The organism is Streptomyces sp. NPDC049915 (assembly GCF_040656475.1).
Taxonomy (GTDB): Bacteria; Actinomycetota; Actinomycetes; order Streptomycetales; family Streptomycetaceae; genus Streptomyces.
In genome coordinates this window covers 1-115343 of the sequence record NZ_JBFAMH010000014.1, presented here as the reverse complement: position 1 = coordinate 115343, position 115343 = coordinate 1, and the positions used below count along the sequence as shown (strand labels likewise).

The following is a 115343-nucleotide window of genomic DNA, read 5'->3' as shown; positions in this document are numbered from 1 at the left end:
CCGAGCACCTGGTCCTCGGCCTGCTCACCGAAGCGGAAGGGCTCGCCGCGAAGGCGATCACCGCCCAGGGCGTCACCCTCGACGCGGTCCGCGAGGCCGCGCGGGCGGCGCTTCCGCCGGCCGTGGAGGACGCGCCCGACCTGGTGCCGTACAGCTCCTCGGCGAAGAAGGTTCTGGAGCTGACGTTCCGTGAGGCGCTGCGCCTCGGCCACAACTACGTCGGCACCGAACACATCCTGCTGGCCCTGCTGGAGCACGAGAACGGCGAGGGCGTCCTCAGCGGACTGGGCCTCGGCAAGCCCGCCACCGAACGGCACATCGCGGAGTTCCTCTCCTCCGTGCAGGCGGACCGGCAGGACTGACCGCAGGCCCGCCGCGAAGTCCCTGCGTCAGGCGTCCGCCCAGCTCAGAGCCCTTTGTCAGACCCCTCTGCCAGACTCGCGACATGGCCGACCGCTGGGCACTCGCTCCGGCCGAGGACGGTGGCGTGGACGTCGCCCCCCTCGGCCCGGACGGGCTGCCCGCCGGTCCCGTCCAGCGGGAGGAGGACCCGGCGCGAGCCGTGCGCAGCAGGCCGCACGTCACGCGCTGGGTGTGGCGGTCCACCGCCGAGGTCTATCCGCGTCTGCTCGCCACGGGGGTGCGAGTCGAGCGGTGCTACGACGTCGAGGACGCCGAGACCCTCCTGCTGGGCCACGAGGGGCGCTCCGGCGAACGTTCGGCGGCCGCCGCGCTGGCCCGTCTGCGCGGCGGCCCCGTACCGCCGGATCCGCCCCAGCGGTCCGCCGAGCCGGGCGCCCAGTCCCCGCTCTTCGAACCGCAGGGCACCCGCCTGCCGCTGACCGACCTCCTCGAGGTCTACGCCGAGCAGCAGCGCCGGCACGCGCGCGCCGAACACCCCGACCGGATGCGGCTGCTGACGGCCGCCGAGTCGGCGGGGATGCTGGTGGCCGCCGAGATGAACCACGCAGGTCTCCCCTGGCGGGCGGACGTGCACCGCGCGATGCTGCACGACCTGCTCGGCGAGCGGTACGCGGGCGGGGGCGAGCCGCGCCGCCTGGCCGAGCTCGCGGACGAGGTCTCCGCGGCCTTCGGGCGCCGGGTCCGCCCCGACCTGCCCGCCGATGTGGTCAAGGCGTTCGCGCAGGCCGGGATCAAGGTCAAATCGACCCGGCGCTGGGAGATCGAGTCCGTGGACCACCCGGCGGTGAAGCCCCTGCTGGAGTACAAGAAGCTGTACCGCATCTGGGTCGCCCACGGCTGGTCCTGGCTGCAGGACTGGGTGCGCGAAGGCCGGTTCCGGCCGGAGTTCCTCGCGGGCGGCACGGTCACCGGACGCTGGGTCACCAACGGCGGGGGCGCGCTGCAGATCCCCCGCGTGATCCGGCGGGCGGTGGTCGCCGACCCCGGCTGGCGGCTCGTCGTCGCGGACGCCGACCAGATGGAGCCGCGGGTGCTGGCGGCGATCTCCCGCGACCCCGGGCTGATGGAGGTGGCCGGCCGGGAGAGCGACCTGTACCAGGAGGTGTCCGACCGCGCCTTCGCCGGTGACCGCGCCCAGGCCAAGCTCGCCGTGCTCGGCGCGGTGTACGGCCAGACCTCCGGCGACGGCCTGAAGAACCTGGCCGCCCTGCGCCGCCGCTTCCCGAAGGCGGTGGCATACGTGGACGAGGCCGCCCGGGCCGGTGAGGAGGGCCGCCTGGTGCGCACTTGGCTGGGCCGGACCTGCCCGCCGGCGGCCGGCGCGGCCGACGACGCGGGCGAGGGCATCCCGGCCGCGGAGGACGACTCCGGGGAGCGGACCTGGGTGCCGGGTTACGCATCCACCGACGCCCGCGCCCGCGGCCGCTTCGCCCGCAACTTCGTGGTGCAGGGCAGCGCCGCCGACTGGGCCCTGCTGCTGCTCGCCGGCCTGCGGCAGCGGAGCGCGGGCATGGCGGCCGAGCTGGTCTTCTTCCAGCACGACGAGGTGATCGTGCACTGCCCCGAGCAGGAGGCCGCGACGGTCGTCACGGCGATCCGGGAGGCGGCCGACCTGGCGGGCCGGCTGACGTTCGGTGAGACGCCGGTGCGGTTCCCGTTCACGACGGCGGTGGTGGAGTGCTACGCCGACGCGAAGTGACCGCCGCCGTCCGGCCGGGAGCGGGCGCCGCTCACCCGGCCGAAAAGCACCGGCTGTCGATCGGCCGGTTTTTATGTGATCATGACATTCGATTCCGGCCCGACGGTGCGCGCGGTGCACATCGTGCACGCGCTGCTCGGGGGAGTGCCGCCGCCGCGGCCGGATTCGGGGACACACGGGGACCCTGGCCGTCAGAGGTGAACGACCTGGGTCCTCGTCCCCACGCTCCGCCCCTCCTCGCCGCCGATCGCCGGGGCTCTTCGGCCGGCGGCTCAGATCACGGGGGGCCGCCCCAGCCGGGTCAGCCGCCACACCGTGCGCCAGCGCATCGGGCGCCGCTCACCGGCCGGTTCACGCAGGCCCTCGGCGAATCCTCCGAACCAGGCCCGCAGTCCGGCCGCCGACCGGGTACGCAGCAGGGTGACGGCGATCCACACCCCGAGGTGGACGGGGATGAGCGGCAGCGGCAGCCGGCGCCGTACGAGCCATACGCGGTTGCGGGCGGTGACGCGGTGGTAGATGGCGTGCCGGGCGGGCGAGGTCTTCGGGTGCCTCAGCAGCAGCTCGGGCGCGTAGAGGATCTTCCAGCCGGCGTCGGCGGCCCGCCAGGCCAGGTCGGTCTCCTCGTGGGCGAAGAAGAACTCCGCGGGCCAGTCGCCGATCCGGTCCAGCATGGCCATCCGGAAGGCGTGCCCGCCGCCCAGGAACCCGGTGACGTACCCGCCCCGCAGCGGATCGGCGTTGCCCGCCCGCGGCACGTGCCGACGCTGGGTCTCCCCGTTCTCGTCGGCGATGCGGAACCCGACGATGCCGAGCCGCGCGTCATCGGCGAACAGCTCCGCCACGCGGCGCAGCACGTCCGCGTCGACGAGCAGCCCGTCGTCGTCGAGTTCGACGACGACGTCGACGTCACCGAACTCGCGCAGCCGGGCCAGGGCGACGTTGCGGCCGCCGGGGCAGCCGAGGTTCTCCTCCGTCTCGACGACGGTGACCTCGCCGGGCAGCGACAGCCGGCGGGCGAACTCCGGCAGCCGGCAGCCGTTGCCGACGATCACGACGCGAGCGGGCGCGAGATCCTGCTTGGCCACGGACTCCAGCAGGGCGTCGACCTCGGCGGGCCGGTTCCCCATGGTCACCACGGAGACCGCGATCCTCGGCTCCACCAACGCCCCTCACCCCATCCGGCCGTCGACCGCGCCCACGTCCTCGCCGCGCGGGCCGTCGTTCACCAAGATGTTGCCTCAGAGCCGGGGGTTGTCCGGCAACCGATGCACTTTGCGCCCTCTTTACGCCGTTTTCCTCACAGCGGCCGAACGCCCGCCGGGCAGGGGCCGGGGGGACAGGGCCGGAGGACACCGCCGCCGGACGGCGGTCAGGCGGCCCCGAGTTCCCTCAGGTCGACGTGTCCCGCCCGGAAGTCCGGCGAGTTCATCTCGACGTCCATACGGCCCGCGTCGACGGTCTCCACCTTCCAGAGCCTGCCCGCGATCTCGACGGTGCCGCCCTCGCGCACATCGTCGTAGAAGGCGAGCTGCCCCTTGCCGACCGCGGTCACGCTGATCGACGCCCGGGCAGGACCGGCCTCGATGTCGGTGACCACCGCGCCCATGCCCGGTCCGTTGTCGGGCACGTGCCAGCGCAGCCGCCAGTGCCCGTCGTGCGTCGTCGGCCACTTGTCCGCCTGCCCCCTGGTTCGCGCCCTTGTGGTCCGCCGTGGTGAGGACCACGCGGTAGGTACAGATCTGGGCGACCGCGAAGGACCGACGCCCCCACCCACCGCACGCGGGACGCTCACCGCACTCTGACCGACCCCGGCGATCACCACGCCACCCCGGGCGTCCCGGCGGTGACGCGCTCAGCGGGACACCGCGCACAAACAACGAAACCCCAGGTCAGCGAAGATCTGACCTGGGGTTTCAGTGGAGCCGCTTTCGGGATTCGAACCCGAGACCTACGCATTACGAGTGCGTTGCTCTGGCCATCTGAGCTAAAGCGGCGCGCTGCCCGCACCATGGTGCGATCGGCAACGACGGTAAGTCTACACAGTTTCCGAGGGTGCTTCGTACCGGCCCCGGAGCAGGGGTCCCGGGGCCGGTGACACGGGCTACGAGCAGCGTTTTCCGGCGGCCGGGGGGGTGTCGCGCAGCAGGTAGGCGTCGATCGCGGAGTCGATGCAGGAGCTGCCGCGGCCGTAGGCGGTGTGGCCGTCGCCGACGTAGGTGAGCAGGCGGGCCGAGGACAGCTGGCCGGCCAGGGACTGGGCCCAGCGGTAGGGGGTCGCCGGGTCGCGGGTGGTGCCGACGACCACGATCGGGGCGGCGCCCCTGGCCTCGATGCGCTGCGGTTCGCCCGTTGCCTTCACGGGCCAGTACGCGCAGTTCAGGGACGACCAGGCGAGGCCCGCGCCGAAGACCGGGGACGCCTTCTCGAAGGCGGGCAGGGCCTTGGCCACCTCCTGCGGGCCGTCGAAGGCGGGCGGCAGGTCCAGGCAGTTCACGGCGGCGTTGGCGAAAATCAGGTTCGCGTAGCGGCCGCCGGAGTCGCGCTCGTAGTAGCTGTCGGCGAGGGACAGCAGTCCTGCGCCGTCGTTCTGCTTCATCGCCGAGGTGAGCGCCTCACGCAGCTGCTCCCAGGCCGCCTCGTCGTACATCGCCGCGATCACGCCGGTCGTGGCGAGCGCCTCGCCGAGCTTGCGGCCGTCGGCGTCACCGGCCGGAATGGGGTGCGCGTCGAGCTTGCGGAAGAAGGCCTTCAGGTTGTCGCCGACGCGCTGCGGCGTGGTGTGCGGACCGCCGAGCGGGCAGTCGGCGTGCTTCACGCAGTCCTTCGCGAAGGACTGGAACGCCGTCTCGAAGCCCGCCGTCTGGTCCAGGTTCATCCGGCGCGCGGGCAGAGAGGGGTCCATCGCGCCGTCCAGCACCAATCGCCCCACCCGGTCCGGGAACAGCCCGGCGTACGTCGCCCCCAGGAACGTCCCGTACGACGCCCCCACGTAGTTCAGCTTCCGGTCGCCCAGCGCCGCCCGCACGATGTCCATGTCCCGCGCCGCCTCCACCGTGGAGACGTGCCGCAGCAGCTTCGCCGAGCGCGCGCCGCAGCCCTCGGCGAACTTCTTGTAGGCATCGACCAGGTCGTCGGTCTCCTCCTGGTCGTCGGGGGTGACGTCGGTCTGTGTGTACGCGTCCATCTGGCGCCCGTCGAGGCAGGTGACGGGCTCGCTGCGGGCCACGCCGCGCGGGTCGACGGCGACCATGTCGTAGCGGGCGCGGACCTCGGCCGGGTAGCCGACGCCGGCGTACTCCTGGAGGTAGCCGACCGCCGAGCCGCCGGGGCCGCCGGGGTTGACCAGCAGCGACCCGAGCGGCTGGCCCGGCCCGGTGGCCTTCTTGCGGGCCACCGCGAGCCGTACGTCCCCGGCGCCCGGCCGGGCGTAGTCGAGCGGGGCCTTCAGCGTGGCGCACTGGAAGCCGGGGACACCGCAGGAGCGCCAGCTGGGTTTCTGGCCGTAGTACGAGGCCAGAGCCGACGGCGTGGCATGCGGCAGCGGGGCCAGAGCCACCTGGGCCGCCTGGGCCGCCGTCGCACTGCGGGTGGCCGTCGAACCACCGTCGGAGCAGCCGGAGACGAGCACCGCCGCAGCGGCCAGAAGGCCGGCGGCGGCGCGGGACCTGCGGAGAGTGCGCCTTGTGTGCATTCGGCGAGCGTAACGCTGCGCGACCGGCCGAGCGCGCTGCGTGCTCCACGTGACCCGTACGAGTTACGACCCGCGCCGGAGCCCGGCGCGGGTCGCCGCGCTGTGCCCCTCGCCGTCGGCTCAGCCCGCTCTGAGAGCCATCGTCATCGCCTCCACCGCCAGCAGCGGCGCCACATTGCGGTCGAGTGCCTCGCGGCACGCGGCGATGGCCTCCAGGCGACGCAGGGTGGACTCGGGCGTGCCCGCGCGGGCGAGGCGCTCAAGGGCGTCCTCGGCGTCGGCGTTGGCGATGGCCACGCGCGAGCCGAGCTGGAGGGCGAGGACGTCACGGTAGAAGCCGGTGAGGTCGGTCAGGGCGAGGTCCAGGCTGTCGCGCTGGGTCCGGGTGCGGCGCCGTTTCTGCTTGTCCTCCAGGTCCTTCATCACGCCCGCCGTGCCGCGCGGCATCCGACCGCCCTGCGACGCGCCGAGCGCCGCCTTCAGCTCCTCGGTCTCCTTGGCGTCGAGCTCCTCGGCGAGCGCCTTGGCGTCCTCGGCGGCGGCGTCGACGAGCTCCTGGGCCGCCCTGAGGGCACTGCCGACGTCCTCGACACGCAGCGGCAGCTTCAGCACGGCGGCCCGGCGCTCCCGCGCGGCCGGGTCGGTGGCCAGACGGCGGGCCCGGTCGACGTGCCCCTGCGTGGCGGAGGCGGCGGCGGCCGCGACGTCCGGCTCGACGCCCTCCCGCCGGACCAGCATGTCGGCGACGGCGGCGACCGACGGCGTGCTCAGGTTCAGGTGACGGCAGCGGGAGCGGATCGTGGGCAGGACGTCCTCGATCGAGGGGGCGCACAGCAGCCACACGGTGCGCGGGGCGGGCTCCTCCACTGCCTTGAGGACGGCGTTGGCCGACTTCTCGTTCAGCCGCTCGGCGTCCTCGACGAGGATGACCTGCCAGCGGCCGTTCGCCGGTGAGGTGAACGACTTGCGGACCGTGTCCCGCATGTCCTCGGCGAGGATCTGCGTGCCGACGGCGGCGACGGTCGTGACGTCGGCGTGCGTGCCGATGAGCGCGGTGTGGCAGCCGTCGCAGAAGCCGCAGCCGGGGACGCCGCCCAGCGCGCGGTCGGGGCTGACGCACTGCAGTGCGGCGGCGAAGGACCGCGCCGCCTGGATGTGCCCGGCGCCGGGCGGTCCCGTGAACAGCCAGGCGTGCGTCATCTTCGACGCCTGGGGCGCCGGCCGGCCGGTCGCGATCGCGGTCACCAGGGCATCGGCGTCCCGGGCGGCGGCGGCGAGCTGCTCGCTCACCCGCTCCTGCCCGACCAGGTCGTCCCACACGGCCATGGGTCACCCCGCCCTTTCGTCCTGCGTCACTTGCGGGATCCATTGTGCGGGGGCCCACTGACAACCCACGCCGCCGGTCCCGCCGGGGGCGCAGCGCCCTCGGCTGCCCGGCCCGGCAGGGCCCCGTGGCGCCGGTTCACCGACACCGTCCGGGGCTCGCGCCGCCCACGGCCGGTTTCAGCGCCCCCGGCCCCGGCCACGCCGGCGGCGGTCCTCGCCGTGGTCCTCGTCGTCGTAGCGCGGGCCCAGCAGTTCGTCGGCCAGGGTCGGCAGGTCGTCCAGCGGGGTCTCCTCGGCCCAGTCGGAGCGGGGACGAGACGTGGGCGTACCGTCCGCGTCGAGCTGCGGGAGCTCACGCGTGCGGTCGTCGAGGCCGTCCGGGCGCGGAGCAGCCGGCTCGTCGCGGAAGTACCCCGGCGGCACCCGGTCCGCAGGGCCCTCATCCCGCACAGGCGGCAGGACGGCCGTCTCGTCGGCCGCACCCGGCGGGACCTGCGGCAGCACCGCCGTCTCGTCCGCCGCACCCGACGGCAGCGGCGGCTGCGGCAGCTCCGCCGTCACCTCGGCGTCGGAGGCCTGAGCGGGCTTCCCGGCGCGGTCACCGCCGGCTGCGCGGGCCGCGGAGTCGTCGGGCCGCTCCTCACGCACCGGACGCAGGACCGCCGTCTCCTCCAGGGGCCCGCCCGTCGCGTTGGTGGGCGTGACCACCGGCGTCGGCACGGTCGCCGCGTCCGGTGTCACCGCCGGCGGCGTCGGCCTGGGGCCGGCCTGGGCGGTCGCCGCGGCCTGTTCCGCCGCCCGGCGGGCCTCCTCGGCGCGCAGCAGGGCCTCCTCGGCCTTGCGCTGCTTCTCCACGCGCTGCCGTTCGGCGTCGGCGCGCAGCCGGGCCTCCTCCTCGGCCTGCTTGCGCCGCTGCTCCTCCTCGGCCTTGCGGCGGGCCTCCTCCTCGGCGCGGGCCTTCTCCTCGGCCAGCAGCCGGGCCTGCTCCTCCTCGGCACGGCGACGCGCTTCCTCGGCCCGCTGCCGGGCCTCCTCGGCCTGCCGCTCGGCCTCGCGCCGCTGGGCCTCCTCCAGCTCGCGCCGCTTGCGCTCCTCCTCCTCGGCGCGCAGCCGGGCGAGCTCCTCCTGGCGCTCGCGCTCCAGGCGCTCCTCCTCGGCCTTGCGGGCGGCCTCCTCCTCGGCCTTGCGCCGCGCCTCTTCCTCGGCCTTGCGCCGGGCCTCCTCCTGCGCCTTGATCTCGGCGTCGGACAGCGGCAGCACTTGGTCGAGCCGGTGCCTGATGACGGTCGTGACCGCCTCGGGCTCCTGACCGGCGTCGACCACCAGGTAGCGCCCGGGGTCGGCCGCGGCCAGCGTCAGGAAGCCGGAGCGCACGCGCGCGTGGAACTCCGCCGGCTCCGACTCCAGCCGGTCCGGCGCCTCCGTGAACCGCTCGCGCGCGGTCTCCGGCGCCACGTCCAGCAGCACGGTCAGATGCGGTACGAGGCCGTTGGTCGCCCAGCGGTTGATCCGGGCGATCTCCGTCGGGGAAAGGTCGCGGCCCGCGCCCTGGTAGGCCACGGAGGAGTCGATGTACCGGTCGGAGATGACGACCGCCCCGCGCTCCAGGGCGGGCCGCACGACCGTGTCGACGTGCTCGGCGCGGTCGGCGGCGTACAGCAGCGCCTCCGCGCGGTGCGACAGACCGGCCGACGACACGTCCAGCAGGATGGAGCGCAGCCGCTTGCCGACCGGCGTGGCGCCCGGCTCGCGCGTGACGACGACCTCGTGGCCCTTGCCGCGGATCCACTCGGCGAGCGCCTCGGCCTGTGTGGACTTGCCGGCCCCGTCGCCGCCCTCCAGGGCGATGAAGAAGCCGCCGGCGGCGGGCGACTGCACCGGGTCGTCACCGAGCAGCGCGTCCCGCAGGTCGTGCCGCAGGGGGACGCCCGCGCGGTCGTCGACCTTGGCGAGGACCAGCACGGCCACCGGCAGCAGCAGCGCGCCGACGAGCATCAGCGTGAACGCGGCGCCGCCGTGCGCGAAGACGAACTTGCCGTTCTCCAGGCGGTGCGGCCCGATCCCGGCGGCGACCAGGGGCGCCACCACGGCGGCGAGGGCGACCAGGACCCGGACCACGGCGTGCAGGTGCTCGGTGATGCGGGACCGGCGGTGGTCCTCGGCCTCCTGGTCGAGCAGGGTGTGCCCGGTGCTGGCGGCCACGCCCGCGCCGACACCGGCCAGGGCGACGAGCAGCAGGACGCTGGTGACGTCGGGGACGAGGCCTGCGGCGAGCAGGGCGATGCCGGTGAAGGCGATGGACAGCGACAGCAGCCGGCGCCGCGACAGCGACACCAGCACCTTCGGCGCCGTACGGATGCCGACCACGACGCCGCCGGTCAGCGCGGCGACGAGCAGGCCGTACAGGACCGGGCCACCGCCCAGGTCCTTGGCGTGCAGCACGCACACGGCGACGGCGGCGGAGATCGCCCCGGCGACGGCCGCGCAGGCGAACACCAGCAGCGGGATCGCGCCGGTGCGGCCCTTGTCGGCGCCGGTGCCGGTCTTCGGGCGGCGCAGGCCCTCCAGGGGCGACCGGGGGCGCGGGGTGCGCGTGGCAGGCAGCTCGAGGAGGGTCAGCACGGACAGGGAGGCGGCGAACAGGCCGGCCGCCAGGTAGGAGGCCAGAGCCGCCGTGTGCTGGTCGAACCAGTCGATGCCGGTGCCCAGCAGGTTGTTCAGCAGCGCGGCCAGGACCAGGGCTGCCGCACCGAGCGGGATCGAGACGAAACCGGTCCGCAGGGACAGACGGCGCAGGGCGTCCAGGTGGTCGGGGAGTGGCCGTACCGTGGCGCCCTCGGGCGGCGGGGCGGGCAGCAGCGCGGGGGCCGCGCTCTCCCGGCACACCGCCCACAGGCGCTCGGAGACCGAGGTGAGGAAAGCGGTGACGAGCAGGAGGGCGAGCGCGTTCCTCGGCGTCCAGTCGATCCACAGGGGCGCCACGATGAGCAGCGCCGCGCGCACGCCGTCCGCGCCGACCATGGTCCAGCGGCGGTCGAGCGGACCGTCCGGCGAGGTCAGGCTGGTCAGCGGGCCGAGCAGGATCGCGCCGCAGAGCAGGGTGGCCAGTATGCGCACCGCGAAGACGGTCGCCACCGCGAACGCCACGCCTCGGTAGCCGCCGCCGAAGGAGCCCTGGCCGATCGCCGCCTGCAGGGCGAGGAGGACCAGGACGAGCAGGGCAAGGACGTCTCCGACACCCCCCACCAACTGCGCGCTCCACAACCGCCTGAGCTGCGGATGGCGCAGCAGCGCACGGACGGCGCGCTCGCGGGAGTCCGCTACCAGGGCGTCGTCCGGATCCGGGTGGGGGGCCGTTGGCTGGTCGGCTCGCGTCATGCATTCAGACTATCGGGCGCCACCGACAGTCACCGGCGACCGTCCGAACAGACGCGCGCCCCGACACCGATATGGGTGCCGGGGCGTGCCTTTCGCGAACTGCGCGGTGAAAAGTCGACGGGCCGTCAGTCCTCGGCCGCCGCCTTGGACGCCGCGGTCTTCTTCGCGGTCGTCTTCTTGGCCGCGGTCTTCGCCGTGGTCGTCTTCTTCGCCGCGGTCTTCTTGGCGGTCGTGGTCTTCTTGGCCGGGGTGGCCTTCTTCGCCGCCGTCTTCTTGGCGGGCGCCTTCTTCGCCGTCTTCTTCGCGGGGCTCTTCGCGCGCTTCTCGGCGAGCAGCTCGAAGCCGCGCTCGGGGGTGATCGTCTCGACGCTGTCGCCGGAGCGCAGGGTCGCGTTGGTCTCCCCGTCCGTGACGTACGGCCCGAAGCGGCCGTCCTTGACCACGACCGGCTTGCCGCTGACCGGGTCGTCGCCCAGCTCCTTCAGCGGCGGCTTGGCTGCCGCACGACCGCGCTGCTTGGGCTGCGCGTAGATCTCCAGGGCCTCTTGGAGCGTGATCGTGAAGAGCTGCTCCTCGGACTGCAGCGACCGCGAGTCCGTGCCCTTCTTCAGGTACGGGCCGTAGCGGCCGTTCTGCGCGGTGATCTCCTGGCCCTCGGCATCCGTGCCGACGACGCGCGGCAGCGACATCAGCCGCAGCGCGTCCTCGAGGGTCACCGTGTCCAGCGACATCGACTTGAACAGCGACGCCGTGCGCGGCTTGACCGCGTTCTTCCCCGTCTTCGGCGTGCCCTCGGGGAGGATCTCGGTGACGTACGGGCCGTAACGGCCGTCCTTGGCGACGATCGTGTGACCGGTCGCCGGGTCGGCGCCCAGCTCGTAGTCGCCGCTCGGCTTGGCGAGCAGTTCCTCGGCGAGCTCGACGGTCAGCTCGTCCGGGGCCAGGTCGTCCGGGATGTCGGCCCGCTGGTGCTGCTCGGTGTCCTTCTCGCCGCGCTCGATGTACGGCCCGTAGCGGCCGACGCGCAGCACGATGTCGTTGCCGACGGGGAACGAGGACACCTCACGGGCGTCGATCGCGCCCAGGTCGGTCACCAGTTCCTTGAGGCCGCCGAGGTGGTCGCCGTCGCCGTTGCCGGCGTCGGCCGCGGCGCCCTCGGCGTTGCCCTCGCCGAAGTAGAAGCGCTTCAGCCACGGCACGGCCTGCGCCTCGCCGCGGGCGATGCGGTCGAGGTCGTCCTCCATCTTGGCGGTGAAGTCGTAGTCGACGAGCCGCCCGAAGTGCTTCTCCAGCAGGTTGACCACGGCGAAGGACAGGAAGGACGGCACGAGGGCCGTGCCCTTCTTGAACACATAGCCGCGGTCGAGGATTGTGCCGATGATCGACGCATACGTGGACGGGCGGCCGATCTCGCGCTCTTCCAGCTCCTTGACCAGCGAGGCCTCGGTGTAGCGGGCCGGAGGCTTGGTGGCGTGCCCGTCGACCGTGATCTCCTCGGCGGACAGCGCGTCGCCCTCGCCGACCTGCGGCAGCCGGCGCTCGCGGTCGTCGAGCTCGGCGTTCGGGTCGTCGGCGCCCTCGACGTAGGCCTTGAGGAACCCGTGGAAGGTGATCGTCTTGCCGGACGCGCTGAACTCGACGTCCCGCCCGTCGGTGGCCGTGCCGCCGATCTTCACGGTGACGGAGTTACCGGTCGCGTCCTTCATCTGGGAGGCGACGGTCCGCTTCCAGATGAGCTCGTACAGCCTGAACTGGTCACCGGTCAGGCCGGTCTCCGCCGGCGTGCGGAAACGGTCGCCCGAGGGGCGGATCGCCTCGTGCGCCTCCTGCGCGTTCTTCACCTTGGCGGCGTAGGTTCGCGGCTGCGGCGGCAGGTAGTCGGCCCCGTACAGCTGCGTGACCTGGGCGCGGGCGGCCGCGATCGCGGTGTCGCTCAGCGTCGTGGAGTCCGTACGCATGTACGTGATGTAGCCGTTCTCGTACAGCTTCTGCGCGATCTGCATCGTCGCCTTCGCGCCGAAGCCGAGCTTGCGGCTGGCCTCCTGCTGCAGCGTCGTCGTACGGAACGGGGCGTACGGCGAGCGGCGGTACGGCTTGGACTCGACGGACCGCACGGAGAACTGCGTGTTCTCCAGGGCGGCGGCCAGGGCGCGGGCGTTCGCCTCGTCGAGGTGGAGGGTGTTCGCGCTCTTGATCTGTCCCAGGGAGTCGAAGTCGCGGCCCTGCGCGACCCGCCGGCCGTCGACGGTCTGCAGGCGCGCGACCAGCGACGACGGGTCCGAGGAGTCCCCCGCGCGGCCGGTCGCGAAGGTGCCCGTCAGGTCCCAGTACTCAGCAGAACGAAACGCGATGCGCTCGCGTTCCCGCTCCACCACGAGACGGGTCGCGACGGACTGGACACGCCCGGCGGACAGCCGCGGCATGACCTTCTTCCACAGCACCGGGGAGACCTCGTAGCCGTAGAGACGGTCGAGGATACGGCGGGTCTCCTGGGCGTCGACCAGCTTCTGGTTGAGCTCGCGCGGGTTGGCCACGGCGGCCTGGATCGCGGACTTGGTGATCTCGTGGAAGACCATCCGCTTGACCGGGACCTTGGGCTTGAGCACCTCCTGGAGGTGCCAGGCGATCGCCTCGCCCTCCCGGTCCTCATCGGTGGCGAGGTAGAGCTCGTCGGAGTCCTTCAGCAGGTCCTTGAGCTTCTTGACCTGGGCCCTCTTGTCGGCGTTGACGACATAGATCGGCTGGAAGTCGTGCTCGACGTCCACGCCGAGGCGGCGGACCTCGCCGGTGTACTTCTCGGGCACCTCCGCGGCGCCGTTGGGAAGGTCGCGGATGTGCCCGACGCTCGCTTCGACGACGTAGCCGGGGCCGAGATAGCCCTTGATCGTCTTCGCCTTGGCAGGCGACTCGACGATGACGAGTCGGCGGCCGCCCTGTGCGGTCTCGCTGGTCGGGGACAACTTCGCTCTTCTCTCCGGTCGAGGCTGGGCCTCCCCAGGCCTTGTTCCCGGGGTCGGGTCTTCACTTCGGGGCGCGCTCGCCGTGGGCTCTACCGCCGGTCCCGTCGGCGCGCTCGCTGGTGACGCTGCGGAGTGTGACGGTACATCCCGCCCCCGTGTCAAACGGGAAAAGCCCGCAACGGCCACTCGAACGGTAACCCGAGAAACGCCGATCCTGCCGCCCGGAGTGCCCAGCCGCCGTTTCGGCCCTGTCCGGAGCGTGACATTCCCATTACCCGCGGTCGAGCCCGCCGGACGGCCTCAGACCTGGGTGAAGCACCACAGGCCGGCACCCAGGGCGGCCATCGCCGCGAGCGCCGCGAGGGCCGTCGATGCGACCGGCCTCACACCGTGGGCGACCGGCTCGCCGTTCCGGACCCGGACCCCGGTCCACACCGTCAGTGCGCCTCCGAACAGGGCGAACACCGTTCCTGCGAAGATCGCCGGTCCGCTCTCCATGGCTGGCGTGCCCCTGTTCTCCCGTCCGCGAGTGCCCGGTGCCGGGAGAGTGACACGCGCGGACGGCGGGCAGGCGAACCCCGGGTGAACGGCACGCCGCCGATCACCCCGAAGCGATCTCGGCGGACTCGCCGGGACAACGTTTCCGCCTATTTTTCACGCCGTGACTTTTTTCCCCGCCCGGCCCGCTGGTTTGGAGGGCGTCCGCCCTCATACGGCGAGCGGCGGCATGCAGCGTCGGCCGCATGCGGTGGGTTTCCGCATGCGGCGGGCGCGGGCTGGAGGGCTGCCCTCAACGGTGGGCCGGGTGGACGCCTCATCGGGGCGGGCCCTCACTCCGCGGGCGCTCAAACGGTGGGTGCGGGGTGCGCGCCCCATCGGGCGAGCCCCCTCCCTCTGCGGGCCCTCACTCCGCGGGCTCGAGGAACCCCTGCTCCACCAGCAGCCGGATCTGTGCGGGCGTGCGGTCGCGCAGCAGCACCGGGTCCTCGCCCATCAGCTGGGCGATCGCGTCCAGGATGCGGCCCGCGCTCAGCGTGCCGTCGCAGACGCCGGCGAAGCCCGCGCCGACCGTGTCGACCTTGGTGGCCCGGCGCATGCCGCGGTTCTGCCGCAGCACGACGTGCTCCGGGTCCTCGGCGCCGGGCAGCCCGACCTGCTCCTGGACCACCTCGGCGGTCAGCCGGTAGCTGGCCGCGAGCAGCGCCGCGTCGTCGTGCGCGCGCAAGTGGTCCAGCCGCAGGAAGTGCGCCCGGATGGTGTCGCCGAGCGGCTGCTCGACCGGGTGCGGCCACTCCTCGACGGTGATCGACGGCTCGTCGGAGTCCGTACGGCGCAGGGTGATCCAGCCGAAGCCCACGGCCTTCACCTTGCGCGCCTCGAACTCCTCCAGCCAGGCGTCGTACCGCGCCTGGTACTCGGCCGGGTCCGCACGGTGGTCACCGGCATCCCTCAGCCACAGCTCGGCGTACTGCGTGACGTCCTGCACCTCGCGCTGCACGATCCACGCGTCGCAGCCGCGGGGCACCCATGACCTGAGCCTGTCCTGCCAGTCCTCCCCCTCGACGTGCTGCCAGTTGGCGAGGAACTGCGCGAACCCGCCCGCGTTCAGCCGTTCCCCTGCCCCCTGAACGAGCGAGCGGCACAGATCGTCCCCGCCCATCCCGCCGTCCCGGTAGGTCAGCCGGGCACCGGGCGAGATCACGAACGGCGGGTTGGACACGATCAGATCGAAGGTCTCGTCGCCCCGCAGCGGCTCGAACAGCGACCCCTGCCGCAGATCCGCCTCGGGTGCCCCGGACAGCGCCAGCGTGAGCGCGGCCATGTGCAGCGCCCGCGGATTGAGGTCGGTCGCGGTCACCCGCGTGGCGTGCTGAGCGGCGTGCAGCGCCTGGATGCCCGACCCGGTGCCGAGGTCCAGCGCGGCAGCGACCGGCGTACGGACGGTGATCCCCGCCAAGGTCGTGGAGGCCCCGCCGACCCCGAGCACGACCTCCTCGTTCCGGCTGCCGATGCCGCCGGCGCCCCCGACCGCGCACCCCAGGTCGGAGACGATGAACCAGTCCTTCCCATCGGCCCCGCCGTACGGCCGCACGTCCACGGCGGCGGCGACCTCGTCGCCCCCGACCGCGACGAGCCACCCGCTCTGCAGGCACGCGTCCACCGGCAGCACACCCGCGACCCGCGCGAGCGGCACCGGCTGCTGCAGCAGGAACAGCCGTACGAGCGTCTCCAGCGGCGTGTCACCACGGGTCGCCCGCAGCGCGGGCACGGTCTCACTGCGCGCCAGCGCCGCGTAGGCGGGCGCACCGAGCAGTTCGAGCAGCCCGTCAGCGGTGAAGGAGGCACCGAGCAGCGCATCGCGCAGCCGGCCGGCGACGTCACGGTCGACGGAGGGCAAGGGAGAGAGGGTTGCGTTACTCACGCCCCCCATTGTGTCCCGCAACCCCGCGCCCGTCGCAGCCGCGACCGCACCCGCGGAGGCGGCCGCACCTTGAACACACCCGCACCCGGAGACACAGCCGCACCCGAAGCCGCAGCCGAACGACACCGCAGCGGCCGATCGAGAGACGAAGGCGTCAGCTCTGCGCAGCCGAAGGCGCCGCCGGCGCAGACGCGCTCTTGCAGCTCTCCTGCTTGCTCATCGCCTTGCCGACGTCCCCCTCCTCGAGGTTCTTGAGCGCATCGCTCCCGCTCTTGCTGAGCTTGTCCAGGTCGGTGGCGATCCCCTTCAGCCCGTCGGCGAACTTGCCCTGGTCCGAGGTGTTCAACGCGTCGACCTGCTTCTTCAGCGCCGCGTACTTCGCGGACAGCGTGTTCAGCTCCGTCACCGCGTCGCGCTGCTTCTTCTCGCCGCCGTCCACGTTCGGCGCCCCGGCGCGCTGCACCGCGGCCCCGATCGCCTTGTACGCGTCGGACATGTCCTGGAAGGCCCGCGCGTCGGTCGCCTGGACGTCCTTGGGGGCGCTGTTGTCCGAGGTCTCCTTCTGGATCGCGGCGTTCGCGGCCTCGATCTTCTTCGCCTGCGGCTGAACGGCGTCACAGACCTGCTTGGCCCAGGCATCCAGCTTCTCGTTGCCGTTGTCGCTGCTGCTGCATCCGGACACGGCCAGTACCAGTACCGCACCGCCGGACAGTGCGGCCGCGAGCTTCTTGTTCACCGGATTGGTCCCTTCCATGGCTCTCGGCCCCGGAACATACACGCCACCCACGCGCCACCCGCACTCCGGATGCCCGCTTGGACCCCTTTTGAAGCCATTCGCACCAAGCGAGAGAAGGCTCACGAACCCCGATCCACGCACCCCGCCGCACACAGCAGAGCGGGCGGCCACCGCGTCAACACGCGCAGCCCGCCCGCTCTTTGGGGAAACCCCCTTCGATCACTCGCCGATCAGGACCGCTCCCGTGCTACGAAACCACCGCCGGATCAGCGGACTTGGACGAGGGCTCGGCGTCATCGTCCTCGTCGCCCACGGTGATACCGCGCCGCTTGGAGACGTACACCGCCACGAGGATCACCAGGAACGCGAGCACCGCGACCAGCACCCGCACCCCGATGCTCTTGTCCGCGCCGTAGGAGAACTTGATCACCGCGGGCGCGATGAGCAGCGACACCAGGTTCATGACCTTCAGCAGCGGGTTGATGGCGGGACCCGCGGTGTCCTTGAACGGGTCGCCGACGGTGTCGCCGATGACCGTCGCCGCGTGCGCCTCGCTGCCCTTGCCGCCGTGGTGGCCGTCCTCGACGAGCTTCTTGGCGTTGTCCCAGGCGCCGCCGGAGTTGGCGAGGAACACCGCCATCAGCGTGCCCGCGCCGATCGCGCCCGCCAGATACGCGCCGAGCGCACCGACACCGAGCGTGAACCCGATGAAGATCGGTGCCATGACGGCGAGCAGCCCGGGCGTGGCGAGCTCGCGCAGCGCGTCCTTGGTGCAGATGTCGACGACCTTGCCGTACTCCGGTTTCTCCGTGTAGTCCATGATCCCGGGCTTCTCACGGAACTGCCGGCGCACCTCGAACACCACCGAACCCGCCGACCGCGACACCGCGTTGATCGCCAGCCCCGAGAAGAGGAAGACGACCGCCGCGCCCGCGATGAGGCCGACGAGGTTGTTGGGCTGGGAGATGTCCATGGACAGGGTCAGCGGAGCGCCCGCACCGGTGAGCTTCTCGCCCACGTCGCGGACGTTCGTGGTGATCGCGTCGCGATACGACCCGAACAGCGCCGACGCCGCGAGCACGGCCGTGGCGATGGCGATGCCCTTGGTGATGGCCTTGGTGGTGTTGCCGACCGCGTCGAGGTTGGTGAGCACCTGCGCGCCCGCGCCCTCGACGTCACCGGACATCTCGGCGATGCCCTGGGCGTTGTCGGAGACCGGCCCGAAGGTGTCCATCGCCACGATCACGCCGACCGTGGTGAGCAGGCCGGTACCGGCCAGCGCGACCGCGAACAGCGCGAGCATGATCGACGTACCGCCGAGCAGGAAGGCGCCGTACACGCCCAGGCCGATCAACAAGGCGGTGTACACGGCCGATTCGAGCCCTACGGAGATTCCGGCGAGGACGACCGTGGCGGGGCCGGTGAGGGACGTCTTGCCGATGTCCCTGACCGGGCGGCGGGTGGTCTCGGTGAAGTAGCCGGTCAGCTGCTGGATGACGGCGGCCAGCAGGATGCCGATCGCCACCGCGACCAGGGCGAGCACGCGCGGGTCGCCGTCCTTGCCGCGGATCGCCAGATCGGTGACTCCGTCGAGGTCGGAGTACTTCCCCGGGAGGTAGACGAAGACGGCGACCGCGACCAGCGCCAGCGAGATCACCGCGGAGATGAAGAAGCCGCGGTTGATCGCGCTCATGCCGCTGCGGTCGGCGCGGCGCGGCGCGACGGCGAAGATGCCGATCATCGCCGTGAGCACCCCGATGGCGGGAACGAGCAGCGGGAAGGCGAGACCGGCGTCGCCGAAGGCCGCCTTGCCGAGGATCAGCGCGGCCACCAGGGTGACCGCGTAGGACTCGAACAGGTCGGCGGCCATGCCGGCGCAGTCGCCGACGTTGTCGCCCACGTTGTCGGCAATGGTCGCGGCATTGCGCGGATCGTCCTCCGGAATGCCCTTCTCGACCTTGCCGACCAGGTCGGCGCCGACGTCGGCGGCCTTGGTGAAGATGCCGCCGCCCACCCTCATGAACATCGCGATCAGTGCCGCGCCCAGGCCGAAGCCCTCCAGCACCTTCGGCGCGTTCGCCGCGTACACCAGCACCACGCAGGACGCGCCCAGCAGGCCGAGCCCCACCGTGAACATGCCGACGACGCCACCCGTACGGAAAGCGATCTTCATCGCTTTGTGTGAAACAGCGGTGAGATCCTTTTCCGGCTCACCGGGTGCCGGAGTCGCCTCCCGGGCCGCCGCGGCGACCCGCACATTGCTGCGCACGGCGAGCCACATGCCGATATAGCCGGTGGCTGCCGAGAAGGCCGCGCCGATCAGGAAGAAGATCGACCGTCCGGCCCGCTGATTCCAGTCGTCCGCGGGCAACAACATGAGCAGGAAGAACACGACGACGGCGAATACGCCGAGCGTGCGAAGCTGCCGGGCCAGATAGGCGTTAGCGCCTTCCTGGACGGCGGCCGCGATCTCCTTCATGCTGTCGGTGCCCTCGCCCGCCGCGAGCACCTGGCGCAGCAGCACGCCCGCGACCACCAGTGCGGCCAGGGCGACGGCGCCGATGACCACGATCAGGATCCGGTTGTCGTCGGTCAGTACCGCGGCTGCGAGAGTCGAGGGGTGGCCCAATCGATGTGAGATGGAAAGCTCCGCCATTCGTCCTCCTTGACGCTTGGGCTGAGCTCACGATGTGGACGGATTGTAGGTACCCGCTCCCGATGTAAACAGGGCACGGGAAGCGGAATTCGCCGTCGCACCGTAATGCCCTGAAAGCATTCCCGGGGCGGTTTTAACCGACACCTCTCCGGTGACACCTAGATCGTGAATTGCTTCACGAAATGCATCGCCCCTTACGCGTCACGTCGGAGGCGATGCGCTGCGTGAACCACTGTAGGTGCGCCCACTGACATCCGCACAAGACGAAGGGCCCCACGAGGGGGCCCTTCGTCTGGTCGCGGGTGATCGCGCGGCGGTCAGGTGAGCGCCGTGGCCGGCGGTGTGGCCGGCCACGTCATCCGGATCTGCCCGCCGTGCTCCCCGGCGGTGACCTCCACGTCGTCGACGAGGCCGGAGATGACCGCCAGGCCCATCTCGTCCTCCTCGACCTCCGCATCGGCGTCGCCGCCCTCGGCACCGGCCGCTCCCCCGCCGGGGGTGGCGTGCCGCGCCTCGTCGCCGACCTCGATGGAGAACTGTTTCTCCTCCTCGATCAGCAGCACTTTCACGGGGGCACTGATGCCGCTGCTCCGGTGCAGTCCGACAGCACGCGTGCAGGCCTCGCCGACCGCGAGCCTGACCTCGTCGAGGACGGCCTCGTCCACCCCGGCCCTGCGCGCCACCGCTGCCGCCACCAGCCGGGCGGTCCTGACGTGCTCGGGCAGCGCACTGAAGCGGAGTTCAACGGTGGCCATGCATCCCCCTCGCAACTACGGGCGTGCTGTCGAGGGGCCGGGCCGCACGGGCCCGGTCCCCCTGGTGTTCAACTCGGCCGTCCCGGCGTGCCGGGGCGGCGGGCTCAGTCGGTGGCCGCCACCGCTTCGTCGACCGAGGTGTGGATCGGGAACACCTTGGTCAGACCGGTGATACGGAAGATCTTCAGAATGCGCTCCTGGTTGCAGACCAAGCGCAGCGAGCCCTCGTGGGCGCGCACCCGCTTGAGTCCGCCCACCAGCACGCCGAGCCCGGTGGAGTCGAGGAAGTCCACGCCCTCCATGTCGACGACGAGGTGGAAATTCCCGTCGTTCACCAGCTCGACCAGCTGCTCGCGCAGCTTGGGCGCGGTATATACGTCGATTTCGCCACCGACCTCGACGACCGTACGATCGCCGACGGTACGGGTCGACAGGGACAGGTCCACGGATCCTCCAGCACCTTGCTATCGAGCGGTCGTCCCTCGGGACACATCGGCTCACAGCCCCAAGGACGGTTCGCCAGCCGCGATGGCATTCAATCACTTACCGGCAGGCGTGCACGACGCCTTGACTCCATTGTCCGTCACGCCAGTGACACACTCGGTGCCGATGGCCAAGAATCACCGATCCGATCGACCCGCCCCGGAACCCGTGTCCCGCCCGGAGCCGGGTGCTGTCCTGGGCAGGCTCGCCTCGGGCCCGAACCGGGCGTCGCGCATCACTCATACGGAGCACTTGCCCCCGCGCGCGGGCCGCCATGCCGTCTGGCCGGACCGGATCCGCCCGGAAGTGATCGCTGCCGTGCAGGCCTGCGGGATCGAGCATCCGTGGGCCCACCAGGCCGAGGCCGCCGAGCACGCCCTGGACGGCGACTCGGTGGTGGTCGCCACGGGCACCGCCTCCGGCAAGTCCCTGGCCTATCTGGTCCCGGTCCTCTCGGCCCTGCTGGACGGCTCCGAGTCCCCGAACGGCCGCGGCGCCACCGCCCTGTACCTCGCCCCGACCAAGGCGCTTGCGGCGGACCAGTGCCGGTCGGTGAAGGAACTTTCACAGCCGCTCGGGCACGCCGTGAGGCCCGCCGTGTACGACGGCGACACGCCGTTCGAGGAACGCGAGTGGATCCGCCAGTACGGCACCTACGTGCTGACCAACCCCGACATGCTGCACCGCGGGATCCTGCCCTCCCACCCGCGCTGGGCCTCGTTCCTGAAGTCCCTGCGGTACGTCGTCATCGACGAGTGCCACACCTACCGCGGCGTCTTCGGCTCGCACGTCGCCCAGGTCCTGCGCCGACTGCGCCGGCTGTGCGCCCGCTACGGGTCCTCCCCGGTGTTCCTGATGGCCTCCGCGACCGCCGCCGAGCCCGCCGTGGCCGCCCAGCGTCTGACGGGGCTGCCGGTCGTCGAGGTGGCCGACGACGCCTCCCCGCGCGGTGAACTGGTGTTCGCCCTCTGGGAGCCCCCGCTCACCGAGATGCAAGGGGAGAAAGGTGCACCCGTTCGGCGTACTGCCACCGCCGAGACGGCCGATCTGCTCACCGACCTCGCCGTGCAGGGCGTACGCACCGTCGCCTTCGTCCGCTCCCGGCGTGGCGCCGAGCTGATCTCGGTGATCACCCAGGAGCGGCTCGCCGAAGTGGATCGCTCGCTCGCCCGGCGTGTCGCGGCCTACCGCGGCGGTTACCTCCCCGAGGAACGCCGCGCCCTGGAGCGCGCCCTGCACTCCGGCGAACTGCTCGGTCTCGCCGCGACGACCGCCCTGGAGCTCGGCGTGGACGTCTCCGGCCTGGACGCCGTCCTCATCGCCGGCTACCCGGGCACGCGCGCGTCCCTGTGGCAGCAGGCCGGCCGGGCGGGCCGCTCCGGCCAGGGCGCCCTCGCGGTGCTGATCGCCCGCGACGACCCGCTGGACACCTTCCTCGTCCACCACCCCGAAGCCCTGTTCGACCGACCGGTGGAGTCCACGGTCCTCGACCCCGACAACCCCTACGTGCTCGCCCCGCACCTGTGCGCCGCCGCAGCCGAACTGCCGCTGGTCGAGGACGACCTGAAACTGTTCGGTCCGTCCTGCGCGGACGTGCTCCCCCAGCTGGAGGCCGCCAAGCTGCTGCGCCGCCGGACGAAGGCCTGGCACTGGACCCGCCGCGAGCGGGCCGCCGACCTCACCGACATCCGCGGGGCGGGCGGCCGCCCGGTCCAGGTCGTCGAGACCGGTACGGGCCGCCTCCTCGGCACGGTCGACGCCGCGGCCGCGCACGGCACCGTCCACGAGGGGGCTGTCCACCTCCACCAGGGCCGTACCTATCTCGTGCGCTCCCTCGACCTGGAGGACTCCGTCGCCCTGGTGGAGCAGGCGAGCCCGCCCTATTCGACCGTCGCCCGCGACACCACCGCGATCTCCGTCCTGGAGACGGACGTCGAGATCCCGTGGGGCGAGGGCCGACTGTGCTACGGCTCGGTGGAAGTCACCAACCAAGTGGTCTCCTTTCTGCGCCGGCGACTGATGACCGGCGAAGTTCTCGGCGAGACGAAACTGGACCTGCCTCCGCGGACGCTGCGCACCCGCGCGGTGTGGTGGACCGTCACCGAGGACCAGCTGGACGCCGCCCGGATCACCCCAGAGATCCTCGGAGGCTCCCTGCACGCCGCCGAGCACGCGTCCATCGGCATGCTGCCGCTCTTCGCAACCTGCGACCGCTGGGACATCGGCGGTGTCTCGGTGCCGCTGCACCCCGACACGCTCCTGCCGACGGTCTTCGTCTACGACGGACACCCCGGCGGCGCCGGCTTCGCGGAACGCGCCTTCCACACCGCGCGCGCCTGGCTCGCCGCCACCCGCGAGGCCATCGCCTCCTGCGAGTGCGAGTCCGGCTGCCCTTCCTGCATCCAGTCCCCCAAGTGCGGCAACGGCAACGACCCGCTGCACAAACGGGGCGCCGTACGCCTGCTCACGGTGCTGCTGCGGGGCGCGCCGGAGGAAAAGCCTGGCGCGATGCCGGAGCAGACGCCGGGCGAGACGGTGGAAGAGAAGCCGGGTGGGACGCCGGAGGAGAGCCCGATGGAGGATTCGATGGAGGACCCGGTGGAGAACCCGGGCGAGGGGGTTCCGCCGGGCTCGGCAGAGGGTCCGTCGGTGTCCTTCCCGCAGGGCCCGCTCTCGCCCTGACCTCCGCGGCGAACGGCGCCCGGCCCGACCCAGCCGTCACGTCGGAGGTCTCGCCGACGATCGCGCACCGCACCAGCTGTACGCCCTGGGCCCGCGCGACGCCGGCCGCCCGGGCGCAGGCCGCGGTGGTGCCCTCGGCCCAGTGGTCCGCTGCCGCGAGCGCCGCGAGGTCCGCGCCGCCGGCCGCGCGGTGCCGGACCACGACAGCGTGCCCGAGCGCCAGCACGGCCGCGAACACCACGCACAGCACGGCGATCACACCGACGCTCCACACGGTCGCCGAGCCGCGGTCCGGGCCGGATGTGTACCGGCCGGATGCATACCTGCCGAACACGTACCGGCCGCGTACGTACCGGCCACATACCTGTCTCGTTCCCCGCCCCGGCACTCCCCGCCCGACCGCTCCCCGCCGGCTCACCGCTCCGCCCCCACCGTCTCCTCCGCCAACGCCACGGCCTCCTCGCGCAGTTCGAAGGACAGCCCGTGCAGCAGGGCGGGCCTCGCCTCGACGACCACCCGGACCTGGTCGCCCTCCCGGCCGACGGTGACCCGGGCGCCGCGCGGAGCCGTGTCCCGCGCGACCCGGATCACCTCCTCGACCGGGTCCTGACGGGCAGCCGCGCGCGCTCCGGTCCGCGCCGCGTCCACGCACTGGACCTGCGCCGCGACCAGGAGCAGCCCCCACACCAGCGCGGTGGCGAAGAGGACCAGCACCGGCAGTGCCACAGCCGTCTCCGCCGTCACGAACCCGCTGTCGCCGCGCCGGGCCCCGCACCGCTCCCCGCGCCGTTCACACCGCTGCACCGAGCGCCCGATTCATCAGGGCCTGCAGCTGCGCGGAGACCGCCTCGCTCGTCGCCAGTTTGTAGAGCACCGTCGCGAAAGCCACCGCCGCGACCACGCCGACCGCATACTCGGAAGTGACCATTCCGGCGTCCCTCCGCGTCCCCGCGCGTGCCTTGTGCAGCAGTACCCGCAGCCGTGCCTTCACTGCCTTGTACATCTCAACCCCCGTGAGGTCTTGTTCCGTTCGTCAGTCAGTCCTGCGTCGTCCGTTCACACCAGTCCGCTCCGCCCTCACCCACCTCCTTCCAGCACGCCGCCCGCGAGTCCGATCACCACGGGCAGGACGCCGATCACGATGAACGCGGGCAGGAAGCACAGCCCCACCGGCGCGGTCACCATCACCGCCGCCCGTCTGGCCCGTTCCGTCGCCGTGCGCGTCCAGTCGGCGCGGGCGTCCGCGGCGATCCGCGCGACCGGCTCCGCCGCCGGCAATCCGCTCACGTCGGCCCGTTCCAGCAGCCGTGCCAGCGCCCCGGCCCCGGGCAGCGCCGCCAACCTGCGCCAGGCTTCGGCAGGTTCGCCGCCGAGCCGTACTTCGGCCGCTCCGCGCGCCAGCGCCTGTCCGAGCGGGCCTCCCAGCGCCTCTCCGACGGCATGGGCCGCGTCCACCGGCCCGGCGCCCGCGGCGATGCAGGCGGCCAGCAGATCGGCGGCGAGGGGGAGTTGGCGCTCCGCTTCCCGTAGTTCCACCGCTGTGAGTCCTGCGCCGGGAAGGTCCGCCGACTGCCGACGGCGCCCGTACGCCAGCCCGGCAGCGGCGGCCACGCCGACGACGGCTCCGGTGATCCCGCCGACGACGGCCCATCCCGCGCCCACCACGGCCATCAAGGGCAGCAGGCGCCCCCCTGCGCGGCCCAGCCGTATCCTGCGGCCCGTTGATCCGGCCTCTCGGCCCAGCAACCCGGTCAGCCGTTTGCGTACCCGACGCTCACGCCGCGCCCGCCCCAGCCACCGCGCCGCCCACGCCAGGCCCAGCACCAGAGCCATCACCGTCCCCAGCCTGTGGACAACCTCCGCGCTCACCACGCCTCACTCCTCTCGGTCTCCGGTCGTCTCCCGCGCCTCACACGGACTCCTCACACCGGCTCCTCACACCGACTCCGCCGCCCGGACGATCCGCAGCGCCCACCACACGCCCGCCGCCTCGAGCAGCCCGCCGACGAGCAGGCAGCCAAGGCCGGCGCCGGTGTGCAGCAGCACCCGCAGCGGATCGGCGCCGAGCGCGCTGCCCAGGGCCAGGCCGAGGCCCGGCAGACCGGCGAGCAGCACCGCGGTGGAGCGGGCGCCCGCCAACTGCGCGCGCAGATCGGCACGCTGGTCGCGCTCGGCCCGCAGGGCCGCCTGGAGCCGGTCGAGGCCGGCCGCGAGGCCCGCACCCTGGTCCATCGCCACCCGCCAGCAGGCGGCGAGCCCCAGCAGCCCGTCTGCGCCCGGCTGCCGGGCCGCGGTCGCCAGCGCGGCCGGGACGTCCCCGCCGAAGCGGGCCGCCGCCAGGACGGCGGCCCGGCCGCCCCCGAGGCCACCGGACTCGCGCGCCGCGCTCAGCAGCGCGTGGCCCGGCTGCCGGCCCGCGCGCACCTCTGAGGCGAGCACCGCGCACAGCGCGATGACGGCGTCCCCCTGCCGGTCCCGCGCGCGCCGCGCGGCTCCGGCCAGTCGCGTCCGGCGCAGCAGCGGTACCCCGGCCGCCCCCGCGACGACCGGGAGCAGCGAGCCGCCCAGCAGGCCCAGCAGTGCTCCGGCGACCGCCGCCCACCACTCGGGGCGCCACCGCGCGCGCAACCGCCGTAGCTCCTGGGCGAGATCAGGCCAGGCAGGCGGCGCGGCAGCCGCCATTCCCCCCGCGGTCACCACTCCCCCAGCCGTCACCAGTCCCCCGGCAGCCACCGCTCCCCCGCCCGCAAGCACCAGCCGGGCCCGCCGCGCCCCGAAGTGGTCGCCGCCGACCAGCCAGGCCGCCATCCCCAGACAGGCCGCGGCGGCAGCCCACGACGCCTGCACCACACCCCACGGCGTCTCACCCATCCCCGCCACCTCCCCGGGTACCGGTCACGCCCGCGCCATCGTCACACCCGTCCCCATGGCTCCCGAGCAGCTCCCGCAGCCGCTCCCAGCCCTCCTCGCGCACGAACGCCTCCCGGCCCCAGCGCAGGGCCGGCACGGTCCGCACCAGGCCGGACGGGTCCCGCTCCAGCACATGCACCTCGGCGATCCGGCGCCGGCCCGCACGGTCGCGTACCAGGTGCAGGACGACCGACAGGGCGGCCGCCACCTGGCTGTGCAGCGCGGCCCGGTCGAGCCCGGCCGCCGTACCGAGCGCCTCCAGGCGGGCCGGGACGTCCGCGGCCGCGTTGGCGTGGACGGTGCCCGAGCCTCCTTCGTGCCCGGCGTTGAGCGCCGCCAGCAGGTGCACGACCTCCGCCCCGCGCACCTCGCCGACGACGAGCCGGTCGGGCCGCATCCGCAGGGCCTGCCGCACCAGGTCCTCGAGGGTCACCAGGCCGGCGCCCTCCTGGTTGGCGGGTCTGGCCTCCAGGCGTACGACGTGCGGGTGGTCGGGGCGCAGTTCGGCGGAATCCTCGGCGAGGACGATGCGCTCGTCCGGCCCGACGAGGCCGAGCAGCGCGCTCAGCAGGGTCGTCTTGCCGCTGCCGGTGCCGCCGCTGATCAGGAAGGACAGCCGGGCCGCCAGCAGGGCGCGCAGCACCCGGTCCCCGCCCGGCGGCACGGTGCCTGCCGCGACGAGCTCGCCGAGGGTGAAGGCGCGCGGCCGTACGACCCGCAGTGACAGGCAGGTGCAGCCGACGGCGACCGGGGGCAGTACCGCGTGCAGCCGGGTGCCGTCGGGCAGCCGGGCGTCCGCCCAGGGACGCGCGTCGTCCAGGCGCCGCCCGGCCACGGCGGCGAGGCGCTGCGCGAGGCGTCGTACGGCGGCCGGGTCGGGGAAGGTGACTCCGGTCAGCTCCAGGCCGGCACCGCGGTCCACCCAGACCCGGTCCGGCGCCGAGACCAGCACGTCGCTCACGGTCGGGTCGGCCAGCAGCGGCTCCAGCGGCCCGGCACCGACCAGTTCCGAGCGCAGCCGCTCGGCCGCGCCGAGGACTTCCGCGTCGCCGAGAACCCGGCCCTGTTCGCGCAGCGCCTGCGCCACGCGCGCGGGGGTGGGCTCGGCGCCGCTGGCGGCCAGTCGGCGGCGTACGCCGTCCAGCAGTTCCACTCCGGTCGTAGCGTCGAGGGCGTTCATGCGGCACCCGCCTCGATCAGGGCGCGCTCCCAGAACTGGGTGCAGAACCGGGCCAGCGGTCCGCGTGCCGCCGCGCCCGGCGGCGCCTTGCCCTCGCCGGGGCGCAGCAGGGCAGATTCCAGGGGCACTTCACCGGCGAGGGGCAGTTGGAGCAGCCGCGCCACCTCGCGGTCGTCGAGGCCGGGCGCGTAGGGGCCGCGCACGGCGACCCGCAGGTCCTTCAGGACCATGCCGACGGCGGACGCCACCCGCCCGGCGGCGGCGACGGCCCGCAACTCGGCGGGGACGACGAGCAGGCCGATGTCGAGCTGGGCGAGCACCTCGGCGACGCCGTCGTCGAGGCGGCGCGGCAGGTCGACGACGACGGTGCCGCCCCGGCGGCGGGCGGCGGCGAGCACGGCGCGTACGGCCTGTGGGGGCACGGCGACGCAGTCGCCGCGGTCCCAGCTGAGCACGCGCAACGCGTGCAGTTGAGGCAGAGACTCCTCCAGGGCCCCGCCGCCGACCCGGCCGCGCGAGGCGGCGAACGCCGGCCAGCGCAGTCCTTCGGCGCTCTCGCCGCCGAGGAGGACGTCGAGGCCGCCGCCCAGTGGGTCGGCGTCGACGAGCAGGGTACGCAGGCCTTCACGCGCGGAGGTGACGGCGAGCGCGCAGGCGAGCGTGGAGGCTCCCGCGCCGCCGCGCCCGCCGATGACGCCGACGGTGAGGGCGGGTCGGCCCACGCCCTCGGCGACATCCGCGATGCGGTCGACCAGCCACTGCTCGCCGTCGGGCAGCATCAGGACGTGGTCGGCGCCGATTTCTACGGCTCGTTTCCACACCCCCGAGTCGTCCTGGTCCCGCCCGACGAGGACCACGCCGCGGCGGCGGGTGGTGCCGCGCACCCGTCCGGCGGCGTCGTCGCCGACCAGGACGAGCGGGGCCGCCTCCCAGCTGCCGCGCGGTTCGGGCACCGAGTGGTGCACCTCCGGTGTGGCGCCCGCAGCCGCGCACAGGCGCAGCAGGTCGTCGAGGAGCTCGGCGTCCTCGGTGACGATGAGCGGTCGGCCCTGGCGTCCCGAGGTGGCGGGCGGCGGGTCGTGTGTGACGGTTCCGGCCACGGTTTCCATCCCCCTTCGCTGCATGGCGCGTGGCCTCCGGGCCGCGCGATTCCCGAACGTGTGAAGAGCCGGCAAGCGGCCTCCATATGAACGGCCGACGGAAACCGGCCATACGCGCCCGCCAATGGGAACCGGCCACGAACTCGCCGTGAGCGGGACGCGTTGGAATCACGGTGCAGCGAAGTCGGAAATCGTGTGGATCTTGGTGGATAACTGTGGACGACTCAGGGCTTGTGAATATCGCCGTCACCCATACCGGTGACCCTTGTCCGGTGCGTGTGCGACTTTCCACAGCGCAGCACTGGTGCTACCCACAGTAATTAGTCATGGGCATGACCATTCGGGGGCGCATCCGTCCCTGCCAGCGCAGGACAGTCGTACAGAAAAGGGAGAAACCCACCCGGACATGCGACGACCCCCGCCGGGGGGGAGAGCGGGGGTCGTCTCCACGGCCGACTCGGGGGGGGAGGAGTCGGACCGGGTTAGCACGGTCGCGAACGATCCGTGACTTCCATGGTGTACCCGAGAGGCCTCTCAGGCAAACCCACACGCCCCACCTTACGCCGAATGGGCTGCCCCTATGCTCTGGGGCGTGGAAAACCACTCCTTGCCCCGCACAGCGGCCTTCTTTGACCTGGACAAGACGGTCATTGCGAAGTCGAGCACGCTCACCTTCAGCAAGTCGTTCTACCAGGGCGGACTGATCAACCGCCGCGCCGTCTTGCGGACCGCATATGCCCAGTTCGTGTTCCTGGCCGGCGGCGCCGACCACGACCAGATGGAGCGCATGCGCGCGTACCTCTCCGCGCTGTGCCGCGGCTGGAACGTGCGGCAGGTCAAGGAGCTCGTGGCCGAGACCCTGCACGAGCTGATCGACCCGATCATCTACGACGAGGCCGCCTCCCTCATCGAGCAGCACCACACCGCGGGCCGCGACGTCGTGATCGTCTCCACCTCCGGCGCCGAAGTCGTCGAGCCGATCGGGGAGCTGCTCGGCGCGGACCGCGTGGTCGCCACCCGCATGGTCGTGGGCGACGACGGCTGTTTCACCGGCGAGGTGGAGTACTACGCCTACGGCCCGACGAAGGCGGAGGCCGTCAGGGAGCTCGCCGTGTCCGAGGGGTACGACCTGACCCGCTGCTACGCCTACAGCGACTCGGCGACCGACCTGCCGATGCTGGAGGCCGTCGGGCATCCCCACGCCGTCAACCCGGACCGCACCCTGCGCCGCGAGGCACTCGCGCGCGGGTGGCCGGTCCTCGACTTCCACCGGCCGGTGCGCCTCAAGCAGCGCATTCCGGGGCTCTCGGTCCCGCCGCGGCCGGCATTGGTGGTGGCCGCGGCCATAGGCGCCGCGGCGGCCACGGCAGGCCTCGTCTGGTACGCGAGCCGCCGTCGCCCGGGCGTGGTCTGACCTGCACCGTCCCGCATTCGCGCCCAAGGCGTCCGTTTACATACCGTTTGAGACCAAAAGTAAAGAAGTGCAGGCAGGGCTTTCGCTTGCTCCCGGTCTGGAGTAAAAAGGACTCAACGGCCCGCGAGACCAAAGGACATCCGCGAGGATCACCTTTACGACGCATTTTGGCCCCACGGACCGAGCATGAACACCGGGCACCCACGCGACGTCGACCCGTCGATTACGGGCCAGCCGCACCAGGTGACGGGCGAAGTTCCCGACCTGATGGGCATATTTCGAGGACGCATGGTAACTGGGTGAACATGCCAGCGGCGGTACGAGTTCCTCGTACCGCCGCAACCCTTTCCGGCACCCCTGTCGGGTGCGTTCCCTCTCTGCGGTTACGCCGCCCCGCGCTGCAGTGCCTCGCAGACGGCCGTCGACTCGCGGGCGCCCAGCTCCACCGCCCGGCCGCAGTGCGCGATCCACGCCGCCATGCCGTCGGGCGTGCCGGAGACATACCCGTCGAGGGCCGCCAGATAGGCCGCCCGGCCCAGCTCGGCATGGCCCACCTCGGCCGGGCAGATCGCCTTGGGATCCAGACCGCTGCCGATCAGGACGATCCGCTCGGCCGTACGCGCGACCAGGCCGTTGTGGGAGGTGAACGGCCGCAGCGCGAGCAGCTCCCCGTGAACGACGGCCGCCGTCACCAGAGCGGGCGCCGAGCTGCCCTCGATGATCAGGTCGGCGAGCCCCTCCAGGCGGCCGGAGACCTCGGCCGCACTCGGCAGCGCCAGCTCGACCAGCGGTTCGTCGACGTCCTCGCCGGCCTGCCGCGGCCGCCCCACCCGGTCGTCGTCACTCGCGGCCGCCACCAGGTGCAGCCGCGCCAGCACCCGCAGCGGCGACTGCCGCCAGATGGACAGCAGCTGCCCCGCCTCGGCGGTCAGCCGCAGCGCCGCGCCCACCACGCGCGCCTCGTCGTCACCGCCGAAGTCGGTGCGCCGGCGCACCTCCTCCAGCGCCCAGTCGGCGCCGGACAGCGCGGCGGAGCCGCGGGCGCCGCGCAGTGCCGCCTCGGAGGTGATCGCGGGACTGCGGCGGCGCATGATCCGGTGCCCGTACACCCGGTCCACGGCCTTGCGTACGGACTCCACGGACTCGGCCACACCGGGCAGGTCGCCGAGGGCGGCGAGAGGATCGGCGGTCGCGCCTGTCGTACTCATGGGTACGACAGTACGCACCCCGGCCCTCCCGCCCACGAAGGAGTGGTCTTCTTCACGCAGACCGGCCACGCACCGCGATCTCTCGACTACGCTTGGTGAACATGAAAATTGCTTTCGTCGGGAAGGGCGGCAGCGGCAAGACCACCCTCTCCTCCCTGTTCATCCGGCATCTCGCGGCCACGGGCGCGCCGGTCGTCGCCGTCGACGCCGACATCAACCAGCATCTGGGAGCCGCCCTCGGCCTCGACGAGACGGAGGCCGCCGCCCTGCCGGCGATGGGCGAGCACCTGCCGCTCATCAAGGACTACCTGCGCGGCAGCAATCCGCGGATCGCCTCCGCCGATACGATGATCAAGACGACGCCGCCCGGCGAGGGCTCCCGGCTGCTGCGGGTCCGAGAGGACAACCCGGTCTACGACGCCTGCGCCCGGCCAGTGGAACTCGACGGCGGCGCCGTCCGTTTGATGGTCACCGGCCCCTTCACGGACGCAGACCTGGGGGTCGCCTGCTACCACTCCAAGACGGGAGCGGTGGAGCTGTGCCTGAACCACCTGGTGGACGGACCCGGCGAGTACGTCGTGGTGGACATGACGGCGGGCTCGGACTCCTTCGCCTCCGGCATGTTCACCCGCTTCGACATGACGTTCCTCGTCGCCGAGCCCACCAGGAAGGGGGTCTCCGTCTACCGCCAGTACAAGGAGTACGCCCGCGACTTCGGCGTCGCGCTGAAGGTCGTCGGCAACAAGGTGCAGGGCCAGGACGACGTCGACTTCCTCCGCGCCGAGGCCGTCGACGACCTGCTGGTGACGGTGGGGCACTCCGACTGGGTGCGCGCCATGGAGAAGGGCCGCCCGCCCCGGTTCGACCTCCTGGAGGACACCAACCGTCTCGCGCTGCGGGAGTTGCAGGCGGCCGCCGACGCGACGTACGCACGGCGCGACTGGGCGCGCTACACCCGGCAGATGGTGCACTTCCATCTGAAGAACGCCCAGTCCTGGGGCAACGCGCGCACCGGGGCCGACCTGGCGGCACAGGTCGACCCCGACTTCGTGCTCGGCGAGGAGATCGCCGCTGCCGTGTGAGCAAGTGGCATACGGCTACGGCTTGGCGGCCGGCGCCCCGGGGACACCCTTGGGCGCCGGTGCCGGACGGCCGCTGAGGAAGGACGCCCAGCCCTGCTTCGGGGCCTCGCCGACCTCCAGGCTGCGCAACTTGGCCAGGGTCTGCGGGTCCTGGGCGTCCAGCCAGTCGGCGAGCTGCCGGAAGGACACGCAGCGCACGTCGGGCTTGTTGCAGACCTCCTTGACGACGTCCCCGACGGCGCGCATGTAGGTGCCGCCGTTCCAGGACTCGAAGTGGTTGCCGATGACCAGGGGCGCGCGGTTGCCGTCGTAGGCGCGCTGGAAGCCCTTGAGCAGGCCGTCGCGCATCTGGTCGCCCCACTGGTCGTACATGCTGGGATCGCCCTGGGTCTTGGTGCCGGACTGGTTGACCATGAAGTTGTAGTCCATGGTCAGCTGCTCGTAGGAGTGGCCGGGGAAGGGCACCAGCTGCATGGACAGGTCCCACAGGCCCTCCTTCTTGCCGGGCCAGACCTGGTTGTTCACGCCGCTGGTGTCGTAGCGGAAGCCCAGTTCGCGGGCGGCCTTCATGAAGTTCTTCTGGCCCTCCAGGCACGGGGTGCGGGCGCCGATCAGCTCCTTGTCGTAGTCGAAGGGCAGCGGTGCCGCCTTCGCCATCCCCGTGTTGGTCTTCCAGGACTTCACGAACTGCTTGGCCTGGGTGATCTCGTCCTTCCACTCGTCGACCGACCACTCGCCCACTCCGCCGTCCTTGCCGCAGAAGTGGCCGTTGAAGTGGGTGCCGATCTCGTTGCCCTCCAGCCAGGCCAGGCGCAGTTGCTTGACGGTGTCGGCGATGCCCTGGTTGTCGTTGAAGCCGATGTCGGAGCGGCCCGGCGAGTGCTGAGGCGGCCGGTACAGATCGCGCTTGTCCTCCGGCAGCATGTACACGCCGCTGAGGAAGAAGGTCATCGTGGCGTGGTTGGCCTTGGCGACCTCGCGGAAGTGGGAGAAGAGCTTCTGGCTGTCCTCGCCTGCGCCGTCCCAGGAGAACACCACGAACTGCGGGGGCTTCTGACCCGGCTTCAGCCGCTCGGGCCTGGGCAGATGCGGCTGCGCCCCGGTGTAGGCGGTGGAGCCGTCGCCGATGAGCCGGACCGCACTCTTGGGGGCGGCGGCGGGCTTGTGCTTCTGCGGGCCGGAGGCCCCTGCTCGCTCTCCGCTGGATCCACCGGTTCCCATCGTGCAACCGGCCAGCGATGCGGCAACGGCCACGGCGGCCACGGCGCCTGCGGCGATCCTCTGGGTGGCGGCCATCTTCCGCCCACCTTCTTCCTTCTCTCAGGCCAACGCCGATGAGGGCGTCTTGACGGTGCGCGGCCGGGGCCCGGGCCGGGCTCAGCCGACATCGCCGTCAAGGTCGCACGGGGCCGAGAAGGAATTAGTACGACAAGCCGACGAAATGCCTACTTCCCCCTAGTGAGTGATTTGTTACCCCATTTGCGCGGAATACCCTTGCTTGCTCTTTACTCTGCATTACGATTCATTTACTCGTTATTGGTACATCCCGCCGCTGCACTCGTGACCCACGGCCGCGACCGGCCCCGCGCTCGACCGGGAGCCGGAACCCCGACCGCGCTGCCCCGAAGGAGACGGGAACATGTCAGCCTGCACCCCAGCCCGCGCGGACCACGCGACGCGCACCGAGCGCGTCCACCCGCCGCACAGCCCGCCGCCCGCACCGCACCGCCGCTTCCCGCTCGCGGGGGCGGATGTGTCCGCTTCGATCGCGGTGTTCCTCATCGCGCTGCCTCTGTCCCTCGGCATCGCCCTCGCCACCGGCGCGCCCCTGCAGGCCGGTCTCGTCGCCGCCGCGGTGGGTGGCCTGGTCGCCGGCCGCCTGGGCGGCTCCCCGCTCCAGGTAAGCGGCCCCGCCGCCGGCCTCACCGTTGTCACCGCCGACCTCATCCACCGCTACGGCTGGCGGGCAACCTGCGCCATCACCGTCCTCGCCGGAGCGGCTCAACTCGCCCTCGGCTTCCTGCGCGTGGCCCGCTCCGCGCTCGCCGTGAGCCCCGCCATCGTGCACGGCATGCTCGCCGGCATCGGCGTCACCATCGCCGTCGCCCAGCTGCACATCGTCCTCGGCGGCAACCCGCAGAGCTCCGTTCTCGCCAACCTCCGGGCACTCCCCGCGCAGTTGGCCGGTCTCCAGCCGGCCGCCGTGGCCGTCAGCACGCTGACCCTGGCGGTACTGCTGCTGTGGCCGCGCCTGCCCGGCCGGGCCGGACGTCTGCTGCGCACGGTCCCCGCGCCCCTGGTCGCGGTCGCCGCGGGCACCGCGACCGCCGCTCTCGCCGGGCTCACGCTGCCCAGCGTCGATCTGCCCTCCTGGCGCAGTCACGCCCTGCCGGCACTGCCCGAGGGCCCGGTGCCCGGCCTGATCGCCGCCGTGCTCACCATCACCCTGGTGTGCAGTGTGCAGTCGCTGCTCGGCGCGGTCGCCGTGGACAAGCTGGTTTCCTCGCGCCCCGGGCCCGGCCCCCGCGTCCACCGCTCGGACCTGGACCGCGAACTGCTCGGGCAGGGAGCCGCGAACATCGTCTCCGGGGCGCTCGGCGGGCTGCCCGTCGCGGGCGTGGCCGTGCGCAGCACCGCGAATGTGCGCGCGGGTGCCGTGAGCCGGAACTCCACGATGCTGCACGGCGTTCTCGTAGTGGTGGCCGCGCTGCTGCTGGTCCCGCTCCTGGAGCTCATCCCGCTCGCCTCGCTCGCCGCCCTGGTGATGGCCGTCGGCATCCAGATGGTGTCCCTGCACCACATCCGCACGGTGACCCGGCACCGGGAAGCGGTGGCGTACACCGTCACCGCCCTCGGCGTGGTGGCCCTCGGCGTCCTGCAGGGCGTGGCGCTGGGGATCGCCGTGGCCGTCGCCGTCGCCCTGAACCGCCTCGCGCACACCCGCATCACGCACCACCAGGAGAAGGGAATTCATCACGTACGGGTCCGGGGACAGTTGACCTTCCTCGCGGTGCCACGGCTCAGCCGGGCCCTGCATCTCGTGCCTCAAGGCGCCGACGTCGTCGTCGAGTTGGACGGCTCCTTCATGGACCACGCGGCGTACGAGGCCCTGCAGGACTGGCAGAAGACGCACACCGCCCAAGGCGGCACCGCCGAGCTGACCGGCCGCCGCCCCGGCACCCACCCCACCGGCCCTGCCGATACCCCCACCACCACGGCGTCCGGCACGAGACCGGCGCACGGCGATCCGGCATCCACCGCCACGGGCTGCCGCTGCCGGCCCTGGACACCATGGCGCAACCACCGGTGCGCGGTACCTCTCACCGCACCGCCGAGCGAGCCGCCTTCGGCGAAGCAGGCGGGCGACGCACCGGTCACCGCGCCCGCGGATGAGACCTGCGCCTCCCGGCCGGCCGACGCCTACCAGCTCACCCACGGGATCAGTGCCTTCCAGCGCAACACCGCCCCGCTGGTCCGGGAGGAGCTGGCGCGGCTGGCGCGGGAGGGGCAGCGGCCCTCGCAGCTCTTCCTCACCTGCGCCGACTCGCGGCTGGTCACGTCGATGATCACCTCCAGTGGTCCGGGCGACCTGTTCGTCGTACGCAACGTCGGCAACCTCGTGCCGCCGCCGGGCGCGGAGGGCGGGGACGACTCGGTGGCGGCGGCGATCGAGTACGCGGTGGACGTGCTGAAGGTCCGGTCCGTGACCGTGTGCGGGCACTCCGGCTGCGGCGCCATGCAGGCGCTGCTCGGCACCGAGCCCGGGGGCGCACGGACGCCGCTGAAGCGGTGGCTGCGGCACGGGCTGCCGAGTCTGGAGCGCATGGCCGACACCGGCCGGCCCCGGCCGCGGCTGGCCGGGCGGCTGCCCGCCGACCAGATGGAACAGCTGTGCCTGGCCAACGTCGTGCAGCAGCTGGAGCATCTGCGCTCCCACGCGTCGGTGGCCCGGGCGCTGCGGGACGGGGAACTGGAGCTGCACGGGATGTACTTCGACGTGGGCGAGGCGCAGGCGTACCTGCTCACCGGGACGGACGGCGGAGAGGAGGTGGCAGGCCAGCGATTCGACCGGGTGCTGGCGGCCGGAGTGCCGGGATGAGGCGGTCCCGGGCGAGTCATTCGCAGTGACCCCGGCCGAGGTGGCCGGCGCAGGCCGGCGCCGCTGAGGCAGGTCCGAAAGCCTGGCGTAGGAGCGCATCGGCTCGTGGATCGCATGCGTCAACGGCCTGGCCGCGCTCGGTTGCGAGCCGAATGCACTGGGTAGGCGCGGCCCTCGAGGGGGAGAACCTCCGTGGGCCGTGGGGGCCGTGACCCGGGCGTGAACGGGTGACAGGATGCGGGAAGGGGTTGACCAGCCCCGTCGACCCCTCGGAGAATCAAGGGCGTTGATTGGTCTAAACCACTTTGGACGGTGTTCGGATGGCAACCAACGAAGGTCCTTCCCTCTCGAACCTCCTCAAGGAGGAGCGTCGCTTCTCGCCGCCTGCCGAGCTCGCTGCGCACGCCAACGTCACGGCCGAGGCGTATGAGCAGGCCGAGGCCGACCGGCTCGGCTTCTGGGCCGAGCAGGCCCGCCGGCTGAGCTGGGCCAAGGAGCCGACCGAGACGCTGGACTGGTCGAACCCGCCGTTCGCGAAGTGGTTCAAGGACGGGCAGCTCAACGTCGCGTACAACTGCGTGGACCGCCACGTCGAGGCCGGCCACGGCGACCGGGTCGCCATCCACTTCGAGGGCGAGCCCGGCGACAGCCGCGCGATCACCTACGCCCAGCTCAAGGACGAGGTGTCCCAGGCCGCCAACGCCCTGCTGGAGCTGGGTGTGCGCAAGGGCGACCGGGTCGCGATCTACATGCCGATGATCCCGGAGACGGCGATCGCCATGCTCGCCTGCGCCCGCATCGGCGCCGCGCACTCGGTGGTCTTCGGCGGCTTCTCCGCCGACGCCCTGGCCACCCGCATCCAGGACGCCGACGCGCGCGTGGTCATCACCTCCGACGGCGGCTACCGGCGCGGCAAGCCGTCCGCGCTCAAGCCGGCCGTGGACGAGGCGGTCGGCCGCGTGGACAACGTCGACCACGTACTCGTCGTACGCCGCACGGGCCAGGACGTCGCCTGGACCGAGGGCCGGGACGTGTGGTGGCACGAGCTGGTGGAGCGGCAGAGCACCGAGCACACCCCGGAGGCGTTCGACGCCGAGCACCCGCTGTTCATCCTGTACACGTCCGGTACGACCGGGAAGCCGAAGGGCATCCTGCACACCTCCGGCGGCTACCTCACCCAGACCGCGTACACGCACTGGGCGGTCTTCGACCTGAAGCCGGAGACGGACGTCTACTGGTGCACCGCCGACGTCGGCTGGGTCACCGGCCACTCCTACATCGTCTACGGCCCGCTGGCCAACGGCGCGACCCAAGTGATGTACGAGGGCACGCCGGACACCCCGCACCAGGGCCGGTTCTGGGAGATCGTCCAGAAGTACAAGGTCACGATCCTCTACACGGCCCCCACGGCGATCCGGACGTTCATGAAGTGGGGCGACGACATCCCCGCCAAGTTCGACCTGTCCAGCCTGCGCGTGCTGGGCTCGGTGGGTGAGCCGATCAACCCCGAGGCGTGGATCTGGTACCGCAAGAACATCGGCGCCGACACGACGCCGGTCGTGGACACCTGGTGGCAGACCGAGACCGGCGCGATGATGATCTCGCCGCTGCCCGGGGTCACCGCCGCCAAGCCCGGTTCCGCGCAGACCCCGCTGCCCGGCATCAGCGCGACCGTCGTCGACGACGAGGCGAACGAGGTGCCCAACGGCGGCGGCGGTTACCTGGTGCTCACCGAGCCGTGGCCGTCGATGCTGCGCACCATCTGGGGCGACGACCAGCGGTTCATCGACACCTACTGGTCGCGTTTCGAGGGCAAGTACTTCGCCGGTGACGGCGCGAAGAAGGACGACGACGGCGACATCTGGCTCCTGGGCCGCGTCGACGACGTCATGCTGGTATCCGGGCACAACATCTCCACCACCGAGGTCGAGTCCGCGCTGGTCTCGCACCCGTCGGTGGCCGAGGCGGCAGTCGTCGGCGCCGCCGACGAGACGACCGGGCAGGCGATCGTCGCCTTCGTGATCCTGCGCGGCACGGCGTCCGAGACCGAGAAGCTGATCGACGAGCTGCGGGCTCACGTCGGCTCCACGCTGGGCCCGATCGCCAAGCCCCAGCGCATCCTGCCGGTGGCGGAGCTGCCCAAGACCCGCTCCGGCAAGATCATGCGCCGGCTGCTGCGCGATGTGGCCGAGAACCGGCAGCTCGGTGACGTCACCACGCTCACCGACTCCACCGTCATGGACCTCATCCAGGACAAGCTGCCGAAGGCGCCGAGCGAGGACTGACCACAGGGCAAAGGACCGCAGGGTCACAGGGCCACAGGATCAAGGACCGCAGGACCGCAGGACCCGAGGACTGACCGGTCGAGGTCACGGGCACCCGGAGCGCAGCGCGCCGGGTGCCCGTGCCGTATCCCGGCCCGGTCTCCGGGTGCCTCCGGCTCGCCGCTTAGGTAAACTAAGCAAAGCGTCGACGACGCGAGGATCCTCGTCAGGATCACAGGTGCGCCGGGAAGTCTGGTCGGCAAGCGTTCAGCCCTGCCCACCGACCGGAGGTCCCACCGTGACCGCGCCCCGCCCCACCACCGCCCGCAAGGTCCTCGACCGGCTGTCGCTGCCGGAGCGGACCTTCGTCGCGGACGCGCTGCGCACCGAGACCGTCGGCGGTGTGCTGCTGCTTCTCGCCGCGATCGCGGCCCTGGTGTGGGCGAACATCCCGGCGCTGCGGGACAGCTACCACAGCGTCAGCGACTTCCACTTCGGCCCGTCGGCGCTCGGACTCGACCTCTCCGTGGTGCACTGGGCCGCCGACGGGCTGCTGGCGGTCTTCTTCTTCGTCGCCGGGATCGAGCTCAAGCGCGAGCTGGTCGCCGGCGACCTGCGCGATCCGAGAGCCGCCGCGCTGCCCGTCGTGGCGGCACTGTGCGGCATGGCCGTGCCCGCGCTCGTCTACGCGATCACCAACCTCACCGGTGGCGGCTCGCTCGGCGGCTGGGCGGTGCCGACCGCCACCGACATCGCGTTCGCGCTGGCCGTGCTGGCCGTCATCGGCACCTCGCTGCCGAGCGCGCTGCGCGCCTTCCTGCTCACCCTCGCCGTCGTCGACGACCTCTTCGCGATCCTGATCATCGCGGTCTTCTTCACCGACCGGATCAACTTCGCCGCGCTCGGCGGCGCGGTCGTCGGCCTCGTCGTCTTCTGGCTGCTGCTGCGGCGGGGGGTGCGCGGCTGGTACGTGTACGTGCCGCTCGCGGTGGTGATCTGGGGGCTGATGTACAACAGCGGCATCCACGCCACCATCGCCGGCGTCGCGATGGGGCTGATGCTGCGCTGCACCACCCGTGAAGGCGAGCAGCACTCCCCCGGCGAGCACATCGAGCATCGGGTACGGCCGCTGTCGGCGGGGCTCGCCGTGCCGCTGTTCGCGCTGTTCAGCGCCGGTGTGTCGCTCACGCCGCACGCGCTAGGCGACGTCTTCACCAAGCCGGAGACCCTCGGCGTCGTCCTCGGCCTGGTCGTCGGCAAGACGATCGGCATCTTCGGCGGGACCTGGCTGACCGCCCGGTTCACGCGGGCCACCCTCAACGAGGACCTGGCCTGGGCGGACGTCTTCGCGGTGTCGTCGCTGGCCGGGATCGGCTTCACGGTCTCGCTGCTGATCGGGGAGCTGGCCTTCGCACGCGACGCGCTTCTCACGGACGAGGTGAAGGCCGCCGTACTGACCGGGTCGGTGATCGCGGCGGCCGCGGCGACGGTGCTGCTGAAGATCCGCAACGCCAGGTACCGACGCCTGGTCGAGGTGGAGGAGCGCGACGAGGACCTCGACGGCATCCCGGACATCTACGAGGAGGACGACCCGGAGTACCACCTGCGCATGGCCGCCCTCTACGAGCGCAAGGCCGCGGAGCACCGCCGGACCGCCGAGGAGAAGGCCGCGCAACGCGATGCCGCCGCTGCCGAGGGCGGGGCCGCCGGGCAACGCCGTACCGGCGAGGGGGACGCCGCCGAGGACCGCCGTACGGCATGAGGCGCGGCACGCGGTAGCCGAAGTGGCGGGCGGGGAAGGCGAGGATGAGGACCGTCCGGCATGATCTGACGGGACGGTACAAAAGACGGGACCCGACGCCGTCCGCGGACATGTCAGGCGGATACGGACCCGAACGCGAGAGAGGGAGACCGCGATGAGCGCACCCGACGGCAGCCCGGTCGGCGCCGAACGCAGCATCGGCCAGCTGTTCGCCTCCGCGACGACCGAGATGTCGGCGCTGGTGCACGACGAGATCGCGCTGGCGAAGGCGCAGCTGAAGCAGGACGTCAAGAAGGGCGCGATGAGCGGTGGCGCGTTCAGCGTGGCCGGCGCGGTCCTGGTGTTCTCACTGCCGATGCTGAACTTCGCCCTCGCCTACGGCATCCACGCCTGGACCGGCGGCCACAACGGCCAGGACGGCTGGAACCTCGGCTGGTGCTTCCTGCTGTCCTTCGCCGCGAACGTCCTGATCGCGGGCCTGCTCGCGCTGATCGGCGTCGTCTTCGCCAAGAAGACCAAGAAGAGCAAGGGCCCGCAGAAGGTCGCCGCCTCCATGAAGGAGACGGCGGGCGTGCTGCAGAACGCCAAGCCGCACCCGCGTCCCGAGGTGCCGGCGCTTGAGGACCGCAAGCCCGAGGCCATCGAGGCTGTGGCACGCTCATCCTCATGACGGACCCCGCCACCCCCTCGGCCCAGCCGCAGCCGGCCGCCTCGGACGTACGCATCGACATCCCCGGCGGCAGACGAGTGAAGCACCGGGACGTCGCCGCCAACGGCGCCCGCTTCCACATCGCGGAACTCGGTGACGGCCCGCTGGTCATGCTGGTGCACGGCTTCCCGCAGTTCTGGTGGACCTGGCGGCACCAGCTGACCGCGCTGGCCGACGCCGGGTACCGGGCCGTCGCGATGGACCTGCGAGGCGTCGGCGGCAGCGACCGCACGCCCCGCGGTTACGACCCGGCCAACCTCGCCCTCGACATCACCGGCGTGATCCGCTCCCTGGGCGAGCCCGACGCCGCGCTGGTCGGCCACGACCTGGGCGGCTACCTCGCCTGGACGGCGGCCGTGATGCGCCCCAAGCTGGTCCGCCGGCTCGTGGTGGCCTCCATGCCGCATCCGCGACGCTGGCGCTCGGCCATGCTCGCCGACGTCCGGCAGTCCCGGGCCGGCTCGCACATCTGGGGCTTCCAGCGGCCATGGATCCCCGAACGGCAGCTCACCGCCGACGGCGGCGCGCTGGTCGGGCGGCTGATCCGGGACTGGTCCGGACCGCGCCTGCCGGAGGACGACGCGGTGCGGACGTATCAGCGCGCGATGTGCATCCCCTCCACGGCGCACTGCTCGGTGGAGCCCTACCGCTGGCTGGTGCGCTCGCTGGGCCGGCCGGACGGCGTCCAGTTCTACCGGCGGATGAAGCGGCCCGTACGCGTGCCGACGCTGCATCTGCACGGCTCGCTCGACCCGGTGATGCGCACCCGCAGCGCGGCCGGCTCCGGCGAGTACGTCGAAGCGCCGTACCGCTGGCGTCTGTTCGACGGCCTCGGGCACTTCCCGCACGAGGAGGACCCGGTCGCATTCTCCACCGAACTGGTCAATTGGCTGAAGGATCCCGAACCCGATCGGTGACGGAATGACCGCGCCCGGTATCGGGTTCCGAACTCCTGTGCCTCGAACGGCCAATTGCCGCCCGCATAGGCCAATTGGGGGTCCGCGGGGCGGTTATCGACCTTGGGAGAGGGCACACGTCCGGGTATGGGCTGGACGCACGACTACAGTGACGTGGCACGCAACCGCCGCTCGGGCAGCACCCTGAGCTCCCACCAGCGAGGCGGCACTCCGCAACTCACGGGGAACGACCCCCGGGTGGGCATTTCGCTCATCCTGCGCCGCCGCGCCCGCTGGGTCTCCGTGCGCCTGCGTCACACGCGCGACTGAGCGGCCCGGGGGGCCGCCGGGACCACAACCCCGCGCACCTGTCCCTCAGAGCGCGCAACTGTCGCTGTCGACCTGCTGGTTCGCCTGACGCCCCTTGGCGATGTCGTCCTTGATCTCGTCCATGCTGAGCGCGTAACCGGTCTCGGCGTCGTCCAGGGACTTCGCGAACACCACGCCGTAGACCTTGCCCTCGGGCGTCAGCAGCGGGCCGCCGGAGTTGCCCTGGCGGACGGTCGCGTACAGCGAGTACACGTCACGGCTGACGGTGCCACGGTGGTAGATGTCCGGGCCGTTGGCCGTGATCCGCCCGCGGACCCGGGCGGCGCGCACGTCGTAGGAGCCGTTCTCCGGGAAGCCGGCGACGATCGCGCCGTCCCCGCTGGCGGCGTCCTGCGAGGAGAACCGCAGCGCGGGCGCGTCCAGGTCCGGCACGTCGAGTACGGCGATGTCGCGCCGCCAGTCGTAGAGGACGACCGTCGCGTCGTACTTGCGGCCCTGGCCGCCTATCTGCACGGTGGGCTCGTCGACGCCGCCGACGACGTGTGCGTTGGTCATCACGCGGCGCTCGCCGAAGACGAAGCCGGTGCCCTCCAGGACCTTGCCGCAGCCCTGCGCGGTGCCCATCACCTTCACGATGGACTTCTGGGCGCGCACCGCGACCGGGCTGTTCACGAGCGCGGGGTCGGGCGGCTTGACCTCCTTGATCGGCTCGTTGGCGAACGGGCTGAAGACCTGCGGGAAGCCGTTCTGCGCGAGGACCGAGGTGAAGTCCTTGAACCAGGTGTCGGCCTGCGCGGGCATCGCCTCCGACACGCCCAGCAGCACCTTGGAGCCCCGCACTTCCCGGCTCAGCGTGGGCAGCGTGGTCTGCGCGAGCGCGGAGCCGATCAGCCACGCCACCAGCAGCATCGCCACGACGTTGACCAGGGCGCCGCCGGTGGCGTCCAGGGCGCGGGCCGGGGACCAGGTGATGTACCGGCGCAGCTTGTTGCCGAGGTGGGTGGTCAGGGCCTGCCCGACCGAGGCGGAGACGATCACCACGACGATCGCGACGACCGCCGCCGTGGTGCTGACCTCGGCGTGGTCGGTCAGCGCGGCCCAGATGACCGGCAGGGTGTACACGGCGACGAGACCGCCGCCGAGGAAGCCGATCACCGACAGGATGCCGACGACGAAGCCCTGGCGGTAGCCGACGACCGCGAACCAGACGGCCGCGACCAGCAACAGGATGTCCAGCACGTTCACGTCAGACACCCTGTCATGCGCGCCAGTCGAGCGGGACCTGGCGGTCGCGGTCCCAGGGGACCTCCCAGCCGGAGTAGTGCAGCAGACGGTCGATCACACCGGCTGTGAACCCCCACACCAGAGCCGATTCCACCAGGAACGCCGGGCCTCGGTGGCCGCTGGGGTGGACGGTCGTGGCGCGGTTGGCGGGGTTCGTGAGATCCGCCACGGGCACCGTGAACACCCGCGCGGTCTCGGCCGGGTCGACCACGCCGACCGGGCTCGGCTCGCGCCACCAGCCGAGCACCGGCGTGACCACGAAAGCGCTGACCGGGATGTACAGCTTCGGCAGCACGCCGAAGAGCTGCACCCCGCGCGGGTCGAGACCCGTCTCCTCCTCGGCCTCGCGCAGCGCCGCCCGCAGCGGGCCGTCCCCGGCGGGGTCGCCGTCCTCGGGGTCGAGGGCGCCGCCCGGGAAGGACGGCTGACCGGCATGCGACCTCAGGGAGCCGGCGCGCTCCATCAGCAGCAGCTCGGGGCCGCGCTCGCCCTCGCCGAACAGGATCAGCACGGCCGACTGGCGTCCCGCGCCGTCCTCGGGCGGCAGGAAGCGGCTGAGCTGCAGCGGCTTGACCGTCTCGGCGGCTCGCACCACCGGGTCCAGCCAGTCCGGCAGCCCGTCCTTGCTCAGCGTCACCGGGCCGCCCTGTGTGTTGCTCGCACGCGTCATCGCCACCCCCGTCGTCCTGCCCAGTCCAACGTCCGGCGACACCGAGATCGTTCCGCCCCGCACCGGGACCGTTCCGTCATCGGGATCTCAGCCCCCGGCCCCCAGCGGCGGGGCCGGCTTGCCGCCCGCGTCGAGATAGGCCTGCGGCGGGTTGAGCCGCTGGCCGGGAAAGCCGCCTTTTTCGTACTTCAGCAGCTTCTTCGCCTTCTCCGGATCGGTCTCGCCCTCGCCGTACGCCGGGCACAGCGGGGCGATGGGGCAGGCGCCGCAGGCGGGCTTGCGGGCGTGGCAGATGCGGCGGCCGTGCCAGATCACGTGGTGCGACAGATCCGTCCACTCGCTCTTCGGGAACAGCGCGCCGACCGCGGCCTCGATCTTGTCCGGGTCGGTCTCCTCGGTCCACTTCCAGCGCCGCACGAGCCGCTGGAAGTGCGTGTCCACGGTGATACCGGGCCGGCCGAACGCGTTCCCCAGCACGACGAACGCGGTCTTGCGGCCCACGCCGGGCAGCTTGACGAGGTCCTCCAGCCTGCCGGGCACCTCGCCGCCGAAGTCCTCCACCAGCGCCTTCGACAGCCCTGTCACCGACTTGGTCTTGGCCCGGAAGAAGCCGCAGGGGCGCAGGATCTCCTCGACCTCTTCGGGGTTGGCCGCGGCGAGGTCCTCGGGGGTGGGGTACTTGGCGAAGAGCGCCGGGGTCGTCTGATTGACCCTCAGGTCGGTGGTCTGGGCGGACAGGACGGTCGCGACCAGCAGTTGGAAGGGGTTGGTGAAGTCCAGTTCGGGGTGGGCGTAGGGATAGACCTCGGCGAGCTCGCGGTTGATCCGGCGCGCGCGGCGAACGAGGGCGGTACGGGACTCGCCCGACGGCGTCGTCTCCGTGATCGTCTGCGCCGGAGGGACGCCCTTGACGGCGGCGGTGGCCTTCTTGGGGGCGACGATCGCCTTCTTCAGGGCAGGAGCCTTCTTGACGGCGGCCTTCTTCGCGGCGGGAGCCTTTTTCGCCGCCGATGTCTTCTTCGGGGGCGCTGCCTTCTTGGCGGCAACCGTCTTCTTCGCGGCAACCGTCTTCTTCGCGGCAGCCGTCTTCTTCGCGGGCGCCTTCTTGGCCGCCGTCGGCTCCTTCGCCGTCGCCGACTCCTTCGCCGCCTTCTTTGCCGCTGCCGTCTTCCTCACGCCCTTCCTGTCCGCCGCCTTCTCCCCCACCGCCCCGAGTGTGGCGTTTGTCGCATTTCCAGCACCGCCCGAGCCCTGTTCGCCCACAGCGGAATCCCGACGTACAACCACCCGCCCAGCCCCCTTGGCCTGCGCTCTCACCGGCGATTTGGACACTCGGCCAGCCTAGAGCCCGGCACCGACATCCGTCCCGGACCGCGAAGATCGGCGTCCAATTGGCCCCCTGCCGCGTACCCCGGGACAGGTGTACGGCATCCTTGTGACAGATCACACTGTTTGGACCGTCCGGCAAAATGGGCACCACGGACCCCTGGTACACCGGGGGAACAAGATCCCCTGAGCAGGTCGAATAGGAGAGAACTCGTGGACGACGTTCTGCGGCGCAACCCGCTCTTCGCGGCGCTCGACGACGAGCAGGCCGCGGAGCTCCGCGCCTCCATGACGGAGGTGACCCTCGCACGCGGCGACTCCCTGTTCCACGAGGGTGACCCCGGCGACCGGTTGTACGTCGTCACCGAGGGCAAGGTGAAGCTGCACCGCACGTCCCCCGACGGGCGCGAGAACATGCTCGCGGTGGTCGGCCCCGGCGAGCTGATCGGTGAGCTGTCCCTGTTCGACCCGGGCCCCCGTACGGCCACGGCGACCGCGTTGACCGAGGTCAAGCTGCTGGGCCTGGGCCACGGCGACCTCCAGCCCTGGCTGAACGCCCGCCCCGAGGTGGCCTCCGCGCTGCTGCGCGCCGTCGCCCGGCGCCTGCGCAAGACCAACGACGCCATGTCCGACCTGGTCTTCTCCGACGTGCCCGGCCGTGTCGCGCGTGCCCTGCTGGACCTGTCCCGCCGCTTCGGCGTGCAGTCGGAGGAGGGCATCCACGTCGTCCACGACCTCACGCAGGAGGAGCTGGCGCAGCTCGTGGGCGCGTCCCGCGAGACGGTGAACAAGGCGCTCGCCGACTTCGCCGGGCGCGGCTGGCTGCGCCTGGAGGCGCGCGCCGTGATCCTGCTGGACGTGGAGCGCCTCGCGAAGCGCTCGCGCTGACCCCGGGTGCGGCGACATACAGCCGCTTGCGCACCTGTCCGCAGGCAGAGTGCGTACGCGGCCGACATCGCCGTGCGTCCAGCCACAGCCCCCGTTCTGCCCGGTCGTGGCAGCGGCGCGGGAGCGGCTGCCCGCCCTGTGCGGGCCACGGCTGCACAGCGCGTACGTCCATGGGTCGCTCACGCGCGGTGTGCGCCAGGTACTACCCCGAGCGCGTCGGCCAGCTGCGCGAGGCCGCCCGGTACGGCCACGACCCCGTGGCGGGCACGGCCGTTCCGCGGCGTCACGTCGACGACCTCGGGCCCTGGCGCGCGCAGGAGTACACGCGCGTGCACGGCACGAAGGGCACGCGCGCCTCGGCCTAGATCAGCCCGTGCTCGCTGAGGTAGTCCAGCTGGGCCCGTACCGACAGCTCCGCCGCAGGCCACAGGGAGCGATCGACGTCGGCGTACACGTGCGCGACGACCTCCGCCGGGCTGCGGTAGCCGTCCTCGACCGCCGTCTCGACCTGGGCGAGGCGGTGGGCGCGGTGGGCGAGGTAGTACTCGACGGCGCCCTGGGCGTCCTCCAGGACGGGCCCGTGGCCGGGCAGGACCGTGTGCACGCCGTCGTCGACGGTCAGCGAGCGCAGCCGGCGCAGGGAGTCCAGGTAGTCGCCGAGGCGACCGTCGGGGTGCGCGACGACGGTCGTACCGCGGCCGAGGATCGTGTCGCCGGTGAGGACCGCCCGGTCGGCCGGCAGGTGGAAGCACAGGGAGTCCGCGGTGTGCCCGGGCGTGGGGACGACGCGCAGCTCCAGCCCGCCGACCGTGATCACGTTCCCGGCGGCCAGGCCCTCGTCGCCGAGCCGCAGCGCCGGGTCGAGGGCCCGCACGCGCGTGCCGGTGATCTCGGCGAAGCGGGCGGCGCCCTCGGCGTGGTCCGGGTGGCCGTGCGTGAGCAGGGTGAGGGCGACGCGTTTGCCGGCCTGCTCGGCGGTGTCGACGACCGCCCGCAGGTGGCCCTCGTGCAGCGGGCCGGGGTCGATCACGACGGCCAGATCGGAGTCCGGCTCGGAGACGATCCAGGTGTTGGTGCCGTCCAGGGTCATCGCGGACGCGTTGGGCGCGAGGACGTTGACCGCGCGCGCTGTCGCCGGGCCGGTGCGGACCGCGCCGCGCGGCTGGCCGGGAAGGGTGCTGGCGTCGGTCATGCTCAGGCTCCACCGCTCGGATGCGTCGGTACGTGCTTGGTGAACTCGTCGTGCCCCGGCCAGGTCAGCACCACCTCGCCGTCCTCCAGCCGGGCCTGGGCCAGCACGGGGGTCATGTCACGGCCGGGCGCGGCGGCCAGCGCCTCGGCGGCGCTCGCGTACGGCGCGAGCTGACGCAGGGTCGCGATGGTGGGCGGCATCATCAGCAGCTCGCCCTTGTCGTACGACGCCGCCGCGTCGGCCGGGCGGATCCACACCGTGCGGTCGGCCTCGGTGGAGGCGTTGCGGGTGCGCTGGCCGGCCGGCAGGGCGGCGACGAAGAACCAGGTGTCGTAACGGCGGGGTTCGAAGGCGGGGGTGATCCAGCGGGTCCAGGCGCCCAGCAGATCCGAGCGCAGCACCAGGCCGCGGCGGTCCAGGAACTCGGCGAAGGACAGGTCACGGGCGACCAGGGCGGCGCGGTCGGCCTCCCAGTCGTCGCCCGTGGTGTCGCCGACGACCGACTCGGGCGTGGGGCCCGCGAGCAGGACGCCCGCCTCCTCGTACGTCTCGCGCACGGCGGCGCAGACGACCGCCTGGGCCGCAGGCTCGTCGTCCACACCGAGCCGCTTCGCCCACCACGCGCGCGTGGGGCCCGCCCAGCGGACCAGGGCGTCGTCGTCGCGCGGGTCGACGCCGCCGCCGGGATAGGCGTACGCGCCTCCGGCGAAGGCCATGGAGGCGCGTCTGCGCAGCATGTGGACGGCCGGGCCGCCGTCGGCGTCCCTCAGCAGCATGACGGTCGCCGCGCGCTTGGGCGCGACCGGAGTGAGGGTGCCGTCCGCGAGTGCGCGGATGCGGTCCGGCCAGTCCGGGGGAAACCACTGCCCATTCGCCATGGCCGGAGGCTATCCCGTGGTGAGCGAATGTTCGAGAGGTGATGGGGTGCGGTGGCTCAGGGGGCCAGCTCGACCTGGATCTCGACCTCGACCGGCGCGTCCAGCGGCAGCACCGCCACGCCGACCGCGCTGCGCGCGTGCACGCCCTTGTCGCCCAGGACCTCGCCGAGCAGCTCGCTCGCGCCGTTGACCACACCCGGCTGGCCGGTGAAGTCGGACGCCGAGGCGACGAAGCCGACGACCTTCACCACGCGCGCGATGCGGTCCAGGTCACCCGCGACCGACTTCACGGCGGCCAGGGCGTTGAGGGCGCACGTGCGGGCCAGCTCCTTGGCCTCCTCGGCGGTGACCTCGGCGCCCACCTTGCCGGTGACGGGCAGCTTGCCCTCGACCATGGGCAGCTGACCCGCGGTGTACACGTACGGGCCGGACTGCACGGCCGGCTGGTAGGCGGCGAGCGGCGGCACGACCTCCGGGAGCGTCAGTCCCAGCTCGGCGAGCTTCTCCTCGACGGCGCTCATGCCTGCTTCTCCCGCTTCAGGTAGGCCACCAGCTGCTCGGGGTTGTTCGGGCCGGGCACGACCTGGACGAGCTCCCAGCCGTCCTCGCCCCAGGTGTCCAGAATCTGCTTCGTGGCATGGACGAGCAGCGGCACGGTTGCGTATTCCCACTTGGTCATGGGGGGACTGTAGCCGCTGCGCCGCACCGCCCCTTCGACCTGCCCCCGGGACGTCTCGTGACCCCGGTTTTCCACAACCTGGCGCACTCGTCGCCACCCCGTTGTCCACAGCCTGCGGGTTGACGCGGACGCGGACTGGTTACGCTCGAAGACGTGAGCAGGCTCCAGGTCGTCAGCGGTAAGGGCGGGACCGGAAAGACGACGGTCGCCGCGGCCCTCGCGCTGGCCCTCGCGACGGAGGGGAAGCGGACGCTTCTCGTCGAGGTCGAGGGCCGGCAAGGCATCGCACAACTCTTCGAGACGGAGGCGTTGCCCTATGAGGAACGCAAGATCGCCGTAGCCCGCGGGGGCGGGGAGGTGTTCGCCCTGGCCATCGACCCCGAACTGGCGCTGCTGGACTACCTCCAGATGTTCTACAAGCTCGGCAGTGCCGGCCGCGCCCTGAAGAAGCTCGGCGCGATCGACTTCGCCACCACCATCGCGCCCGGCCTCAGGGACGTGCTCCTGACCGGCAAGGCGTGCGAGGCGGTGCGCCGCAAGGAGAAGTCGGGGCGGTTCGTCTACGACTACGTCGTGATGGACGCGCCGCCCACCGGCCGCATCACCCGGTTCCTGAACGTCAACGACGAGGTCGCCGGCCTCGCCAAGATCGGCCCGATACACAATCAGGCGCAGGCCGTGATGCGGGTGCTGAAGTCGGCGGAGACCGCCGTGCATCTGGTCACGCTGTTGGAGGAGATGCCGGTCCAGGAGACCGCGGACGGCATCGCCGAGCTGCGGTCGGCGCGGCTGCCGGTGGGCCGGATCATCGTGAACATGGTGCGGCCCGGGCTGCTGGACGGGACCGAGCTGGACCTCGTACGGACCACGCCGCGCGCGGCCCTGGCGCAGTCGCTGTCCGCGGCCGGCCTCGGCGGGGCGCGCCGTGGCGGGCACGCCGATCGGCTGGTGGGCCCGCTGCTGGAGCAGGCCGAGGAGTACGCCGAGCGGCACGCGCTGGAGCAGGAGCAGCGGGCCGTGCTGGGCGAGCTGGGCCTGCCGTTGCACGAGCTGCCGCTGCTCGCCGAGGGCATGGACCTGGCGGGCCTGTACCAACTCGCCACCGAACTGCGGAAGCAGGGGATCGCATGAGCCCGGACCCGGCCCACGCCTCGGAGGGGGCCCGCACGTCGGAGCGTGCCCGCGCGGCGGAGGGCGCCCGCGGGCTCTCGCCCGCGCGTGTGCTCGACGTGGACCCGATCCTCGACGACCCGAAGACGCGCATCGTGGTGTGCTGCGGCTCCGGCGGCGTCGGGAAGACGACGACCGCGGCGGCGCTCGGCCTGCGCGCCGCCGAGCGCGGTCGCAAGGTGGTCGTGCTCACCATCGACCCCGCCAAGCGGCTCGCGCAGTCCATGGGCATCGACTCGCTCGACAACGTCCCGCGCCGGGTCAAGGGCATCGAGGAGTCCGCCGGCGGCGAGCTGCACGCGATGATGCTCGACATGAAGCGCACCTTCGACGAGATCGTCGAGGCGCACGCGGACGGCGACCGGGCGGCCGTGATCTTGAACAACCCCTTCTACCAGTCGCTCTCGGCGGGCTTCGCGGGCACGCAGGAGTACATGGCGATGGAGAAGCTGGGCCAGCTGCGGGCCCGGGACGAGTGGGACCTGATCGTGGTCGACACCCCGCCGTCCCGCTCCGCGCTGGACTTCCTGGACGCGCCCAAGCGGCTGGGCTCGTTTCTGGACGGCCGGCTGATCCGGCTGCTGACGGCGCCGGCGAAGCTGGGCGGCCGGGCCGGGATGAAGTTCCTGAATGTCGGCATGTCGATGATGACCGGCACGCTCGGCAAGCTGCTCGGCGGTCAGCTGCTCAAGGACGTCCAGACGTTCGTGGCGGCCATGGACACGACGTTCGGCGGGTTCCGCACGCGCGCGGACGCGACGTACAAGCTGCTCCAGGCGCCGGGGACGGCGTTCCTGGTGGTCGCGGCCCCGGAGCGGGACGCGTTGCGCGAGGCCGCGTACTTCGTGCAGCGGCTGGCGGCGGAGAAGATGCCGCTCGCCGGCCTGGTGCTCAACCGCGTCCACGGCAGCGGCGCCCCCCAGCTCTCGGCCGAGCGGGCGCTTGCCGCCGCGGAAAATCTTGAGGAAGCCGGCATTGTGGATCAGGGGGACGGGAAAGCTGGACTTCGTAACTCTCCCGACACGTACGGAAGTTCCGTATCGACAAGCGCCGAAGGCACCGAGAACTCCGACGGCACCACGCACGCCGAGGTCACCGAGAACCCTGACGGCACCGAGGACGAGGCTCCCCCGCCCGCCGAGGACGGCACCCGGAACGTCGATCAGCTCACCGCGGGTCTGTTGCGACTGCACGCCGAGCGGATGCAGCTGCTCTCCCGCGAGCAGCGCACACGCGACCGCTTCACCGCGCTCCATCCCGAGGTCGCGGTGACCGAAGTGGCCGCGCTGCCCGGCGATGTGCACGACCTCGCGGGGCTGCGGGACATCGGAACACGACTCGCGGCCAACCGGCCGGAACTGCCGTAGCGCGACAACAGGCCGCACGTCGGGGTCCCAGCACGTCGGCGTACCAGCGCGTCGGCGTACCAGCCGTCAGCGCGGACGGCGAGAGCATGCTCACCGTCGGCCGAAGACGCCGTGCCCTGCGCCGACGCGCGGTCCTGTCAGCTCACCGCCGCGTACACCTGCTCGTCGTCGAGTGGCAGGATGCCCGCGCCGCGTTCGTACTCCGTGCGCGCGGTTTCCAGCAGCCGGCGCCAGGAGGTGACGGTCGGTCGCCGACGCAGCAGCGCGCGGCGCTCCCGTTCCGTCATGCCTCCCCACACGCCGAACTCGACGCGGTTGTCGAGCGCGTCGGCAAGACATTCGGTGCGCACCGGGCATCCGGTGCACACCGCCTTGGCTCTGTTCTGTGCTGCTCCCTGAACGAACAGTTCATCCGGATCGGTAGTGCGGCAGGCCGCCTGCGCACTCCAGTCGGTTACCCAGCCCATACCGGCGCCGTCCTCTCCCGAATCGAGGCTCCCCCACGGCGGCAGCGGCATATTCACCGCCGCCAGTTGAGGACGTTACGGAAGGTGGGCACAGCGCAACACCCCCAGCGGGCCCAATCTTGAATGGCCCGAACGGACTATGGGGAAGCGGCAGATCACCCGGGCGAGTGAGCCGACGACATACGCGACCCTCCCGGCAAAGCGGGACAGATCCGGCTCGCCACATGGGACGCCGCGTGACACACAAGGCGGATTCGGACACGCCGCCACCGCAGAAAACATCTGCGAACAGGAAGCCTCCGGAACGATGCGGGACCGCCGGACGTATGGATACATGGCCGCACTGCTGTGACGTTGAGAGCAGCTTAGGCCAAGGCATATACGCGTGTCCGGCGAATGAGAACGTAGGCTGCCCTCATGCCAAAGAAGCGCTCGGGCGGTGGCCTGTCGCCCACGCAGCAGGCCGCCAAGTTCCTCGGGGTCAGTGTGCTCGCCGGAGCGGTGCTGGCCGGTATCGCGCTGCCCGCGGTCGGCGCGCTCGGCCTGGCCGCCAAAGGTTCGGTGGAGAGCTTCGACGAGCTCCCGGTCAGCCTGAAGACCCCGCCGCTGAGCCAGCGCACCGCCATCCTCGACGCCGACGGCGGCCAGATCGCCACGGTCTACTCCCGTGACCGCACGGTGGTGGCCCTGAAGGACATCTCGCCGTACATGCAGAAGGCGATCGTCGCGATCGAGGACTCGCGCTTCTACCAGCACGGAGCGATCGACCTGAAGGGTGTGCTGCGCGCGCTGAACAAGAACGCACAGAGCGGCGGCGTCGCCCAGGGCGCGTCCACGCTCACCCAGCAGTACGTGAAGAACGTCTTCGTGGAGGAGGCCGGCGACGACCCGACGAAGGTCGCGGAGGCCACCCAGCAGACCCTCGGCCGCAAGATCAAGGAACTGAAGTTCGCGATCCAGGTCGAGGAGGAGCTGGGCAAGAAGAAGATCCTCGAGAACTACCTGAACATCACGTTCTTCGGTGAGCAGGCCTACGGCGTCGAGGCGGCCTCCCAGCGGTACTTCTCCAAGTCCGCCAAGGACCTCAACCTCCAGGAGTCGGCCCTGCTGGCCGGCATCGTCCAGTCGCCGAGCCGCTACGACCCGGTGAACGACGAGGCGGAGGCCACCAAGCGGCGCAACATCGTGCTGCAGCGCATGGCCGAGGTCGGCGACGTGTCGCAGGCCGAGGCGGACCGCGCCAAGACGGCCCCGCTCGGCCTGAAGGTCAGCCAGCCCAAGAACGGCTGCATCACGGCGGCCAAGGGCGCCGGCTTCTTCTGCGACTACGTCCGCGAGGTCTTCCTGACCGACCGGGCCTTCGGCAGGACGCGCGCGGAGCGGGCGAAGCTCTGGAACCAGGGCGGCCTGACCATCCACACCACCCTCGACCCGCAGGCTCAGGAGTCGCTGCAGGACTCGGTGCGCCGGCATGTGAACAAGAGCGACGACGTGGCGACGGCCGCCTCGGTCGTCCAGCCCGGCACCGGCAAGATCCTCGCGATGGGCCAGTCACGGCCGTACGGCTTCGGGAAGAACGAGACGCAGATCAACCTCTCGGTCAACCAGCGGATGGGCGGCGGCGCGGGCTACCAGTCCGGCTCGACGTTCAAGCCGATCGTGGCGGCGGCGGCGCTGGAGGGCGGCATGCCCGCCACGAAGACGTACCCCTCGCCGTACTCGATGGACTACCCGCACCCGGTCGCGGCCTGCGACGGCAGGAAGTGGGACGAGAGCAACGTCCGGCTCACCAACGAGAACAAGTCGGAGTCCGGCCCGTACGCGATGAAGGAGGCGACGGCGAAGTCCGTCAACACCTACTTCGTGCAGATGATCAGCGAGATCGGCATCTGCCCGGTCACCGAGATGGCGCAGCGGATGGGCGTCCAGCGGGCCGACGGCAAGAAGCTGGAGGAGCGCCCCTCCATCGCGCTGGGCACCCAGGAGGTGTCGCCGCTGACCATGGCGAACGCCTACGCGGCCTTCGCCTCGCGCGGGATGTACTGCACGCCGGTCGCCATCGAGTCGATCGCGCAGCGGGTCGGCGACCAGACGAAGTCGCTCCCGGTGCCGAAGTCGACCTGCTCCCGGGCGATGTCCGAGAAGACCGCCGACACGGTCAACACGCTGCTGCGCGGCGTCGTCGAGGACGGCACCGGCAAGCAGGCGGGCCTCGGCAGCCGCCCGAGCGCGGGCAAGACCGGTACGACGGACGAGCGGTTCGCGGCCTGGTTCGTGGGCTACACGCCGAACATGGCGGGCGCGGTGTGGGTCGGCGACCCGGCGCACAAGCGCAAGATGCAGCAGATCTCCATCGGCGGCGTCTGGCACGACAAGGTCTACGGCGGCGAGGTGCCGGGCCCGATCTGGAAGGACATGATGTCCGGGGCGCTGCAGGGCAGGCCCGCCCCCGACTTCACGCTCGTCGACATCCCGGGCGGCGACAAGCCCACCGACAAGGGTGACGGCAACGGCCGTGACGACGGCAACAACGGCGGCGGCCAGACCAACGGCGGCAACGACGGCCTCCCCTTCCCGCTGCCGTCCTTCACCCTCCCGGACGGCTTGTTCCAGGGCCAGGGCAACGGGGGCAACAACGGCCGCGGCCACGGCGGCAACGGACCGTGACCGGTCCCCCCTCGCCGCCGGCGGTGAAACGGCGAGGGGTACCGGCGGGGGATACGGAGACGGGACCGTCGGTTGGTATACGACGGGAGCGTCGGTTGATACGACGACGGGGGCGCCCCTTGCGCGAGGGGCGCCCCCGTCGTCGTGACGCGGAAGAGCGGGCAGGTGGCAGGAGCCGGGGTCAGCCCGCGAGGTGCTTCTTCACCGCGGCGGCGACGCGGCCGCCCTCGGCCTGGCCGGCCACCTTCGGGTTCACGATCTTCATGACGGCGCCCATGGCCCGCGGGCCCTCGGCACCGGCGGCCTTGGCCTCCGTCACGGCCTGGGAGACGATCGCGTCCAGCTCGTCGTCGGACAGCTGCTTGGGCAGGTAGGCGGCGAGGACCTCGCCCTCCGCCTTCTCCCGCTCCGCCTGCTCGGCGCGACCGCCCTGGGCGAAGGCCTCGGCGGCCTCCCGGCGCTTCTTCGCCTCCCGGGTGATCACTTTCTGCACCTCGTCGTCGGAGAGCTCGCGCTTCTCCTTGCCCGCGACCTCCTCCTTGGTGATCGCGGCGAGCGTCAGCCGGAGCGTCGAGGAGCGCAGCTCGTCGCGCTCCTTGATCGCGGCGTTGAGGTCTTCGTGCAGCTTCGACTTGAGCGTGGTCATGGGAGTGATTGTCGCAGGTGCGGCAGGCGCGACGCCCGTTGATTAAAACGGCGCTCCCAGCCCGGCTCCCGCGGGGTGTTCGGGTTGCCCGGGCGGAAGGTTGTCCACAGGCCGGCGCGGCAGGGTGAGCGCATCTGACACGATGTCCGTATGCGCGCGCGATACAAGGTCCCCCTGTCGATCGCGGCGGCTGGCGCCGCCGGTCTGGTGTACGCGGCGGGCTTCGAGGCCCGCTCCTTCCGTCTGCGACGGGTGACGATCCCGGTCCTGCCGTCCGGGATGCGCCCCCTGCGTGTGCTGCAGGTCTCCGACATCCACATGGTCTCCGGCCAGCGCAAGAAGCAGCGCTGGCTGCGCTCCCTGGCCGGCCTGCGCCCCGACTTCGTGATCAACACGGGCGACAACCTCTCCGATCCCGAGGGCGTGCCCGAGGCCCTGGACGCGCTGGGCCCGCTGATGGAGTTCCCGGGGGCGTACGTCTTCGGCTCCAACGACTACTACGGCCCGCGGCTGCGCAACCCCGCCCGCTACCTGGTCGAGAAGGTCCACGGCAAGCACGGTCTGAACGGCAACCCGCCCGCCGTCGGCGTGGTCCACAACCCCTGGGAGGACCTTCGTGACGCCTTCGACGCGGCCGGCTGGCTGAACCTGACCAACACGCGCGGGACGCTGAAGATCGACGGGGTCTCGGTGGAGATGACGGGCCTGGACGACCCGCACATCAAACGGGACCGCTACGCCCGGGTCTCCGGCGGCCCCTCCGGCTCGGCCGACTTCTCGATGGGCGTGGTCCATGCGCCCTACCTGCGGGTGCTGGACTCCTTCGCGGCGGACGACTACCCGCTGATCCTGGCCGGCCACACGCACGGCGGCCAGCTGTGCATCCCGTTCTACGGGGCGCTGGTCACCAACTGCGACCTGGACACGGACCGCGTGAAGGGCCTGTCCACGCACACGGCGGAGGGCCGCACCGCCTACCTCCACGTCTCCGCGGGCTGCGGCACGAACCGCTACACCCCGGTCCGCTTCGCCTGCCCGCCGGAGGCGACGCTGCTGACGTTGGTGGGGAAGGACTGACGGCGACTGCCGGGTGAGGTGACACGGAGGGTCCCGGAGTGGACGGGCCGCCCGGGCAATACCCCGGACGGCCTATCCGGAAAGGCCCCCTTTGCCCCTTTCCGCCTAACTTGGGGAGCATGACCGCCCCCATACCCAGGGACATCCCGGACCTGCCCGCGATACCGGGAACCCACCCCGCCCTACTGCCCTCACCGGTCCCCGCCGCGGCAGTGGTCCCCCCGATACGCCGCCCGCTCACGGCGGCGTATCGCGTACTGATCGCACTCCTCGCCACGGCGGGAGTGACGCTCTACATCCTCCTGGGCAGCCCCGCCCGGGTCCTGTCCTACTTCACGATCCAGAGCGGCATCCTGCTGGCCGTCGTCTGCCTCTTCTCGGCCCGCCGCGCCTGGACGGCCCGCCGCCCCCTCCCCTCGGCGCTGACCGGCGCCACGCTGCTCTACGTCGTGATCACGGCCCTCGTCTACCACCTGCTCCTGGCGAACACGGCGAGCCCGTTCGCCATGGCCGGCGCCGGCGCCCCGACCGGCTGGCAGGCGGTGGCCAACCAGCTCCTGCACACGGTGGCCCCGGCAGCCGCGGTCCTGGACTGGCTGCTGCTCACCACCCCCGGCCACCTGCACCTGCGCCAGGCGGCGACGTGGCTCGTGTACCCCCTGGCCTACCTGGCCTTCTCCCTGGTCCGCGCGGAGTTCCTGCTGCCCGGCACACCGGCCCGCTATCTCTACCCCTTCCTCGACGTGGAGCAGCACGGCTACAAGAGCGTGCTGGCGAACGCACTGCTCCTGGGCCTGTCCTTCTACGCCCTGGCGATCGTCCTCGTGATCCTCGACCACGCCCGCCCCAACCCACTGCGCCGCCACCCGCGCCCGCGCTCCAGAACCGGATTTCGTCTCCAGCCGCCGGTGGGCTAAAGTAAACGACGTCGCCGCGACAAGCAGCGACATCGGGGTGTAGCGCAGCTTGGCAGCGCGCTTCGTTCGGGACGAAGAGGTCGTGGGTTCAAATCCCGCCACCCCGACAGAGAAACACCAGGTCAGGGGCCTGATCCGCAGCGCGGGTCGGGCCCCTGAGTGGTTCGTGGCTTTCTGTTGCCTCGCCTGGGCCGGCGCTACACCGTCGCTCCCGTCACCACGCCCAGCACGGTGAGTGCGCAGAATGCGGTTCCCCAGATCAGGGCGTGGCGGATGCACCGGTATTTGGTCCAGGCGATCTGGGACAGGGTCACCAGCTGGCTCAGGTCGCGGACCGTGGGGTCGGTCTGGCGGATCGTCTGTTCCAGGTGCGTGATCGACGCCGTCCTCACGTCGCCGAAGTAGTGGGTTCGGGAGCGGTGGGGACGGCCGAGCCGTGGGGTCACGGCCAGGCCCAGCAGGACGAGCGCCGGAGCACAACAGGCGCAGCCCGCCCAGAGGAGCAACTGCGCGGCGACCGGGTAGTGCCGCGGCTCGACGGCGCCGCTGCCGATCGCGCCGAGCAGTGCGGTCAGGGCCGCGCCCAGCAGCCCCAGCATCATGCCGGCCCTGCTGTCGGCCTTGGCGAGCTCCTCTCGGACTTCGGACAGCATGGTCCTCGTGAGCTGCGCTCCCCCGTCGGAAGGGGTGCCGGCGCTCGGACCCGCGTCCTCGCCGGGCATGGTCATGGCTGTTCCTCCTTCGCGTTGTCGGCAAGCGGCCGCCCCGTGTGCGAGGCGGCCGCGGGTCGTTGTACGGAGCAGGCAGTGGTGTCAGACGGTCGACGAGCGGCGGATCTCGTCCTCCAGCGCGTTGATCGCCTGCCGGACCCGAATGTTCATGGCCGCGGTGTGCTCCCGGAACGCCGCCTCCTGCTCGGCGCGGTGGCGGCGCACCTCCTGCTCGATGCTGTCCTGGGCCATCTCCAGATTCGCCAGGGCCCTGCGCTCCGTGAGCCGGACCTCCTCGGCGTGGATCTTCACTGCGCTGTTGCTCTCGTCGGCCAGCATGCGGTCGTACGTGGTCTCACCGCTCTGGAACTTCACCAGCACGGGGAGCACGTCGAGGAACACGAACAACAGCCGTACCAACCAGATGCGTGCGGCCAGCGAAGGGTTTCCGCTCGCCAGTTCGTCGAGCGCCCGGATCCGCTCCAGGGCACCGATCTCCTTCTGCTTGCCCCGCTCCTCGGCCAGCCGCCGGTCGATCGCGTCGGCCCGCGCCTTGCGGAAGTCGCCCCGGGACGAGGTCAGCTCCCCCTCCATCACCGAGATGCGGCTGTTCATGGCGGCGAGTCGCTGCTCGTTCTCCTTGGTGCGGTGGGTGTTGCGGTAGTCCTGTGCCTTGTCACGCAGGCGCAGGCACTCCGACGTCCGCTCAAGACGTCCCGTGGCCACCACGTAGATCAGCCGACGGCATTCGTCCCGCACCTCGGAATCGATGGCGTCCAGTGTGCTGGTCTCCCCGTCCACCCGCTTCTGCAACGCGGCTGCGTCCGAGCGCAGGGTGGTGAGCTCCTCCGCCCGCTCGCCGGGCGCCGCGCCGAAGGAGAGGATGTACGCCGTGTCGCAGCCCGCCGGGGTGGCGGTCTGCGTCGTGGACGGTACGGGGTTGCAGCGGATCAGGTTGGTGCGCAACTGGTCGATGGCGCCGGAGCGTTCATCGGCGACATGCTTCTCGATCGCCGTCTGGAAGATGCGCAGCACGAGCGGTTCGGCGATCACCACGCCGACGAACAGGGCGATCAGCAGCCTCATCACCAGGGGCCCGACCCGTCGCCGCGCGTTCGGCTGTGGCGTGACCAGCCAGCGGTCGAGGTTGAGCACGAACAGCATCCAGATGGCCGCGGGTACCAGCGCGACGGGGGAGGGCCGGCCGAGTGCCTCGCTCGCGAAGTTCCACATGGAGAACGCCGCGATGATGGAGGTGCCGAACACCACCCCGCCGAGTGCCGTGTACTTGCTCCGCTCGTACCGGACCCTCGCCAGCAGCTCCTCGTCGACGCCGGTCAGGGTGCGCAGACGCCCCGCCACGTCGAGGACGATCGGGCGGCGGCCGGCAGCCGGCGCCGGCATCGCGTCACCGGACGGGCCCGGGCGGGGGCCGTCCCCCGTCGTGCGGGCGGTGGCCCGGCCGTTCACCGCACGGGACGCGGCGCCCTGACCGGTGCCGCGCGCCGCCCGGGTGGCCGTGCCGCCCTCAGCGGCCTGGCGCTTCGCCTTGCGGGAAGCGTTGCGGGAAGCCGTCACGTGGTTCGTCGGGAAGTCAGTCAACGAGATCGTCCTCGTCCTTGACGAAGCCACCTTGCGGGTCGCGTGAGCCGTCGCGGCCGTCAGCCGCGCGACCGCGGCCGGCCGGACCCGACTCGACCATGCGGACGGAGTCGGCGGCGACCCCGGCCACGGGCGAGCCCAGGCCGCCGGTCTCGCGCAGGACCTGGTCCAGGACCTGGTGGTAGTCGACGTACTCGCTGCCACCCATCTGGCGCAGCAGCGTCAGCAGCAGCTCGCGACGCAGCTGCACCTCCGCCGTTTCCTGCGCGTGCGCGTGGGTCCGGTCCGCCACCTCGGCCTTGTGCCGGCGCACCGACTCCTCCTCGGTGATCCGGTGGATGCGCGCCGCGACCTCGGTGACGTCGATCTCCTTGCGGGCGACACCGAAGGCGTCCACGTGATCCGAGCCCTGGGCGAACAGTTCCGCGATCCGCTGGGCGTCCTCGGTCTCGAAGTCACGCTGGCCGCGCTGCAGTTCCCAGGCGCGCCGCTCGTCACGCAGTTTCTGCTCCCAATTGCGCAGGTCGTCCGAGGCGGCGTGCACTTCGGCGCTGACGAACTCCACGCTCATCCCGGCGACCCGCGGCGGCACGATCGCGCTGTAGGCGGTCATACGGTGGCCCACCTCGGCGCGCACCGCGTTGATCTCCTCCACACGGTGTCCGGCACTCACTCTCGGCAGCTCGCCGTCGCCCATCAGATAGGCGCGCAGGGGCACGGTGACGTCGATGATGCCCTGCCGGGCGACGACGGCCGGATCGATCACCTGGCAGGTGAAGGACGTCCGCATCGTGAAGGTGTCCGCCTCGCTCACCGAGGGCAGCGGGCGGTCCACGTCGACCAGACGCGCCCGGGTGTCGACCAGGCTGACGGAGGAGGCGTCCAGCACATCGGGATGGGCCGGGTCGAACACCATGCCCTCGGGGAACAAGCGGTAGTTGCCGCCGGTGCGGAAGACGTAGGCGGCGCCGGGCGGCAGCGGCGGCACGTCTTCCCGGCGGCGGCGCCGGGACCACCAGGTGCCCTGCACCGTGGCCAGGATGTGCTCGGTTATGACGGGGTAGTTCACTTGACTCGGCCTCCTTCAGCGGAAGGGGAGGATGGGGTGGACAGGGAGTGTGTGGCGGGGCCCTTGCGGCCTCCCGGCCGGCCGCGCAGTGTGCCGAGGAGTACCTGCGCCAGCTCCCGGGTGCCGGGGATCGCGTAGTCGGGGTGCCTCAGGGCGATGGGCAGGTGCCGGCAGAGCGCCGCCCATTGGCGTGGGCTCATGACATCCCGCATGACGTCGCCGAGTTCGCGCACGGCTTCCGTCACGGACGGGTCGTCGCGCAGCTGCACCAGCGTCCGGCACAGCGCGCCGACGGCCCTGCTGCGGTTGCTGCTGTGCAGGACATCCGCCCACAGCGCCCCGAGATGGCGGGCACTGTCCGGGACCGCGCGCAGCAGTGCCGCGGCGACGGGCTCGGGAGCGTCCAGCCGGGCGGCTTCCAGAAGCTGCGCGGCGTTGCGCAGCGCGATCACCCGCTCCCGGGAACCAGGCGCCGCGTTGTGAAGGACGGTCCGTGCGTACCGAAGCGTGAGCAGGGCCCGCTCGGGGTCCTGTTCGGCGCTCTGCAGCAGCAGGACCAGGGAACGGCGGGCCGAAAAGGCGATGCGCTCGCCGCGGTGCGTCAGGAACCACAGCCAGTTGAGCGCCTCCATGCGGTACAGCGAGCCCAGGCGGCCCGTCAGCGCCATGGCCGCCGTCACCGCCCGGCCGGGGCCGTTGTTGTCCGTCCAGCTCAGTACGGTGTTCAGGGCCTGCGGAGCGAGGTGCTCGGACTCACACATGAACTGCAGGGTCAGGGCGGCGGTCACCCGCTGGCTGGTGAAGCCGTCGGACCACACCTTCAGCAGGTTCTCGTCGACCTCGACCAGCGCGTACCGGGCCAGCAGTGCGACACCCCGGGCCACTTCGGTGCGGGTCTCCAGGTCCGCGAGCAGAGCCAGTTCGCTCAGCCACTGGCGCATCGGGTACCAGAGCGCGTAGCCGTACAGCTCGTGCAGTTCGGCGATGACCAGTTCACGGATGCGGGGCGAGGTGAACACCAGGCGCCGCTCGCTACGGCCGGCGTCTCGTCCCGGGCCGGGCCGGTGTTCGGTCGTCACGAGCCCGACCGCGTGCTCCCGCCACCGGACGCGGGACTGGTCGTCCACGGCGCCGCTCAGCGGTGTCGCTGTCGAGCCGCCCAGCTCCGCGAGCGTCTGCTCACCGCTCAGTTCGAACGTGCGCACATGAGCGGCGAGCGCGGCGCAGTCCCTCTCGAACTTCCGCTCGGGGATGCCCTCCACGAAGGCCAGGGCCGCGAGGGGGAGCAGGTCGCCCGCGGACGGCCTTCGGCCGAACCACTCGCGGACCCGCTCCCGGTACCGGTCCCTCAGGGTGTCCAGCGCCGACTCCGCGCCTTCCCGGGACAGGGTCACGGCCGCGGCGACGACGTCCGCGGGCCGTCGCTGTTCGCCGATCCGCCGCAGCAGTTCCCGCTCGGCGTCCGGTTCGAGGGGGGCGCACGGCAACCGGCTCCTGCAGTGCTCGAACAGCACCACGGGATCCGGGGCCTGCCAGGCAACGCAGTGGTCCCGCAGCGCCAGCCGCCGATGGGCCGTGTCCCCCGCCGTGATCACCAGATACGACCCCTGGCGGCGCAGCTTCTCGCTCAACCGCTCGATCCCGTACGCCTGCACGGCCTCGACGTGCAGTTCGCCGACGTAGTCGACGATGACGTACCCCTGTCCTGCCTTGAGGTCCCGTGAGCCGGCCAGGTCGGCGAGGGCATTGGCGGGTGACAGGGAGCGGAGCCTGGCCTGTTCACCCAGGACCGCCCTGAGGAGAGCGAGGGAGCCGGCACTGCGCCCGCAGTTGTCCTGGCCGGTCAGCACGACGAGCCCGTGGTCGCGCAGCTTGGTACGTGCTTCGTCGAAGCAGGGCTGCGGAGGGACGTAGAAGCGCAGGGCACGGTCGGTCTTCTCGGGGTCGATGGTGCCGGGGGCGAGTCCTGGGGACGAGGCGGTACCGAAACCGAACGCGGCCGAGGAGGCGTCGACGACACCGTAGAAGTTGTTGTTGACGAGCTGGTGGACGCGGCTCAGATCGTCGTAGCCGCGCTCGTCCTCCTCGCGCTCGTCCGGCTCCTTGCGCCGTTCGGGGGCCGCGTTGCGGCCGGGGCCCGCCTCCCCGGCCGGCGCGTGGCCCGTGTCGTCCGGTGCCGCAGGTGCCTCCTGTGACGTGTCGGGCGCTTCGTACTCCCCGGCGGAAGGGAGGTCCGTGGCGACCGGCCCGCCGTCCGGGTCGGAGGCGTCAGGCACCGGTGCTCCCGAAGCCGAAGACCGCGCCCCGGGCGTCCACGGGCCCGGTCATGTTGGTCACATTGATGCTGTCGGCACGGTAGTCGTTGCTGATCCCCGGCTCGCCGCCCGCGGCGGCCGGCGCGGGCCGCTCCGCCGTGGGCTCCCCTGACACCGGGGCCGCGGAACCGTGCTCGTGTGAGGCGGGGGCGGCGTCGAGTGCGGGCACGCGCAGCCAGGCCGGAGCCTCATACTCCTTCACGTGCACGGTGACGCGGGTGAAGTCCCCGGTGCGCAGCGTCGTGTGGCCACCGGCCACATGGGACCGGAACACGTCGTCGGACAGCAGCACCGCCAGGTCCGCCTCGGGGTGCGCGGCGAGGGCGTCGTAGAGCGCGGGTGCGTTCAGCAGACGCGCCGTGGCCACCACGGCCGTACCGGCGAAGCCGTTGTCCGCCAGTTCCACCAGTCCCTGGTGCACCACGGTCCGCAGCCGCAGCCGGGCCCGGGGGACGCGATCGGAGTTGTACTCGCGCAGTTCCGCGGCGAGATGGCGGACGTAGTCGTCGACCAAGCGCGGCTCGGTGCCGTCCACGGGACGCACCGCGAGCTGCTCGTCGCCCTTGCGCTGGATCTGCCACTGAGCGCGGTCGTAACCGGCGCCCCTGGCGGCGCGGTCGAGGAGACGCGGCAGGTCATGCTGGGTTTCGGACTGCCTGCGGTCGTTCCTCTCCCCGTAGGCCTGTGCGTCCACGGCTATGCATGTGCAGGGGTAGAACCCGGGCCACTCAACCACCCGATCATTCCTCTCTGGGCAGGCCATAGGCGGAACACCGCCTATGCAGCGCGTGCACGAGAGGCTAGGAGAAGGGTCGGGAACTGATCCCGTATCAGTACGGGTTGTGAGCCACGACTTTGGCGAATTCCAGCAGTTTCGGAACGTCACAGATGGTTATGGTTCGGTAACTGCGTTCCACCAGTCCCTTGGCGGTCAGAGCAGCTAGGCTCTTCTCGGCCGTGTTGAGCGCCAGACCGGCCAATGAGGCGAGCTCCCCCTGGGTGAGCGTCACGCCGAGGTCGCACCGCTTGCCGTCGCCGTCCGGCAGGGGCTGGCCGTATGCCTGGCTCAACTCGGCCAGCACGCGGGCCAGCCGGGTCAGCGAGTCGTAGGCCCGGAAGTCGATCCGGCGCCGGTTGGCCCAGCGCAGCCGGGCGCACAGCATGTGGAGGATGGCCCGCATGGCGTCCGGATGACGGGTGAGAAAGGTCTCCAGCGCTCCCACCTGGATGACCCGTGCGGTGACGTCACCGCACGCGATCACCGTGCCGGACCTGGGCCGTTCCTCGAACGCCGCCATCTCGCCCACCAGGTCACCCCCTATGCGCACCGAGAGCAGCATGTCGTAGCCGCTCTCCGTACTGGCGACGACCTTGACCACCCCGCTCGTCAGCAGCAGGACGTGCCTGCTGTCGTCGCCCTGCTGAAGCAGCGCGCGATGCGGCGGATAGGTGATCGGCGTTCCCTGCCGCAGGAGTTCGACGCGCGTCGCGTCGCGCAACCGGCCGAGAAAGGTGGACGGTGGCCATGCCTGGTCCACGAACACCCCCGACGATCTCTGTGCGGCTCGGCGCGCTGTTCACGCCCGACCGACCATGCTGCCGTCCCGCCGTGCTCCGGCAAGCGGGCTGCACCGCATGTGGCTTGATCGGTCTCTTCGCTGCCGGAATTGATCGAATGGATATTCGTGAAAGGAACTCATATTCGATTCACATTCGGCCTCCCGATCGCCGGCACGCCGACGGCGTTACGCAAGCGGTGAGGGACTCACGCGTCCGAGTCCGGTCGGGTCCCGGCTGCCGTGTACGCCTCGGCCGGTGTCATCGGTACGCCGTTCAGCTCGACCGTCTTGTACGGGCTGACCTTGGCGCACGTCTTGGCCTGGTCGGCCGTCTGGGCGTGGGCGTCGATCGTGGCCGCCTTGGTGTCGGCCGGGGCGGACGCGGTGCCCGGGTAGCTCGCGCCGGACGGCCAGTCGCTGCCGATCACCAGGGTCAGGCCCGTGCCGGTGCCTTCCTTGAGATGAGGGGCCGGCAGGTTCAGTGCCTTCGCCAGCGTCTCCGCCTGTGCCTTCTGCCCCGCGCCGTAGGTGAGGGTCGTCGACGCGGTGCGGCTCGGGGCGTTCGCGGTGCTGGTGCTCCGGCTGAAGCCCTGCTCCGCCAGCGCCGTCGCGACCGCGGAGGCCCGGCCGGTGATCGCCGTGCCGTTCTCCACCGTCACCGCGATCTGCGACGCGGGGACGGGCGGCGTGGACTGCGCGGGGGTGGCCTCCCCGGTGGGCGAGGCCGTCGTCGAGGGCTTCGCGCCCTGCGCCGCCGACAGCGACTGGTCGTTCGCCATGGTCGCGAAGAGCGTCTTCGCGCCGGGGCCCACCACCACGCGGTCACGGTTGCGCGGGTCGGGGGCGGTCTGCATCGTCGTGAACGTCATGGCGTTGGTCGGGACCTTGTCGATGTCCGTCGCCAGCCCGACCAGCTTGCGCACGCTGTCCAGGCCGTCGTCCACGGTCAGCGCCTTGGTCGCGGCGTCGGCGAGGTCGTAGACCGCGGTGGGGTCGGTGAGTGTGCCCGCGCTCTTGAACTTGCGGATCATCGCGCTGAGGAAGATGTGCTGGGAGACGGTACGGCCCAGGTCGCTGCCGTCGCCGAAGCCGTGCCGGGAGCGGACGAACTGAAGGGCCGCCACGCCCTTGAGCGTGTGGGGGCCCCGCGAAAGCTTCAGGTGCGAGTACGTGTCGTAGACGTCGTCGCTGACGCAGACCGAGACGCCGCCGACCGCGTCGGACATCTTCACCACGCCGGAGAAGTCCAGCTGCACGAAGTGGTCGATGGGGATGCCGGTGAGCTGGTGGACGGTGGCCACCTGGCAGGCCGGGCCGTACTCCAGCGCGCTGTTGATCTGGCCGTAGTAGCCGCGGGTCGAGCGGCCGGTCGACGCGTTCTCGCACGCCGGGACCTGCGTCATCGTGTCGCGCGGGATGCTCATCACGGTCGCGTTGGAGCGGTCGGCGGATATGTGCACCACCATCTGCACGTCCGCGTTGCTGCCGCTCTGCACCCCGGTCTTCGCGCAGCCGCCGCCGAGTTTGCAGTCCTCCTCGCTGGTGCGGCCGTCCGAGCCCATGACCAGGATGTTGATCGGGGTACGGCCGAAGGCGTCCGCCGTCTCCGTGCCGCCCTTGCCGTCCAGCGAGACGCTGTTGATGTTGCCGTTCAGGTGCTCGTAGAACCACCAGCCGGCGCCGGCCGTGACGAGGACGAGGAGCGAGAGGCAGATTCCGGCGGCCCTCAGCAGACGCCTGCCCCGCCCGAGCTGCCGGGGCCGTCGGCGTGCGCTGCCGTTCGGGCGGGAGCCTCCCTGCGGGCCGGCGCCCTGTGGGCCGGCGCCCTGTGGGCCGGCGCCTTCGCTTCGGCGGTCCCGCTGACGGGGCGGCCCCTCCGCCGCACGGCGCCCGCCGTCCGGACCGGCCGCGCGACCGCCGTCCGCCCGGGGCCCACGGTCACCGTCCGGACCGGGCCCGGGCCCGTCGTCCGCCCCGGGTCCGCGCCCGCCGGGCACGCGGGTGCCGCGGTTGCGCGTGGTCCGGCCGCCCGGGCCGTTCCACGGCTCGCTCATCTGCCACTCCCCTGAACGCTCGCTCGGGCACTTTGCTTGCGTAATTGCGCAATCTAACAAACATCGAGCTGTGGCAGTACGGCACCTGTCCGGCACCACCATCCCTTTACAGGGGAGGCACGTGAGCCACGTGCGGTTCCGCGACGTCCGTCACAGCACGATGCCGTGACCGCCTCGGGGTCGTAGCGCTCTCAGCGTCCGATCCGGCGCAACCGGTGGGCCGGAACGGCGGTCTGGTCGACGCGGGCGGTCATCTGGCCGACCATGACCCGGACCAGCGTGACGACATCGGGGTCGTCGATGTAGTAGATCTGCCGCCGGCCCTCGCGCCGGGAGCGCACGAGCCCGGCGAGCTTCAGCTTGGCCAGGTGCTGGCTGACCGCGGGCAGCGCGCCGCCCACCCGGTTCGCGAGGTGCGTCACGTCGCTCTCGCCCTGCGACAGGGCCCACATCAGGTGGAGCCGGGCCGTCGACGCGAGCAGTCCGAACGCGGCGGCCGCCTCCGCCAGCACCTCGGCGGGCGGGTCCTCGAAGCCCCCGGCGCTCTCCGTCACGGCCCTCTCCCGTCCCACCCTGTTCCCAGCAGGCGCCTGTGCGCCCACCCATCGTAGAAGGGGTGCCCCACCGCCTTCGTTCGTACGGCTGCGAGCGACCGCGCCTTTGTACGATGTGATGCTCACCCCACGGGGAACCGGGCGAGCGGAGGCGGAAGGGAGGCGGCGTGCGGGAACCGGAGCCGCAGTCGCACCGTCGGCGCAGGGCCAACGGCACGCTGGAGACGCGGGTGCTCGCCGCGCTGCACGAGGCCGACGGGCCGGTGACCGCGGGCTGGGTGCAGGAGCGTCTGGCCGCCGGCCTCGCGTACACCACCGTGGTGACGGTGCTCGCCCGCCTGCTGGCCAAGAACGCCGTCACGCGCCGGCGTGAGGGGCGGTCGTTCGTGTGGATACCGGCCGCGGACCCGGCCGGGCTCGCCGCGCTGCGGATGCGCAAGGTCCTGGACGGCGAGCAGGACCGGCGGGCGGTGCTCGCCAGCTTCGTCACCGGGCTGCCGGAGGGCGACGAGCAACTCCTGCGCGAACTGCTGGACCGGGCCGGTGGCCAGGAGCAGTAGGAGAGGCGAGGAGCGGTAGCGGAGGAGGATCTTCGTTTTTCTTCCTGCTGTGCCCGCTCCGGGCGGCGACGCCCCTGTGACCCGCCGCGGATCAGGACACGCTCTTCGGTGCCTGCTCCCCCGTCAGCGCTTCCTCCACCCGGTCGAGCAGGAAGGGCACGACCCCGCGCTCCAGCAGGGCGAGTTCCCACAGCTCCCTGGCCCGTTCGGCGTCTACGACCGTGTCGGCCGCCGTATCCGCCTCCCGAGGCTCCGTCGCCCACAGCCAGACCACGTCGGCGACCGCCGCTCCCACGGCCAGGGCACCGATCAGCAGGCCCGCCGTGAGCAAGCCGTCGCCCACGTAGGGGCGGCCGTCGAAGAAGCGCAGGCCGTACCCGGTCAGCAGGAAGGCGGCCGCCACCACCGCGGACACGCCGGGCAGGAGCACCGCCGGCGGAGGCAGGACCCGGCGTGCGCCGGCCGGTCCCGCGGCGGCGTCGGCGGCGGGTCCGCACGCCGTGGGCAGCAGGCGGGCGTAGTCCCGGTACTCGGCCTCCGCCGCGGCGGCGATGGCCGTACGCTCCCGCACCGCGCGATTGCGCAGCTCTTCCCGGTCGACCGCGCCGGCCGCGCGGTCGAGGGCGTCCCGGACCGGTCCGCACTCCAGGGCCCGGTCGAGCACCCGCTCGAAAACGACGGCGAGCTCGGGCGCCGGCGGTCCACCACACGTCATAGGTCCCCCGGAGGAAGGTGAGGACTGGCGAGTGTAATGGTCCGCGGATTGCGCAAGCTTGAAAGACTCAACAGCGGGGTAGCGGGGCCCGTGCGGGAGACCGGAACCGGCATGTGACGCAGCCCACTCCCGCCGGCCGATGAGTCGCCGCCCGGTCACCGGTCATAAGGCGTGACACGAAGAGAGCGACAGCACGACGAGGGAGCCGCAGAGATGACCGACGCCGTCAAGGGACCCGCCTCCTACTTCCCCTCCATCGAGAAGAAGTACGGCCGCCCGATCGCCGAGTGGCAGGACGTCATCAGGGCGGCGCTGCCCGCGAAGCACATGGACCTCGTGCGCCTGCTCAAGACGGAACACGGACTGGGCCACGGGCACGCCAACGCCCTCGTCGCCCACACCCTCGCCCAGGCCGGCAAGCCGTAACCCGGCGTTCCTCTCACCCGAGGCGAGACCGCGCCCGTCGCACCGTCCGGCACCGGTCCCTCCCCTCGTGCGGACCGGTACCGGGCGGTGCGGACGGTATCGACCCGGGCCATGTCGGCAGTCGGCGCGGATCGAGAGCGGCGGATCTGGGATCCTGCCAGAGCGGGCCCGTCCGGAGGAGGCCGAGCCGTTCGTCCGGCGGCGTCCGCGCAGGTCAGCCGTATAGGGTGAGTTTTCCGGTCCGGACGGAAGACGCGGGGGAAGTAAGGGGTGGGACACCTTGAGTTCCGACTCAGGGGCACGCACGGCCTTCGCGGAACGGCTCGCGCTGCTGTACGGCGAGGCCGGTAACCCACCGCTCAAGCGCGTGGCCGAGGCCGTGGTCCGGCTGCAGCGCGTCGACGAGCGGGGGCGACCCGTCCGTGTGTCCGCGCAGCGGATCAGCGACTGGCGGCGGGCGCGGAACGTGCCCGCGCAGTTCCCCGCCCTCGCCGCGGTGCTCCAGGTGCTCATCCCTCAGGCCCGCCGCTTACAGCCCACCCCGGTGAGTCCCGGCCTGTACGACCTCGGCGAGTGGCAGCGGCTGTGGGAGAGCGCGGTGGCCGACCCGGTCGCGGAGCGCCCCGCGCACTCCGGGCAGGACCCGCCGCAGTCCGAGGAGAACGCGTCCGTGCCCGGCGGGGTGTGCCCCTACCGGGGGCTGGCCTCCTACCGGCAGCAGGACGCGCGCTGGTTCTTCGGCCGGCGACGCAGCACGGACAGCCTGGTGGAACTGCTGCGCTCGGCCGAGCGCACCGGTGGCCTCGCGATGCTGGTGGGCGCCTCGGGCGCGGGGAAGTCGTCCCTGCTGAACGCCGGTCTGGTGCCCGCACTGCGCGAGGGCGTCCTCGACGGCGGCCCGGAGCGGACCGTGGTGCAGATGGTGCCGGGCCCCCATCCCCTCGCCGAACTGCGCCGCCGTGTCCCCGGGCTGCCGGCGGCCTCCCCCGGGCCGCACGAGGCCCCGGAGGAACCGTCCACGGGCCCCGATCCCGACGCCGTGCGGGGCGCCGTCGCCGCCTGGGCCGGGGACGGGACCCGGCCGGTGGTCATCGTGGACCAGTTCGAAGAGACGTTCACTCTCTGCGCCGACGAGGACGAGCGGCGCGCCTTCGTCCGGCTGCTGCACGCCGTCTGCGCGGGCGAGGATCCCCCCGTACTCGTCGTCCTCGGCATTCGTGCCGACTTCTACGAGCACTGTCTCGCGCATCCCGAGCTCGCCGACGCCCTCCAGCACCGGCACATGGTGCTCGGTCCGCTGACCAGCGCCGAACTGCGCGACGCGGTGACCGGTCCGGCCAAGGCGGTCGGCCTGGAGCTGGAGGCGGGGCTGGCCGAGCTGATCGTGCGGGAGGTCGGCGCGGACGGCCCGCGCGGCGCGCACGACGCGGGGGTGCTGCCGCTGCTCTCACACGCCCTGCTGGCGACCTGGCAGCGGCGCAAGAGCGGCCGGCTGACGCTGGCCGGCTACCGGGCGGCGGGCGGGATCCAGGGCGCGGTCGCGGCGACGGCCGAGCGGGCCTGGGCGGACCTGGACCCGGCGGCGCGTACGGCCGCGCGGCTGCTGCTGCTGCGGCTGGTGCGCCTCGGCGAGGACACGCAGGCCACCCGGCGGCGCGGTACCCGGCGGGAACTGGCCGCGGAGGCCGCCGATCCGGACAAGACGCAGGAGTCGCTGGAGGCGCTGGTCCGGGCGCGGCTGGTGACGCTGGACGCGGACACGGTGGAGATCACCCACGAGGCGCTGCTGCACGCCTGGCCGCGGCTGCGGGACTGGATCGACGAGGACCGCTCCGGGAACCTGCTGCGCCAGCGGCTGGACGAGGACGGCCGGGCCTGGGAGGCCTCGCACCGCGACTCCTCGCTGCTGTACCGGGGCTCCCGGCTGGACCAGGCCCGCAACTGGGCGCACGGCGCCGGGGACACCCTGCTCACGCGCGGCGCGGTGGAGTTCCTGGCCGCCTCGGTACGGCTGCGCCGGCGCACGGTGTGGATCAGCCGGGCGGCGGTGTCGGCGCTGGTGGCGCTCGCGGTGGTGGCGGCGGGTGCGGCCGTGGTCGCCTGGCAGCAGCGCGACGACGCCGTGTTCGAGCAGGTCGTCGCCGAGGCGGACCGGGTGCAGGACACCGACCCGTCGCTGTCGGCGCAGATCGACCTGGTGGCGCACCGGCTGCGGCCGGGTGACGAGGGCACCCGCAACCGGCTGGTGTCGATCGTGAACGCGCCGCTGGCGACCCCGCTCACCGGACACACCGGTGCCGTGTACCTGACGTCGTTCAGCCCGGACGGCCGCCTGCTGGCGAGCGCCGGCTACGACCGCACCGTACGGCTGTGGGACGTGGCCGACCCGCGGCGCCCGAAACCCCTCGGCCGGCCGCTGACCGGGCACGCCAGCTGGGTGAGCAGCGCCGTGTTCAGCCCCGACGGCCACACCCTGGCCAGCGCCTCGGACGACGGCACGATCCGGCTGTGGGACGTCACCGACCCGGCCCGGCCGCGCCCGCTCGGCGCTCCGGTGAAGGGGCACGCGGGCACGATCTACCTGCTGGCGTTCAGCCCGGACGGCCGCACCCTGGCCTCCGCCGACGAGGATCACACGGTACGGCTGTGGGACCTGGCCGAGCGGGCCCGCCCGAAGCCGCTCGGGGAACCGCTGGCCGGGCACGGGGCCGCCGTGCGCTGTGTGGCGTTCAGCCCGGACGGGCGCACTCTCGCGGCCGGCGGGGACGACGCGGCGATCCGGCTGTGGGACCTGTCCGACGGGCACCGCCCGCGTCAGCTGCCGGCGGAGCTGACCGGGCACCGGGCGACCGTGCACTCCGTGGCGTTCAGCCCCGACGGGCGGACCCTGGCCAGCGGCAGCGCCGACGACACGGCACAGCTGTGGGACGTGGCCGACCCGCGCCGGCCGCGGCGGCTCGGCGCACCGCTGACCGGGCACGCGGGCCCGATCTGGTCGGTGGCGTTCAATCCGCAGGGCACCCTGCTCGCGGCTGGAAGCGCGGACTCCACGGCCAGCCTGTGGAACGTGACGAATCCGGCGTATCCCTCGCAGGTCGGAGAGCCGCTGGCGGGCGGCAGCGGGGAGATGTACACCGTCGGCTTCAGCCGGGACGGGCGGACGCTGGCGACGGGCAGCGGGGACGGGAGGGTGCGGCTGTGGTCGGTGCCGACGTCGGACATGGCGGGGCACGTCGGTGCCTTCCGTCCGGACGGGCGCGTCCTGGCGACGGCCGCCGAAGACGGCCTGGTCCGGCTGTGGAACGTCACGGCGCCGGGGCGGCCGGTGCGCCTGGGACAACCGTTTCCCCCCGGGCAGGGCCACATCCGGCGGATGGTGTTCTCCCCGAACGGGCACGCCCTGGCCGTCCTCATGGCCAGCAGTGAGATACGGCTGTGGAACGTCACCGACCCCGCGCACCCCGTGGCCTACGCCCCGCCGCTCGCGCTGCACATCCGCTACGCCGGGGGCGACGCGCTGACGTTCAGCCCGGACGGCCGGGTCCTGGCGTCCGCCTACGACGACCGCACCATCCAACTGTGGAACGTCACCGACCCGACCCGCCCCCGCCCGCTCGGCACACCCCTCACCGGACACCAGGGGTACGTCTACACGCTCGCGTTCAGCCCGGACGGCCGCACCCTGGCCAGCGGCAGCGCGGACGCCACGGTCCGGCTGTGGAACGTCACCGACCCCGCGCACACCGTGCCGCGCGGCCGCCCCCTCACCGGGCATCGCGGGCCGGTCAACGTGCTCGCGTACAGCCCCGACGGCCACACGCTGGCCAGCGGCAGCGACGACGACACGGTCCGGCTGTGGAACGTCACCGACCCCGGCCGCGCCACCGGCTTCGGCCACCGGCTCACCGGCCACACCGAGGCGGTCGTCTCCCTGACCTTCAGCCCGGACGGCCGCACCCTGGCCAGCGGCGGCAACGACACGACCGTACGGCTGTGGGACGTGGCCGACCCCTCCTCGGCGGAGCCGATCGGCGCGGCGATGAGCGCCCGGGCCCGCACGGGCAGCTTCCTGTCGTTCGCCCCGACGGGCCGCATGCTCGGCGTCTCCAGCGGCGCGGACACGGTCCGCCTGTGGAGCCTGGACGTCGACACGGCGATCCACCACATCTGCGCGACCACCCGGGGCGTCCTGACCGCGGAGAAATGGCACGAATACCTGCCCCGCCTGTCCTACGACCCACCGTGCCCGGAGCCGTAGGCCTCGGCAAGACCATCGCCGTCCCGGCGCATGTACCACTCCGTCCCCATCAGCCGCTCCTGCTCCGCTGGTTGCAGCGCGGCGACGCGGCCCGGCAGTGCGCCGCGCTCGACCTCGCTGCGGTGGGCGAGGACGGCACGGAGTTTGCGCGGGAGCCAGGGGCGCACGTCCAGGGTCGTGGTGACCTCCGCGTCGGGGACGCTGTGCGTCGGGCGGCCGGGGCGCATCAGGCGCGGGCCCAGCGCGCGGGCGGCGGAGTCGGGGTGGGTGGCCAGGTACAGGGCACGCGGACGCCACGGGGCGCCGGTGCCGGGATGCAGCTCGGGGCGGCCGGCCTCGGCCACCGCGAGTGCGGTGACGCGGTGGGTGTGGGCGTGGTCGGGGTGGCCGGTCAGCCCGCCGAGGGCGTCGTGGGTGACGACGGCGTCGGGGCGGATCTCGCGGATGTGCGCCACCAGCCGCCGTACCGCCTCTTGGAGCGGTGCGTCCAGAAGGCGGGCCGCGCCCGGCGCGGAGTCCGGGACGCCGGCGTCGGCGTAACCGAGCAGCCGTGGCTCACCTGCGCCCAGGACCCGCAGCGCCTGCGCCAGCTCGACGGCGCGTCCCGTGCCCGCGGCCCACGTCGCCGTCACGACGGCGGTGCGCGCCCCGGCTTCGGCCTGCCGGGCCAGCAGACCACCCGCGGACAGCGACTCGTCGTCCGGGTGGGCGAACACGGCGAGCAGGCTCGCGGAGGGAGTCATGCGGCGCATCTTTCACCTGGCCGGACAGTTCGGACGGAGGTCACCTTTCCACAGCGTGCAAAAGAGGGTGACCGGTGTCTCCACGGTGTACGGAGGGCTTGTTACGCTGGAATCGGCCCGGTCGCTGGTGTCTCCCCCGTCATCAGCGACCGGGTTCCTTGCTGAGCGCTTCGTCCCTGTTACGGAAAGGCAGGTGGGGGTCGCCCGTGTGCCGGCGCGTCGTCATCGTCACCGCGGTCCACGCTCCCTCGGCGCCCTTTCTGCCCGACGCCCATGCCTCGCTGTGTGCGCAGGTGCTGCCCGACGGCTGGACGTGGCACTGGGTGATCCAGGAGGACGGTGAGAGCGACGCCGTACGCCCGTACGTCCCCGACGACCCCCGGATCACCTTCCGGCAGGGCCGCCGCGGCGGTCCCGGTGTCGCCCGCACCCTCGCGCTCGCGCACGCCGACGGTGAGTACGTGAAGGTCCTCGACGCCGACGACCGGCTCGCCCCGGGCACGCTCGCCCGTGACCTGGCCGCGCTGGAGGCCGACCCCGGACTCGGGTGGGCCACCTCCCGCGCTCTGGACCTGCTGCCCGACGGCACGACCGTCGGCTTCCCCGGCGACCCGGACGAGGGGCCCCTCGAGCGGGGCGCGGTGCTCGGCTTCTGGGCGGCGCACGACTACCGCGCCCAGGTCCACCCGGCCACCCTCTTCGTCCGCCGCGACCTGCTGCTCGCCCTCGGCGGCTGGATGGCGCTGCCGGCCTCCGAGGACACGGGCCTGCTGCTCGCCCTGGACGCGGTCAGCCCGGGCTGGTTCACGCGGGAGGTCGGCCTGTACTACCGCAAGTGGGACGGCCAGGTCACCGGCCAGGCCTCCCACGTGGACCCGGTCGAGCGCCGGGCCCGCATGGCGGTGGTGGAGGCGCGGGCGCGGGCGCTCGCCGGATTGGGCTGGGACTCCCGGCGTCCCGGCCCGCTGGCCGCGGCGCGGGTCCCGCATCAGGTCCGCTGAACTCCCGCCCGGCCGCGCCGGCCCAGCAGTTCCGCAATGCCTCGCCGGGTCGCCGCCAGGATCACCCGGTCCCGCGGGCGCAGCACATACGTCTCGGGCAGATCCCACACCAGACCCGACGTCCTGGGCTCCGCCGCGTCCGGCTCGGCCGGCTGCTCGGCCGACGCCGCCGCGTCGAGGGCCAGCACACGCCACGACCCGGCGCGGAAGGCCTCGCCCACCGTGCGGCCCTCCAGCTGCGGATGCCCGGCGACGTCCACCGCCGCGAAGAGCAGCACCCGCCGCTCCACCGGGATCGCGCCGAGGATCTGCCGGCCGAGCATCGCCGCCGCGAAGGCGGGCGCCGACAGGTGGGACACACTGCGGCTGCGGGTCCGGGCGTGCGGGTGCGCGGCGCGCAGGGTGCGGTACACCGCGGTCGCGAAGTCGTCGTCGTACAGGCGCAGCACGGTCCGCAGGTCGGGGCGGATGCCGCGGGCGTACAGCACCGCCTCCAGGTTCGTGGTGTCGGAACTGGTGACCGCCAGCAGCGCCGCCGCCCGATGGATCTTGGCGGACTCCAGGACGCCCTCCTGCGTCACGTCCCCCAGCACCACCGGCACCCGCAGCCGCCGCGCCGTCGCCAGCCCCCGCGCCTCCGCACCGGCCTCCACGCACACCACCGGCACGTCCAGCTCCCGCAGCCGCGTCAGCACCCGGGTGCCGATCTTGCCCAGGCCGAGCAGCACCACATGCCCGCTCAGTCCGCGCGGCGGCTTGCGCAGGGCGGACGCGCTGCGGAAGGTGCCGAGCCCCTCCAGCACCGCGGCCAGCAGCACCGGCAGCAGCAGCAACCCGACCAGCCCGGACAGGAGTTGGAGGACCTGCCGCCCGGTGGAGGCGCCGACCGCCGGATCGTTGATGGCGAACAGGTCCAGCAGCGTCAGATACAGCGCCCCGAGCAGATGCACCCCGGTCACCAGCCACAGGGCGACCGCGAGGGCGAGCACACAGCCCGCGAGCCCGGCCAGCGACCAGCGCAGCCGCCGCGAGAACAGCGACCCGAGCGGCGGTACGACGCCCCCGATGCCGCGCCGCGCCCCGGCCACCGGCGCCGACGTGCCGTCACCGGCGTACGCCACCTGCTCCAGCACCACCCGGCCGCACTGCCCGGCGGCCTGGCGTACCGCCGCCGTGTCGGGCAGCAGCTCGGGGCCCCGCTCGTCACCGCCCTCCGCACCCGGCGTGCCGCCCCCGGGCGGTGACAGCAGCGCCAGCGTCGCCAGGCCCGGGGCGGTCTGCTGTCCGCGCACCGGCGGCTGTTCGACCGCGCGCAGCAACAGCCCCTCGGTCTGTACGACCTTGGTGGTGCCGGCGACGGCGGCCGCGGCCAGCGCGGGCGCGGCCGTGTCGGCGTCGGACAGTACGGTCGTCGACGCGTCGCCGGTGTCCTCGCCGGTCGCCAACGCGGCCGCCTGGTCGAGGAGTTCCTCGATGTGCTGGCCCAACCGCCGGTTGTACAGCCGCAGGACGAGCGGGAGGCGCGGGTTGAGCCGGCGGGCGGTGAGGGCGGCACGGATGTTGGTCTCGTCGTCGTCGTAGACGAGCGCCAGCGCGGCCGCCCGCTCCACGCCCGCGTCGGCGAGCACCACCTCGGTCGGCTCGACGGCCTCCATGAGCCGCTCCTGCCGGCCGGCCGCGTCACCACCACCGTTGCCACCGCCGTTGCCACCGCCGTTGGCACCGCCCGCGGCGCCGAGGCTGACGGCGGCGCCGACCACCCGGTCCAGCAGCGCCGCCGACACCGCCCGGGCCCGGCCGACGACCGGCGGCCGGACGGTGCGCTGCGCGGACGGCACGACGAGCGTGACCTGCTCGCCGTACACACCGCGCAGCTCGGCGGCCAGCCGGTGCGCGAGCGCGTCGTCCCCGCACACCACCATGTGCGCGGCCGCGTCGGCCGGGGTGCTCTGACTCGGAACCGTTCCCACGAGAGGACAGACTGCCCCACCCGGCGGCTGGTTCCACCGGGGCACCGGCAGGGACGACCGCTACCGCTTCGGCAGGTACCGCTCCGCGAAGTCCAGCTCCAGCCGGACCTGCTTGATCCGCTCGTCCACGACCAGCGAGCCGTGCCCGGCGTCGTAGCGGTACACCTCGTGGACGGCCCCGCGGGCCTGCAGCCGCTTGACGTAGTTCTCGATCTGGCGGATCGGGCAGCGCGGGTCGTTCACCCCGGCCGAGATGTAGACCGGGGCCTTGACCTGGTCGACATAGGTGATCGGCGAGGACGCCTCGAAGCGCTCCGGGACCTCCTCGGGGGTGCCGCCGAGCAGGGTGCGGTCCATCGCCTTCAGCGCCTCCATCTCGTCGTGGTAGGCGGTGACGTAGTCGGCGACGGGCACCGCGGCGATGCCCAGCGTCCACAGGTCCGGCTGCACACCCAGCCCCAGCAGGGTGAGGTAGCCGCCCCAGGAGCCGCCGGTGAGGACCAGCCGCTGGGGATCCGCCAGGCCCGACTCGACGGCCCAGGCGCGCACCGCGGCGATGTCCTCCAGCTCGATCAGGCCGACCCGGTGCTTGAGGGCGTCGGTCCACGCCCGGCCGTACCCGGTGGAGCCGCGGTAGTTGACCCGCACGACCGCGTACCCGTGGTCGACCCAGGCGGCCGGGCCCGCGGCGAAGGAGTCGCTGTCGTGCCAGGTGGGGCCGCCGTGGATGTCGAAGACGGTGGGCAGCGGCCCGCTGACCCCGGCCGGCTTCTGCACCAGGGCGTGGATACGGCCACCGGGCCCCTCCACCCACACGTCCTCCACCGGCACCGAGCCGGGGGACTTCAGGCCGGGCGGGTCCAGGACCACACCGCCGGCGGTCGAGCGCACCGCGGACGGCTCGGCGGACGACGACCACAGGTACTCCACCGCGCCGTCCGGGCGGGCGGTCGCCCCCGACACGGTGCCCGGCGGGGTCGGGATCCTCGTCAGCTCGCGCGCCGCGAGGTCGTAGCGGAACAGCTCGCTGCGCGCCTCGAAGCTGTGCGCGATGAGCAGGGCGCTGCCGTCCGGATACCACTCGGCGCTCACGTCACCGGGCAGCTCGAGCGCCAGGTCGCTCTCCTCGCCGCTCGCCACGTCCCACACCAGCGGTTCCCAGCGGCCGCGGCGCTGGTGCCCGATCAGCAGCCGGGTGTCGCCGTCGACGGGAGCGAATCCCAGGACCTCCAGGCCCAGCTCGACCGTGCCGCCCTTGGTGTCGTCCAGTTCGGCGACGGTGGTGCCGTCGGGGCGGACCACGCGCAGCGCGGAGTGCATGGCGTCGCCGTGCTCGGTGTGCTCCAGGGCGATCAGCGTGCCGTCGTGCGAGAGGTCGCCGACGCCGGCCGACTCCCGGTGCCGGTAGATCTCCACCGGCTCCTGGCCCTCGCGTGCCAGATGGATCGTCGTACCGTCCTCGTCGGTGGAGCGGCCCACCACCGCCGTACGCCCGTCTCTGCCCAGGGCGAGGCCCGCCGGGTAAGAGGGGCCGAGGCCGGGGGCGCCCGGCTCGTCCGCGCCGCCGGTGAAGGGCTGGCGGCGCCAGACGCCGAACTCGTCGCCGTCCTTGTCGTCGAACCACCAGATCCACCGGCCGTCGGGGGAGAGCACGCCGTCCGTGGTGCCGTTGGGCCGGTCGGTCACCTGGCGCTGCTCGCCGCTCGCCCGGTCCCAGGCGTACAGCTCGTACGTCCCGGTCGCGTTCGAGACGAACAGCGACCGGTCCGGGGCGTCCTCGGCCCAGTCCGGCAGGGACACGCGGGGCGCGCGGAAGCGCTTCTCCCAGTCCGGCATTTCCTGGCTCTGCTGCCGTCCCTGCGAGACGGACCCGTTGCTCTCAGTCATGGGCCCATAGTGCCTGGTCCTCCGGTGTTTTGGCCTCGGCCCTCCTCAGCCTGTGGACAACCTGCCGGGCGTCGGAGGCGGGCTGCGCGCCGGGTGGTTCCCGCAGTTGTGCAGGCACGGCACTGCAACCCCCAGGGGCGCGGGGAACCGCGCGACCAGCCACCCACGCGCCCGCAGACGACGAACCGCAGTCCCCCCAGTCGCCCCCCACGCCCAGGCAAAGCGCAGCGCCCCGTACCGTTGAAGGCGTGTACCGGTTTCTGCTGACGCCCCGCTGGTGGGGGATCAACGTCTTCGTGCTGTTGGCCATCCCCTTCTGCGTCTTCATGGGCTCCTGGCAGCTGAGCCGCTTCGAGGCCCGCGTCGACGAGCACCGCGACGCCGAGGCCACCGCCACCGCCGCGCACACCGAGGCCCCGCGCCCGCTGGCCGAGCTGCTGCCGGTGGACAAGGCGACCTCCGGCAGGCAGGCCACCACCACCGGCCACTACGACCGTCAGCTGCTGGTACCCGACCGGGAGCTGGACGGCCGCCACGGCTTCTACGTCCTGACCCTGCTGCGCGTGGACGGCGGCAAGGCCCTGCCCGTCGTACGCGGCTGGCTGCCCGGCAACGCCGACCCGGCGAAGGCCCCGGCCCCGCCGGCCGGCCGGGTCACCGTCACCGGCGCGCTCCAGGCTCCGGAGACGCCCGGCGACAACGGCGTCAGCGCCAAGGGCGGCCTCCCGGCCGGGCAGACCGCCGCGATCAGCTCCGCGTCGCTCGTCAACCTGGTGCCGTACGACGTATACCCCGCGTGGGTCACCCTCGCCAAGGGCGACGCCGGGATGAAGGCGGTGCCCGCGAGCGCGCCCTCGGACACCGGCCTCGACCTCAAGGCGTTCCAGAACCTCGGTTACACCGGCGAGTGGTTCGTCTTCGCCGGCTTCGTCGTCTTCATGTGGTTCCGGCTGCTGCGCCGCGAGGCGGAGTTCCAGAAGGACGCCCGCCTGGGCCTGCTCCCCGACACCGAAGCCGAGACCGAGACCGACACCGAAGCCGACGCCGGCCCCGGCCCCGGCGCGACGGGGGACGCGGACTACGACTCCGCCAGCAGCCCCGTCCGGTAGACCGTCCCCGCACACGCGCCCGTCACCGTCACCGAAGCCGACGGCGAGCCGGCCTGCGCGGTGTGTGTGACGACCACGCTGCCGTCGGCCGTGCCGCCGTCGGTGACCAGCTGGGTGGTGGTGCCGGTCTCCCCGCCGGTGGACGTGCCCGGGTCCGCGGCCGCGTCCTGGCTGGGCGACGGGTCCGGTGACGGGTTGCCGGAGCCGCCGTCCGCACCGCCGCCCCCCGTCGTGCCGCCGCTCGTGCCGCCGCCGCCCGTGGGACAGGTCGACGAGGGCACCCAGGCGAACTTCACGTCGTAGGCCGAGCCGGGGGCGAGGACCAGGCGCGACACGTACAGCGACGGGTCGGGCAGCGCGGCCGCCGCGTCGCCCGCGGTGTGTTCGACGACCGAGATCTTCGCCGCCTCGGCCGCCCCCCGCGCCGTGAAGCCGACCGTGCCGGAGCCGACGACGGCGCACTTGGCGTCGGAGACGTTCGTGATGCGGAAGGTGCCGTAGACGATGCCCGCGGAGTCGGGCGCCTCGGCCGTGGCGGCGGCGTCGCCGAGCTGCGCGGAGGTGCACTCCGGGACGCTGGCCGGGCTGGACGCGGAGGGCCCGGTGCCGGCGGGGGCGGAGGCGCTGCCCGGGCCTGCCTTGCCGTTGCCGGGGTCCTTCGTGCCCGGTTCGGCCTTGTCATGGGCGGGGCCGGTGCCCCCGGTGCCGGAGGTCTGCCCGCCGCTGGGGTCCTTGCCCTGCCCGGTGCCGCCCTGGGCCTGGGAGCTGTTGGCGGCGATGGAGGGGTCGGCGTCGGTTCCGGTCGCCTGCGAGACGTGCACCAGGGCGGGGATGGCGGTGCCCACGAACAGGGCCGCCGCCGCCATGCCCACGGCGGCCTGCCGCTTACGGGCCCGGCGGGCCGGGACCGCACGGCGCAGGTGGTCGAGGCCGCCCTCGCGCGGTTCGATCTCCTCGACCGCCTGGTGCAGCATCCGGCGCAGGGCCAGCTCGTCCGAGTCGAGCCCCTCTGGGCTCTGGTCGTCGGGGCCGTGGTTCACAGTTCCGTTCCCAGCGTGCGATGGCTTCGGGTGTTGCTCGCGTGGCGAACCCGGCTCGTGCCAGGCGTACGGCTCATGGCGTTCGTGGGAGTCGCCGCCCTCCGCTTGCTTGGTCATGCCCGTGCCCCCATCGCCCCGCGCAGGGCCGCGATGCCGCGGGAGCCGTAGGCCTTCACCGAGCCCAGCGAGATGCCGAGCGTCTCGGCGACCTGGGCCTCCGTCATGTCCGCGAAGTAGCGCAGGACCAGCACCTCGCGCTGACGGCGCTGCAGGCCCTTCATCGCCTGGATGAGGGCGTCCCGCTCCAGCTGGTCGTACGCCCCCTCCTCGGCGCTGGCCATGTCCGGCATCGGCTTGGACAGCAGCTTCAGGCCGAGTATGCGGCGGCGCAGCGCGGACCGGGACAGGTTGACCACGGTCTGGCGCAGGTAGGCGAGGGTCTTCTCCGGGTCACGGACGCGCTTGCGCGCGGAGTGGACGCGGATGAACGCCTCCTGGACGACGTCCTCGCAGGAGGCCGTGTCGTCGAGGAGGAGAGCGGCGAGACCGAGCAGGGAGCGGTAGTGCGCCCGGTAGGTCTCGGTGAGGTGGTCGACGGTCGTACCGGCCGCCACCGCCTCGCTCTGGTCGGCGCCGTCACGCTGACCGGGGAGGCGGGCGGGCCGCGCTGCGGGCATGGGCGCGATCACCGGCATGCCGCGGGACGGGCCGGCCATGCGCGGTCGAAGGGCCGGCGGACGGGGCCGAAGGGCCGTGCCGCGCGCAGCCGCAGGAAAGTCGAGTACCTCTGCCACGCCAGTTGGACCCGTTTCCCCCCGCAAGGGTTGTACGCGCCCGGCGCCGGTTTTGCGCCGCCCGACACTGAGTCGTGTGCCGTCATCAGCCCCGCTCTTCCCCTATGTCCGTTTGCGACCGGGCGTCCCCGCTCCCGGCACGGGCCGCCCCCCGGCCCTGACCGACGCGCCTCCCGCAGCCCGGAAAAGGGCGATCGCAAAGACGCTCCCCGCCGTCCGCGCGGTTGCGGAGGCGGGGAGAAAAATCTTCGAACGCCTGGTGGCACGATTCAAGTGGTCCGGACCATCGTCCTGATCACACAATTTGCACAGATCCTACAAAGGACCACTGACAGAGCGACCGGATTTTCCGACCAGGGGAACGGGGGGTACGGCTCAGCCGGGCTCGGCCGCCACCAGCTCGGCGAGCTGCGCGACGTTCAGCGCGGCCCCTTTGCGCAGGTTGTCCCCGCACACGAAGAGTTCCAGCGCCGTCGGGTCGTCCAGCGCCCGGCGGACCCGGCCGACCCAGGTCGGGTCGGTGCCCACGGCGTCGGCCGGCGTCGGGAACTCGCCCGCTTCCGGGTTGTCGACCAGGACCACGCCCGGCGCGGTCGCCAGGATCTCCCGGGCGTGTTCGACGGTGACCTTGTCCTGGAAACGCGCGTGGACGGTGAGGGAGTGCGTGGTGACGACGGGGACGCGGACACAGGTCACGGCGACCGGGAGCGACGACAGGCCGAGGATCTTGCGGGACTCGTCCCGCACCTGCATCTCCTCCGAGGACCAGCCGTCCTCGCGCAGCGACCCGGCCCACGGGACCACGTTCAGCGCGACCGGCTCCGGGAACGGCCCGGTGTCGTCACCGACGGCCCGCCGTACGTCGCCGGGGCCGGTGCCCAGCTCCGTACCGGCGACCAGGGACAGCTGCCGCCGCAGCGTCTCCACTCCGGCCCGCCCCGCACCGCTCACGGCCTGGTACGACGACACCACGAGCTCGCGCAGCCCGAACTCGGCGTGCAGCGCGCCCAGGGCGACGATCATCGACAGGGTGGTGCAGTTGGGGTTGGCGACGATCCCGCGCGGCCGCAGCCGTACGGCGTGCGGGTTGACCTCGGGCACGACGAGCGGGACGTCGCCGTCGAGCCGGAACACGGCGGAGTTGTCGATCACGACGGCGCCCTTGGCCGCGGCGATCGGCACCCACTGCGCGGCGATCTCGTCGGGCACGTCGAACAGCGCGATGTCGACCCCGTCGAGGGCCTCCTCGCTCAGCGCGAGCACCTCGGTCTCCTCGCCGCGCACGGCCACCTTGCGGCCGGCCGAACGCGGCGAGGCGATGAGGCGGATCTCGCCCCAGACGTCCTTGCGCTGGGACAGGATCTGGAGCAGAACCGTGCCGACGACTCCGGTCGCCCCCACGACCGCGAGCGTCGGACGGTCCTTCATCGGCGTACGCCTGTGCGGACGCGGGCGGTCATCGCCCGGTGCCTCCGTAGACGACGGCCTCGTCGCTGTCGGAGTCGAGCCCGAAGGCGGTGTGCACCGCGCGGACGGCCTCCGGCACGTCGTCGGCGCGGGTGACGACCGAGATGCGGATCTCGGAGGTCGAGATCAGCTCGATGTTCACACCGGCGTCGGACAGGGCCGTGAAGAAGTCCGCGGTGACGCCCGGGTTGGTCTTCATACCGGCGCCGACCAGGGAGATCTTGCCGATCTGGTCGTCGTAGCGCAGCGAGTCGAAGCCGATGCCGGAGCGGTTCTTCTCCAGGGCGTCGATGGCCTTGCGGCCCTCGGTCTTCGGCAGCGTGAAGGAGATGTCCGTCAGGCCCGTGGCCGCGGCGGACACGTTCTGCACGACCATGTCGATGTTGATCTCGGCATCGGCGATCGTGCGGAAGATGGAGGCCGCCTCGCCCGGCTTGTCGGGCACGCCGACGACCGTGATCTTGGCCTCGGAGGTGTCGTGCGCGACACCGGAGATGATGGCCTGCTCCACCTGCTTGTCCCCAATCGGTTCACTGCTGACCCACGTGCCCTGAAGTCCGCTGAAGCTGGACCGGACGTGGATCGGGATGTTGTAGCGGCGGGCGTACTCCACACAGCGGTGGAGCAGCACCTTGGACCCGGATGCGGCCAGCTCGAGCATGTCCTCGAAGGAGATCCAGTCGATCTTCCGGGCCTTCTTCACCACACGCGGGTCGGCGGTGAACACGCCGTCGACGTCGGTGTAGATCTCGCACACCTCGGCGTCGAGCGCGGCCGCGAGCGCGACAGCGGTGGTGTCCGACCCACCGCGCCCGAGGGTGGTGATGTCCTTGGTGTCCTGGCTGACGCCCTGGAAGCCCGCGACGATGGCGATGTTGCCCTCGTTCAGCGAGTCCCGGATACGGCCCGGCGTGACGTCGATGATCCGGGCTTTGTTGTGGACCGAGTCGGTGATGACACCTGCCTGGCTTCCGGTGAACGACTGGGCGCTGTGGCCCAGGTTTTTGATCGCCATGGCCAGCAGGGCCATGGAGATCCGCTCCCCGGCGGTCAGCAGCATGTCGAGCTCGCGCCCGGCAGGGATCGGGGATACCTGCTCGGCGAGATCGATCAGCTCGTCCGTCGTGTCGCCCATCGCGGAAACCACGGCGACCACCTGGTGGCCGTTCTTCTTGGCTTCCACGATCCGCTTGGCGACGCGCTTGATGCCTTCGGCATCGGCTACGGAGGAGCCTCCGTACTTCTGCACGACAAGGCCCACGTGCGCTCCTCGCTCCGTTTGTGTTCTTTCCGCAGATACGCCGGTGTACCGCGGTCGGTTCAGTCTATCGAGCGCCCGTTTTCACCCCTCGGGATACCGCATCGTGAGATGTCCGGGCCGCTCGCGTCCGACAGGCTCATGCCCAGGGGGGCGAAGGGCACGCGGAATGTGGGTCGGGTCACATGGTGAGACGGTCAGCCGGCTCGGGTCGCGGCCGCCCCGCCCCGTCGGCTTCCGTACGCAGCCCGCGGGATGCGTAGAGCCACGGACCTCGGTCACGTTCAGCCCACAGCCTCTGCAACCACGCGATGATCTCGCTCCGGTCACCGTCCGGCCCGCGTTTCACCGTCGGACGACCGCCGATGAACTCCAGCCATACCGTTTCCGGGGCGTGGCGTTCCAGTTCCTCGAACTCCTCGACGGCCATCTGCTGCACGCTCATACGTCCCTCACCCGCCTCGGACGGAGGCCGCCCGCCGCGCGCACCCGGGCCGCCCACTGGTGCACCTGCTCGGCGGTGGGGAGCGGCCTGGGCAAGAAGGTCGCCGGCATCTGCGGGATGCGTTTCCCCTCCGGCGTCTCCAGCCCCAGCTTGACCCGGCACTCCCGGCACAGGCCCTGGATGATCTCCACGGTCCGCTCGTCCGCGTCGCAGGTGCCACATGCCCGGACGACTCGGTCGACGTGACCGAGCAACGGGTTCTGCTTCTGGCGCGCCTTCGTCTTCTTCGGCGGCATTTTCTTCTCCAGTCGTGTGCGGGCGAGTCCGCCCGGGTTGGTCACGGCGGGTGGGAGCCCTCCGGTGAGAGCGCGGGTGATGTCCTCGGGCGTCGAACCACGCGACAGCCACTCGGCGGCGGCGGATTCGAGGGACCGGCAGTCCTGTTCGGACAGCGACATACGGCGGGCGGTGTCACCCAGTTCCGCGAGGGTGCGGTATGCGGCGCTGGGCTGCGGCTCGGCAGGTTCCGACGGCGCCTCCTCGGGCGCCTCGTGCTCGGCCTCCTCCACCCGGGCCAGTCCGGACCGGTAGCCGTCGGTCACGATCCTGCCGTTCCGTTCCCGCGCGAACTCGTCCCACCAAGCCGCCGACCTGGGCGTACGTGACCAGTACGTTCGCGTCACCCAGCGCATCGAGCCGTCCTCGAGGGTGATGTGCTCCCGGATCCACAGCAGGTGCCCGGCATCGATCAAGCGCCCCAGCGACACACGCGTCGCCTGCTGGCCGTAGCGAGGGTGTTCCGCCGTGATCACCTTGTAGCCCACGGCCCGACCGTCTTCGAGGTGGTCGACGTAGAGCGCGAGGTCGCGTTCGCGGTCGCCCAGGTGTGCGAAGTCCGCTTCCGCGTGCGGGTCTTCGTCACCCACGGAGCGCTTTCCGTACCCCGTTTTGGCCAGGGGGTGGGACGGCGACGGCAGGGCGGGGCTAGGGTAGGCGTAAGCCACGGTCGAACTACTCCTTCGATCCGTAGGTCAGGCCCCGGAGCCGGTGTTGGCGCACCGACCGGGGCCGATCTATTTGCCGTGAACCTAGAGCGGCTTTACGTTGCGGCGCAAGCTGATCACGGAACGTCACTCTTTCGAGGTAGGCCGCCTCAACTCACGTACGGGCTTGGTTGGTTGGTTGGTTTCACCCAGCCCAAAACCCAAGGGAAGAGCTCGAAGCCCGAGGCTCAAGCCCCGGGCTGAAGTGCGGAGATGAACGCCGTCCAGGTGGCGGCGGGGAGCAGGATCTCCGGGCCGGTGGGGTTCTTGGAGTCGCGGATGTGGATGACGGTGGGGGTCGGGGCGACTTCGACGCAATTGCCGCCCTCGGAGTCGCTGTAGCTCGACTTGGACCATGTGAGCTGGTCAGTCATGGCGATCCACCATCCGCTCGAGGAAACGGGCCGACTCGTCAGGCCCGAGAGCCTGCGTGCGGATCATGCTAAGTCGCTCGGTGGTGCGCCTGACAACCTCCGGATCGGCCGAGAGTTCACTGGCCAACGGTCCCTCGGTGAAGGCGAAACGCTCATGGTCGCCGGTCTCCAGCAGCACCATCGGCCCCATGAGCGCAGCCGGGATGGCTTGCTCGAATGGGAGCACCTGGAGCACGACGTTGCGCAAGCTGGACGCCTTCAGCAGACGACGCAGTTGCTCGGCGTCCACCTGAGGAGCCCGTAAAGCCGCTTCGTAGATCACGAAGCTCAGACCCACCAGCGGTTTCCGCTCGGTGAGAACCGTCTGACGCTCCATTCGAGCGGCGATCCGCTGCTCCACCGTCTCCTCGTCGAGGGTGGGAACGTGATTGTCGATGAGCAGGCGCGCGTATCCCTCGGTCTGCAACAGCCCTGGAATGTACGTCGGTTCGTACGACCAGTGGCTGACCGCCTCCCTCTCCCGCTCCATGAACTCCTGCGCCCGCGGCGGGAACTTCTCCCTGCTCAGGTAGTCCTTCGCCGCGCTCAGCATCCCCTCCGCCCCGCACAACTCGTCGGCCACGTCGAGGACTCGGGGCGTCGGCATCCGTACACCCTGCTCCATGGCCTTGATGGTGTCCGGGGAGTAACTCGACGCGGCGGCCAACTCCTCACGGGAGACATTCGCCTTCGTGCGCCAGCGCTTCAACTGGTTGCCGATGAAGCGCCACATGGGGGGCGACTGGGTCACGGAACGCACCTCCGACCGGTACACCGCGCTGTGTATCACCTGGGTCACTACCGACCGTAGCCACTCGGGCGTCACCGTGTGACCATGACCAACAGAATTCACCGGCCCTCTTGGGTCCCCGCCCAAGGGCACCGACTGCGCCTGGCGGGCGTGCACTTCGACGCCGTACGGATCGAGGGCCGCCGGGGCGAGGCCGTGGCCGAGTGTCTGATCGAGCGGGCCGGGGACGAGGCGGGGCCGATCGTGTGCGCGGGCGGGGGCGGGAGCCGGTGGGTGTACTTCCTGCTCCCGCCGGGGAGCGTGCACCGCCACGACTGGCCGCTCGGCGTGCAGCGGTTCGGCCGGCGCGCGGACCGCACCGTCACCTACATCGGCGTACCGGCGCTGGACGGCGACACCTGGCCCCTGCGCTGGTACAGCGCGCCGACGCCGACCGCGCCGTACGTCGACGCGGAGGCGCTGCTCGCCGTCACATCCCCGGGTGGATCCCCAGCGGTCCGCCGATCTCCTGGGCCATGACCCGGCCCGCCTCGATCTCCAGGGTGTCGTCGCCCAGGTCCGACTGGTCCGTGTCGAGGCCGTCCAGTTCCTCCAGGGGCTGGTTCAGGCGGACGTGGGCCAGGACCGAGTGCAGGGCGCGCAGGGCCGCCGAGGCCGTGGAGCCCCAGTTGGAGAAGTAGGAGAACTGCCACCACCACAGCGCCTCGGAGGTACGGCCGGCGCGGTAGTGGGCCATGCCGTGGCGCAGGTCGGTGATGACGTCGGTGAGGTCGTCGGAGATACGGGCCGGGACCGGGGCGGTGCGCGGCTCGTAGGGGTCGAAGACCTCGGAGTAGACGTCGATGGGGTCGAGCAGGCGGGCGAGGTTCTCCCGCAGCTCGTCCACGTCCTGCTCCGGGCCCGGGTCGGGCTCGTAGCGCTCGTCGGGAACGATGTCCTCGTGGGCACCCAGGCGACCGCCGGCCAGCAGGAGCTGGGAGACCTCCAGGAGGAGGAAGGGGACCGCCGATGCCGGCTCGTCGCCCTTCGCCACCTCCGTGACGGCCACCAGGAAGCTCTCGATCTGGTCCGCGATCTGGACCACGAAGTCGTCCGGGGTCGGATCGGTCGCGTGCAGCGTGGCGTCAGACATCTAGCAGTCGTCTCCCCTCGAAGGCGCGGCCGAGGGTCACCTCGTCCGCGTATTCCAGGTCGCCACCCACCGGGAGGCCGCTGGCCAGGCGGGTGACCTTCAGGCCCATGGGCTTGATCATGCGGGCGAGGTACGTCGCCGTCGCCTCGCCTTCGAGATTGGGGTCGGTGGCCAGGATCAGCTCGGTGACCGTGCCGTCGGCCAGCCGGGTCAGGAGTTCCCTGATGCGCAGGTCGTCGGGGCCCACGCCCTCGATGGGGCTGATGGCGCCGCCGAGCACGTGGTAGCGGCCGCGGAACTCGCGGGTCCGCTCGATCGCCACGACGTCCTTCGGCTCCTCCACCACACAGATCACCGCCGGGTCGCGGCGCGGGTCACGGCAGATCCCGCACAGCTCCTCCTGCGCGACGTTGCCGCAGGTCGCGCAGAAGCGGACCTTCGCCTTCACCTCGAGGAGGGCGTGCGCGAGGCGCCGTACGTCCGTCGGCTCCGCCTGGAGGATGTGGAAGGCGATCCGCTGGGCGCTCTTGGGACCGACGCCGGGCAGCCGCCCCAGCTCGTCGATGAGGTCCTGGACCACGCCTTCGTACAACGGACTGCCGTCCTTCCTGGGGTTCCTGTTACTACGTACGGTAGAGGGCCGACACCCGACTCAGAAAGACAGGTGACTAGAACGGCAGACCGGGGATGCCGGTGCCGCCGCCCAGTCCCTGCGCCAGCGGGCCGAGCTTTTGCTGCTGGAGGTTCTGCGCGTTCTCGTTGGCCGCCTGGACGGCCGCCACGATCAGGTCGGCCAGCGTCTCGGTGTCCTCCGGGTCGACGGCCTTGGGGTCGATCTTCAGGGAGCGCAGTTCGCCGGAGCCGGTCACGGTGGCCTTCACCAGGCCGCCGCCCGCCTGGCCGTCGACCTCCGTGTTCGCCAGTTCCTCCTGGGCCCTGGCAAGGTCCTGCTGCATCTTCTGCGCCTGCTGCAGCAGCTGCTGCATGTTCGGCTGGCCACCACCGGGGATCACGTCTTCAGCTCCTTGGCGTCGGTGCGCGCGTTCCGTGCGGAATTACTGCTCTCGGAATGAGCCTACGTGGTCCGGGAGGGCATCGCCCCGCCACTCTTTCGAGTGAGTCGATCTCGTCTCCTATACCTGATCAAGGCCCTCTTCCGGGCGGAAAAGAGGCCAAAGGTCACCCCTCGCCACCCATTGGGCGGTAGGAAGGGTCCGGCGCATCAGCATCACGCGTCACTGGGTCATGGGTCATGGGTCATGGGTCACTGGGTCACGCAGCGTGATCGGTCGCGGTCGGTCGGGATCAGTAGGGAGTGCCGGGGTGGGTCAGCCGGAGATGCAGCCCGAGGGTCCGCCTCAGGACGGGTGGGGCGAGGGTGCGGCCGGGCTGCGGCCGGGCGATCTGACCGGGCGGGCGTTCCCGCTCGGCGACTGGGGCGAGCCCGCGCAGCGCCTGGACGAGCTGTACCGCTGGGTGGAGCGCGGGGCGCTGGAGACGTCGGCCTGGTATCTCGCCGACCGCGTGTGGAAGCGGCGCGGGGCGCGGTTGCTGCGCGCCGGGGCGGCCCTGGGCGCGGTCGCCGGGGCCGCGCTGCCGCTGCTGGACCTCACCGGCGTGATCGGCGGCGTCGCGCCCTGGGGTTATCTGGCGCTGATGCTGGCGGTGGCGTGCGTGGGCGTGGACCGGTTCTTCGGGGTGACGTCCGGCTGGATAAGGGACGTGGCGACCGCGCAGGCCGTGCAGCGCCGGCTCCAGGTGCTCCAGTTCGACTGGGCCTCGGAGAGCGTGCGCGAGGTGCTGGGGCCGACCGAGGGCACGGCGAGCGAGGCCGCCGACCGGTGCCTGGGGGTGCTGCGGCGGTTCTCGGAGGACATCACGGAGCTGGTGCGCACCGAGACGGCGGACTGGATGGTGGAGTTCCGCACCGGCTCCGCGCCGCTCGGCATCCAGTCGACGGTGGCCTCGCCGGGGACGCGGCAGGACGGCACGGTCGTGCACGGCCGCTTTCCGATGCCGCCGGGTGGTGGCACCCGGCCGAACATGCCGCGGCAGCGGCCGCCTGAGCCTCGTTGAGGCGGTTGGGGGTCTGGGCGCGGGTGTGGTGCAGTTACGTCGGCTGTGAGCTCGCTCAGCCGGGGGTCAGCTCTGGCGGGTGTACGTCAGTTTTTCTCCGTTGCTGGTGTTGACGCGTTCCAGGCTGCCGTCCGGGAGCAGGGTGACCTCCGTGGCCGCGCCCGGTGAGCAGGAGGACGGCGGGCCGGTGATCACGGTCGACGGGCCGATCTGCAGCGGGCCGTCCGGGCCGGGCGCCGCGCTGAGGGAGGCCGCGAACGCGCAGTGGTAGGTGCCGCTGCCGGCCGGGCCCTCGGCGAGGAGGGTGAGGATTGTGTCGCCCACCTCGCCCTGGCGGATGGTCAGCACGCGGGTGTTGAGGCCGGTCCCGTTGTCGATGGTCGTGGCCCAGGTGCCGAGGTACCCCTGCGGGACGGCGCCGTTCTGCGTGGACGGGCTCGGGGTCGGGGTCGGGGTCGGGGACGGGGCGTCGGTGGTCGGCTGCGGGGAGGGCTGCGCGCCGGTCGCGGTCGGGGACGGGTGGGACCCCTTGCCGGAGCCGCCCCCGCTCATGAACGCGTACACCGAGCCGCCGGCGGCGAGCGCGACGATCACCGCGATCACGACGAGCAGCACGGTGGAACGACCGCTGCGGCGCGGGGGGTCCTGCGGTCCGAAGGGCGGGGGCCCGTACGGCGGCGTGCCCCCGAGCCCGCCGCCCGGCCCCGCGTACCCCGGCCCTGCCCAGCCACCGGGCTGCCCCGGGTGGCCGTAGGCCCCGGGTGCGGGAGAGGACTGGGGGTGCGGGTGACCGTAGGGGGCGGGGGCCACCGGGGTCTGCGGGTATCCGGGACTCCCGTGGTACGGCCCTTGCGGCGCAGCCGCCTGCGCGTGCTGGACGCCGGGCTGCTGGGGGACGCCGTACGACGCGGGCGGGTGGCCCGGCTGGGGCGGGGTGTGCGGGGTGGGTGTCGGCCCGGCCGGCTGGGGGTGGCCGTGCGGGGGCGTCTGCGCGGGGGCGGTCGTGCCCGGTGCCGCGCCGGTACCGCGCGCCGCGCCGCCGCCCGCTCCGGCGGCCATCGTCGGCAGATGCCCCGGCTGCCCCGGCGGAGGCGGGCCGGCTGCCCCGTCCCGGGGGCCGGGCACACCGGGCGCCACGGCCGCGCCGGCGGCGGAACCGTGCTCGGGAGCGGCGCCGGGCGCGGCGGCCGGCCGTTCCGCCACGATGCGCGGAGCGCCGGCCGGGGCGACCGGGGCGGGCGAGACGGCACCCGGGGCACCGCTGGCAGCGTCCGGTGCCGTGGCCGGCGGCCCGCCTGCCACGGCAGCCTCGGCACCGCCGCCCGCAACCGCCTTCGCGGCGTCGGGTGCGGCACCGTCGGCCGCCCTCGGGTCACCCCCGGCCTCCGGCGCGTCCGGAGCCGGACCCGCTGTGGCCGGACCGGCTCCCTCCGGGTTCTCCGTGTCCAGCAACCGCACCGCGTGGCGCCCCAGTTGGGCGACCAGGGTGCCGGGGAGCCACGGGTCGCGGGAGCGGCCGTCGGTGACGGTGTCCTCCGCGCCGGTGTGCTCCAGGACGCGGTCCAGGGTGGGGCGGGCTGCGGGGTCCTTGCGCAGGCACTCGCGGACCAGGTCGGCGATGCCCTCCGGCACGCCCTCCAGGTCGGGTTCCTCCTGGGCGATGCGGTACATCAGCGCGTGCACCCCGCTCGTGGCGGAGCCGAAGGGGAGGGTGCCGGTGGCCGCGTAGGCCAGCACCGAGCCCAGGCAGAAGACGTCGCAGGCCGGTGTGATGCGGTCGCCGCGCACCTGCTCGGGCGCCATGAAGCCGGGTGAGCCGACCAGTGAACCGGTGCGGGTGAGCCCCTCCCGGGCCGGCGTCTCCAGGGCCCGCGCGATGCCGAAGTCGATGACGCGGGGGCCGTCGATCGTCACGAGCACGTTGGAGGGCTTCAGGTCGCGGTGGACGATGCCCGCCGCGTGGATGTCCGTGAGGGCGTGCGCGAGGCCCGCCGCCAGGATGCGCACCGAGCGCTCCGGCAGGGCCCCGTGGTCGTGGCCGACGACCCGCTCGAGGCTCGGCCCGGCGACGTACCCGGTGGCCACCCACGGCACGGCGGCCTCGGTGTCGGCGTCGAGCACGGGCGCCGTCCAGTACCCGCCGACGCGCTGCGCGGCCTGCACCTCCTGCCGGAAGCGCGCGCGGAACTCCTCCTGCGCGGCCAGTTCCTCGCGCACCAGTTTCACGGCCACCGTGCGCCCCCGGTCGGAGCGGGCCAGATACACCTGCCCCATGCCGCCGGCACCGAGCCGCGCCAGCAGCCGGTAGACGCCGATGCGCTGCGGATCCCCCGGCCCCAGTTTCTCCATGCCCTGCCCCTCCCCCTGTGCAACGGACCCACGATAGTTGCGGGGTCGGCGCAGGCGGACGGGCCGGTGTCTACGGTTCCGTAACAGCCGGGTCCAGCTTGTCCAGGACCACGTCCAGCCGCTCCAGCAGTTCGACGGCGGATGTCAGCTCCGCCTCCCCGAAGGCGTCGGCCAGCCGGTCGGCGAAAGCGGCGTGCCGGGGACCGATACGGGCGACGGCCGCGCGCCCGGCCTCGGTGGGCGCGAGCAGTTTGGCGCGGCGGTGGGCCGGGTTCGGCCGGTACTCGGCCAGCCCCCGCTCCACCAGCAGGTCGGCGATCCGCTGCACGCTCTGCCGGGTGATGCCCATCGCGCGGGCGATCCCGGCGACCGGCAGCGGCTCGGCCAGTACGGCTCCCAGGACCTGCCACCGGGCGGCGGTCAGCCCGGCCGGCCGGGCCAGCTCCTCGGCCACGGCGAGGAACTGCCCGTTGAGCCGGAAGACACCGAGCGCGGTGCGGCTGAGCAGTTCCTGACGGGCTCGGCTCACCGGGTGCCGGCCTGCTGCAGCTCGGCGTACGCCGTCGCGTCGGAGTCGTGGAAGAGGCGGTACCAGGCGTCGGTCACGCGCTCGTCGTAGGCGCCGAGCAGCCGGAAGATCTCCCGCGCGAAGGCGACCGGCTCGGTGGGCCCGGCGCTGATCAGCAGGCCGTCGGTGACGGCGTCCGTCTCGACGTACCGGTCGCCGCCGGCGTATCCGGTGGCCGCCAGGTACTGCGGCGCCCCGCTGGTGTGGGCGTGGTCGTCGAAGAGGCCCTCGCGGGCGAGCCCGCGGGTCGCGCCGCAGATCGCGGCGACCGGGACACCGGCGTCCAGGAAGGCGCGGGCGGTGCGGGCGAAGGGGGCGAGGGGGTCGCCGTCGGCGTTCCAGTCGTTGGCGCCGGGCAGGATCAGCAGGGAGCTGTCCTCGGGGCGTACCTCGTCCAGGGCGAGGTCGGGCTGGATGCGCAGGCCGCCGATGCTGGTCACGGGCTCACGGGTGGGGCCGACGGTGCGGACGGGGAAGCCGGCGAGCGCGAGGTGCGCGGTGGCGTGGCCGGTCTCCCAGTCGGCGAGGGTGTCGTAGACGGCGAGGTGCACAGGCTTGCGGTCGGTGCTGCTCATGGCTGCCTCCAGCGAATCCATCTATGACAGCAGGCTGTCACTACGACAGATTGCTGTCAATGGCGCCCGGAGAGACGGAACCCGCATCGACAACCTGTCGCACAAAGGCCCTGTCCACAGACAGGACGCCGATACCGCTTCCGCATCGCGGACATTTACGCTCGCCGGCATGACCCCTCATCTGCCCGACCCCCAGACCGGCGCCGCGGTGAAGGCCGCGGACCGCGCGCACGTGTTCCACTCCTGGTCCGCGCAGGACCTGATCGACCCGCTCGCCGTCGCCGGCGCGGAGGGGTCGTACTTCTGGGACTACGACGGCAAGCGCTACCTCGACTTCACCAGCGGGCTCGTCTACACGAACATCGGCTACCAGCACCCGAAGGTCGTCGCCGCGATCCAGGAGCAGGCGGCGACGATGACGACGTTCGCGCCGGCCTTCGCGATCGAGGCGCGTTCGGAGGCGGCCCGGCTGATCGCCGAGCACACCCCGGGCGACCTGGACAAGATCTTCTTCACCAACGCCGGCGCCGACGCCGTCGAGCACGCGATCCGCATGGCCCGGCTGCACACCGGCCGTCCGAAGGTGCTCTCGGCGTACCGCTCGTACCACGGCGGCACCCAGCAGGCGATCAACGCCACCGGCGACCCGCGCCGCTGGGCCAGCGACACCGGCACCAGCGGTGTCGTCCGCTTCTGGGCGCCCTTCCTCTACCGCTCCCGCTTCTACGCCGAGACGGAGGAGCAGGAGTGCGCGCGGGCGCTGGAGCACCTGGAGACGACCATCGCCTTCGAGGGGCCGGCCACGATCGCCGCGATCATCCTGGAGACGGTGCCCGGCACCGCCGGGATCATGGTCCCGCCGCCCGGCTATCTCGCCGGGGTGCGCGAGATCTGCGACAAGTACGGGATCGTGTTCATCCTGGACGAGGTGATGGCCGGGTTCGGCCGCACCGGTGAGTGGTTCGCGGCCGACCTGTTCGGCGTCGTACCGGACCTGATGACCTTCGCCAAGGGCGTGAACAGCGGATACGTCCCGCTGGGCGGTGTGGCGATCTCCGGGGCGATCGCCGAGACCTTCTCCAAGCGGCCCTACCCGGGCGGGCTCACCTACTCCGGGCACCCGCTGGCCTGCGCCGCGGCCGTGGCGACGATCAACGTGATGGCCGAGGAGGGCGTCGTCGAGCACGCCCGCCGGCTCGGCGAGACGGTGCTCGCCCCCGCCCTCGCCGACCTGGCCGAGCGGCACCCGAGCGTCGGCGAGGTCCGCGGCACCGGCATGTTCTGGGCGCTGGAGCTGGTGAAGAACCGGCAGACGCGCGAGCCGCTGGTGCCGTACAACGCGGCCGGTGAGGCGAACGCGCCGATGGCGGCCTTCGCGGCGGCGGCCAAGGCGCACGGCGTGTGGCCGTTCGTGAACATGAACCGCACCCATGTCGTCCCGCCGTGCAACGTGAGCGAGGCCGAGCTCAAGGAGGGTCTCGCGGCGCTGGACACGGCCCTGTCGGTCGCCGACGAGTACACGGCGTAGCTCCCGCGGGGGGCGCCCCCGGTGGGCCGAACGCGTAAGGTGGCGTGCTCGTAGACACCCTGCGAGCCCGCCACCTACGCGCGTTCCGGAAGGAGCTCCCACGACCATGCCCGGCAGTACCGGCACCGGCGCCGTGACCCGCAGCACCCTGCGGCAGCAGATCGCCGACGCACTGCGCGACGAAGTGCTGGCCGGCCGGCTCCAGCCCGGGCAGGAGTTCACGGTCAAGGAGATCGCCGAGCAGTACGGCGTCTCCGCGACGCCGGTGCGCGAGGCGCTCGTCGACCTCGCCGCGCAGGGCCTGCTGGAGGCCGACCAGCACCGCGGCTTCCGTGTGCACGAGTACTCCGTCGAGGACTACCGGGGCATCATCGAGGCCCGCAGCCTGGTCGTGGAGGGGATGTTCACGGCCCTCGACGACGGCCACAAGGGCTACCGGAACCTGCACGAACCGCAGGTGGCGGCCGCGGCCGCCGGGGTGCGGCGGCGCGCGGAGGAGGCACAGCGGGCGGCGCGGGCGGGCGACCTGACCGTGCTGATCGGCTACGACCTGAGGTTCTGGCGGGAGCTGAGCACCTTGTTCGGCAACCCCTACCTCGCCGACTTCCTGCACCGGCTGCGCGTGCAGTCCTGGGTGTGCGCGGTGCAGCATCTGCGGCTGCTCACCGACCTGCGCGGCCACCTGTGGGCCCGCCACACCGAGCTGGTCGACGCCCTGTCCCGGCGCGACACCGCCACCGCCCGCTCGATCGTCACGTCGTACAACGCGCACTCCCTCGCGCTGATCGAACAGCTCGCGGCTCACAGGGGTGAGGCGCCGGGCGCGGGGGAAAACGACGCCTGACGGGGACACACCCGCGCCTTACGGGGGCGGGTGACAGCGAATACGCTGCCCTGACCAAGGCGTGCGCTGTTGCTGTGTGAGGAGCTCCTTTTGGCCTGTGACCTGTGGCTGGTACCGCTCGTCGACGTGTTGTGCCACGCGCCCGACAACCCGTTCGCCGAGGAACTCGCCCAGTACAACGCGGCGCTCGCCGAAGCCGGCCTGCCGCCGGTGCCGGTGTACCAGTACATGCCGGGACTGTCCGGCGACGTCGGCCCGGTCGCCGGGTTCGACTACGACGCGCTGCACTTCCTGCGCCGCGCGCACCTGCTCCAGCTGTGCGGGCTGCCGGTGACGCCGGTGGACGAACTGGGCGGGGACTACGAGCAGCTGCTGGAGATGTTCGAGACGACGGCCCAGCAGTCCCACCTGGTCTGGCACTACGACCACGCCGGCGCGTACGTTCCGCTGGACTTCCCGCACCCGCTGGCCAATGACGAACTCCTTGCCGGCGGCGGCCCGTTGGGATCTTCACAAGGACTGCTGCGGGAGCTGGAGCAGGTCGCCCCGGCGCTCGGCATCGACCCGGCCAACCCGCCGGCAGCGCCGCAGCCGCCCCAGGAGCCGACGGAGTTGGAGCAGCCGGCCGAGCCGGCGCCCTACGACCCGAGCCCTTTCGCCCGCGAACGGCACGTGTGGCTGGGGCTGCACGCGGCGGCGACGCGAAGTCTGGCGCAGGGCTCGATGATCGTGTTCAGCTGAGGTCAGCGGCCCAGCTGGGAGAGACCCTTCTGCACGTCGTCGGGGTTCATCACCGGGGTGTAGGAGACCTGGGCGCCCAGGTTCTGGAAGAACGGCTCACTGATCACCGGCATTTGGGAGCTGTCCTGCATGTCGAAGACGAAGTAGGCACAGCGGTGGCCGTTGTCGGCGGTGAAGTAGGCGGCTTCGGGCTTGATCTGTTCCATCGCCTCCTGCATCAGCTTCCCCAGGGTGCCGTTGCGGACGGCGTCGTTCGCCTTGTCCGTGTCCATCTCAGCTCTGAGCAGTACGCGCATCGCACTCACCTTCTTCGGTCGAGACGCGCGAAGTGCAAGCTCAGGATATGCCCATATATGGCTTTTCTTCTTGGTGGTTCAGGCGGCACGGTCATGCGATCAGGCGGATCTCGGGGGGCCACAGGATCGCGTCGGCGAGCAGGAGCGCCGGGCCCAGGTGGACCGGGCACACGTGCAGGGGAGCCCGCCGGTGCCGGATCACCTCGAAGCGGGCTCGTTCACCGCACTCCGTGCCCTGGACCTCACCGCCGTACGGGCCCTGGCACGGCGCCTCACGCATGCCCCGATTCGACCACGAAACGGGCGCCCCCGCTTGGCGGAGGCGCCCGCACGTGTCAGAGGATCGGACGAGGACTACAGGAACGAGTTGATCTCGATCGTCTCGTCCCGGCCCGGGCCCACACCGATCGCGGAGATCGGCGCGCTGGACATCTCCTCGAGCGCCTTCACATAGGCCTGCGCGTTCTTCGGCAGGTCGGAGAAGGATTTCGCCTTGCTGATGTCCTCGCTCCAGCCCGGCAGCATCTCGTAGACCGGCTTCGCGTGGTGGAAGTCGGTCTGCGAGTACGGCAGCTCCTCGACGCGCTTGCCGTCGATCTCGTACGCCACGCAGACCGGGATCTGCTCCCAGCCGGTGAGCACGTCGAGCTTGGTGAGGAAGAAGTCGGTCAGGCCGTTCACGCGGGTCGCGTAGCGGGCGATCACCGCGTCGAACCAGCCGCAGCGGCGGTCACGGCCGGTGGTGACACCCCGCTCGCCACCGATGCGGCGCAGCGCGTCGCCGTCCTCGTCGAACAGCTCGGTCGGGAACGGACCGGCGCCGACCCGGGTCGTGTACGCCTTGAGGATGCCGATGACCCGGCCGATCTTCGTCGGGCCGACACCCGCACCGGTGCAGGCGCCACCGGCGGTCGGGTTGCTGGAGGTGACGAAGGGGTACGTGCCGTGGTCGATGTCCAGCAGCGTGCCCTGGCCGCCCTCGAAGAGCACGACCTTGTCGTCCTCCAGGGCCTGGTTCAGGATCAGCACCGTGTCGGCGACGTACGGCTTGATCTTCTCGGCGTAGCCCAGCAGCTCCTCGACCACCTGGTCGGCGGTGATGGCGCGCCGGTTGTAGAGCTTGGTGAGGATCTGGTTCTTGACGTCGAGGGCCGCCTCGACCTTCTGCTGAAGGATCGACTCGTCGTAGAGATCCTGCACCCGGATGCCGACGCGGTTGATCTTGTCCGCGTAGGTCGGCCCGATGCCGCGCCCGGTCGTGCCGATCTTGCGCTTTCCGAGGAAGCGCTCGGTCACCTTGTCGACGGTGACGTTGTACGGCGTGATGACGTGCGCGTTGCCGCTGATCAGGAGCTTCGACGTGTCGACGCCGCGCTCGTTCAGACCGCTCAGCTCGGAGAGCAGGACCGACGGGTCGACGACGACACCGTTTCCGATGACGGGCGTACAACCGGGGGAGAGGATTCCGGAAGGGAGGAGGTGCAGTGCGTACTTCTGGTCGCCGACGACGACTGTGTGGCCGGCGTTGTTGCCGCCCTGATAGCGCACTACATAATCCACCGATCCACCGAGCAGGTCGGTGGCCTTTCCCTTGCCCTCGTCACCCCACTGAGCACCGAGCAGCACAAGTGCGGGCACGCGCGTACACCCCTTCCGGGCGGGGCATGTCCAAGGTCAGGGGCGTACGCGGAAGGGTTCCGCCGCGTGCACCACGGCCGTCGTTGGCCGCTACCGTCGGACCGGATGCCCCGGAATAGACGAAGCCCCTGGCGCAATAGCGCAAGGGGCTCTTGCACAAAGATGCTACCCGAGGAAGCGAGGCAGGACCGAGGTGGCGACCTTCGCGATGTCCGACCAGCTGTTGGTGATCATCGATCCGGTCGCCCGGCGGACGGACCCAGAGTCCGTCCGGATCGCGAAAGACGTGCTCAGCGCGGGTGCGGCGACGAAAGTGTGCCTGCCGGAGGGCCCGGAGGAATTCGCCCGGATGCTGCTCCGTCGGGGATCCCGCAGGCCGGTCGTGATCGGTGACGACCGCACCCTGGCGTGGGCGGTGACCCTGCTGCACCGCCGCCGGGAGCTGGCCGGCTGCGCGCTGTCGGTGGTCCCGGTCGGGGGCCGGCTGTCCGTGATGGGGGCGCTCGGCGTGCCGACGGGTGCCGTGGCGGCGGCGCGGGCCGTCCTCGACGGGGCCGAGCGGCGCCTGGACCTGCTGGTCGACGACAGCGACGGGGTGGTGCTGGGCGAGCTGCGGATTCCGCCGCTGCGGGAGGCCCCGCCGGGGGCGGAGGGCGCGGAGGCGGTACGGCCGTGGCTGCGTACCTGCCGGTCCCTCGTGCACGCGCTGGTGCCCGCCCGCCCGGCCCGCGCGGCGGCGGACGCCGACGGTCCGGCCCGGCTGCGGGTGGAGGTCGACGGGGAACTGCTGGTCGGCACGGAGCAGCCGGTGTCGGGCGTGTCGGTGCTGCCGGGAGCCGCGGGGGTCGCGGAAGTCGAGGTGCGGCCGGTGTCGGTCGGCGCGGCGGCCACCCCGCTGCGGGCGACGGGCCGCCGCGTGACGGTCACGGGCGCGGATTTCCGCTACCGCGCGGACGCGGCGGTCTCGGGCCCGGTACGACGACGGACGTGGACGGTGGCGCAGGGGGCGTGGGCACTCACGGTGCCGGCGGCGGAGTGAGGCGAGGGGGCGACGCCACGCCGGCTCGGGCGCCGGTCACCCCGCCGTGCCGCCCGGTACGCCCGCCGGCGTTCCATCATCCCGGCGACGTCCTGGTGCTGATGGCCCCCCGGGCGGTTGTGAACCTCTCCCCCTTCGGCCACCTGCCGAAGCTGCCGGGCGGGGAGATGGCGTGGGGGCCGGTGCGGGTACTGGTGGGGCTGGCGGCGGTGCTGGTCGCCGTGGGGCTGGTGGGGGTGCGGAGGCGGGACCTGACCGCGTGACGCAGGTCAGTCCGTGTACTGGGTGAGGTCTTCGGTGTCCAGCTCGATGCCGACCGGATCGGGCAGGACGACCTTCTCACCCAGCTTCGCGGTGCGGACGATCCGGTAACCGACCTGCGGATCCGGATCGCTGTGGACGACCAACGAAAGGTGATCGCGGTCGATGAGCAGGTAGACGGGGATTCCGGCCTCGGCGTAGGCCTTGGGCTTTTCCACACGGTCCCGCTGATGAGTGTCCGCGTCGTACGAGGTGATCTCCACGGTCATCAGTACGCCGTCAGGATCGGCCCAGTCACCCTGCCCGTTGAAATACCCGACTGGTGCGAGCACGGCGTCGGGCCGGGCCCGGCCCTTGCGGTAGGCCTCTGTCTTGAGTCCTTGGCCCGTTACGTTGAGGGTCAGGTCGGGGCGAGCTTGCTTGCACCGAAAGACCAGCCACATCGCGATCTCTCCGTGACTGCCGTTCGTCACCTTTTTGACCCCGATCCGTCCGTCGATGAACTCGAACCTGACGGTCTCGTCCTCACGCTCGGCGAACTCGGCGATCCGCTCGAACGTGTCCACCGACAACTGGGACGAAGCGCGCTCTGCCATAACCGTCATGGTGCCTCCCTTCGCAGGCGAGCACCAGCGTGACGAACCCGCGTCGGCGGCCGCCGGGGATCGATCGGTGATCATCCGAACGAGTGATCATCCCACCTCCACCCGCAGCCCCGCCAAGCCCCTGATCACGAAGTTCGGCTTGCGTGCGGGCTCGGCGGCAAGGGCGAGAGTGGGGGCCTTGGTCAGCAGCGCGCTCATCGAGGCGGCCAGTTCGATACGGGCCAGGGGGGCGCCGATGCAGTAATGGATGCCGGCGCTGAAGGAGATGTGCGGGTTGTCGCGGCGGGTGAGGTCCAGGCGGCCGGGGTCGGCGAAGACGGCCGGGTCGTGGTTGGCGGAGCCGAAGAGCATGGCGATCTCCGCGCCCCTGGGGATCGTCGTGCCGTCGATCTCGATCTCGTCCAGCACCCAGCGTTCGAAGAGCTGCAGCGGGGTGTCGTAGCGCATCAGCTCCTCGATCGCGGTGGGAACCAGGGAGGGGTCGGCGCGCAGGGCGGCCAGCTGGTCCGGGTGGCGGAACAGGGCGTACCAGCCGTTGACCGTGGCGTTGACGGTGGCCTCGTGACCGGCGTTGAGGAGGAGGACGGCAGTGGAGATCATCTCCTGCTCGGTGAGCCGGTCGCCCTCGTCGTGCGCGGCGATGAGCCCGGAGATCAGGTCCTCGCCGGGTTGCGCGCGGCGCTCCGCGATCAGCGTGCGCAGGTAGTCGGAGAACTCCACCGACGCCCGCACGGCCCTGGCCGCCGTCTCCGCGGACGGGTTCAGCTCGTACATCCCGCAGATCGCCGCCGACCAGGGGCGCAGCAGATGCCGGTCGCTGTGCGGGATGCCCAGCATCTCGGCGATCACGGCGACGGGCAGCGGCTCGGCGACATCGGTGAGCAGGTCCCCGCCGCCCGCGTCGACGAGCCGCTGGACGAGGTCGCCCGCCAGCGCGTGCACATACGGCCTCAGCTGCTCGACCGTGCGCGGGGTGAACGCCTTGGACACCAGACGCCGGATGCGGGTGTGGTCCGGCGGTTCGAGGTCGAGCATGCCGTGGTCGTTGAGCGTGTGGAACGGCTCGTGCTCCGGCGGGGGCGGGGTGCGCCCGAACTCCTCGTGCGAGAACCGGTGCAGATACGTCCGCCCCAGCCGGCGCTCCCGCAGCAGCGCGGAGACGTCCGCGTGGTGCGGGACCAGCCACTGGTTCGTCGGCTCGTAGTAGAGCACCCGGCCGCGTTCGCGCAGTTCGGCGTAGGCGGGGTAGGGGTTGTCGACGAAGTGCGGGTTCCAGGGGTCGAAGGCGAGGTCGGTGACCGCTGACATGCACGGACGCTAACGCGGGAGCCCGCCGTCTGGCCAGGGGTGCGGGACGTCGCCGCCCCCCGACGCGGCCGCCGGTTCGGTCCTTGCTCAGTTCTTGCTCAAAGCCGTTGTCTTCAGCGGCTGTTGTTCTACATGATCGCCTCTGTCGCGGTTGCCCCGCTCCGGTCGCCCGACCAGCGGCCGAGGAGAGGGGGCGGACCGCGTCGTGTCTGTCTGACCAACAGGCACCACTTGCACAATTGCACAAGAGGGGAACACCGACGTGACATCGTCGACTGCCATACGCGCCGCCGCGATCGTGGCCACCGCAGCGATGGCTCTGGGGGTTACGGCTCCGCTGGCCGAGGCCACGGAAGCGCAGAGCGTGGCCCGCACCACCGTCACCGACACCGGCGAGCCGACGTTCACCGCGGCCGAGGTGCGGGATCTCATTGAGCGGATGAAGGCCGACGGGGGCTCCGACACCGCCGAGATCGCCCAGTTCGAGGCCTACGCCGACCGGCTGGAGGGCAAGGCCCCCGGCAAGCCGATGCCGGGGTTCGGCTGGAGCACCATCGTCCGCAAGCTCGTCGTGGCCGGTTTCCGGCACGGCGGGGTGTGGCTGGGCAAGGTGCTCAAGCGGGTCTCGCCGAAGGCGGCCAAGTACGTCGCCAAGAACGGCAACAAGATCGCCGACGCGATCGACGCCGTGGAGAACTGGGGCGAGCACGCGCTGGCACTGGCGCTGATGAAGGCCGGGATACCGCACGACATCGCCAGTGACCTCGCCAAGGCGATCATCATCATCGCCGCGTAAGCGAGGGCAGCCGGATGGATGACGAACCGTCGACGCCTGGTGAGAAGCGGCTCGCCCGCCTGGTCATGGGGGGACTCGTACTGTTCGTGGCCGGGCTGGTCGGGCTGGTGTTCCTGCTCGTCCTGCTCGTCACGGCCGCGGTCTTCCCCGACGCGGTGGAGTTCGACGGGGTCCTGCCCGTCTTGTGGGCGCTGCTGCTGATGGGCCCGTGCGCGGCCGTCGCCATGGCCATCACGGTGCCGGCGCGTGCGCTCGTGCGCGCCTCGCTGCACCCGTCACCGTCCGTGGCCCGCGTCTGCGACGCCGCCTTCGGCTGGCTGTCGGCGTTCCTCGTCGGCGTGATGCTGCTGGAGTGGACACCGGGAGTTCGTGCCCACTCCCTGCTGCCGGCCGTCGCCGTCGCCACCGTGGGCCTGCTGCTGGAACCGCTCACCGACCGCCTCGGCGACGGCAAGAGCAAGAACGGCGAGGCGGTTGGGGACGGCGAGGACGACGGGGAGGCCCGCTGACCCTGGCAGCCGGGCGGGTGCGCTTGCCCGGCGTCGGTCGCCCCCCGGTGGGCCGGCAGCACCGCCGCCGGCCCACCGCCGCCGGGCCGCCGGCGCCGCGCACCGGGCCGTCAGCCGGGGGTCACCAGGCGGGTCTCGTAGGCGAACACCGCCGCCTGGGTGCGGTCGCGCAGACCCAGCTTCACCAGGATGCGGCTGACATGGGTCTTGATCGTCGACTCGGCGACCACGAGCCGTTCGGCGATCTCCGCGTTGGACAGGCCCTGGGCAATCAGGACCAGCACCTCCGTCTCCCGTTCGGTCAGCTCCCCGTACGCCTGCGCCGCCGACGGCAGCCGCGGAGCGTCGGAGAGCCGCGAGAACTCGGTGATCAGACGCCGGGTCACCGACGGCGCGAGCAGCGCCTCACCGGCCGCCACCACCCTGACCCCGTCGGCGAGTTGGCGGGCCGAGGCGTCCTTCAGCAGGAAGCCGGAGGCGCCCGCGCGCAACGCCTGGTACACGTACTCGTCCAGATCGAACGTCGTCAGCACCAGAACCTTCGCCGACGCGTCCGCCGCGACGATCTCCCGGGTCGCCTCGATGCCGTTCAGCTCGGGCATCCGGATGTCCATCAGCACCACGTCCGGGGCGAGTTCGCGTACCCGGTCCACCGCCTCGCGGCCGTTGACCGCCTCCCCGACGACCTCGATGTCCGGCATCGCGTTCAGCAGGACCGAGAAACCCTCCCGGACCATCATCTGATCGTCCGCGATCAGTACCCGGATCGTCATGGGGTGCCCTCCGCCGCCGCGGTCACCGGCAGGAACACCGCCACCTCGTAGCCGCCGTCGGCCATGGGGCCCGCCGTCATCTCCCCGTTCAGCATGGTCACCCGCTCCCGCATGCCGGTGATCCCGTGCCCGGCGCCGGGTGACTTCCTGACCGGCGCGGGGCCGGGCGGCGGGCCGTTGACTATGCGCAGGCCCAGCCCGCCGAGGACGTACCCGATCTCCACCCGTGCGCTCGCGCCCGGCGCGTGCCGCAGGGTGTTGCTCAGCGCCTCCTGCACGATCCGGTACGCCGACAGCTCCACGCCCTGCGGCAGCTCGCGCACCGCGCCCGTCACCCCCTTGTCCACGTCCAGGCCGGCCTGGCGCACATTGGCCAGCAGGGCGTCCAGGTCGGCCAGCGTGGGCTGCGGCGCCTCCGGGGCCTCGTAGTCCTCCGCCCGTACGACGCCCAGTACGCGGCGCAGCTCGGTCAGGGCCGCCACCGCGTTCTCCCGGATCGTGGCGAAGGCTCTCTCCAGCTCCTCCGGCGGGTTCTGCACCCGGTAGGGCGCGGCCTCCGCCTGGATGGCGACGACCGACATGTGGTGGGCGACCACGTCGTGCAGCTCGCGCGCGATGGTGGTGCGCTCCTCCAGCAGGGTGCGCCGCGAACGCTCGTGCGCGGTGACCGTCTGCTGGGCGGTGACCTCCTGCTCGGCGTCCCGGCGGATGTGCCAGACGGTGACGGCGAGCAGCAGCACCGCCGACAGGAACAGCATGGGCATCGTGGTCGTGCCTTCGAAGGGATGCGCGAGCAGCTCGGCCATCCCCCCGTACACCAACGTCAGCAGCCACATCCAGGCGGCGGTGCGCGGGCGGGTGCGGATCGCCACGACCGTCATGACGCACAGGTGCGCGACGAAGCTGCCCGGCTGGAACGGCCACAGGTCCCACAGCGGGTCCACCACGCACAGGACGGGTGCCGAGACCAGCGACAGCCAGAACGCGGCGACCGGCCTGAGCAGCGTCAGCAGCACGGCGGCCGCCGGCAGGAAGCTCATCAGCAGATACGGCGGCCAGCCCGGTGAGGGCGTGGCGCCGATCATCCAGACCAGCAGCGCCAGCCCACCCACGACCGTGTGCGGCGCCCACACGACGAACCGCCGCAGCCGCACCGGCACGGCACGCAGAAGGGGACCGTCCGTGGACCTGCGGGGCAGCGGGCGGTAGGCGAAGGCGTCGTGCAGCAGGTCCTGCCGCAGGCCGCGCAGCGCCTGCACGGCCGCCCGGACCTCGGGGCTGCGCGGCTTGTACGCGGCGTACCCGCCGTCCGCGCCCTGCGGCGGTGTGGTGTGCGTGGGGGTCGTCTCGGTCACGCTCCACACGGTAGGCCGGGCCGGGTGTCCCGGTCGTCACCAGTGAGAGGGGTCCTGCGGGGTCCGTCTCAAGTACTACGGGTACCGACCGGGCCGGGCCGTGTCAGTAGCCGGACGGCCGCACCAGGCCCGACTCGTAGGCGAACACCGCCGCCTGCGTGCGGTCCCGCAGGCCCAGTTTCACCAGGATGCGGCCCACGTGGGTCTTCACGGTCTGCTCCGCGACGACGAGGCGCTGGGCGATCTCCGCGTTGGACAAACCCTGCGCGATCAGCGCCAGCACCTCCGTCTCGCGCTCGGTGAGGTCGGCGATCCGTTCCTTCAGCGGGGCGCGGGGCACCTCGTTGAGGCGGGTGAACTCGGTGATCAGCCGCCGGGTGATGCCCGGCGCGAGCAGCGCGTCCCCGGCCGCCACCACCCGCACCGCCTCCGCGAGCTGGTCCGCGGAGGCGTCCTTCAGCAAAAACCCGGCCGCGCCGGAACGCAGCGCGTCGTACACGTACTCGTCGAGGTCGAAGGTGGTCAGCACCAGCACCTTGACCTCGGGGGTGGCGGCCTTGATGCGGCGGGTGGCCTCGATGCCGTCCATCTCGGGCATGCGGATGTCCATCAGGACGACGTCCGGGGCCAGTTCCGCCACTTTCGCCACCGCGTCCCGACCGTCGACGGCCTGCCCGATCACCTCGATGTCGGGCTGGGTGTCGAGCAGCACGGTGAAGCCCTGGCGGACCATCTGCTGGTCGTCGGCGATCAGTACGCGGATGGGGCCGCTCGTCATGCGAGGTCGTCTCCTGTCGGGAAGATGAGTTCCACGTCGTATCTGGGGGGCGGCGCCGGCCGGTCGGCGAACGGGCGGCCGTCCCGGGGCAGGAACGCCGAGACGGCGAAACCGCCGTGCAGGGTCGGGTGGGCGATGACATGACCGCCGAGCATCGTGGCGCGCTCCCGCATGCCGAGCAGCCCGTGCCCGCTGCCCGAGGATTCCGTGGCGGGCCGCGTCGGGCGGGAGTTGGTCACCCCGAGGTAGAGACCGTCGGGGAAGTGGACGACCTCGACGCGCACGGCGGCACCCGGCGCGTGCTTCAGGACGTTGCTGAGCGCCTCCTGCACTATGCGGAACGCGGACAGCTCCACCCCCGGCGGATACGGCACCGCGTCGCCCCGGATGTCGGTGCGGATCTCCAGGCCGGCGGCACGGGTGTTGTCGATGAGGCTGCCGAGCCGGTCCAGGGTGGGCTGCGGGGCGTCGGGCGCGGTGCCGGGACCGGCGGTGTCGCGGCCCTGTCCGAGGGTGCCGAGGTCCTCGGGCAGCTCCGAGCGCAGCACGCCCAGCACCCGGCGCAGCTCGGTCAGCGCCTCCAGCGCGTTCTGCCGGATCCCGGCGAGGTTCTCCCTCAGCTCCTGCGGCGGGTCCTTGACCAGGTGCGGTGCGACCTGGGCCTGGATGGAGATCACCGACATGTGGTGGGCCACCACGTCGTGCAGTTCCCGGGCGATCCGGTTGCGTTCCTCCAGCAGGGCGCGCCGGGCCCGCTCCTCGGCGGTCAGCGTGGTCTGCTGCTCCAGCTGGGCGCGGGCCTCGCGGCGACCGCGCAAGGCGATGCCGAGCACCACGACGACCGTGGACAGGATGACCGCGAGCGGTCCGGTGGGCGTGTAGCGGGTCGCGCCCCACACTCCCTGCGCGACATAGGTGAACAGCGCGGTCACGGCCAGCGCCTCGACCGACACCCGGGTGCGCATCCGCAGGGCGAGCAGCAGCAGCACGGCCATGTGTCCGATGATCCCGGCCGACGACCAGGGCCAGGTGAAGTCGTGAGCGCCGCCGGCCATCAGCCGGCGCCGCACCTCCACGGCGCCCACCAGCGTGCCGGCCATGGACAGCCACCACGCCGGCACCGGCCGCCACAGCGCGAACACCACCGCACCGCCCTGCGCGAGCCCGATCAGGAAGGCGAGCTGCCCGCCGACGCCGCCGTTGCTCACCAGCTGCGCCACCGCGCCGAACGTCACCCCGAACGCGACGAGACACAGCAGGCCGTGCGGGAACCAGCGCAGCCACACGAACGGCGGCAGGGGGTCCGCACGCATCGTCCACAGGTCGTCGCGCAGCACCCGGAGCCAGCGCAGCACCACCCGGCCCACCCCCGATTCCGTCACGCCGCTCAGCCTAGACATGGCGCGCCTCCCCCGAGGTCCGGCGATCCTCCGGGCGGTGCGAACGCACCACCCGGGACCGGCCCCGCGAACCGCCCTGCTCGTGCCACCGGAAGGCGGTCCAGCACACGCCCAGCACCACCGCGAACACCGGTAGCCACAACAGCCGGACCGCCACCCACCCGAGGCCGCCGGGTGCCGTGTGCAGACCGGGCAGCCGACCGACGAGCAGCGCGCCGGCCGTGGTGGCCATCAGAGCCGTCTGATGCCACAGGAAGATCGTCATCGCGGACAGGTTCACCAGCGCCACCGCCGCCCAGGCCACCGGCCGGCGCAGGGCCCGGCGCAACCGGTCGCGCACCGACAGCGCCAGCCCGCACTGGGCCAGCCCGAACGTGACGGCGGCCAGGGTGGGCGGGTCGAGGTTGGACACCGCCGCGCCCGGCACCCCGACCATGGACGCCGGATAGCCCGCCCATGCCACCAGCGCCACGGTCGCCACGGCACCCCCGCCCAGCAGCAGCCACCCGGCCCGCCGCCGCTCCAGCTCACCCCTCGTCCACGCGGCGCCCAGGGTGTAGGGCACCAGCCAGCCGGCCACCACGTTCACCCAGCCGAGCCAGGCCGGCCCGCCGAGTCCGAAGCGCACCAGGTCCACATGGAGGACGACGGCGAGCGGCCACAGCGGGTTGAGCCGGGTCAGCAGCGGGGTCGCCGCCGTCAGCCCGGCGAAGACCACAAGGAACCACAGGGGTGACAGCGCCAGCTTGACCAGCGTGTGCACGGTGGTCAGCTCGGCGCCGGTCACCACCAGGAGCGCCGCCGCCACCGCCCAGAGCACCAGCAGGGCCGCCACCGGCCGGAACAGCCGCCCGAGCCGGTCCGCCAGCCACCGCCGGTAGGGAACGCCACGCCGCCGTGCCGCCGCCAGACCGCGGGTCGCGGAGTGCCCGCCGACCAGGAAGAACACCGCCAGGGTCTGGAAGAGCCAGGAGACCGGCGCCAGCCACGGCATCGACCGCAACGGGCTCGCGGTGTGCAGGCTGCCGCCGTCGGCGACCAGTGCGGTCACCATCCAGTGCCCGAGCACTACACCGAGGATGGCGACGGCCCGCAGCGCGTCCACGGCCCGGTCCCGGCCGGCCGGGGTGGCGGCAGCGATCCGGGCGGCGATCCTGCCGGCTCTCGTCCGCGTCGACTGCTCACGCACCGGACACCTCCGCCTGCTCGCCGAGCACGATCCGGGCGAGGTTCGCCAGGGACACCGAACCCGGCCGGAAGTAGTCGCTGTGCCCGCCGTCGCCGGCCGCGAAGACGCGGGCACCGAACGCCGGGTCCACCGGGTCCGTACCGAAGCCGACGGTCGTCCCGAACAGATCCGCCCGCACGTGCGGCACCTCGGCCACCCAGTCGTCGCCGCCGCGCGCCGCCCACACCCGGGCGGTGGTGTGCAGCGCGGCCACGTCGTCGGCGCCCGTGCCCGGGCTGCCGACCAGGGCGATGTCGTCCACGGCCAGCCGGTCCGCCGCACGACCGCACACCACCGAGCCGTAGGAGTGACACAGAAGGGTGACGTGGGCCGAGGGGCCCGCGATGACGTGCAGTTGCCGTACGAAGTCCCGCAGTGCCGGGGCGGCTTGGTCCGCCCTGTCCGGGGTGAGGACCGTCGTACTGACCGTGCCCGGGGTGTCGTAACCGAGCCACGCCACCACGGCGGTGGCCGTCCCCGGTGGTGCCTCTCTGCCGAGGCGGGCCGCGAGCGCGGTCGCCGTCGCGCGGAAGCGGGCGTAGGTGCCGAGGGACGTGTCCGAACCGGGCACGAGAACGGCTATCCGGTCGGCGCGGGCCAGGTCGCCGAGCACCTCTATGGCGCGGCCCGCTCCCCGGCCGTCGAAGGCGAGCAGCCGGCGATCCGCGAGGGCCCGTTCCGCCCGCGCCCGTGCCGTGTCGCCGTACGCCGCGGCCAGCCGGGCCGCCTCCAGGGCGTTGGCCCGGTTCGCGGCGTACGCCCGCGGCAGCGTGGCCCGGGTCACGGGCGGGAGCTGCGCCGGGGCCGGGGCGGGGATCTGTGGCCGGGCCGCGGCGGAGAGGGGCAGCACGACCGCGGTGGTGATCAGTGCGGCCAGCAGCGCGCGGAGCAGTCGCCGTCCTCGCCGTCGCGCCGGGTTCTGCCGCGCGCCGTACTCCCCCGTGTCCACCGATCGCCTCCCCGCCGTGCGGCCCGTCCACCGGGCCTGCCTGACAAGGAAGTTACGGAGCGCGGCGCCTCACCCGCGTCACTCCGGGGAGCTCATCTGCGCCGTAGCTCTCAGGTACTACGGGTACGACGGGGCTCCGCCCTGACGTGCTCGGCGAAGGCGGTGAACGCGGGGGCTCACCACGACCTCACCACGCCAGCTGGGCGATCTCCTCCGCGACCACCGCGCACGCGTCCGCCGCCGGGTCGATCAGGGGGAAGTGACCCACGTCCTCCAGCAGCGTCAGGCCGACCACCTCCCCCGCCTTCGCCGCCGCATCGGCGTACGACTCGGCGACGGCCTGCGGGACGTCGAGGTCGGCGCGGCCCTGGACGAGCGTGGTCGCGATGCCGGTGGGCAGCAGCAGGGCCGGGTCCGCGTACGGCCGGCGTTCTGCGAACGACCCGCCACCGCCCAGCAGTTGACGGGCCGCGTTTCCGCAGACATCGAGCGTCTCCGCGACCGTGAAGTCCGCGATCGGGGCGAGGGCGACCACACCGCGCAACGGCACCGGGCGGTCGGTGCGCCAGGGCGCGTCGGCGGGCAGGACGTGCCGGGCCGCCGCCCACAGGGCGAGGTGACCGCCGGCGGAGTGGCCGGTGACGACCGTGCGGCGCGCGTCGGCCTGCGGCAGCGCCTCGCGGACCAGGCCCGGCAGCGCGTCCAGCGCGGCGGCGACGTCGTCGAACGTCTCCGGCCAACGGCCCGCGACGGCGTCACCCTCCGTGGCGCTCCCCCGCCGGTACTCCACGCTGGCCACAGCGAACCCGCGCCGCGCCAGGAAGTCCGCGAACGGGCTGATGTGCCGCCGGTCGTACGGCGCCCGCCAGGCACCACCGTGCAGGACGGCGATCAGAGGAGCGGCCGCGGTCGGGCCGGCCTGGACGCGTGGGGCGTAGAAGTCGATCACCTGGTCGGGGTGGTCGCCGTAGGCGGCGGTGGCGTCGGGGTCGACGGGCGGATGCGAGAAGGCCGACTCCTCCTCGGCGGCGGCCCGGGCTGCGGCGACGTCGTCCGGCATGCTCCAACCTCTCAGCGATGAAACCTATTTGGCGACCGGATGAGACGGACCAGGAGGAAAAAATCGGCCGTTGGCCGGGACGGTATCAGGCCGATGACGTGCACGGACACGTGGATGTCACGCTCGGTGAGCGTTAAACGGTTCTGCTGTTTCGTTACGCTGACGGGGTAACCCGTCCGTGCACCAAGGAGGCCGTTATGTCCGCCGAACCCGGCACCGTACGTCCCGGCGGGCGCACCGCACGTGTCCGCGCGGCCGTGCTGCGGGCGGCCGGGGACGCGCTCGTGGAGCACGGCTTCGACCGGCTCGACCTCGCGGACGTCGCGCGGCGGGCGGAGGTCGGCAAGACGACCGTCTACCGGCGGTGGGGGTCGGCGACGGGCCTGGTCGCCGATCTGCTCGCGGACATGGCCGAGCAGTCGCTGCCGCGGGAGGAGACCGGAGCGGTACTCGGCGATCTGCGGGCGCACGCGTCCCTGGTGCAGCGCACCCTGGCGGACCCCCGGCAGGGAGCCCTCTTCCGGGCGGTGATCGCGGCGGCGGCCTGCGACGCGCGCACGGCGGAGGCACTGCGGCGGTTCTGCGAGGTACGGGCGGCGGAGTGGGCTCCGTGTATGGAACAGGCCGCGGAGCGAGGGGAGTTGCCGCGCGGGACGGATGCGGGAGCGGTCGTACGGGCGGTGTCGGCGCCCCTCTGCTACGAGCTGCTGACGACGGGGACGGCCCCCGGCCCCGCCGCCGCGCAGCGGGCGGCCCGGGCGGCGTACGAGGCGGCGAAGGCGGGGGTGTACGCCGACGGAGACGAGGGTGTACTGCGCTGAAGGCAAAGGGTTACTGTCGGGGGGCTCGTGAGCCGGGAGGGGAGCCCGGCTCCGGCTTCCGGTCCTGGGGAGGGGCCCTCATCTTGCGCAGCATTCTCAAGCGCCGCCGTGGCCGTGCCGCGGCGGCTGCCGCGGTGACCGCGGCGGCACTCATCGGCGTCATACCGCTGGGCGGGGCCGCGATGGCCGCCCCGTCCCCTGCCGAGGTGGTCCTTCCGGCCGAGTACAGGGCGGATCCGTACACCAGACTGCCCATCGCGGGCCTGACCGGCTTCCTGCGGTACGCCGGGGGGTACACCTGGATCTCCTACGCCGACGGCACGCGCACCCCGCTCGACTCGAACACGGGGGTGCCCTACGCCACCGGCTCGGATGTGATCGCCTGGGGCGATGGGTACACGCTCAGGCTGTACGACCCCACGCGTGGCACGACACAGGTGATCGACATCCCGAACGGGCTCGCGTTCAAGGGCACCTTGGGCACGTCGGCCATCACCACGGAGCGGAGCAATCCTGACCGCTGGCACCTGCTGACGCGTGGAGAGGACGGGGTCACCGACAAGGCGTTGGCCCTGCCGCCGGGCGCGACCAACGTCTCCACGCCCTCCTTCAAGGTCCCCAGCCCGTACGGCTTCCTCCTCAGGTACACCCTCAACGGTGTCTCTCACCTCACCTGGGTGGACAGCACGTTCACCGCCAAGCCGGCGAACGTGAACGCGTACGGGACGTCGGACGACACGGTTGTGGCGGGCACGTACCTGTTCCGCCGCTACCCGAACGAGAACCGTCTGCGCATATGGGACGTGACCGGTGACTTCTCCGCCCCGGTCCACGAGATGGACTGGGCCGGGGGCACCCCCGTGGCGCTCGTCGGCGATCAGGTCCTGGCCCGGGTCACCGCCGAGAGCGGCGGCGATCGCCTCGTGGCCCGCCCGCTCGCCGGAGGGGCGGACGTGCCGGTACTCGACCGGGTCGTCAACGACACCCCTGTCTCACCGGACGGACGCGTGATCGCGGTCCGCGCCGAAGGCATCGAACGCACCGTCCACGCGATACAGGCAGGGCTCGACGGCGCCCCGCCGGCCGTCACTAAGATCACCGACATCCCGCCCACCCGTACCCGCCTGGAGACGACGACGCTGGCCCAGGGGGTTCTCCAGACGTACGGGACGGGGCCCGGCAACACGGGGCTTCTCACCTCGACCGAGCTGGCCACGGCAGGTGACCCGACGGCCGGGGCCAGGAAGGAACTCGACAACCACCTCTGCGGCAGTTTCGACTGCACGTCGATCGTTCCCACCGGTGACGGCCGCTCGGTCCTCCTGCGATCAAGTTCCAACGGGCTGATCCACGTGCTCGAGGCGGGACAGGGCCTGCCCGGCACGAGCGTCGCGGAAGTCGACCCGTCGGACCACGTGCTGCGGGCTTCCGGCCGTTACATCGCATACCGGCTCCCGGACCAGCGGGCAGAAGTCCGCGATCTCGACACCCACCAAGTGGTGCTGGACCAGCCGCACCCGGACCCGTCCAACCCGCAGATCGCCCTCACGGGCGACACGCTGTGGGAGACGGCCGGCACCCCCGGCAGCGTCAGGGCCGTCGACGTCCGCTCCGGCGCCACCCGCCAATCGCTCGAGGTCGCGGACTGCGACCTGACCGACCTCCAGGTCAACGGTTCCCTCCTCTACTGGAAGTGCGACGCCAAGGCCGGTGTCCGCGACCTCGTCTCCGGCGCGAACATCGCCGTCTCCGCCCACGACACGGCCCTGCTCGGTGACGGCTACCTCGCCCACCAGCAGGACGGCGTCCTGTCCGTCACCCCGCTGCGCGGCGCCGGGACGACTCGGGTGGTCGGCAATCCCTCCAAAGCCGGCATCAACTTCACCGTGGACCGCTTCGGCGGCCCCCTCGCCTACGCCGACGACCAGGACCGCGTCCACGTCGTCCGCAGCGGCGTCCCCGCCTCCGACCTCACCACCCTCGACTCGGACACCCCGGAGACCCTCGACCTCGACACCACCACCGCCTCCTGGACCGGACGCTGGTGGCTGTCCAAGCCCGCCGTGTCCTGGACGCTGACCGTCAAGGACCGCGCCGGCAACACGGTGCGGACCCAGGGAGCCGGTGAAACGCGGGGCCTGGTGAAGGCAGCCTGGGTCGGCAAGGACGACAACGGCGCCGCGCTCGCCGACGGCCGCTACACCTACGACCTGACCGCACTCCCCGCGGACGGCACCGGCCCGCAACTGCACCGCACCGGTGAGGTGTTCCTGACGCACGGCCGGCTCGGCACGTACGAACCGGTGTCCCCGGCCCGCATCCTCGACACCCGCAGCGGCCTGGGCGCACCCAAGGCCAAGGTCGGCCCCGGTGGCACCGTGACGCTTCAGGTCACCGGCCGTGGCGGGGTACCGGCGACCGGCGTCACCGCGATCACCATGAACGTGACCGCGACCAACCCGAACGCCTCCACCTACGTGTCCGTCTACCCGTACGGCACGCCCCGCTCGGCCGCGTCCAGCCTCAACGCGGCGGCGGGACGGACGGTGCCGAACCTGGTCACCGTGCCGGTCAAGGACGGCAAGGTCACCCTCTACAACCACGCCGGGACCACCGACCTCCTCGCCGACGTCGCCGGGTACCACACGCTCAGCGGCGAGGGCGACCGCTTCCGGTCGGTGACTCCGGGCCGCGTCCTGGACACCCGCAGCGGACTCGGCGCCCCCAAGGCCGAGATCGGCTCGGCACAGACGGTGACCTTGCAGGTCGCGGGCCGTGGCGGCGTACCGGCGACCGGCGTCACCGCGATCACCATGAACGTGACCGCGACCAACCCGACCGCCTCCACCTACGTGTCCGTCTACCCGTACGGCACGCCGCGTTCGGCCGCGTCCAACCTGAACATGGTCGCGGGCCAGACGGTGGCCAACCTGGTGACCGTCCCGGTCAAGGACGGCAAGGTCACCCTCTACAACCACGCCGGCACCACCGACCTCCTCGCGGACGTCGCCGGGTACTTCACCAGTGGGGCGGGTGACCGGTTCCGCTCGGTGACTCCGGCCCGCCTCCTGGACACCCGCAGCGGACTCGGCGCCCCCAAGGCCAAGATCGGCTCGGCACAGACGGTGACCTTGCAGGTCACGGGCCGAGGCGGCGTACCGGCGACCGGCGTCACCGCGATCACCATGAACGTGACGGCCACCAACCCCACGAGCGTCGGCTACGTCTCGGTCTGCCCGTACGGGACGCCACGCCCGGCCACGTCCAACCTCAACGTGGTCAACGGCCAGACCGTCGCGAACCAGGTCGTCGTACCGGTCAAGGACGGCAAGGTGACGCTGTACAACCACAGCGGAACGATCGACCTTCTGGCGGACGTGGCCGGGTACTACACGTCGTAGCCCGGCGTTGAGGAGTCCCCCCGCCGCGCGCCACGGCGTTGCCGCAGTCGCGCGCGGCGGGAAGGGGCCGGGGTGGGGGGTGTCCGCCCGCAGCGGCCGGCACCGGCACAGGGCGCCCCTCGTCGGAAACGGGCGGCCGGACCGAGGACGGACACCCCCCACCCCGGCCCCGAC

At 72.2% G+C, this 115343-nt stretch carries 101 protein-coding genes, 2 tRNA genes and 1 pseudogene (1 of these 104 running past the window's edge); 35 read left to right on the top strand and 69 right to left on the bottom strand.

Features of this window, described 5'->3' with window-relative positions:
- Positions 1–362, top strand: the end of a protein-coding gene (locus tag AB0J12_RS23965) for a Clp protease N-terminal domain-containing protein (protein ID WP_363266415.1). 367 nt of this gene lie to the left of the window's left edge; 362 of the gene's 729 nt are visible here — the last part of the coding sequence; its start codon lies off the left edge, out of view; it ends in the stop codon at positions 360–362.
- Between the two features lie 83 nt (positions 363–445).
- On the top strand, positions 446–2122 hold the full coding sequence (locus AB0J12_RS23960) for a bifunctional 3'-5' exonuclease/DNA polymerase (protein WP_363266413.1): 1677 nt from the start codon (positions 446–448) through the stop codon (positions 2120–2122).
- 272 nt (positions 2123–2394) lie between these two features.
- Here the strand turns inward: AB0J12_RS23960 and AB0J12_RS23955 are convergent, their stop codons facing one another.
- From AB0J12_RS23955 to bldG, 13 genes are all read right to left on the bottom strand, one after another.
- On the bottom strand, positions 2395–3288 hold the full coding sequence (locus AB0J12_RS23955; RefSeq protein WP_363266412.1) for a glycosyltransferase: 894 nt from the start codon (positions 3286–3288) through the stop codon (positions 2395–2397).
- A gap of 206 nt (positions 3289–3494) precedes the next feature.
- Entirely contained in the window at positions 3495–3752 is a 258-nt protein-coding gene (locus AB0J12_RS23950; protein ID WP_363266411.1) for a hypothetical protein, read from the bottom strand.
- 290 nt (positions 3753–4042) lie between these two features.
- A tRNA-Thr gene (locus AB0J12_RS23945) sits at positions 4043–4119 on the bottom strand.
- A 107-nt stretch (positions 4120–4226) separates the two neighbouring features.
- Positions 4227–5816, bottom strand: coding sequence for an alpha/beta hydrolase (locus AB0J12_RS23940; protein WP_363266410.1), 1590 nt, complete (start codon positions 5814–5816; stop codon positions 4227–4229).
- Between the two features lie 120 nt (positions 5817–5936).
- Positions 5937–7142 carry a DNA polymerase III subunit delta' gene (locus tag AB0J12_RS23935; protein WP_363266409.1) on the bottom strand — a complete coding sequence of 402 codons (1206 nt, stop codon included), beginning with the start codon at positions 7140–7142 and terminating at the stop codon, positions 5937–5939.
- A gap of 177 nt (positions 7143–7319) precedes the next feature.
- Positions 7320–10520, bottom strand: coding sequence for a dTMP kinase (tmk, locus tag AB0J12_RS23930; protein WP_363266408.1), 3201 nt, complete (start codon positions 10518–10520; stop codon positions 7320–7322).
- A 125-nt stretch (positions 10521–10645) separates the two neighbouring features.
- A complete protein-coding gene (topA, locus tag AB0J12_RS23925) occupies positions 10646–13480 on the bottom strand; it encodes a type I DNA topoisomerase (RefSeq protein WP_363266407.1) in 2835 nt (944 codons plus the stop codon).
- Positions 13481–13780: 300 nt separating this feature from the next.
- Positions 13781–13978, bottom strand: a complete 198-nt coding sequence (locus AB0J12_RS23920) for a hypothetical protein (RefSeq protein WP_363266406.1) — start codon at positions 13976–13978, stop codon at positions 13781–13783.
- Positions 13979–14384: 406 nt separating this feature from the next.
- Complete coding sequence (locus AB0J12_RS23915) at positions 14385–15911, bottom strand: class I SAM-dependent methyltransferase (RefSeq protein WP_363266405.1); 1527 nt, start codon at positions 15909–15911, stop codon at positions 14385–14387.
- Between the two features lie 145 nt (positions 15912–16056).
- Entirely contained in the window at positions 16057–16656 is a 600-nt protein-coding gene (locus AB0J12_RS23910; protein WP_363266404.1) for a small secreted protein, read from the bottom strand.
- Positions 16657–16885: 229 nt separating this feature from the next.
- Positions 16886–19294 (bottom strand): sodium-translocating pyrophosphatase, encoded by a 2409-nt coding sequence (locus tag AB0J12_RS23905; RefSeq protein ID WP_363266403.1) that lies wholly within the window; start codon positions 19292–19294, stop codon positions 16886–16888.
- Positions 19295–19611: 317 nt separating this feature from the next.
- The gene (locus AB0J12_RS23900; RefSeq protein WP_363266402.1) at positions 19612–20049 is read right to left on the bottom strand and encodes an ATP-binding protein; all 438 of its coding nucleotides are present in this window, start codon (positions 20047–20049) and stop codon (positions 19612–19614) included.
- Between the two features lie 104 nt (positions 20050–20153).
- Complete coding sequence (gene bldG, locus AB0J12_RS23895; RefSeq protein ID WP_009189842.1) at positions 20154–20495, bottom strand: anti-sigma factor antagonist BldG; 342 nt, start codon at positions 20493–20495, stop codon at positions 20154–20156.
- 82 nt (positions 20496–20577) lie between these two features.
- Here bldG and AB0J12_RS23890 point away from each other — a divergent pair, with 82 nt between their 5' ends.
- Positions 20578–23214 (top strand): DEAD/DEAH box helicase, encoded by a 2637-nt coding sequence (locus AB0J12_RS23890; protein WP_363266401.1) that lies wholly within the window; start codon positions 20578–20580, stop codon positions 23212–23214.
- On the opposite strand, the pseudogene AB0J12_RS23885 reads toward AB0J12_RS23890, so the two are convergent.
- The 7 genes and pseudogenes from AB0J12_RS23885 to ssd all read right to left on the bottom strand — a co-directional run.
- Positions 23189–23548, bottom strand: a pseudogene (locus tag AB0J12_RS23885) (Rv3654c family TadE-like protein); the annotation flags it as partial. The gene AB0J12_RS23890 and the pseudogene AB0J12_RS23885 overlap by 26 nt on opposite strands.
- An 80-nt stretch (positions 23549–23628) precedes the next feature.
- A complete protein-coding gene (locus tag AB0J12_RS23880; RefSeq protein WP_363266400.1) occupies positions 23629–24018 on the bottom strand; it encodes a TadE family type IV pilus minor pilin in 390 nt (129 codons plus the stop codon).
- Positions 24005–24217: a DUF4244 domain-containing protein gene (locus AB0J12_RS23875; protein ID WP_363266399.1), complete on the bottom strand. Its 213-nt coding sequence runs from the start codon at positions 24215–24217 to the stop codon at positions 24005–24007. The genes AB0J12_RS23880 and AB0J12_RS23875 overlap by 14 nt, the downstream gene beginning before the upstream one ends.
- 74 nt (positions 24218–24291) lie before the next feature.
- On the bottom strand, positions 24292–25083 hold the full coding sequence (locus tag AB0J12_RS23870) for a type II secretion system F family protein (protein ID WP_363266397.1): 792 nt from the start codon (positions 25081–25083) through the stop codon (positions 24292–24294).
- A 66-nt stretch (positions 25084–25149) separates the two neighbouring features.
- Positions 25150–26085 (bottom strand): type II secretion system F family protein, encoded by a 936-nt coding sequence (locus tag AB0J12_RS23865; protein ID WP_363266396.1) that lies wholly within the window; start codon positions 26083–26085, stop codon positions 25150–25152.
- Positions 26078–27304: a TadA family conjugal transfer-associated ATPase gene (locus AB0J12_RS23860; protein WP_363266395.1), complete on the bottom strand. Its 1227-nt coding sequence runs from the start codon at positions 27302–27304 to the stop codon at positions 26078–26080. Before AB0J12_RS23860 ends, AB0J12_RS23865 begins: the two co-directional genes overlap by 8 nt.
- Entirely contained in the window at positions 27301–28413 is a 1113-nt protein-coding gene (ssd, locus tag AB0J12_RS23855; protein ID WP_363266394.1) for a septum site-determining protein Ssd, read from the bottom strand. The genes AB0J12_RS23860 and ssd overlap by 4 nt, the downstream gene beginning before the upstream one ends.
- Positions 28414–28984: 571 nt before the next feature.
- Between ssd and AB0J12_RS23850 the strand changes: the two genes are divergently transcribed.
- Positions 28985–29818: an HAD-IB family hydrolase gene (locus AB0J12_RS23850; RefSeq protein ID WP_363266393.1), complete on the top strand. Its 834-nt coding sequence runs from the start codon at positions 28985–28987 to the stop codon at positions 29816–29818.
- A 383-nt stretch (positions 29819–30201) separates the two neighbouring features.
- On the opposite strand, the gene AB0J12_RS23845 is transcribed toward AB0J12_RS23850, so the two are convergent.
- Positions 30202–31026 carry an oxidoreductase gene (locus AB0J12_RS23845; RefSeq protein WP_363266392.1) on the bottom strand — a complete coding sequence of 275 codons (825 nt, stop codon included), beginning with the start codon at positions 31024–31026 and terminating at the stop codon, positions 30202–30204.
- 101 nt (positions 31027–31127) lie between these two features.
- Between AB0J12_RS23845 and AB0J12_RS23840 the strand changes: the two genes are divergently transcribed.
- The gene (locus AB0J12_RS23840; protein ID WP_363266391.1) at positions 31128–32108 is read left to right on the top strand and encodes an ATP-binding protein; all 981 of its coding nucleotides are present in this window, start codon (positions 31128–31130) and stop codon (positions 32106–32108) included.
- Positions 32109–32123: 15 nt separating this feature from the next.
- Here the strand turns inward: AB0J12_RS23840 and AB0J12_RS23835 are convergent, their stop codons facing one another.
- Positions 32124–33404: a hypothetical protein gene (locus AB0J12_RS23835; protein WP_363266390.1), complete on the bottom strand. Its 1281-nt coding sequence runs from the start codon at positions 33402–33404 to the stop codon at positions 32124–32126.
- Between the two features lie 343 nt (positions 33405–33747).
- On the opposite strand from AB0J12_RS23835, the gene AB0J12_RS23830 reads away from it, so the two are divergent.
- The 6 genes from AB0J12_RS23830 (at position 33748) to AB0J12_RS23805 (ending at position 42168) form a co-directional block, all read left to right on the top strand.
- Positions 33748–36207: a SulP family inorganic anion transporter gene (locus AB0J12_RS23830; protein ID WP_363266389.1), complete on the top strand. Its 2460-nt coding sequence runs from the start codon at positions 33748–33750 to the stop codon at positions 36205–36207.
- 320 nt (positions 36208–36527) lie between these two features.
- Entirely contained in the window at positions 36528–38492 is a 1965-nt protein-coding gene (gene acs / locus AB0J12_RS23825) for an acetate--CoA ligase (RefSeq protein WP_363266388.1), read from the top strand.
- Between the two features lie 277 nt (positions 38493–38769).
- On the top strand, positions 38770–40233 hold the full coding sequence (gene nhaA, locus AB0J12_RS23820; RefSeq protein ID WP_363266387.1) for a Na+/H+ antiporter NhaA: 1464 nt from the start codon (positions 38770–38772) through the stop codon (positions 40231–40233).
- A 154-nt stretch (positions 40234–40387) separates the two neighbouring features.
- On the top strand, positions 40388–40903 hold the full coding sequence (locus AB0J12_RS23815; protein ID WP_363266386.1) for a phage holin family protein: 516 nt from the start codon (positions 40388–40390) through the stop codon (positions 40901–40903).
- Entirely contained in the window at positions 40900–41859 is a 960-nt protein-coding gene (locus AB0J12_RS23810) for an alpha/beta hydrolase (protein WP_363266385.1), read from the top strand. Before AB0J12_RS23815 ends, AB0J12_RS23810 begins: the two co-directional genes overlap by 4 nt.
- A 126-nt stretch (positions 41860–41985) precedes the next feature.
- The gene (locus AB0J12_RS23805) at positions 41986–42168 is read left to right on the top strand and encodes a hypothetical protein (protein WP_363266384.1); all 183 of its coding nucleotides are present in this window, start codon (positions 41986–41988) and stop codon (positions 42166–42168) included.
- Positions 42169–42213: 45 nt separating this feature from the next.
- On the opposite strand, the gene AB0J12_RS23800 is transcribed toward AB0J12_RS23805, so the two are convergent.
- The 3 genes from AB0J12_RS23800 to nth all read right to left on the bottom strand — a co-directional run bounded on the left by AB0J12_RS23800 (position 42214) and on the right by nth (position 45298).
- Positions 42214–43413, bottom strand: a complete 1200-nt coding sequence (locus tag AB0J12_RS23800; RefSeq protein WP_363266383.1) for a MarP family serine protease — start codon at positions 43411–43413, stop codon at positions 42214–42216.
- A 13-nt stretch (positions 43414–43426) separates the two neighbouring features.
- Positions 43427–44122, bottom strand: a complete 696-nt coding sequence (locus AB0J12_RS23795) for a CoA pyrophosphatase (RefSeq protein ID WP_363266382.1) — start codon at positions 44120–44122, stop codon at positions 43427–43429.
- Positions 44123–44209: 87 nt separating this feature from the next.
- On the bottom strand, positions 44210–45298 hold the full coding sequence (nth, locus tag AB0J12_RS23790; RefSeq protein WP_363266381.1) for an endonuclease III: 1089 nt from the start codon (positions 45296–45298) through the stop codon (positions 44210–44212).
- Positions 45299–45661: 363 nt separating this feature from the next.
- On the opposite strand from nth, the gene AB0J12_RS23785 reads away from it, so the two are divergent.
- Both AB0J12_RS23785 and AB0J12_RS23780 read left to right on the top strand, forming a co-directional pair.
- Positions 45662–46336 (top strand): Crp/Fnr family transcriptional regulator, encoded by a 675-nt coding sequence (locus tag AB0J12_RS23785; RefSeq protein ID WP_363266380.1) that lies wholly within the window; start codon positions 45662–45664, stop codon positions 46334–46336.
- 170 nt (positions 46337–46506) lie between these two features.
- On the top strand, positions 46507–46701 hold the full coding sequence (locus tag AB0J12_RS23780; protein WP_363266379.1) for a hypothetical protein: 195 nt from the start codon (positions 46507–46509) through the stop codon (positions 46699–46701).
- On the opposite strand, the gene AB0J12_RS23775 is transcribed toward AB0J12_RS23780, so the two are convergent.
- Genes AB0J12_RS23775 through AB0J12_RS23760 form a run of 4 tightly spaced genes read right to left on the bottom strand, consistent with a single transcriptional unit; the run spans position 46698 to position 49085 of the window.
- Positions 46698–47528, bottom strand: a complete 831-nt coding sequence (locus AB0J12_RS23775) for an MBL fold metallo-hydrolase (RefSeq protein ID WP_363266378.1) — start codon at positions 47526–47528, stop codon at positions 46698–46700. The genes AB0J12_RS23780 and AB0J12_RS23775 overlap by 4 nt on opposite strands.
- A 2-nt stretch (positions 47529–47530) precedes the next feature.
- Positions 47531–48406 carry an NUDIX hydrolase gene (locus AB0J12_RS23770; RefSeq protein WP_363266377.1) on the bottom strand — a complete coding sequence of 292 codons (876 nt, stop codon included), beginning with the start codon at positions 48404–48406 and terminating at the stop codon, positions 47531–47533.
- Between the two features lie 56 nt (positions 48407–48462).
- A complete protein-coding gene (locus AB0J12_RS23765) occupies positions 48463–48927 on the bottom strand; it encodes a RidA family protein (protein ID WP_363266376.1) in 465 nt (154 codons plus the stop codon).
- Positions 48924–49085 carry a DUF4177 domain-containing protein gene (locus AB0J12_RS23760; protein WP_003975360.1) on the bottom strand — a complete coding sequence of 54 codons (162 nt, stop codon included), beginning with the start codon at positions 49083–49085 and terminating at the stop codon, positions 48924–48926. Before AB0J12_RS23760 ends, AB0J12_RS23765 begins: the two co-directional genes overlap by 4 nt.
- 153 nt (positions 49086–49238) lie before the next feature.
- Here AB0J12_RS23760 and AB0J12_RS23755 point away from each other — a divergent pair, with 153 nt between their 5' ends.
- A complete protein-coding gene (locus tag AB0J12_RS23755; RefSeq protein ID WP_363266375.1) occupies positions 49239–50216 on the top strand; it encodes an ArsA-related P-loop ATPase in 978 nt (325 codons plus the stop codon).
- The gene (locus AB0J12_RS23750; RefSeq protein WP_363266374.1) at positions 50213–51622 is read left to right on the top strand and encodes an ArsA family ATPase; all 1410 of its coding nucleotides are present in this window, start codon (positions 50213–50215) and stop codon (positions 51620–51622) included. Before AB0J12_RS23755 ends, AB0J12_RS23750 begins: the two co-directional genes overlap by 4 nt.
- 137 nt (positions 51623–51759) lie before the next feature.
- Here AB0J12_RS23750 and wblA read toward each other — a convergent pair whose 3' ends face one another.
- Positions 51760–52089, bottom strand: a complete 330-nt coding sequence (wblA, locus tag AB0J12_RS23745) for a transcriptional regulator WblA (RefSeq protein ID WP_361634194.1) — start codon at positions 52087–52089, stop codon at positions 51760–51762.
- 417 nt (positions 52090–52506) lie between these two features.
- Here wblA and AB0J12_RS23740 point away from each other — a divergent pair, with 417 nt between their 5' ends.
- Positions 52507–54756 (top strand): transglycosylase domain-containing protein, encoded by a 2250-nt coding sequence (locus tag AB0J12_RS23740; RefSeq protein WP_363266373.1) that lies wholly within the window; start codon positions 52507–52509, stop codon positions 54754–54756.
- A gap of 181 nt (positions 54757–54937) precedes the next feature.
- Here AB0J12_RS23740 and AB0J12_RS23735 read toward each other — a convergent pair whose 3' ends face one another.
- A complete protein-coding gene (locus AB0J12_RS23735; RefSeq protein ID WP_363266372.1) occupies positions 54938–55402 on the bottom strand; it encodes a GatB/YqeY domain-containing protein in 465 nt (154 codons plus the stop codon).
- A 150-nt stretch (positions 55403–55552) separates the two neighbouring features.
- Between AB0J12_RS23735 and AB0J12_RS23730 the strand changes: the two genes are divergently transcribed.
- From AB0J12_RS23730 to AB0J12_RS23720, 3 genes are all read left to right on the top strand, one after another.
- The gene (locus tag AB0J12_RS23730) at positions 55553–56479 is read left to right on the top strand and encodes a metallophosphoesterase (RefSeq protein ID WP_363266371.1); all 927 of its coding nucleotides are present in this window, start codon (positions 55553–55555) and stop codon (positions 56477–56479) included.
- Positions 56480–56598: 119 nt separating this feature from the next.
- Complete coding sequence (locus tag AB0J12_RS23725) at positions 56599–57396, top strand: Pr6Pr family membrane protein (RefSeq protein ID WP_363266370.1); 798 nt, start codon at positions 56599–56601, stop codon at positions 57394–57396.
- A 33-nt stretch (positions 57397–57429) separates the two neighbouring features.
- Positions 57430–57503: transfer RNA gene (locus AB0J12_RS23720), tRNA-Pro, on the top strand.
- Between the two features lie 90 nt (positions 57504–57593).
- Here AB0J12_RS23720 and AB0J12_RS23715 read toward each other — a convergent pair.
- The 8 genes from AB0J12_RS23715 to AB0J12_RS23680 all read right to left on the bottom strand — a co-directional run bounded on the left by AB0J12_RS23715 (position 57594) and on the right by AB0J12_RS23680 (position 67259).
- Positions 57594–58124, bottom strand: a complete 531-nt coding sequence (locus AB0J12_RS23715) for a Pycsar system effector family protein (protein ID WP_363266369.1) — start codon at positions 58122–58124, stop codon at positions 57594–57596.
- Positions 58125–58208: 84 nt separating this feature from the next.
- Positions 58209–59708 carry a DUF4407 domain-containing protein gene (locus AB0J12_RS23710; RefSeq protein ID WP_363266368.1) on the bottom strand — a complete coding sequence of 500 codons (1500 nt, stop codon included), beginning with the start codon at positions 59706–59708 and terminating at the stop codon, positions 58209–58211.
- Complete coding sequence (locus AB0J12_RS23705) at positions 59701–60777, bottom strand: hypothetical protein (RefSeq protein ID WP_363266367.1); 1077 nt, start codon at positions 60775–60777, stop codon at positions 59701–59703. The genes AB0J12_RS23710 and AB0J12_RS23705 overlap by 8 nt, the downstream gene beginning before the upstream one ends.
- The gene (locus AB0J12_RS23700) at positions 60774–63053 is read right to left on the bottom strand and encodes a hypothetical protein (RefSeq protein WP_363266366.1); all 2280 of its coding nucleotides are present in this window, start codon (positions 63051–63053) and stop codon (positions 60774–60776) included. The genes AB0J12_RS23705 and AB0J12_RS23700 overlap by 4 nt, the downstream gene beginning before the upstream one ends.
- A complete protein-coding gene (locus AB0J12_RS23695; RefSeq protein WP_363266365.1) occupies positions 63046–63786 on the bottom strand; it encodes a hypothetical protein in 741 nt (246 codons plus the stop codon). The genes AB0J12_RS23700 and AB0J12_RS23695 overlap by 8 nt, the downstream gene beginning before the upstream one ends.
- Before the next feature lie 136 nt (positions 63787–63922).
- Entirely contained in the window at positions 63923–64636 is a 714-nt protein-coding gene (locus AB0J12_RS23690) for a Crp/Fnr family transcriptional regulator (protein ID WP_363266364.1), read from the bottom strand.
- A 221-nt stretch (positions 64637–64857) separates the two neighbouring features.
- Positions 64858–66384 carry an LCP family protein gene (locus AB0J12_RS23685; RefSeq protein ID WP_363266493.1) on the bottom strand — a complete coding sequence of 509 codons (1527 nt, stop codon included), beginning with the start codon at positions 66382–66384 and terminating at the stop codon, positions 64858–64860.
- A gap of 512 nt (positions 66385–66896) precedes the next feature.
- On the bottom strand, positions 66897–67259 hold the full coding sequence (locus tag AB0J12_RS23680; protein WP_363266363.1) for a metalloregulator ArsR/SmtB family transcription factor: 363 nt from the start codon (positions 67257–67259) through the stop codon (positions 66897–66899).
- Positions 67260–67426: 167 nt separating this feature from the next.
- On the opposite strand from AB0J12_RS23680, the gene AB0J12_RS23675 reads away from it, so the two are divergent.
- Positions 67427–67819 (top strand): BlaI/MecI/CopY family transcriptional regulator, encoded by a 393-nt coding sequence (locus tag AB0J12_RS23675; protein ID WP_363266362.1) that lies wholly within the window; start codon positions 67427–67429, stop codon positions 67817–67819.
- A 91-nt stretch (positions 67820–67910) separates the two neighbouring features.
- Here AB0J12_RS23675 and AB0J12_RS23670 read toward each other — a convergent pair whose 3' ends face one another.
- Positions 67911–68534: a hypothetical protein gene (locus tag AB0J12_RS23670; RefSeq protein WP_363266361.1), complete on the bottom strand. Its 624-nt coding sequence runs from the start codon at positions 68532–68534 to the stop codon at positions 67911–67913.
- 213 nt (positions 68535–68747) lie between these two features.
- Here AB0J12_RS23670 and AB0J12_RS23665 point away from each other — a divergent pair, with 213 nt between their 5' ends.
- Positions 68748–68960 carry a DUF4287 domain-containing protein gene (locus tag AB0J12_RS23665; protein WP_363266360.1) on the top strand — a complete coding sequence of 71 codons (213 nt, stop codon included), beginning with the start codon at positions 68748–68750 and terminating at the stop codon, positions 68958–68960.
- Between the two features lie 280 nt (positions 68961–69240).
- Positions 69241–73218: a hypothetical protein gene (locus AB0J12_RS23660; protein ID WP_363266359.1), complete on the top strand. Its 3978-nt coding sequence runs from the start codon at positions 69241–69243 to the stop codon at positions 73216–73218.
- Here AB0J12_RS23660 and AB0J12_RS23655 read toward each other — a convergent pair.
- A complete protein-coding gene (locus AB0J12_RS23655) occupies positions 73191–73961 on the bottom strand; it encodes a PIG-L deacetylase family protein (RefSeq protein WP_363266358.1) in 771 nt (256 codons plus the stop codon). The genes AB0J12_RS23660 and AB0J12_RS23655 overlap by 28 nt on opposite strands.
- Before the next feature lie 206 nt (positions 73962–74167).
- Between AB0J12_RS23655 and AB0J12_RS23650 the strand changes: the two genes are divergently transcribed.
- Entirely contained in the window at positions 74168–74962 is a 795-nt protein-coding gene (locus AB0J12_RS23650) for a glycosyltransferase family 2 protein (protein WP_363266357.1), read from the top strand.
- On the opposite strand, the gene AB0J12_RS23645 is transcribed toward AB0J12_RS23650, so the two are convergent.
- Positions 74950–76884, bottom strand: coding sequence for an NAD-binding protein (locus AB0J12_RS23645; protein ID WP_363266492.1), 1935 nt, complete (start codon positions 76882–76884; stop codon positions 74950–74952). The two genes, AB0J12_RS23650 and AB0J12_RS23645, sit on opposite strands and share 13 nt — an antisense overlap.
- A gap of 108 nt (positions 76885–76992) precedes the next feature.
- Entirely contained in the window at positions 76993–78819 is a 1827-nt protein-coding gene (locus AB0J12_RS23640) for a prolyl oligopeptidase family serine peptidase (RefSeq protein ID WP_363266356.1), read from the bottom strand.
- A gap of 248 nt (positions 78820–79067) precedes the next feature.
- On the opposite strand from AB0J12_RS23640, the gene AB0J12_RS23635 reads away from it, so the two are divergent.
- The gene (locus AB0J12_RS23635) at positions 79068–79928 is read left to right on the top strand and encodes an SURF1 family protein (protein ID WP_363266355.1); all 861 of its coding nucleotides are present in this window, start codon (positions 79068–79070) and stop codon (positions 79926–79928) included.
- Here AB0J12_RS23635 and AB0J12_RS23630 read toward each other — a convergent pair.
- The 8 genes from AB0J12_RS23630 to AB0J12_RS23595 all read right to left on the bottom strand — a co-directional run bounded on the left by AB0J12_RS23630 (position 79898) and on the right by AB0J12_RS23595 (position 87121).
- Positions 79898–81085: a hypothetical protein gene (locus AB0J12_RS23630; protein ID WP_363266354.1), complete on the bottom strand. Its 1188-nt coding sequence runs from the start codon at positions 81083–81085 to the stop codon at positions 79898–79900. The genes AB0J12_RS23635 and AB0J12_RS23630 overlap by 31 nt on opposite strands.
- A complete protein-coding gene (locus AB0J12_RS23625; protein WP_363266353.1) occupies positions 81082–81684 on the bottom strand; it encodes a SigE family RNA polymerase sigma factor in 603 nt (200 codons plus the stop codon). The genes AB0J12_RS23630 and AB0J12_RS23625 overlap by 4 nt, the downstream gene beginning before the upstream one ends.
- A gap of 453 nt (positions 81685–82137) precedes the next feature.
- Positions 82138–83190, bottom strand: coding sequence for an aspartate-semialdehyde dehydrogenase (locus tag AB0J12_RS23620; protein WP_363266352.1), 1053 nt, complete (start codon positions 83188–83190; stop codon positions 82138–82140).
- Between the two features lie 28 nt (positions 83191–83218).
- Positions 83219–84490, bottom strand: coding sequence for an aspartate kinase (locus tag AB0J12_RS23615; RefSeq protein ID WP_363266351.1), 1272 nt, complete (start codon positions 84488–84490; stop codon positions 83219–83221).
- A gap of 178 nt (positions 84491–84668) precedes the next feature.
- A complete protein-coding gene (locus tag AB0J12_RS23610) occupies positions 84669–84932 on the bottom strand; it encodes a hypothetical protein (RefSeq protein WP_363266350.1) in 264 nt (87 codons plus the stop codon).
- Positions 84929–85858, bottom strand: coding sequence for a hypothetical protein (locus tag AB0J12_RS23605; protein WP_363266349.1), 930 nt, complete (start codon positions 85856–85858; stop codon positions 84929–84931). Before AB0J12_RS23605 ends, AB0J12_RS23610 begins: the two co-directional genes overlap by 4 nt.
- A 305-nt stretch (positions 85859–86163) precedes the next feature.
- On the bottom strand, positions 86164–86349 hold the full coding sequence (locus tag AB0J12_RS23600) for a DUF397 domain-containing protein (RefSeq protein ID WP_363266347.1): 186 nt from the start codon (positions 86347–86349) through the stop codon (positions 86164–86166).
- Positions 86342–87121 carry a helix-turn-helix transcriptional regulator gene (locus AB0J12_RS23595; RefSeq protein WP_363266491.1) on the bottom strand — a complete coding sequence of 260 codons (780 nt, stop codon included), beginning with the start codon at positions 87119–87121 and terminating at the stop codon, positions 86342–86344. Before AB0J12_RS23595 ends, AB0J12_RS23600 begins: the two co-directional genes overlap by 8 nt.
- Positions 87122–87223: 102 nt before the next feature.
- On the opposite strand from AB0J12_RS23595, the gene AB0J12_RS23590 reads away from it, so the two are divergent.
- A complete protein-coding gene (locus AB0J12_RS23590; RefSeq protein WP_363266345.1) occupies positions 87224–87658 on the top strand; it encodes a hypothetical protein in 435 nt (144 codons plus the stop codon).
- Here AB0J12_RS23590 and AB0J12_RS23585 read toward each other — a convergent pair.
- From AB0J12_RS23585 to AB0J12_RS23575, 3 genes are all read right to left on the bottom strand, one after another.
- Positions 87609–88271, bottom strand: a complete 663-nt coding sequence (locus tag AB0J12_RS23585; RefSeq protein ID WP_363266344.1) for a DUF5063 domain-containing protein — start codon at positions 88269–88271, stop codon at positions 87609–87611. The two genes, AB0J12_RS23590 and AB0J12_RS23585, sit on opposite strands and share 50 nt — an antisense overlap.
- Positions 88264–88863 (bottom strand): recombination mediator RecR, encoded by a 600-nt coding sequence (gene recR / locus AB0J12_RS23580; RefSeq protein ID WP_363266343.1) that lies wholly within the window; start codon positions 88861–88863, stop codon positions 88264–88266. The genes AB0J12_RS23585 and recR overlap by 8 nt, the downstream gene beginning before the upstream one ends.
- 76 nt (positions 88864–88939) lie before the next feature.
- On the bottom strand, positions 88940–89284 hold the full coding sequence (locus AB0J12_RS23575) for a YbaB/EbfC family nucleoid-associated protein (protein ID WP_363266342.1): 345 nt from the start codon (positions 89282–89284) through the stop codon (positions 88940–88942).
- A 310-nt stretch (positions 89285–89594) separates the two neighbouring features.
- Between AB0J12_RS23575 and AB0J12_RS23570 the strand changes: the two genes are divergently transcribed.
- The gene (locus AB0J12_RS23570) at positions 89595–90347 is read left to right on the top strand and encodes an SLATT domain-containing protein (protein WP_363266341.1); all 753 of its coding nucleotides are present in this window, start codon (positions 89595–89597) and stop codon (positions 90345–90347) included.
- A gap of 66 nt (positions 90348–90413) precedes the next feature.
- Here the strand turns inward: AB0J12_RS23570 and AB0J12_RS23565 are convergent, their stop codons facing one another.
- From AB0J12_RS23565 to AB0J12_RS23555, 3 genes are all read right to left on the bottom strand, one after another.
- Complete coding sequence (locus tag AB0J12_RS23565; RefSeq protein WP_363266340.1) at positions 90414–92696, bottom strand: protein kinase; 2283 nt, start codon at positions 92694–92696, stop codon at positions 90414–90416.
- Positions 92697–92766: 70 nt separating this feature from the next.
- Complete coding sequence (locus AB0J12_RS23560) at positions 92767–93225, bottom strand: MarR family transcriptional regulator (protein ID WP_363266338.1); 459 nt, start codon at positions 93223–93225, stop codon at positions 92767–92769.
- On the bottom strand, positions 93222–93839 hold the full coding sequence (locus AB0J12_RS23555) for a type 1 glutamine amidotransferase family protein (RefSeq protein WP_363266337.1): 618 nt from the start codon (positions 93837–93839) through the stop codon (positions 93222–93224). Before AB0J12_RS23555 ends, AB0J12_RS23560 begins: the two co-directional genes overlap by 4 nt.
- 169 nt (positions 93840–94008) lie before the next feature.
- Between AB0J12_RS23555 and AB0J12_RS23550 the strand changes: the two genes are divergently transcribed.
- The 3 genes from AB0J12_RS23550 (at position 94009) to AB0J12_RS23540 (ending at position 96952) form a co-directional block, all read left to right on the top strand.
- A complete protein-coding gene (locus AB0J12_RS23550) occupies positions 94009–95367 on the top strand; it encodes an aspartate aminotransferase family protein (protein ID WP_363266336.1) in 1359 nt (452 codons plus the stop codon).
- A gap of 106 nt (positions 95368–95473) precedes the next feature.
- On the top strand, positions 95474–96211 hold the full coding sequence (locus AB0J12_RS23545; RefSeq protein ID WP_363266335.1) for a GntR family transcriptional regulator: 738 nt from the start codon (positions 95474–95476) through the stop codon (positions 96209–96211).
- Between the two features lie 90 nt (positions 96212–96301).
- Positions 96302–96952 carry a hypothetical protein gene (locus AB0J12_RS23540; RefSeq protein WP_363266334.1) on the top strand — a complete coding sequence of 217 codons (651 nt, stop codon included), beginning with the start codon at positions 96302–96304 and terminating at the stop codon, positions 96950–96952.
- Between the two features lie 2 nt (positions 96953–96954).
- Here the strand turns inward: AB0J12_RS23540 and AB0J12_RS23535 are convergent, their stop codons facing one another.
- From AB0J12_RS23535 to AB0J12_RS23525, 3 genes are all read right to left on the bottom strand, one after another.
- Positions 96955–97248 carry a hypothetical protein gene (locus AB0J12_RS23535; protein WP_363266333.1) on the bottom strand — a complete coding sequence of 98 codons (294 nt, stop codon included), beginning with the start codon at positions 97246–97248 and terminating at the stop codon, positions 96955–96957.
- Between the two features lie 91 nt (positions 97249–97339).
- Positions 97340–97528 (bottom strand): hypothetical protein, encoded by a 189-nt coding sequence (locus AB0J12_RS23530; protein WP_363266332.1) that lies wholly within the window; start codon positions 97526–97528, stop codon positions 97340–97342.
- A gap of 74 nt (positions 97529–97602) precedes the next feature.
- Positions 97603–98886 (bottom strand): adenylosuccinate synthase, encoded by a 1284-nt coding sequence (locus AB0J12_RS23525; RefSeq protein ID WP_363266330.1) that lies wholly within the window; start codon positions 98884–98886, stop codon positions 97603–97605.
- Positions 98887–99094: 208 nt separating this feature from the next.
- Here AB0J12_RS23525 and AB0J12_RS23520 point away from each other — a divergent pair, with 208 nt between their 5' ends.
- Together AB0J12_RS23520 and AB0J12_RS23515 are read left to right on the top strand one after the other, a co-directional pair.
- Positions 99095–99925 carry a diacylglycerol kinase family protein gene (locus AB0J12_RS23520; RefSeq protein ID WP_363266329.1) on the top strand — a complete coding sequence of 277 codons (831 nt, stop codon included), beginning with the start codon at positions 99095–99097 and terminating at the stop codon, positions 99923–99925.
- Between the two features lie 101 nt (positions 99926–100026).
- Positions 100027–100188, top strand: a complete 162-nt coding sequence (locus AB0J12_RS23515) for a hypothetical protein (RefSeq protein ID WP_363266499.1) — start codon at positions 100027–100029, stop codon at positions 100186–100188.
- A 6-nt stretch (positions 100189–100194) separates the two neighbouring features.
- Here AB0J12_RS23515 and AB0J12_RS23510 read toward each other — a convergent pair whose 3' ends face one another.
- Together AB0J12_RS23510 and AB0J12_RS23505 are read right to left on the bottom strand one after the other, a co-directional pair.
- Positions 100195–100791: a Uma2 family endonuclease gene (locus AB0J12_RS23510; protein WP_363266490.1), complete on the bottom strand. Its 597-nt coding sequence runs from the start codon at positions 100789–100791 to the stop codon at positions 100195–100197.
- An 87-nt stretch (positions 100792–100878) separates the two neighbouring features.
- Entirely contained in the window at positions 100879–102099 is a 1221-nt protein-coding gene (locus tag AB0J12_RS23505) for a cytochrome P450 (RefSeq protein ID WP_363266328.1), read from the bottom strand.
- 262 nt (positions 102100–102361) lie between these two features.
- Here AB0J12_RS23505 and AB0J12_RS23500 point away from each other — a divergent pair, with 262 nt between their 5' ends.
- Positions 102362–102895: a hypothetical protein gene (locus tag AB0J12_RS23500; protein WP_363266327.1), complete on the top strand. Its 534-nt coding sequence runs from the start codon at positions 102362–102364 to the stop codon at positions 102893–102895.
- Positions 102896–102909: 14 nt separating this feature from the next.
- Complete coding sequence (locus AB0J12_RS23495; RefSeq protein ID WP_363266326.1) at positions 102910–103404, top strand: hypothetical protein; 495 nt, start codon at positions 102910–102912, stop codon at positions 103402–103404.
- A 110-nt stretch (positions 103405–103514) separates the two neighbouring features.
- Here the strand turns inward: AB0J12_RS23495 and AB0J12_RS23490 are convergent, their stop codons facing one another.
- From AB0J12_RS23490 to AB0J12_RS23460, 7 genes are all read right to left on the bottom strand, one after another.
- Positions 103515–104177 carry a response regulator transcription factor gene (locus AB0J12_RS23490; protein ID WP_363266325.1) on the bottom strand — a complete coding sequence of 221 codons (663 nt, stop codon included), beginning with the start codon at positions 104175–104177 and terminating at the stop codon, positions 103515–103517.
- On the bottom strand, positions 104174–105532 hold the full coding sequence (locus tag AB0J12_RS23485) for a histidine kinase (RefSeq protein ID WP_363266324.1): 1359 nt from the start codon (positions 105530–105532) through the stop codon (positions 104174–104176). The genes AB0J12_RS23490 and AB0J12_RS23485 overlap by 4 nt, the downstream gene beginning before the upstream one ends.
- A 103-nt stretch (positions 105533–105635) precedes the next feature.
- Complete coding sequence (locus AB0J12_RS23480; RefSeq protein ID WP_363266323.1) at positions 105636–106310, bottom strand: response regulator transcription factor; 675 nt, start codon at positions 106308–106310, stop codon at positions 105636–105638.
- On the bottom strand, positions 106307–107710 hold the full coding sequence (locus AB0J12_RS23475) for a sensor histidine kinase (protein ID WP_363266321.1): 1404 nt from the start codon (positions 107708–107710) through the stop codon (positions 106307–106309). Before AB0J12_RS23475 ends, AB0J12_RS23480 begins: the two co-directional genes overlap by 4 nt.
- Positions 107703–108899, bottom strand: coding sequence for an acyltransferase (locus tag AB0J12_RS23470; protein ID WP_363266320.1), 1197 nt, complete (start codon positions 108897–108899; stop codon positions 107703–107705). The genes AB0J12_RS23475 and AB0J12_RS23470 overlap by 8 nt, the downstream gene beginning before the upstream one ends.
- Positions 108892–109887: an alpha/beta hydrolase gene (locus tag AB0J12_RS23465; protein WP_363266319.1), complete on the bottom strand. Its 996-nt coding sequence runs from the start codon at positions 109885–109887 to the stop codon at positions 108892–108894. Before AB0J12_RS23465 ends, AB0J12_RS23470 begins: the two co-directional genes overlap by 8 nt.
- Positions 109888–110074: 187 nt before the next feature.
- Positions 110075–110947 carry an alpha/beta hydrolase gene (locus AB0J12_RS23460; RefSeq protein WP_363266318.1) on the bottom strand — a complete coding sequence of 291 codons (873 nt, stop codon included), beginning with the start codon at positions 110945–110947 and terminating at the stop codon, positions 110075–110077.
- Between the two features lie 197 nt (positions 110948–111144).
- On the opposite strand from AB0J12_RS23460, the gene AB0J12_RS23455 reads away from it, so the two are divergent.
- Together AB0J12_RS23455 and AB0J12_RS23450 are read left to right on the top strand one after the other, a co-directional pair.
- Positions 111145–111768, top strand: coding sequence for a TetR/AcrR family transcriptional regulator (locus AB0J12_RS23455; RefSeq protein WP_363266317.1), 624 nt, complete (start codon positions 111145–111147; stop codon positions 111766–111768).
- A gap of 83 nt (positions 111769–111851) precedes the next feature.
- Entirely contained in the window at positions 111852–115169 is a 3318-nt protein-coding gene (locus AB0J12_RS23450) for a FlgD immunoglobulin-like domain containing protein (RefSeq protein WP_363266316.1), read from the top strand.
- Positions 115170–115343 lie beyond the last annotated feature (174 nt).

Coding starts and splice junctions, on each gene's coding strand:
- AB0J12_RS23960 (WP_363266413.1), top strand. CDS start 446: ATGGCCGACCGCTGGGCACTCGCTCCGGCCGAGGACGGTGGCGTGGAC.
- AB0J12_RS23940 (WP_363266410.1), bottom strand. CDS start 5,816: ATGCACACAAGGCGCACTCTCCGCAGGTCCCGCGCCGCCGCCGGCCTT.
- AB0J12_RS23935 (WP_363266409.1), bottom strand. CDS start 7,142: ATGGCCGTGTGGGACGACCTGGTCGGGCAGGAGCGGGTGAGCGAGCAG.
- tmk (WP_363266408.1), bottom strand. CDS start 10,520: ATGACGCGAGCCGACCAGCCAACGGCCCCCCACCCGGATCCGGACGAC.
- AB0J12_RS23920 (WP_363266406.1), bottom strand. CDS start 13,978: ATGGAGAGCGGACCGGCGATCTTCGCAGGAACGGTGTTCGCCCTGTTC.
- AB0J12_RS23915 (WP_363266405.1), bottom strand. CDS start 15,911: ATGGGGGGCGTGAGTAACGCAACCCTCTCTCCCTTGCCCTCCGTCGAC.
- AB0J12_RS23910 (WP_363266404.1), bottom strand. CDS start 16,656: ATGGAAGGGACCAATCCGGTGAACAAGAAGCTCGCGGCCGCACTGTCC.
- AB0J12_RS23905 (WP_363266403.1), bottom strand. CDS start 19,294: ATGGCGGAGCTTTCCATCTCACATCGATTGGGCCACCCCTCGACTCTC.
- AB0J12_RS23900 (WP_363266402.1), bottom strand. CDS start 20,049: ATGGCCACCGTTGAACTCCGCTTCAGTGCGCTGCCCGAGCACGTCAGG.
- AB0J12_RS23890 (WP_363266401.1), top strand. CDS start 20,578: ATGGCATTCAATCACTTACCGGCAGGCGTGCACGACGCCTTGACTCCA.
- AB0J12_RS23875 (WP_363266399.1), bottom strand. CDS start 24,217: ATGTACAAGGCAGTGAAGGCACGGCTGCGGGTACTGCTGCACAAGGCA.
- AB0J12_RS23865 (WP_363266396.1), bottom strand. CDS start 26,085: ATGGGTGAGACGCCGTGGGGTGTGGTGCAGGCGTCGTGGGCTGCCGCC.
- AB0J12_RS23860 (WP_363266395.1), bottom strand. CDS start 27,304: ATGAACGCCCTCGACGCTACGACCGGAGTGGAACTGCTGGACGGCGTA.
- ssd (WP_363266394.1), bottom strand. CDS start 28,413: ATGGAAACCGTGGCCGGAACCGTCACACACGACCCGCCGCCCGCCACC.
- AB0J12_RS23850 (WP_363266393.1), top strand. CDS start 28,985: ATGCTCTGGGGCGTGGAAAACCACTCCTTGCCCCGCACAGCGGCCTTC.
- AB0J12_RS23845 (WP_363266392.1), bottom strand. CDS start 31,026: ATGAGTACGACAGGCGCGACCGCCGATCCTCTCGCCGCCCTCGGCGAC.
- AB0J12_RS23840 (WP_363266391.1), top strand. CDS start 31,128: ATGAAAATTGCTTTCGTCGGGAAGGGCGGCAGCGGCAAGACCACCCTC.
- AB0J12_RS23835 (WP_363266390.1), bottom strand. CDS start 33,404: ATGGCCGCCACCCAGAGGATCGCCGCAGGCGCCGTGGCCGCCGTGGCC.
- AB0J12_RS23830 (WP_363266389.1), top strand. CDS start 33,748: ATGTCAGCCTGCACCCCAGCCCGCGCGGACCACGCGACGCGCACCGAG.
- acs (WP_363266388.1), top strand. CDS start 36,528: ATGGCAACCAACGAAGGTCCTTCCCTCTCGAACCTCCTCAAGGAGGAG.
- AB0J12_RS23815 (WP_363266386.1), top strand. CDS start 40,388: ATGAGCGCACCCGACGGCAGCCCGGTCGGCGCCGAACGCAGCATCGGC.
- AB0J12_RS23810 (WP_363266385.1), top strand. CDS start 40,900: ATGACGGACCCCGCCACCCCCTCGGCCCAGCCGCAGCCGGCCGCCTCG.
- AB0J12_RS23805 (WP_363266384.1), top strand. CDS start 41,986: ATGGGCTGGACGCACGACTACAGTGACGTGGCACGCAACCGCCGCTCG.
- AB0J12_RS23795 (WP_363266382.1), bottom strand. CDS start 44,122: ATGACGCGTGCGAGCAACACACAGGGCGGCCCGGTGACGCTGAGCAAG.
- AB0J12_RS23780 (WP_363266379.1), top strand. CDS start 46,507: ATGGGTCGCTCACGCGCGGTGTGCGCCAGGTACTACCCCGAGCGCGTC.
- AB0J12_RS23775 (WP_363266378.1), bottom strand. CDS start 47,528: ATGACCGACGCCAGCACCCTTCCCGGCCAGCCGCGCGGCGCGGTCCGC.
- AB0J12_RS23770 (WP_363266377.1), bottom strand. CDS start 48,406: ATGGCGAATGGGCAGTGGTTTCCCCCGGACTGGCCGGACCGCATCCGC.
- AB0J12_RS23765 (WP_363266376.1), bottom strand. CDS start 48,927: ATGAGCGCCGTCGAGGAGAAGCTCGCCGAGCTGGGACTGACGCTCCCG.
- AB0J12_RS23760 (WP_003975360.1), bottom strand. CDS start 49,085: ATGACCAAGTGGGAATACGCAACCGTGCCGCTGCTCGTCCATGCCACG.
- AB0J12_RS23750 (WP_363266374.1), top strand. CDS start 50,213: ATGAGCCCGGACCCGGCCCACGCCTCGGAGGGGGCCCGCACGTCGGAG.
- wblA (WP_361634194.1), bottom strand. CDS start 52,089: ATGGGCTGGGTAACCGACTGGAGTGCGCAGGCGGCCTGCCGCACTACC.
- AB0J12_RS23740 (WP_363266373.1), top strand. CDS start 52,507: ATGCCAAAGAAGCGCTCGGGCGGTGGCCTGTCGCCCACGCAGCAGGCC.
- AB0J12_RS23735 (WP_363266372.1), bottom strand. CDS start 55,402: ATGACCACGCTCAAGTCGAAGCTGCACGAAGACCTCAACGCCGCGATC.
- AB0J12_RS23730 (WP_363266371.1), top strand. CDS start 55,553: ATGCGCGCGCGATACAAGGTCCCCCTGTCGATCGCGGCGGCTGGCGCC.
- AB0J12_RS23725 (WP_363266370.1), top strand. CDS start 56,599: ATGACCGCCCCCATACCCAGGGACATCCCGGACCTGCCCGCGATACCG.
- AB0J12_RS23715 (WP_363266369.1), bottom strand. CDS start 58,124: ATGACCATGCCCGGCGAGGACGCGGGTCCGAGCGCCGGCACCCCTTCC.
- AB0J12_RS23670 (WP_363266361.1), bottom strand. CDS start 68,534: ATGACGTGTGGTGGACCGCCGGCGCCCGAGCTCGCCGTCGTTTTCGAG.
- AB0J12_RS23665 (WP_363266360.1), top strand. CDS start 68,748: ATGACCGACGCCGTCAAGGGACCCGCCTCCTACTTCCCCTCCATCGAG.
- AB0J12_RS23655 (WP_363266358.1), bottom strand. CDS start 73,961: ATGACTCCCTCCGCGAGCCTGCTCGCCGTGTTCGCCCACCCGGACGAC.
- AB0J12_RS23645 (WP_363266492.1), bottom strand. CDS start 76,884: ATGGTGGTGTGCGGGGACGACGCGCTCGCGCACCGGCTGGCCGCCGAG.
- AB0J12_RS23640 (WP_363266356.1), bottom strand. CDS start 78,819: ATGACTGAGAGCAACGGGTCCGTCTCGCAGGGACGGCAGCAGAGCCAG.
- AB0J12_RS23630 (WP_363266354.1), bottom strand. CDS start 81,085: ATGACCAAGCAAGCGGAGGGCGGCGACTCCCACGAACGCCATGAGCCG.
- AB0J12_RS23625 (WP_363266353.1), bottom strand. CDS start 81,684: ATGGCCGGCCCGTCCCGCGGCATGCCGGTGATCGCGCCCATGCCCGCA.
- AB0J12_RS23620 (WP_363266352.1), bottom strand. CDS start 83,190: ATGAAGGACCGTCCGACGCTCGCGGTCGTGGGGGCGACCGGAGTCGTC.
- AB0J12_RS23610 (WP_363266350.1), bottom strand. CDS start 84,932: ATGAGCGTGCAGCAGATGGCCGTCGAGGAGTTCGAGGAACTGGAACGC.
- AB0J12_RS23600 (WP_363266347.1), bottom strand. CDS start 86,349: ATGACTGACCAGCTCACATGGTCCAAGTCGAGCTACAGCGACTCCGAG.
- AB0J12_RS23595 (WP_363266491.1), bottom strand. CDS start 87,121: ATGTGGCGCTTCATCGGCAACCAGTTGAAGCGCTGGCGCACGAAGGCG.
- AB0J12_RS23590 (WP_363266345.1), top strand. CDS start 87,224: ATGACCAACAGAATTCACCGGCCCTCTTGGGTCCCCGCCCAAGGGCAC.
- AB0J12_RS23585 (WP_363266344.1), bottom strand. CDS start 88,271: ATGTCTGACGCCACGCTGCACGCGACCGATCCGACCCCGGACGACTTC.
- AB0J12_RS23565 (WP_363266340.1), bottom strand. CDS start 92,696: ATGGAGAAACTGGGGCCGGGGGATCCGCAGCGCATCGGCGTCTACCGG.
- AB0J12_RS23555 (WP_363266337.1), bottom strand. CDS start 93,839: ATGAGCAGCACCGACCGCAAGCCTGTGCACCTCGCCGTCTACGACACC.
- AB0J12_RS23550 (WP_363266336.1), top strand. CDS start 94,009: ATGACCCCTCATCTGCCCGACCCCCAGACCGGCGCCGCGGTGAAGGCC.
- AB0J12_RS23545 (WP_363266335.1), top strand. CDS start 95,474: ATGCCCGGCAGTACCGGCACCGGCGCCGTGACCCGCAGCACCCTGCGG.
- AB0J12_RS23535 (WP_363266333.1), bottom strand. CDS start 97,248: ATGCGCGTACTGCTCAGAGCTGAGATGGACACGGACAAGGCGAACGAC.
- AB0J12_RS23530 (WP_363266332.1), bottom strand. CDS start 97,528: ATGCGTGAGGCGCCGTGCCAGGGCCCGTACGGCGGTGAGGTCCAGGGC.
- AB0J12_RS23520 (WP_363266329.1), top strand. CDS start 99,095: ATGTCCGACCAGCTGTTGGTGATCATCGATCCGGTCGCCCGGCGGACG.
- AB0J12_RS23515 (WP_363266499.1), top strand. CDS start 100,027: ATGGCCCCCCGGGCGGTTGTGAACCTCTCCCCCTTCGGCCACCTGCCG.
- AB0J12_RS23510 (WP_363266490.1), bottom strand. CDS start 100,791: ATGACGGTTATGGCAGAGCGCGCTTCGTCCCAGTTGTCGGTGGACACG.
- AB0J12_RS23505 (WP_363266328.1), bottom strand. CDS start 102,099: ATGTCAGCGGTCACCGACCTCGCCTTCGACCCCTGGAACCCGCACTTC.
- AB0J12_RS23495 (WP_363266326.1), top strand. CDS start 102,910: ATGGATGACGAACCGTCGACGCCTGGTGAGAAGCGGCTCGCCCGCCTG.
- AB0J12_RS23490 (WP_363266325.1), bottom strand. CDS start 104,177: ATGACGATCCGGGTACTGATCGCGGACGATCAGATGATGGTCCGGGAG.
- AB0J12_RS23480 (WP_363266323.1), bottom strand. CDS start 106,310: ATGACGAGCGGCCCCATCCGCGTACTGATCGCCGACGACCAGCAGATG.
- AB0J12_RS23475 (WP_363266321.1), bottom strand. CDS start 107,710: ATGTCTAGGCTGAGCGGCGTGACGGAATCGGGGGTGGGCCGGGTGGTG.
- AB0J12_RS23460 (WP_363266318.1), bottom strand. CDS start 110,947: ATGCCGGACGACGTCGCCGCAGCCCGGGCCGCCGCCGAGGAGGAGTCG.
- AB0J12_RS23455 (WP_363266317.1), top strand. CDS start 111,145: ATGTCCGCCGAACCCGGCACCGTACGTCCCGGCGGGCGCACCGCACGT.